Here is a 93,512-nt window from a genome sequence, read left to right on the forward strand (position 1 = left end):
GGGAGGAGCCGTTTCAGCCGCCGGCTCACCACCGTTGCCGTCACCATTCGCGCTCGCCCGGCTCTGCTCCAGAAGACGTGCCATCACGGTCATCACCGCCGTCGGTGCCGCAAGTTCTGCCAGTGGGGGTAGAGGCCACTGCTTCCCGCACTGCCTGCTTGTTGTCCTGCAGCACCTGAGCCATGGCTGCCTGCATGGCCCGGCCGGCTTCTTAGCGCTGTTGGCTCAGCTCACTGCCCAAAGCCAGGGCGGCTGCCCAGGATGAGCTGGCCGGTGCGCCTGCTCCAGCTGCCTTGGCCGCCTGGTGTGCGGAGTGCCAGCTGGCTGCGACCTCACCGGCGATCTGGCCGGCCTGGTAGCTGCTCGGCAATGCGGCGGACAGCGAGAGCGGCGGCTCGCCCACGGGCACCGGCTGGCTCGTTCCGCCAGGCGGCGCCTCCCGCCACTGGGCCAGGCCGTCGCGCATCCCGTGGGCAAACGCCCAGCCGACTGCGCCTACCACCGCCAGACCGATAAGGGCCAGAATCCCGATTATTACCGTCATGATGAAACCTCCGAAGATGAGAAGAGATGAGAGAAAGGAGAGAAAGAACGTGAGGAGAAGGAACGAAGGCGCGAGGCAGAGTGCTCACCATCGGGCCGACAAAGCCGCAGGACAGGTCTCACAGAGTCCCCGCTGAGCCGCAGTAGCTACTGCTTGCGCCACTCCGTCTGGCAGCCTTGGCACTGCCTGCCATGCAGGCTCAGGACAGCAGCCCTACAGCTGCCCGATCCGCTGCCCGGCACCCAGCGCGTATCCCGTGATGATCGCTTCGTAGAACTGAGCACCGCCGGGGGCGATGCGGGTCTGAGCCTCGGCCTGGGTGACCAGGGTGGCGATGTTGGTCAGTACCTGGGAGGTCAGGAAGGCCCGGGCCTGCTCGGCCTGGGCCGCTACTTCTGCTTGGGCGGCGACCTGCTCGATCTCCCGCCTGGTCACCCGGGCCTGACCATTGCCCAGCACCACCCCCATCCGGGTGCGCTGAGGCGAGAAGAGACTGAGATTGGTAGAAGCCATGAGAGGTCCTTTCGAGAAGAGAGGAAGAAGAGAGAAAGACGACCAGCCGGGCTGGTCATCTCGCGTTGACGGCCCGTGCTGCCACCCTGGGGAGAGCGGGCCGTACCACCTGCCACGAGCCGCGCCAGGCCGGCGTTTTCTGCCGGTCTGGCCCTGGGCTCGTGGCGTTGGCTAGAACGGTAGGCAGGCAGCGCCGCAGTGCCGTCAAAGTTGGAAGAAAGTTGGAAAAGAGGGCTCGCTCAGGCGTCCACCACTGGCACACACCAGCAGCACTGCCCATCCCCCACTGCAGTCGGCAGCACAACCACGGCTGCAAGGAGCCAGTTGGCCAAGCCAGGTACAGACGGCTCGTCTCTGGTCTTCGGCTCCTCCGCTCTATCTCCTGGTTTGTTCTGACCGCTCGGTCTAGGCTGGCTTGCGGCCCGTCCCCTCCGCCGACGCCCGAGTCGCCACGCACGGCTGGCCCGTCACTGGAGGCACCTCACCAGTACCGGCACTGCCGCCTCGGTCGCCTCGTCGCTGCCCCGCCCCAACGACGTCATCTCCGCTCATCCCGCTCCTGACTCACGCCCTGCCCCTACTCCCCCAGGAGGCTTGCTCATGTCCCGCGCTCATCTCGATGCCGATGATGCGGCGTCCTTGCTGCGTGAGCTGGCGTGGCTGCGCAAGCGCGGTGGCTTTACGGCTTCTCGGCTGGTGCAGGCCCCGATCGTCGATGAGGTGCTCCGGGGCAGCTTGGAGGACTCCTTTGAGCGGCTACGCCATCGCTTTGTCTCAGCTATCCATAGCCTGAGTGAGCAGGACGAGCCGCTTGTGGGTGTGCTGCTGGCGGCCTTTACCCTCAGCCCTGAGACAGCCGGGAGTGGCAGCCTGCTGGAGCGGCGGCGGGCGATGGCGAGCCGCTTGGGGTGCAGCATGGAGACGATTGCTTCGCGGGAGGAGGCCGGATTGCGTCTGCTGCACAGCCGCCTGGTGGCCGGGCGCTACGCCCAGGCACCGCTGGTGCTGGATGTGCCGGAGATGCACGGTGGGATTGTCTATGAGGAGACCACCACGCTCATCGTGGTGGAGCACCGTCAGTGGCGCGGCACGGTGGAGCACTACCGGCTGGCCAACATGGCTGGCGAGCTGGACTTCGTCACCATCTCCCGCTCCTACCCCGCCCATGTCACGGCGCAGCCGGGTGGGGAGTTCAGCGTCAACAGCCGTCCCGTCGAAGGGGCTGGCTGGAATGACCACTTCTGGCACATCGACCCGGCCAGCGGCAGGCGCACGCCGATGCACGACGCCACGCGCTACGACCTCGCCTTCCGGGCCGAGCCCCTGCCGGGCGAGGAGCCGACCACGCCGATCTCCTTGGCCAGCCGGGCCTTCCACGCCCGCTCCCTGCTGGCCACCATCCAGGTGCGCTTCATTGGGGAGGTGCCGTCCAGCATCTGGCAGTTCACTGGGGCTAGCCCCTTCGCCCGCCCCCAAGCCGCCAACCAGTACAACCGCACCAGCCTGGACGCCCAGCAACGCGCCACCCTCACCCAGCGCGACGTGCATGGTGGGCTGTTTGGTGGGTTTGGGTGGGAGTGGTGAGGGGTGATGTGCCCAAAAGGGGGCCTCGCCGTTGGAGGGTTGTGCTAACTGCCGATTGGTCAACTCTGGTAATCGTCAATGGTGATGCGCGCTACCAGGTTGCTAGCGTCAACACCGCCTGATCCACGCTCCTTTCCCCGACGGTTCGTGAGGACGCAGAGATGACACAACCACCTGCCAACGGTGGCGGCTCGGTTGCCGGAGTCGCCCCGCATCATCCCATTTCCATCGCCCAGCAGACACCCGCCTGCGAGGTGCCACGGGTCGGCACCGTTGCCCTGATCGACGATCACGATGTCATCGCCCTGGGTGTGACAACCATGCTGGCGATGACCGCCAGCCTTCACTTTCGGGGCGGGTATCCCAGTGTTGCGCAGCTGCTGGAGGAGACAGCCGCGACGAAGGATCGCTTGCCCGATGTGGTACTGCTCGACCTGCGCCTACCGGACAACTCCGACCCCTCACACAACGCCCGCACCCTGCGCACGCGAGGCGCAGCGGTGATCGCTTACACCAGCGGCGATGACCCCTACCTGATCCGACGTGCCTGTGAGGGCGGTGTTCTGGGTGTCGTCCGCAAGTCCGAGACACCGGATGTCCTGATCAGCACAATTTGGGCGGCGCTGCGTGGTGAGCTAACGCCATCACTGGACTGGGCAAGTGCTCTGGATGCAGACAGCGCATTCGTCACTTCTGCGCTCACGCCCAGCGAGCAGGAGGTGCTCTCGCTCTACGCCACCGGTGCGGAGGCGAGCTTCGTCGCCCGTCAGCTCAGCCTGTCGATCCACACCGTCAACACCTACGTCTCGCGCATCCGCCGCAAGTTCATGGACGCTGGCGTCCCCGCTGGTAGCCGCGTCGATTTGCTGGTACGGGCCCAAGCCGAGGGGCTCGTGCCCACGCTGGATCTCCAGCACGCGTTCTGAGCACTATGGGCCTCTCAACGAGCCTCAGCCCTGTGCAGACCAACTCGGTCGTCACCGCATCGAAGCAGAAGTGCACCGGCCTGGTCAGCCGGATCCTGCTCGATGGCACCAACCAAGACGCTTACCAGATCATTCTGATCGTGGGTGCCAGCCTATTCGGAATGCTCTTCGAGCTCATTCATCAAAAGCCATCACTCTTTCAGCAAGTTGTCGAAGCACCGGCCTGGTACCGCTGGGGAGTTGGCTTTCCTTTCTTGTGCGCACCACTTATCCCGCTCGCGCTGTGCCCAGTATACTTATTCGCATTTCCGCAGCGTTTTCCATCACGGAGTGCTGCAGCCGCATCAGGCGCCCGCTTAGGCGCCAGAATCTACTTATTGATTCATGTGTGGACATGGTTCACTACCATCATCTTGCACTGTATTGACCCATCACAGCCGTATCTCGCGTCCGGCATACACGCCCTCCCTGCATTCGCACTTGTCATACCAGCAGCATTTCTGTCGGCTGTGTCTAACTGGACGACAGCCACATCGGGGCTAGGTCTACTATTCGTTCTCGAACTGTCCGTGCGGACCACCATAGGGAATGAAAGCACGCTAGCAGTAACGACAAGGTCAATATATAGCGCCGTATTTGCTGGCGCTTACAGTTTGCCCATCAGTTGGCTCATCGAGTGCGCACGCCAACTTGATGCCGAAGAACGACGAAACCGCCAGGATGAGTACCACATAACTCGCCTCGGAGCCCAGCTGACAGGGACTCGTCGCGCGCGCAACCTTGTGCACGACCACGTCCTGGCCGCACTAGTGTCATCCTTTCCCGAAAGAGGCACGCCCGCGAAGCGACTCCGATCGACCGCCACGGAGGCGCTAAACCTTTTGTCGCGACCGGATTCAGACAGCCGTATCCATGATGCCACCGAACTTGCCGACCATCTACGCTCATGGTGCCAACAACAGCCACACCATCACATAAAATACACTGTTCAGTTACATACACCCACCGCTGAGGCCAGCGATAACAGCGATTTCACTCTATCCGAGTATGAATACAGCGAAATCCTTGCCGCCGCGCTTGAAGCGCTGCGAAACGTCGCCAACCACGCCGCTAGTCCCGACCTACGTAGACATGCTCAATGCCTGATATCTATCAGCCAAACCACCGACACATTCTCAGTTTCCATCACTGACAACGGCGTAGGGTTCGACATACAACAGATCAACCCACTTCGTCTTGGCCTGCAAGGTTCTATCTCCGCGCGCATGCAAAGCCTTTTAGGAGGGCAGGCAAATATATCATCGACGGTAGGTGTCGGCACTTCCGTCACACTCAAATTAAAGCGAACGATTCCCGACACTCACATACACCACCCACTCCCCCTCACAGGCGAAGGCCTATCCGCCACCGTCCACAGTCCCTGGGGGCGCGTTGGAATCGCAATTATTACACTGTCGTGCTGGATGCATGTCGCCTGGGCTGCCGACTCTCCGGCCCACCTATACTCATCTATACTATGCGCGACTGCCATCACCATTGCATTCGCGTCACTGGCGTGGCCTCCAACAGGCCGCATGCGCACATTTCAACAGCATGCCGCATTACTATGTACAGCTCTTGGCATTATCCCTTACTTCGTGTGGCACTCATTCACCCCATCTCTCGAATTATCTTCTTGGCCTCAGGGCTATTTCGGTATCTTGACAGTCTTCTTCCTGCATCAACGCCGACTGAAACTAGCGCTAACCAGCTACGTCATAGTCGACATAACTCACATCATCCCAATTCTAGTCCTCGATATCCCCATCGCACCTTTCGTGCGTTCCATAGCATTTCAAAGCATCAACGTCCTAACCGCAGCGACCGTAATCGCTCTGGTGCGCTCAATCGAGCCACGCATCACCGCGATGCAGCGCCAAGCCCACCAGGCACAGGTGCTCCGCACCGCCCGGCAAGCCCGCCTCGAGGCCGAAACCACCCTACTGACCGACGTCAGCCGACGTTCGCGCCCAGTGCTTGAGCAACTGCGTTCACTCACCGATACCCCAAGCGACACCTTGGTGCAAATGGCCCGGCGGGTCGAAGCCGAGCTGCGCGATCTCATCCGCGTGCCGCGCCTGGCGAGCCAGCCTGCTCTCGTCGCCGCCGTTCGGCAGGCGCGCGATCGAGGCGTCGACGTCGTCCAGCTCGACGACTCGCAGCAGGACACAGACCTCACCATCACACCACCACCGCTCCCCACCACTCTGGTCGACACCGCCACCCGCATGCTGCACCGTGCGAAGAACGGCGAGTCAGTCGTCCTTCGCCTCTGCCCTCAGCACTCGCCGTACGCCGCCACCATCCAGCGACGCGGCGCGGCGGGGGCGATCGCGCTAGAGCGGATTCGGCGCGCGAGTTGACGTTGGCATCAGCGATTGACACACCCAGACAGTCCTCAAGCCCCAGCAGAGGCGTTTAGCACCATTCAGCCACGACTCAGACGCTGTAGGCGTTCTCGAGCTCTCAGCAGCCAGCAAACACGCACGTAGCGCCCGCATACATGCATGACTCGCGCCGTTGCGAGCAGATCGATAAAGACTACGAATCAAAATTACGAGACCGCACTGCACCAGACCTTCCCACCATTTGTCTAACAACTTGCAGTTGGCAGGACACCCAGCCTGGGACTTCCACACAGGACGCACCAGCTCACGTTCATGTATCCCACAAACCGCGTTAATCCCGCGCCGCAAACCACTGTCTCAGTACTCAGACTGGTCGATTACGCCACGGTGTCACTAATCTCGGTTTCGCCAAGCGAATGCGAGCCAGGACAGCGCCGGTGCCTGTGCGCGACGATGCGTCTACCACTCGCCTTGCTTTCCTCTCCGAATCCCGAATCGTTGAGTTAGGAACTCCTGAGATGGCATATGAGCAGACTGTCGCCGTGGTCGATTACTACCAGGAACTGAACCTGGACAAGGACGACGCCACCCCTGATATTCAGGTGCAGTTGAATAAAATCCGCATGCAGTGGCGGCAACGCGCGTCGCTGAACGGCAGCCGTGGCGAAGAGGCAAGGGCAAAGCTCAAGATGATTGAGAACGCCTCGAACGTGTTCTCAAACGAAGACTCGCGTGATGCATACGACCGCTCTCTGCGCGCACTCCCCGAAGTGGCTGAGCAGGATATCGACTGGATTGGCCGCGCTTGGACGTACTACTTCGCTGACGACCCAGGGGCAGCCAGTGTTGCCGCACGCAAGGCACGGAGCGATCATGGCGATGACCCAAACGCTTATGTAATCTCCGCCTGGATCGAGCTCGCTGAGGACAACTACAACGCAGCTAAAGACTATGCAGCCGAGGCATATGTTCTTGATGAACTGGGTGAAGACACCGTAGATGTCTACCACGTGCGTGGCGTCACATTCTACTTTACAAATAAGTACGAAAAGGGAATCGAGTGCTACCAACGCGCGCTGGCCAAGGCGCCACGAGAAATGGTTCCCGACATTGCATTCCGCATGGCTGCCTGCTACATCAAGATGGAGCAATACACGCGAGCTATAGACATCTGCATTGAAGGTCTCAAAGCGGACGCAGAGATGAGCCCTGACACATGTGATGCCATCAATCACTATTGCTGCGTCGCCCTTGAGGAACACTGCTTCGACGCGGATGAGCTCGAGAAGTCGAAGAACTGGTTCCGCAACATGCGAGACAAGTTCACTAATCTTGACGTACCAAACCACCTCACGAAACGCATCATCAGGTTCATCGATCTCTACATCACGCGCATTGAGCTACTGCAGGTTCCACCCGCCGACCCGAACCGGGTCCCTGATTTTCCGTTCATAGCAATCGGGATTGCAGTTGTCGGCTTGATCGCATTTTTCTCATACCCTCATGTTATAACTCTGCTTTTATTCGCAGTGCCGAGCACCTGGGTCGGATTCTTTTTTGTCCGCTATGCCGAGTTCAAGCGCATGGATGAGGCGTACGATCGCTCGGTCGTTGAGCACAAGAAAGTGAAGGCTGAGCTACGAGCCATCCTGGAGAAGTGATTCCAGGACCATAGCCTCCTAACCGCGATTGGATCGACAATGCAAAGTCAGGTAGCCGACACGATTTCTCTCGGCAATGACATCCTGGGCTTCATCGGGCGGAGCAGCATATGGGTCGAGGATTCCTTGGTGAATCGTGACTCGGTGCGGTTTACCCAGTTCCTGATGGCCAAAGCGCTGGAGGAGACAGCACCAGGGCAGCTGGAGGTGCTGGTCTTCGATGATGCACTCAAGGGTATGGCGGCGCCGTTCCAGGAGGTCAACAGCGGTGGGGAGAAGATCCTGCGCCACATCAACGACACGCAGGAGCTCACCGAGACCATCCACCACCTGCACGAGCACATCCAAGCCGTCCTCAACGTCATCCAGGGCCGCACGGAGAGCCTGCTGGACTTCCGTCAGCAGCTCTCACCCAAGGTGGAGGGCTTCAAGCTGGTCATCCTGTCCACCGACTATGAGCTGCTCAGTGATGAGATCAAGGACAAGCTGACCGTCTTGTTCAAGGCCGGCCCCGCCGCTGGCGTCACCTTCCTCATCCACTCCATGACGTTGGGGGTCAACGACCTTGTTCTTGGCCTGAGCCAGCAGTGCCAGATCGACGGAAGCACGGTTCTAGACGAACGCAGTGGCGTACGGGGCCGCTTCGACCCGCTGAGCGCTGACGAGCTGATTGCGGTCAGTCGCCGGGTGGCGTCCGCTGTCGCGTCGGCGCAGGTGGAGCCAGTGGCCTTCAGCGAGGTGCAGCCGCTCGATGCCCCGTGGTCGCAGTCCAGTCGGGACGGCATCAGCTTCGCAGTGGGCACCTATGGGATGTCCACTATCGAGGTCACCCTCGGCGACGAGCTCAACCAGCGCCACAACGCCCTGATCACCGGAGCGGTCGGGCAGGGCAAGTCCAACCTCATCTCGGTGGTGGTGCACTCCCTGTGCCAGCGCTACTCCCCCAGCGAGGTCGAGTTCTACATGCTCGACTTCAAGGAGGGCGTCACTCTCCAGGCCTTTGCCCCAGACCCGAGCACTGGCTCATTCCTGCCGCACGCCCGCGTGCTGGGGCTGGACGCCGATCGGGAGTACGGCGTCAACGTTCTTCGGCATCTCTTCGCCATCTACCGCCAGCGCATGGCCACCTTTAAAGCCGCCGGGGTGCAGAACATCCGTCAGTACCGCCTGGCTGATTCTGAGGCCGTCATGCCCCGCATTGTGGTGGTCATCGACGAGTTCCAGATGCTCTTCGGCGAGGACGACGACACCGCCGAGAGCGCGGTCGACTTGCTGGTTAAGGGTGCCCGGTTGTTCCGTGCCTGCGGTATCCACTTCATCCTGGCCTCCCAGACGATCAGCAGCGGCTACCTCTTGGGTGGCACCGCAGGCGAAGGGCTCTTCGGCCAGGTGCCGGTGCGCATCGCTCTGAAGAACTCCTTGGCGGAATCCCACGCCACGCTGGGGTTCAAGAATGATGCTGCCAGCCACCTGCGCTCCAGAGAGGCCATCGTCAACCTCGACTACGGCGAGCTGTCCTCCAACCGCAAGACCACCATCGCCTACGCCGACGACACCATCCTGGCCGAGCTGCGCACCGCCTGGTGGCAGCAGGCCCGAGACACCGTTGCCCCACCAGAGGTCTTCGAGGGTGAACGCCGCCTCAGCCTGCACGACGACGCACGCATCTTGCCATCACTCCACGCCGGCCAGGCGATGCTCGGCAGACGCATCAGCGTCGGCACTGCCCCGCTCACGGTCGACTTCACGACCGACGTCGGCCGCAACCTTGCCCTGCTCGGCACCGGCCCGGGCCACGCCGTCCTGCTCAACGTCGCACTGTCTCTGCTGCACAGTACGCCCGCTGCCGAGCTCATCATCCTTGACCTTATCGGCGACTGGCACTCGCCAGCTCGCGACGCTGTGCGCGCCGCCTTCGAGCAGCAGCTCACCAAGATCGGCGGCGCTCACCGCGTTGTCGACAAGCACCAGGCCGACGCCCTCATCGACGAGCTAGCCGAGCAGGTCGCTGACCGCGCTGACGACGCCAGTGCCCCACCGATCTACGTCATCGGGTTTGGCCTGGAGCGCTGGCGTGCCAGCTCCGATGAACGAGAGGAAGCCGTCCAGGAGCTGTTTAAGGCCGCGCCCGTCAGCCATATCCACTTCCTGCTCTGGTGGAAGAAGCAGACATCGTTCGAGAACTGCGTTGGCTACAACGGCAGCACCTACTTCGATATCAAAGCGGCCATGCAGCTCGATGCCTCGTCGGCCGTGGACTTCTTCGACGACGCCCTGCTGCGCTGGCGCGGTGCCGACAATCGCATGCTCGTCTGGGACGCAGCCGAGATGAGCAGGCCGCAGCTCGTCATCCCCTACGCCCAGCTCCCACACCCATCACTCCAGAACGAAGGTGCACCGTGACCTCACTTGCCCAAGTCAAAGCCGCCATCAACGCCGTCATCAGCCAGATCAACGAGCAGAACGGTCTCATCAACGACTTCAAATCCACCAACAGCGACAACATGACCCTCGTCACCAGCACCCTCGAAGGTGGCCAAGCCGGCCATGAGCAGACCATGCTCGCCGCCCTTCGCCGCGCCGACGACAGCCTCAGCAAAGCCCAGCAGGCTCTGCGCCAGGCCGAGCAGTCCGCCAAGAAAGTCACCAACATCTAGCGACCCCGCGCACCACAGGAATTTAAACCACCCAACTTCCACGAAAGAACAGGCCCATGGCACCAGACAACGCCGGCGACGACCTCAACGCTGTCATCACCGCCGCCCGCCAGATCGGCTCCAGCGCCGCACAGCTCAGCCAACGCACCAGTGCCGCCTCCACCGCCCTCGGCAAGAAAGGTCAGAAACTCGCCGCCGTCTCCCACCCATCCAAGAGCGGTGCCGCAGCCGCCAGATCCGTCGCCACCGCCCAACGCAGCCTCCAAGACAGCAGCGCCGCACTTGCAGAGCTCGGCAGAGCTGTTGAAGAGTTTATACAGGCAGCACGACAGTAAACGGGTACACGAAATGGCGACATACAAGCCGATTACCGACGAAATAGTAGTACTCATAATTAGCAAGCTCAGCCACACAATAGAACTACTAGGTAATGTAACCAAAAAATGCGAAAAAATAGTTTCCGAAACCGACACCATATTCACCGCTTCGGACTCCAAACACGGAAGTCAACTAAAAAGTGAAGCACATCGCATGGTCAGCGCATTGAACGACTGTCGAACTAAAATAGATTCCGCCTCAGAGGCAGCAAGAGAACTCGCCCCCAATTCACACCTATAGCAACCATGGCCGACAACTTAAACGACATCCTAAGAAAACTGAAGGATCAAGCGTCGAACCTAAAGAAATATAAAGAGAAATCAGGTGGCATGAAGGGAGTAATCGGCGCGATAGAGAAAGCTCAACGCCGCTTATATGAATATCAGACTCCCGAGACATGTGATGTGGTTAGTCAATTGGATGCGGCGAAAAAGGATGTGAATAACGCCATCGACGCCGCCGGCAACTACATTGACATAGTGGCCGAAATCCTGGGAGAGAACACCATCTCCGAGGAAGTTCTCGCATTTCTCCGCGTCGAAAATCGACTAACCGACTTAAACATGGCAGAGGTCTCACTCTTTGAGGTTGGCGAATATAGTGCACTTAAGAGCCGCCCGGGACGTGACGGCATGGAAATGGATCACATTCCGTCGAAAGCGGCACTGTGTGAAGCAATATATCGTTATATAGAAGAAAGCATCAAACGAGAACTCAACAAAAAGGAGAAGGAAGCGGTACTTCAAGTTGTCGGGAAACTGGGAGGAGCGATAGCAGTCCCAAAGGAAATGCACGACAAGCTAAGTCGCACAATAGGCGGCCGCAATACCAAGACTCGTATACATCGAGATAGTCTCGACATCATTCGTGCGATCAAAGCTGATGTAGACGCATATACCCCTGAACTTCGAAGAAGAGGCTATAGTGACAATGACATAGAAATGAGATATAATGACCTAGTCAAGCGATATAAGTATGTTATGGAGCAAATATGTCGACAGAAGTAGCAGGTAAAATTAATCAGTATATCGAACTAGTTGGACGAAACGACAAAATCGTCGAGAGGGACGTTCAACATATCATTAATATCTCAGGTGACACCCCTGTCATTGATGAAATCGATAAAGATTTTATTGGCTTTGACTCTGCAGAATCCTACTGGTCATTGTATGACTCTGGAACAGAGTTTCACTGGAAAGATGGAGTACTTAAAGCAGTCACCTTATACACTCAACAAGATTCAGAATACAAACCGTATGCCACTCCACTGTTTGCGGACTTTTCCAACACTGCAACGCGAGAAGAAATTGTTCGCTATCTTGGAACTCCTAACAATGAAGCAAAGCAGAACTCCACATGGGTGCGCTCAGCTTGGATCCAATATGACGAAAAAGGTGGTAATTGGGTGCACTTCGAATTTGATGGTGATATGCATTTGAAGATGGTGACAATCTGTGTGCCTGTAGGCTAGTCGACTCAACGGTGTTTTCCACCAAAATAATCACATAGACGCTCAAAACGCTCGTTAGCAACTCCGACAGTGGTATCGTTCACTCATGACATACACAGCCACCGTCGTTCAAGTGCTCCTCTCCAGCCCGAGCGACCTCCCGCCAACGCACAGGGATCTGATTCATAGCACGATACGCTCGTGGAACACAAACTATAGCCGACGCTTCGGCGTGCTATTTTCACCGACCGATTGGCAAGAAGGAGTTAGCCCGAGTTACGGGCAAGAACCACAGGCCTTTATTAACGAGCAATTGGTTGCTTCGTCCGACATGGGCTTGGTAGTGTTCACTAGTCGGCTCGGCACGCCGACGAAAACTCATCAGTCTGGGACAGTTGAAGAAATCGATCTACTGCACAGCCAGGGCAAGCGAGTCGCAATCTTAAGAAATACGACACCAAGCGCTCCACCCACAACAACGGACGCGATCCAGCAGCTGGCTGCATTAGATAAGTATCTCAATTCAATCCAAGATAAGGCACTCTACAGTATCTACTCATCGAATGATCAGTTAATGCGGATTATCAACAACACGTTGAACAACGTTGCACGTGATTATGACCCGCCCAGTGAGCTAGTCGCCTCTCCCGCACATAATTCTAAGACTGATCCATCATTCGGCGTTTGGCCTTCAGTTGAGATCGAACGCTACACCGAAACTGATAGTAAGGGACGACTTAAGAACAAACGGCGACTGTATCTAACCCTCACAAACCAAACCGGGCAGCCAGTGACCAATGTGTCTTATCGATACGAAGACGGCGACGATGAGTCGGGCAGGCCGTTCGATCTTAGATTTGATGCCAACAATGTCATCAGCACGATGGCACCAGATGCTGTCCAACGGTACCCCATTTTGCAAGTCCACGGATCGACAAACAAGGCAAATTGTATAGTAGCCTGGACTGACGTGGATGGAACTAGGCATGAAACGAAGGCCAGCGTGAGGATTAATTGACGGTCAGGAAGATCATCAAATATTCAGAGGTCTAGTTGCAGTCTAACAGCGGCGTGGACACAAGGAAACGTTCAGCATTATAGTGTCGGCTATTTTACATCCTCCCACCCGTTATGTTATCCTCAGAACATAAAGCATTTAACGGGTAAAGGAGGTGCTCACCATGCCGTCTGCCTATTCTCAAGCTGAATACCTTGCGTCTCTTCCGCGGCAGGTTGAGATTCCTCCAACCACTCCAGAGCACTACATCACTGGCCTCTATGCCTTGAACCTGGCTGCACCAGAAGGTACTAGTGGAGACTGGCACGACGTCTTCCACTGGCAGGACGGTACTGAGCAGCCACGCCAGGTCACCCTGGCCGGCATGGGAGACATCGAGACTACATCGATCTATGGTGGTCTTGGCATCTACGAGGGCAGAGACCGCTTAGTAGCCCAAGGCCTGGACATCCCTGCCAGTATGCAGCGGGTCTACATCGCCAACCACTCACGCGCCATCTTGGACTTGCTCTACCGCTCCCTCCATCGTTGGGGACGCGTCCTCAACCTAACCGGTGCCACCACCGACTGGCTCGACACCAAAGAGCAAGGCGAGCAGCTCCTCAAGCAGGCCACCATGCTTGAGGCCTCCTTCCATCCAGCCGCCCAGGACGAGCTACGCCGCTGGATCGCTGATGAAGCACGCACGCTGAGGGCGGTGTATGGGTGATGAACCACCAATACCACCACGCCAGCACACGCCAGAAGCCCACCCACCAGGGCGTTCGAGCACCATCCATTCACGCCAGAGCAGGCACGCCACGTCGCCCTGATGCGAGCCATCGCCCAGGAGCTGACCAGCCGCACCGGTGACGCCTTCGTCCTCAAGGGCGGCACCGCCTTGCTCTTGGCCTATGACCTACCACGCTTCTCCATCGACCTGAACTTCGATGGTCGTAGTCCCTCCATCGACCTGACTGATTCCATCCAAGCCGGTGCCGCGGCCGCCCAACTGCCCGTCCACAGCCTGCGCGACGCCAAGCACACGCCCACCGTGCACCGTCACATGCTGCACCACCGCGACGACGTTATGCGCTCGCTCAAGATAGAGGTCTCCTACCGCCAGGCCCAGCAGATCGACGAAGACGACGTCACTACCATCAACGGCATCCGCACCTACCGCCTGGAGAAGTTGGCCTCACTCAAGATCGACGCCCTGGTCAACCGCACCAAGGCCCACGACATCTTCGACACCAGCTTCCTACTCCACCGCTACCCCGAGGCCATCAGCGACGACGACCTGACCCGCATCGACCAACTCATCGACCTCATCGGCCTCAACGACCTGGAAGCCATCATGCAGGACGACGACATCCTCAACCGCTTCGACCTCACCCACATCGCCGTCAACCTCGTCGAGAACGTGCTGAGGATGAGACGGGAGCAAGGAGGGGGATAGGGCAACTAAGGTGTCATGGCTCAGAACATACCAACCGAAAAATTATCCATGGCTGATGAACTGACTTTCTTGGCCACAAATTCGCACCGCCCGACCATTTGTTAGCTTACATTTTGCGAAGATCCTGTTGTAACTAACCAGTCACGCAACGGACGAGTAGCGTCGATCGCTATCCAGCTAAGGAGTAGAGTGGCACCATGGCACGGCAAGCTGGGTACTACGAGTGGGATGACGATCTGACCCCGGGCAAGAAAAAAGAAGGTGGGTGGCACCAGAATCTCTACGATACCGAAGGACAGCTCAAAGGCAGTGCGCGCTTTGTCCCAGTAGACGACGACCAAGAGGATCCAATCGTCGTCACCGAGACGATGTATGTCCCTGCTGATGAACGTCTTTCAAAGACGCAGGAGATGGTTACAGATATAATTGCATCCGTCATTGTCAAACTCATCGAAGACGGCGCAAAGGCAGCTACACCGCGTGTTAAACGGTGGTGGAATGAAACCGCCGTGCCGTTCGCCAAAGAGAAAACAAACGGCTGGAAACGCCACCACACCGCACGCCATTCCGAGAAGAAGCCACAAAGCGTCGAAGGCATAGTGATTGACGACGTCGCTTCCTCTACAGAAGAGTCCTCTTCTGCCACGATAATGCCGACCGATGAGCGACCGGTTATGTCGAGTGCCGAAGCACAGGCTCGTCTTCTTGCCGCAGTTGCTGCCCGCGCCTATAGCGACGAGCAACTGCGGATGGTGTCGGGGTCGCAGATTATTGATGTCGAAAATGTCACAACTGTTCAGTCTGCTCTGGCCCAAGTTCCTCGCGAACACCTTGTCGAACTCATCAAATACATGACACGTAATCCTCGCCTGTTGGAGGAATCAAGCCTCGCGAATCTAGCAAGCCTTATTGGGATAGTCGATCAGCCGGAGAATGTACCAGTTGATGGGATGACAAACACTGAATAGGTAGAGGCTTATCAGAAGAGATTAAGGCACAGGCTTCCGTCAATCTATCTTTTCGGGTCGCCACCCATCCAAATACTTCTTGATTAGTTCGAGTAGATCTGCACAATCTGATTCAGGAGTCTCGCACATCCTTTTGTAAACCCGCGCAATCGTTGACTCGTCGGAGTAAACACCAAGCAGTTCTCCCCAAGCAAGGACAGGTGTACGATGTACAGTCGCACTCCCAAAGGCTTGACGTCTATTTTCACCCACCGCTGAATTAAACACAGCATGGTGAACGGCTAGTGGAGCAGTCGCATCAATCGTCTGTGCAATATGGCTTCCCCAGTACACGGGAGCGATCAGTACTCTCAACGGTTTATCTTCATACACAAGCTGTTCGATCGGCATCGCAGCTACACCCTGCTCATACTGCTCCTGAAGCTGCTGGGCGTACGCTTCCGATACGAGTCTGCGACCTGTGTCTGGAACGTAGCCAATGAGCAGGATCAACTCAAGCCGAGCCGAAAAACTCTGTAGTTGGGGAATGATGACGTCGACTGCCGTCCTCGTAGCAGCGACCGCCCATCGGAATTGTTCCAGCATTCTTCCGACGGTGGAGATGGCGGCAAACCGAGCATCTGGCATCAGTATCGACCGATTATCGTTTTTAGGAAGGCGAGACATTGCATTGAGGACGGCCGCAATCATGTTGACAATACCCACTTCAGAGTACTCACCTGCAAACCTACTCAATTCACTAATGATGTTTTCGAGCTGTTCATCGCCCATCTCATCAAATTCTCGTTTTAAGGCTATCTCATCATCAGCAAGGTGATATATCCTCTCAGCATATGCAAATGACGTTAAACTATCTGGCATTACTTGCTCAAGATAAAGTTTCCTTATTTCAGAGTGGGCAACACGACGTTTTTTGAAAAAGTCAGCAAGAACGTCCATTTCACTGGAGAATGCACTCGAATCACAGTACGATGAGGTCGGCATAGTGATGCGCAGAAAAGCATCAATAATTGCTTCTTCTTGAAACGAGCTACTTAGTAGTTCGCCGACACTACCTGCTTGCGCCTTTATACCCCGAAGTTTGTCCATGCTGATCTTTGCGTCCCCTGTTGGAATCTGATCAACTACGATAAGCCAGAACACATCGGGCAAGAAAAGGCGCATCGCTTCAAGTGCGACAATATCCGAAATTTCGACACTATCAGTGAGTGAAATGGCCGTAGACCGCACTGCCATGGCCAATCGTCGCACATCGCGCATGTTCTTCATCGCAGGTACGACAATATCGAGGAGCACTTTGTCCCAAACCTCCGCATCTCTCCTAATGGCTTCTACTTGCTCCAGTGCAGCTTCCAGAGCCTGCGCTACTTCACGAGTAAGCACTTTCTCCGGGACGAGCGGGAGTTCGATACCGTTTTGTACGATCTTCTCAAGATAAGTGCGCCCAGGCACGCCATCTTCCGTCAGCGCGATTTCGACCCGTGCACGATCAAAGGACAGGAGGTAAATGACATTAGGAAAGCTCGCCGTCAGACGCACTAGTTTGAATATCTCGCGCACTTCAGCTCTATCAAGCCTATCGATATCATCAATAATGACGACGATAGGATGATCGAGGTTCCTGAGTGCTTTAGTGACTTGCTCTTTTTGTGTAGTGATACTAATACTACGTAGTTCTCGAAATTTTCTCACAAAAGTCGCCATCGCAAGAAGGCCAGCAGACCATGACCCGGCAATAGGAATAGCTGCAAATGGCGCCACTAGTTCACTATAACGTAGCATTTTGGTGGCGATGCTGCGGTACCGTTTGCCACGTTGTTTAAACTGTGCATTGATTTCTCCAAACAAGCCTGCAACGAGCGTTTCCGTTCCTGATAGCAGCCAGGGGTTGTAATCCACAACGATCATTTCCTTGTTTTGCAAGCTCTCTTTAACAAGGTTAAGTACCGATGTCTTACCGGAGCCCCACTGCCCCATGACTGCCAATACACATCCTTGCGACGCGTCAGTCATTTCGATCTCACGCACGATTCGTTCAACAAACTTGCTTCGTTGCAGCAGATCTTCCGAGGCGGTCGAGACGGGATTGTCCGCGAAATAGTTGATAGCATTCGGTGTATTCTTGGGGTGATCAGTCATCAGTGACCTTCTTGATAAATGGGACTGCTGACGCCGGGGAGTGTTTGGTCAGCACTATGTGGACGAATCCTACCTAGCCAGATTTACGCAGCAAGATCACGATTGCATACATATACGCAAATGTTTTTATGCTATAGTAATAAATAGATATGTCCGATAGCGCTCCCTCTCCCCACCACCGCCTCCGTCGACTCAAAGCCGCACTGCTGGCCGTCTCGCTGACGCTGGCCGGCATCCTCCTCATGATGCTCAACGCCTGGCTGACTCCGTTGCAGTTGGGAGACTGGCAGTGGCTGCATGCGCTACCGCTGGGCGAGCTGGGTGGGACGCTGTTTGGTGCGGGGCTGCTGTCGACATTCTTTGAGTACACCTTCCGGAGAGACCAGGAGACGCACACGCTTGCCCGCTTCCGCCAGATCATCCGTGAGGAGGCTCCGGCGATGCGTGATGCGGTGGTGGAGGGCTTTGCCATCCACCCAGAGGACTTGAAGCGTGTGGCCACGCCGGAGCTGCTGGACGACATCGCGGCTAACGTGATGGCGCTGCGCCTGGGCGATGAGCAGTTCGCCCGCGAGATCTACCGCGATATCCGTGACCAAGCCATCCGCGCCGCTGAGCGGTGGTACGACGTGGCGGTGCGCGTTCGGCTCTCTACTGCAGTAGAGAGGAGTACCGCAGGTACTCCTCTGCTGGACGTCACCGTGGAGTGGGAATACACCACCATCCCCAGCAGTGCCGCCCGGCGCTTCGCTTGTGTGTCTGACCAGGATGAATACAACGAGCTACTCGCCGATACGCCAGCTACAGCAGCATGGCTTCTCCAGAACCGGCCAGGCGTTGACGCAGCCAGCCGATCCTCCTACGAGCTCCTCGAGCTGACGGTAGACGGACGCTCACAGACGATTCGTCGCAGCACCCGCAAGACAGGCCAGACGTACAGCGTCAGCCTGGATGAGGACGCCGTACAGGGGCAGCCAATCCGTATCCGCCAGGTGATCCGCACAGTGGTGCCGCGATGGGGCCACCGTCTCTTCTTCGAGGTCGCTCAACCCACCCGAGACCTGTCGGTACATCTGGACTACAGCGATACCACCATCGCCGACCTGCGCGTCAGCGACACCGTGGCCACCGCTCAATCGGCTCGCGTCACCCGTATGCCAGACGCTGTGCCAGGCAAGGCCGTCACTGTCGAGGCATGCGGATGGCTCATGCCCCACTCCGGCTTCGCCTTCACTTGGGCACTGCAAGACGAGCTGCCCCAGACCACTCAGTCTGAGGCAGCAACCGCTCGACGAGCGGGCTAGTTCTGGTCACTCGCCGCCACCCATGATGACCACCTCCTCACCTGCTCGACCGCTACGGACAGCCACAGGATACATCGTCATGAGATACATAGTCTCTGGATTGGGAGTCTTCGGCCGGTTGAGATGGAGCCGTGCCCACCGACCGCAAGCCGCCGCTCTCACCAGCCACTGGTGAGTTTGGCCGGCGTGTGCGCGCCCGCCGCGAGCAGCTGGGCCTGTCCCAAGAGAAGCTGGCCGAGCGCACCACCCTGCACTGGTCCTACATCGGCCAGGTCGAACGCGGCCAACGCAACCTCAGCCTCCACAACATCCTCCGCATCGCCCACGCCCTCGACACCGACGCCGGTGGGCTGGTGAGTGGGTTGGAGGTGTAGAAGAAGAGCTCGATCCCTTCGAGGGTTTGCCAGCGATGGCAGGGATACGCAACCCCGTTACCAGACTGCGATCTGCGAGTACAGCAAAGGCGCAGGGTAGAGGCAAGCCTGATGGTGTTCTAACAAAAAAGATGAACGGAAAGACCTTTGTAACCGAGATATATTTTGATAAAAAGAGCAAAGATACCTTTCAAGATAAGCTGTTAAAGATAGTGCAAGCCCAGCGGAAAGAATAAAGAAAACAGACGCTCTGAAAATGGTATAATATCCTAAAATATTTAGAGAGAAAAATTAGAAGTTGAGGTTAAGATATGAGAAAAGTAAAACTGTTTATAGCTATGAGTGTAGATGGCTATATTGCTGATAAAAATGGGGGTGTCGCTTTTCTGCAAGGTCATGAAGATTGTTTAGAAAACGAAAGTACCTATTCTGAGTTTATAAAAAATATAGACACAGTTCTGATGGGTTGGAATACTTACAATCAGATAATAACTGAGTTATCCCCTGATAATTGGGTTTATGACAATTTATTGACTTATGTTTTCACTCACCGAGAACAACAAGATTCCGATAAGATCATTTTTACAAGTGATAATTTGGAGGAATTGATCAAGAAATTAAAAGGGGTTGAAGGAAAAGATATTTGGATATGTGGAGGAGCAGACTTAGTTCAACAAGCCATTTCTTCAGATGTGATTGATGAGTATCTTATATCCATTATTCCGACAATTTTAGGGAATGGTATAAAATTATTTAGCCAAAATGATGCGGAACATAAATTGAAATTAATCAACACGATAACAAATAATGGAATTGTCGAGTTGAATTATATTCGTAGATAAAAATTAAATTGTAGATGACGATAATATCTACAGGTAAGCTGCCGACGTACGATGAAGAAGTCGCGGTACGAAACCAGACGGATGCGATGACGCCGGGCTGGCTAGCGACGGCGATAACCCTTTGCGGAGAAGCTCAGGACGCGACCGTACGCACCTACGGAAAGAATGAAGTGAATTTATTTAAGCCAGCACGCCACCGAGTTGAAAGAGCGAAAGTTCATTCCAGAGAGATGATCGAGTGTTGGAATGAGTTTTTGGAGCCACACCCCTTTGCTGCGCACTTAACGCGCACCAACGCCACGGAATATATCCTCACAGTGGAGCAATATGAAGAATTTCCCCAGGAACTTCCTGCGCTGTTTGGAGAGTGGCTGTATAATCTTAGGTCGGCTCTCGATTACATTATTTGGGCAGCTGCAGCCTATTCTTCGGGTAGACTACCCCCTCCACACGAAGATCGCCTCCAGTACCCAATTTGCGATAGCCAAAATTCCTGGAAACGCACCTCCCAAAAGTTGTCAGTACTCCCGCAGCACCAACTGGAATTGCTGCGAACCATGCAGCCATTCGCCTCTGACGTTGATGCTAACTATCTAGGTTGGATCAATAGGCTAGCTCGTATAGATCGCCACCGCCGATTAACTATTTGGGCGGCTCGAATCGTTACAGCAGATCCGATCGCCCATATTCCAAGCGGAGTAGAACCTAGATGGGAATGGGGAGAGAGGATGCTTGAGTCCGGATATTGCGACTTAGCTCGACTAACTTTCCCTGATTCAGAATCCGCTGAAGGAGTTAGTGTCAACCCCCGACTGACTATCGACCCAGAAGTCTCTGAATGGGGAAAGTCTCCATTCTATGCAGAACGCAAATTCGATGAACGCCTTCGCATGTTTATGGTGTTTGTATTAGCCGAGATCGATACCTACGACTACGACTGTACCGGCAATCTAGAGGCAAGACGCTCCCTCACAGAAGAATTTGCTGCGCAATGCGATGAGCGGAGAAGCCGAATTTTTAAAACCCCAACCCCGCCCGCTAGAAACGCTCCTCACTGGACTCCTGCAATGCTTCTCAAATCTTCTCGAGCGCGATACTTTGGAGAAGAATTGTCACACAAGTTAGATTGATAGGCTTGATGCGCTATACAAGAACCTGTCGCGCTTGGATGCAAGCATGCCATTAGCAGTCCTGTGTCGGCACCAAACCTGCACTGTAACACCGTTTCGAGCCTTCTCATAGTATTGCAATCATTGTATACTGAGTGGAGCAATGAATGTCTATAATGCAAAATATCCACGACTCCCAGGATCCTCATATAACGAAACACTGAAGCACGCTCGTCGGGAATATAACGTAATCGCACACTCGACGAAGCGCCAGCCGTACGTCAAGTCGAAGTACTTTAACGGCGAGAAGATATTCCTTGCTGTATTTTGGACGCATCTGATGGACAAGAACCAGAGGGATCGCACCAAACGACTTCGATTCTATAAGGCAGCACTTGATCTGCTTCGTAATTCTCAGATCAATCCAGATACGATCGCTAGCGCCGAAGATCAGCGGATGCTGCTCTATCGGTTCTATGGTGTAACGAAAGACGGCAGCTATTTCTGCGTTCAAGTCAAGGAAGACATACGAACAAAGCGCAAAGACTTCATGTCTGTCTTCGACAGGAAGCCGCACTAAATCAGTCTAAAATAAAAATCTCCCGCGGTGCAGCCTAGAAACTACCTGCCGGAGATTTCGGGTGACACGGTGATCAACTGTGTCTGATTATGATTATATGCTGTTCGTCGGTAATGTCAATAGTTGTATGTATTTTTGGCAAAATGGCGAGGCCGAGGCATACAACTCACGTCAGGCTAGTAATCCGGCAACGTGCCATAACGGCCGCTATTGCCGTTTCTAGAGGGCTTGAGGGGCCCCGCCAGCGTGGGGTGTCAAGTCGCCGCATAGCGACTTTGATCCAGTCGATGGCAAAGGCTATCGGCGGCCCCAGGCGCCAGATTGCTCTGGGCGCTCTTCGACGACGGAGGCACCGTTCTCACCGCAGTTGCATCACTCCTCGTGAGCAGCCGCCAGGTGACGCCCGATGGTCATGCCACTGAAGCCCAGCCGCTTGGCGATCTCAGCGATGGTCAGGCCCTGCTGGCGGAGGAGGATCGCCTGGGCACGGTGTTCGTCGGTGAAGCGGTGATTGCGTTCCAGTCCTGCCTGCCCGCGCAGCCGGTAGACCGTCGAGCGGTTGACACCCGCCTGCCGGACGATCTCCTTGACGGGGACGCCAGCGAGGTACAGGTCGACCACCTGTTGGCTCTGCTCGGGTGTAAGGGGCCGGAACTTCGTCTGCTTGATGCGGTCGACCTTGCGCGGCGATCTTGACGCTGTGTCGGACACATCACTCTCATCGTTCGGCCACTCCCCCACGCTGGTGGCTGGTGCGGTGCATCGTCGTTGCAGGGGCTCGCCTTCTGGCTCTGCCGCATCTGGCCCGGGAGAGGCCCCAGACGCGTCCGCATCGCCCACCGCGCCATCCGACCCGTCAGTAGCCGATGGATGCGCTACATTAGGGCCGGTACACACCTGGCCGCCCTCACCGGCGGCCAGCTTCCTTCGAAAGTCCAGCAGCACCGCTAGGTTGTTAGAAGCGATGGTGCGGAGCTGTACCGTGTGCCCAATACTCAAACATCAGGACACTTCGCCCCCGTGGTGGAATCGGTAGACACCGCGACCTTAAAAGTCGCTGCCTACGGGCGTGCGGGTTCGAGTCCCGCCGGGGGCACCACAGCGTCACTACACAAACCCTCATCACTGACTCGTGGACGCGTCACGGAGTTCCTCCCTTTATTGGTTCCGTCTCGGGCAGGTTGCGCGAGGGGCCTGGAGCCTGGGCGAACCAGGCTGATCTGTTGACCTCGACGGCACACCTCCCTTGCTCATAGCCGGTAGGCGGCGCTGAAGGCACGCACGCGCTGTCCCAGACCATTCATGAAAGCCTCCAGGCGCAACGGCAGGTCGGGGTTGATCACCCCCACAACGTCCCAGTCGGGGAAGAGCGTGCCAAGCTTCTTGCCGTTGGCGTAGAAGACGATGTCCTCCCCCGGCATCACCGACACCGTGAACCTCACCTGCTCCCAGGGAACCGGGGTGAAGACTCGGCGCAGCGTCTTTCGGGAGACCAGGAAGCAGGCATTCTCAGTCATCACGGCGGTAAGCCGAGCCCCTTCACTTGTACGCAAGACACGCCGCTTCAGTGCTCCTGATCAAGACTCGAGTCGGTCCAGAACGTCGTCGCCGCGAGCAGGCAGATCCCACAGAGGCACACGGGCGCTTCTCAGATCTTCGAAGACGCCCCCGATGCCAGCTGCATCGACAGGACGCCAGAAGACCTCGTGCGCCAGAGCGCGTGCACGCAGAAACGTCCCCGCATCCGTGTCCGCGTTCTCAAGCACCTTTATATGGCCCGCCGCGCGAGCCGAGGTGAGGATGTTGATGACACGGCAGCAGTCGAAGCCCGCGGCCACTGCAGAGTCGGCGAACATCGATACGGCAGGTACGTGCCCAGCCACACGGCTCGCATCCGGCCATAAGCCGGCCTCAGTCTCCAGCGAGTCGCACCACTCGATCGCAGAGGCGGCGTCCACAACCTCGAAGGACTCCTCCAGGAGAGTGGCCGCCACCTCTTGGTCCAGTCCCGCCAAACCAGCGCCCTCCGTGTCCTACAACTCAGGAACTGCCTCGTGATACGGCCTGGTCAGGAACTCCTAGTCGGCGTGAAAGGGAGAGACAAGCATCATGGCATCAGTGAGCACTGATCGGACTCCGTCCTCGGCGCGAGTATTGCTCTACGAACCTGTCCGACACGGCACTGAAGGACAAGCCATCAACCGGGAGAATCCCGTTCACGGGATCAGGAAATCTTTTCCTCTCCCGGACCTGCGGAGCCTTTGCCCTCCCGCCATGAGAAGGTGGACACTGGCCCTGTCCTCCCCTGCGTCAAGGAGCCATCATGAAGATCGCCGCCCGGGCCAAGGCCGCCCAGCCCTTCCATGCCATGAGCATCGGCGAGCGTGCCGGGATCCTGCAGGCCGAGGGCCATTCAATCGCCAAGCTCAGCTTGGGCGAGCCGGACTTCGGTGCTCCTCCTGCTGTCCGTGAGGAGATGCGCCGCGTAATGGACGGCCGACCGTTGCCCTACTCCCCCGCTCTGGGCCTGCTCGCATTGCGTGAGGCCATTGCGGGTTTCTACCTCGACCGGCACGGCGTACGGGTCGACCCCGAACGCATCGTCGTCACCACCGGGGCGTCGTCGGCGCTGCTGCTGGTGGCAGCGGCTACGACGGAACCCGGCGACGACGTCGTCATCGCAGATCCGTCCTACCCCTGCAACCGTCAGCTGGTGGAGACCTACGGCGGCCGGATCGTTCTGGCACCCACCAGTCCCGCCAGCCGCTACCAGATGGACCGGGTCTCCGCCGAGTCGGTGTGGACCCCGCAAACGAGTGCGGTGATGCTGGCGACACCGTCCAACCCGACGGGCACTTCGATCCCCTTCGACGAGCTGGCATCAATCTGCGAGCTGGCCCGCGGGCGCAGCGCCTGGCGGATCGTCGATGAGATCTACCTGGGCCTGACCGATCCCGACGATGACGGAACGCCCGCTCACAGCGTCCTGGAAGCCGACCCTGACGCGATCGTCATCAACTCCTTCTCCAAGTACTTCGGGATGACGGGATGGCGCCTGGGCTGGGCGATCCTGCCCGAGGAGCTGGTGCCGCCCGCTGAGAACCTGGCGGTCAACTACTTCCTGTGCGCCTCGACCCCCATCCAGCAGGCGGCGCTGGCGGCCTTCTCCCCCGAGTCCATTGCGGTGTGCGAGCAACGCCGTCAAGAGCTGCTCGCACGCAGGGATATCGTGCTCACCGGCCTGGAGCGCATCGGCTTGCCCGTCCCAGTCCGGCCCGACGGCGCCTTCTACGTCTACTTCGACGTCTCCTCCACCGGGCTCGACGCCCAGACCTTCTGCTACCGCGCCCTGGAGGAGGCGCATGTGGCCCTCACCCCCGGTCGGGACTTCTCCACGGCTACGGCTCGTACCCACGTGCGGCTGTCCTACGCGGCATCCCGCGACGAGCTGCACGAAGGCATGCAACGGCTGGAGACACTGATTCGCAATCTGGCGGCAAACGGCGCTTGAGCCGTCGGCGCCAGTGGCGATGCCAGCGGCTGCCATGCAGTCGCAGCCACCGCGCGAGTCGTCGACCTGACGGGGCTCTCGCGGCCGCCCCGTCATCACCGCCTCGTACCGCAGCATTTGATATTTACCTATAGTCATGATAAATAATACTGTTCATGCGATCGCCAGTTCTGCTTCTTGTCATCGCACTGGGCGTCTTCGGTGCCATCGGCGCTGTCCTGCTCTTCCGTTCAATCTTTCAGAACAAGAGAGATGAGTCCACGTGGAACGACCTCACGGACCAGCACCGTCCCGTAAGAGTCTCCAATCCGTCCGCGTTCACGCCTGGTGTGTACGAACGCCTCGTGGTGATCTCAGCACCGTATGCCCTATGCCACCATGACCCATGGGACCACCTGTCCTGCTCCGATCTCGATGACAAGCGGAGCATGCTCGCCAGCGGCTGGGACATTCACTCCCGCATCGATCTCCTCGCCCAAATATTCTGCCTGATCACCTTGGGCCACCGCGACGAATTCGGCGTCGAACGCGCCCAGTGGGCCGACGCCTCCCTGGCGGAGGCCGAGCGCCAAGAGCTGCAAGAGCTGAAAGAGGCGGGCATCGCCGTCCAGGACATCACCGAGAAGCTGTGGCGCCTGGAACGGATGCGGAACAATGACCGGGGCATTCAGAATGTGGACTTTCTGGCCTGGGACATGCTCCGCGCCGCCATGCTGACGCGGTGGGGAGCTGCGCTGAACTGGTTGCCCGAGGCCGAGGCGTGGGACACGCTGGCACTGCTAGATCACGCATTGCGCCTGCACTATCAGAACTGGGGCCAGGTCTGGGAGTCGTTTAGGCTGGGACGCTGGTACTGGTACTCCGAAGGCGGCAAGGACGCGCACTACAACGACCTGCACGACCTTCACCGCTCGCAAGTGCTCTTGGCGCCCGAGGGACCATGGGGGCTGGTCCCCTGGGACATCCCAGTTCCCCAGTCGTCCCTCATGATCCTGGACGATTCCATCGACGCCGGTGTCGCCGCTCCCCTGGACGCGGACGAGCGGGAACGCGCTCCGCAGTGGGAGCGCTGGATTGACGATCAGGTCATCCTCCGCGGACAGCGCCGTTCCCAGCACTTCGGTACCGATCCCGAGTGACACCAACGCTTCACAAAGGACTCCTGAGGCGCCCCGAAACAGCGACTTCTCTTGTCGGCTACAACACTATCGCCGTAGCACCGAGCCGATAAGAACGAAAAGCCCTACTAACCGTGCTTGTCGATCATCATCTCCACTGCTCTGGCGGCTCTGCGTCGGCGGGTCTCCGCACGCCTCGCCTCGCCGATCCAGCGCAGATACTCCTTCTGGTGCGACGGAGGCAGGGTGGTGAATATCTTCTCGGCAACCTCATGCTGCGAAAAAGCCTCGGCCAGCTCTTCCGGGATCGCCACTCGTTCGTCGCTCATGACCTTCCCCTCCAGTTGCTTGGCTGTGCTGAGCGGGTCAAGGGTTCGTATACGGAGCTTGTGGTGGCTCCCTGCTCGTCCGTGACCAAGAACTGGCAGACACTACTGGAGTTCGCCAGGACATTGCCGCCCGACGACGGAGACACTACAGCCACGACGACCACCATAGCCACTCCCCCGCCTCAGCGCCTCCGCCAGCATCACACCCGCCTTACGCCAGCGCAGAAGGATGAGGTGATCACCCTGTACCAGCAGGGTGTGCCAGTGCGAGAGATCTGTCAGCGCTATGGCATCAGTAGGCAACAGGTCAGCGACCTCCGCAATGCCCGCGGTATTACCCGTCGGCCGCGCGGCCTGAGCGATGAGCAGAAGCGCCAGGCCGAGCAGCGTTATATCGCCGGCCAGTCCTGCGCCGCCATCGGCAACCAGTTCGGCGTGCATGCCGAGACCGTCCGCCGCCATCTCCGCACCACCGGCATCGCCCTGCGTCCCAGACCTGGCGCGGCATGAGCAGCGCACAGCAGATGTGTCAGCACCAGGCCGAACGCCACCTGCCGACGGCGCGCTCATTGGCAGCAACAGCATCGGTCAGCCAGACCAACATCACCAGTAAGCCCAGCGATCTCAATGAGGAGGTAGGCCATGCCTGACGTCATCGCCCCTGATCCCTTCACTGCCATGGCCGCCCACCTCAGTCGATAGTTGATGAGCTACTTCGCTCATTACTATCGAATGTCATCGCTTCCTCACTATCATCTTCGTCTGCATTGTAGCTGTTAACAAGAAGGTGAGGTGGAAGGTTGTCAATTTGGTCGCTACCGTTGATTGAGGAATACACGTCTTCTGGCAATATCGCACCGAGTATTTCCTTAACAATAATTTGCGAAATATCAGCATGACCGGCGGAAGATTCTCGATATTCTATCAATTCGTAGGCGTCTTGTTTTTGAGAGCCACTAAGTGAACTTATCTTACCCATCAATCCCTCTGTTTCTATTTTTCTAATAAACTTACCTTCATTAAGGTCTTCTTCAATTTTCTTGACCTCCTCCTTCATTGTTTTTAAATATTTCGGATTAGGAACGTGAAAACCGGAATCATTATAAATTTCTGAAAGCCCGATCAATGCTTTTGCATAACCTAGCAAGGATACTAGAGCATGTCGGTCGACCAAAATACTTTCAGGTCGCATAGATCGCAGCGGCGAAGCAAAATTTTTATTGTTTGTCGACATAGTCACGATCACTCACTTTCCTATTTAATAATCATATTCAGCAATTATTGAATTGCTGAATATGATTTCATCTCTCCGACCATTTAACCATCAAATGAAACTAAGACTGCGTGCTTTCAAATATGACTCAGGTCAACTCCATGTAGCAACTCCCTTATCCACAGCAGGTACTCCTGCATACAATCTTCCTGGCTTCGCATCCTTCAGAAGAACCGCTCCAGCTGCTATAACGGCTTCATCACCTACCTTGACGCCGCCAACAACTAGTGCGCCTGTTCCAACGAGAACCGACGACCCTATCTTGGGAGGAGCAACTTCATCATGCTGAGCACGAGAATGTATTAATGACCCCTGGATCACTGATGCTTCTCCTATCTCGACATCGTTGCAAACAAATCCTCCAATTTGTGAACAGTCCCCAATTCGGCATCCATCATAGATCCTCGCACCGTACTCGACAACAACGCTATCGCCGATGTCGCAGTTCTCGCCAATATAACTATGGCTATCTCCACGAAATTTTTGTCCTATACTTGTTCCTTTCCCAATAAACGAAAACGGGCCAAGAGAGAACCCATCCCCTATAACGCAAACCGATGATGAGCGCTTCGATCTTAGCTGATAGCTTTCTTGTCCAATAACGCAATAGTCCGAGATTAATACCGTTCCCGAAAATACGACATTAGGGAAAATATTCGCCGCCACAAGATTGTCAGTAATCATTTCGAAACCTTCAGAATGTATCTCAAGATGTCTCTAGCCATTGGAACATAATGTTCGATATCGCGTTGTTTGTCGACTAACTCACCAATCTCTATATCTCTAATGCTCCACTTGTTGCGAAGAGCATGAATGACAAGAGCTATGTCAAACGACCAATCCTGTGGATAGCATGAAAGTGGAAACAATGCTTTCCTGAAAGCGTATGTCCCAGACAATACTCTACGAGGAAGCGTGATATCTGGGAGTAACAGTGAACATGCATTTTCTGTGACCAAGCGTGTTACTGGAAAACTATCATACGGTGATGAAAACACCCCTCTAGTAAGATCATCTGATGCCAACGCTATCTCCGTAACACGTGTCATGTCCCATGATATAATGTCGGCGTCTGTCCTGAATATGCGACTAGTATGACTAGCTTCAACACCAGCAAGCATAGCAGCACCGAGCCCTTCCTGCTCACAGGGTACCACTTTTGCACCAGCAGCGGCCGCTATTATCCCAGTGTCGTCTTGTGATGAATTGTCAACAACAATTACCTCCTCGAAAATATTAGTTTCTAAGAGTTGCTCAACTATGCAGCCGACAGTACTCTCCTCATTTCTAGCAGGAACCACCGCCGTTATTTTGCTATTCATTGAAACAGCCTTTTCTTAAATTCGTTTACTACTACTTCTCGAATGGAGCCGTTTTTGTGTAGCTGATCCCCCGACTCCAAGTGCAGGAGCTCAATGGACAGCGAACTTGGTGCAAGAGAGTCTGATCCGTAGCTAGAGAACCCTTCGGGAGAAGAATCCACCACCCTTAAAAGAGCAAAGCGATCCCTAATTCCAGTGTCACCGCCAACATCATGCGCAGGAAGATTTGAATCATCTGCTAATCCCTCAAGCCACTGCAAAGCGCCGTAGGTACCAAGCGTAGAAAGTCCGGCAACAACCGTGTGGTGTCGAAGACGTCTATCTCCTCGCCGTGGATTATGGACCGATACTACCAGACCATAGCATTCTCGCGGAATGCCATCAGTGCTTCGAGTCGTAGACAATTTAGTAAATATGTTGCCATTCTTTGCACTGACCGTCATAATATCGTCATTAACGCCATTCACATTACCTGTTGAAAACGCAATATCGAATACAGAATTCGACAAAATTTCTCGAGATACTAAATTCCACACAGGCCCACTAATCGACAGAAGTTCTAGCCAGTTTCCGTAGTCCGATAGCGCACTCGTGGAACAAATTGAAGAAATAGGTCCAAGACGTTTACTACTCAAGAAATGAATCGCCGCACAAATAGCTGAAACGTCTCCCTCGTGAGCATATCGATGGAAATTATTCGAGTCTTTGATTAGCCCATATACAACGCGAAGTCTTGACTTTGCGCCAGGCTCGAACCCCGTGAATTTGTGAAATCCATCTGAACTTCGTTCAAGCCAGTAGGATATGCCTATTTTAAGAAGGAATCCTAAAAGCACAAAAAGTGCACTTTGTATTATTCCAAGCAACATGAGGAAGCCATTCTGTTACGCTAAACGCGAAATTTCTGACCAAACCTGTTCTTCGTGTCCACTCTGTGTGAATGCATGAACGCCGCCAGATATCGTTCTCCAATCACAGAAAGGATTCGTGACGGCAATATTTTTCGTTACACTAAAAGGAACCAATTCGTCGGCGTCGCCGTGAAAGATAGTGTGAGGGTAACTAATTTGAGAGTATGCCGTGGACACTGAAATTGTTCGAAAATCAAGTAAAGTATCACGACTCATCGTGAAGTGCTGCACGGGCTGAAAGTAGCCTTGATCTCTAGCTTGTTGAAAAGTGCTTGTGTTAAATAATGACCCCATTTCTGAACATAACGGATTAACAAAGGTACTATCAAAATCAAGTACTGGATTCAGGAATATTAATAAATCATTGATTGACTCTCGTATTAAAGGCCACGCTAGTGATGCCAACGCTCCAGAGAACGAAGATGCCACCAAACCTACGCTCTCATAGTGTTGTGCTGCCCAGTTGACAGTGTCGATCAATGACCAAGTCATGTTTGAAACGTTTGCCTGCATGCTGGGAATTGGATTCTTTCCATGACCGGGTAAATCTATGGCAAGCGATGAAATACCACGAGACTTCAGTTGGACTGATAGTCGTTCGAAGCGACCATTCTCTTTTCTGTCTACAAATATTCCATGAGATAGCACCAGTATGCGAGAGCTGACATTATCTAAAGTGGCAGGTATATGATAGTTTCCGCTCGGAATGGCAAGCTGTTCCATAATGTTCCTTCGTTGTTTGCTATTGGGACTTATTTTTCTAGAGTGTTCATATTTATGTTTTTTGCCTGCTCCTTCGTATTTTGGCAAACAATTTCTTCTTAGTCAATAAGAGGCTGTGTCGTCGCCTCTTACTTTGCTGTACTGTTTTATCAAGCGGGGGTCAACCGTGTGCTGAAATATATAGAGCAGAATACTTCTATTCTCCCGGAGTTGGCGGCGTTTGAGTCCGAGGGGGCTGGGTGTCTGATCGAGATGATAGCGGCATTTGGCCGTAGAGAAAAGACCGGTCAGTTAGATTGTCTGCATGTCGATTGATCTAAACGCCTTTAAAGTTCCTTAAATCATTCTAAGGATAACCGTTTACCATGCAGATTACCCAAGAAAAGCGTCAATTTATTGTAGAAAATGAACAAAGATGTACGGATGTATGGTTGATGGCACGCACTGTCTCAACCTGCATTTCACGCTCTTTCCCAGACGCCCCGCTCGACGCATCGCTGCACTCAACCATTCACACCTTTCGGCGCTGTCTGGCGGTTTGCTGCTGCTTTGTGGCGGCGACTGGTAGCCCCTCTCGGGCTCCCCTTCTCTGCTGGCTGCACGGCCAGGCGCGGCCACTGTTGCCTGGTGGCGTTGCCTCTGCCGGACTGGCAGCTGCCCTGGCTGGGTCATTTGTGGTGTCTGTCGGTAATACATGGACAGGTGTCGGTGATGTTCATGATGTTGTTTGGCACCTCCAGTACCACGGCGCTTGATGGCCTCCTGCTCCTCAGTCACCCAGTGCTGCTTCACTCTGCCTGCTGCTTGCTACCTCAGGCGCCGCTCTCACTTCGTCATCTGCCCCGGTAGCGCCGCCAGTGTTTGTTCCCCATGCCCAACATGCCGCCATCGCTCTACGCAGGCAGTAGGTGTGTAGCAGGCCGCTCCAGTCGGCGGCGCACCACGCTCACGCCGTACTTCGCAGCCTCTCCTGTGTGCTCTCCACCCCTGTACCCCTTCACTTCGCCCAACTTCGCACTGGACTTTGCGGGCATTCTGAGCGTCAATGGAAAGAGACAGTCGGCTAGGCGTAGCTGGTATGTCTGGACAAACGGATAAGCGAAAGGAGGATTGAGTGTATGAAGCCGGGAACGATGCAAACTGGTGCGATGGGAGGTAGCACGGGAGTGGGTGCGATGGGTACGGGAGCTGACCCGTTTGCGGCCATGGCCGCCCAACTCACTCCCAAGCGCGCCGTCTCATACATCCGTGTCTCCACCCGGGAGCAGGCTCAGCGTGGCGGGTCGGAGGAAGGCTTCTCCCTCCCCGCTCAGCGGGAGGCGAATAAGCGCAAGGCCCAGTCGATGGGTGCGCTGGTGGTGAAGGAGTTTGCCGACCGGGGCGAGTCTGCCAGGTCTGCGAACCGGCCTGAGCTACAGAAGATGCTGGCGTACCTTAAGGAAGATGGTGGGATTGACTATGTCATTGTCCATAAGTTAGATCGGTTAGCTCGTAATAGAGCGGATGATGTGGAGATTAACCGGGCGTTTGAGGAGGCGGGTGTGCGGTTGGTGTCGACGTCGGAGAACATAGACCAGACGCCTGGTGGGATGTTGCTGCATGGCATCATGAGCTCCATTGCTGAGTTCTACTCCCGGAACCTGGCTAATGAGGTCATTAAGGGGATGGGTGAGAAGGCGAGGAATGGTGGGACGCTGGGTAAGGCACCGCTGGGGTATGTGAATGTCCGGGGACGGGATGAGCATGGGAGAGAGGTTCGGACGGTTGAGCTGGATGAGGAGCGGGCGCCGCTGGTGAGGCTGGCTTTTACGGAGTATGCGACGGGGAATTGGACGGCGCGGCAACTGGCGGAGCACCTCAACAACCGCGGCCTGACCATCCCACCAACCGCCCGCAAACCGACCAACCCTGTCTCGGTCAGACTCTTACAGACGCTGCTGCGAAACCCCTACTACAAGGGCGTCATCTCCTTCCAGGGCGTGGAGTACCCCGGGGCGCACGAGCCTCTCGTGGACGCCGCCACCTGGCAGACGGTGCAAGACATCCTGACCGCTCATGCCAACGGCGAGCGGCAGCGCATGCACAATCATCACCTCAAGAGCACCATCGTCTGCGGCCTGTGCGGTGCCCGCCTGCTGGTGCAGCACGCCACCTCGCGCACCAGCAGCACCTACCACTACTTCGTCTGTGCTAGGCGGCACCGGGTGCACGACTGCACCTTCAAGGCGGTGCTCATTGACGAGGTGGAAGCCCGCGTGGCCGAGCTCTACCAGCAGATACGGCTCAGTAGCGATGACCGCCGCGATATCGAGCGCTACCTGCGCGCGGAGTTCGCACACATCCAGGCCAACCGCCAGCAAGACATCCAGCGCCTGACCACGCGGCAGCAACAGCTGGAAGACCAGCGCCACAAGCTGCTCGAAGCCCACTATGAGGGAGCCATCCCTCTCGACCTACTCAAGAAGGAACAAGACCAACTCACCAGCAGCATCCTTGCCATCCAGCGCGAACTGGACGGCTACACGGCTGACGCTGCTCTGGTGGAGCAGCATCTTACCCAGGCGCTCGATCTCCTGGAGGACTGCCAGCGGCTGTACCTGGCGGTGCCGGATCGCCTAAAGAAGCTGCTCAATCAAGTGTTCTTCGAGCGCATCCTCGTCAATCCAGCGGTGGATGAAGATGGCCGCCCCATCATCCCACCACCGGCCTTGCAGACCAGTCTGAAGGCAGGACGACGAGGTGGAACCAGTGGGCAGACGGCCGCCACGCAGAGTGGGGAGAAGACAGCGGAGAGCGCGGCCTCTTCTCGCGATGAGAGTGCTGGGGATCAGTCGGCCGGCTCAGCATCTCAGGGTGGCCATGGTGAAGCGCAGCCAGGCTCGATGCATACGGTGCGCTGCGACACCATCTCCATCATCGACCCAGCCAGCCACACTGCCGTCACTGGAGAGCTGGCCTCACCCTTCGACCAACTCGGTAGCCAACAGCTACGGCGGGCGGCGCAGCAAGCGGCGATGGGCGCAGCACCCAGCCAGGCGGCAGACTGCGAAGCACCCACAACAAGAATGCCCGTCCACGATGTGGACGGGCGTCGTCGATGCAATTCAGGTAATGATTCAACCCCTGCCCCTGTTACTCAGGCCAAGGGTTCGTATACGGAGCTTGTGGTGGACCCGGCCGGACTCGAACCGACGACCGACGCGGTGTAAACGCGTTGCTCTACCAACTGAGCTACAGGTCCAGGCGCAGACGTCCCGGGGACACGGCCACCGCTCTTCAGGGGACCGCACACGCTCATAGGGACGCAAACCGCCCTGCGCGGCGACTCTACCGCTACGCGACGCAAGCCACCAATCGCCCCGGGCCTTCTTCCGCGCGACCGAGGAGGAGCCTCGGTCTCAGATCGCGTCAGCGCCCTCGGCTGGAGACCCTGATTCCGCTCCAGTGCTGCCCCATCGAGGCGGCGGAGGTCGCGTGCATGCCCGCCGTGGCGGCCGCCTCCTCCACCTCTGCGGTCTGGACGGCACCCGTGGTGCGCGCCTTGGGCGTCAGCACCCAGATGAGCCCGGCGCCGTCGAGGTTCGCCTGAGCGTCCACCAGGAGGTCGGTGAGGTCGTCGACGTCGCCGTCGTCATCCCGCCACCACACGATGGCCGAATCGGCCACGTCCTCATAGTCCTCGTCCACCAGAGTGGTTCCGGTCTCGGCCTCAACCGCCTGGCGCAAGGTCTCGTCGACGTCGTCGTCGTAGCCGAACTCCTGGATGATGAGACCGGAGGCGAAGCCGAAAGCCCCACCCGCTGTACTCGCCACTTCTTTACACCGTCCTTCTGGGCTGCGCCCGTCTCTCGTTCGCCCGCTGCTGGGCGATGGGTATAGCCCACCTCACCCGGTACCGACCGCGCAAGTGAACACGCAGTTCAGATTACCTTGAACTTCGCTTTGAACGCCGTCGCTGCCGCAGCCACGGCGTTCAACCGGCTCCCCACCAACCGTCACCCCGGACACACGACCCTCAGATGTGGCCTACACCATACGTGACGTAGGACTTTCTTCCCGCTGGGTGCAGCGTTCGCGCCGCCGCAGGTCGTAGATTAGGGCCATCATCCACAGCGGCCTGACTCCAGCTGTACGTCGTTTGCGGCGCTACGGCGAGCACGCGAGCCTCGGGCCAACCGCACAGACGCGAGGAAAGAGGATTCCGTGAGCCCCACCAGCGACTCCACGCCGCTCATTGATGGCCTCCTGACGAAGGTGACCGACAACGACCCAGAGGAGACCAAGGAGTGGCTCGAGTCCCTCGAAGCCCTCATCGCGGACAAGGGCGCCAAGCGGACGCGCTACATCCTGCTGAGCATGCTTGCCCAGGCCCGTCAGAAGAACGTCACGGTGCCAACCCAGATGACGACGCCGTACATCAACACCATCGACGTCACCAACGAACCATACTTCCCCGGCGACGAAAACGCCGAGCGCACCTACCGGCGCTGGCTGCGCTGGAACGCCGCCGTCATGGTGACCCGAGCGCAACGCCCCGGCGTCGGAGTCGGCGGCCATATTTCCTCCTACGCGTCGACTGCCACCCTGTATGAGGTGGGCTTCAACCACTTCTTCCGCGGCAAGGACCACCCCGGCGGCGGCGACCACGTCTTCTTCCAGGGCCACGCTTCGCCCGGCAACTACGCCCGAGCCTTCATCGAGGGACGCCTGGGGGAGGCCGACCTGGACGGCTTCCGCCAGGAGGAGTCCCGCCCCGCCGGCGGCCGGGGTCTGCCCTCCTACCCGCACCCCCGCCGCATGGAGGACTTCTGGGAGTACCCCACCGTCTCCATGGGGCTGGGCCCCGCCGAGGCCATCTACCAGGCCTGGTTCGACAAGTACCTCCAGGGCGCGGGCATCAAGGACACCTCCCAGCAGCACACCTGGGCCTTCCTGGGCGACGGCGAGATGGATGAGCCCGAGTCCCGCGGCATGCTGCAGCTGGCGGCCAGCCAACAGTTGGACAACCTCACCTTCGTCATCAACTGCAACCTGCAGCGCCTCGATGGACCGGTGCGCGGAAACGGCAAGATCATCCAGGAGCTCGAGGCCTTTTTCAAGGGCGCCGGCTGGAACGTCATCAAGGTGATCTGGGGCCGTGGCTGGGACCAGCTCCTCGCCGCGGACAAGGACCACGCCCTCGAGCACCTCATGATGGAGACGCTCGACGGCGACTACCAGACCTTCAAGGCCAACGACGGCGCCTACATCCGCGAGCACTTCTTCGGTCGCGACCCGCGCACCGCCGAGCTCGTCAAGGACTGGACCGATGACGAGATCTGGGCCCTGCAGCGCGGCGGCAACGACTACCGCAAGATGTACGCCGCCTACAAGGCGGCCATGGAGCACAAGGGCCAGCCCACCGTCATCCTGGCCCACACCGTCAAGGGCTACCTGCTGGGCGGGCACTTCGCCGGCCGCAACGCCACCCACCAGATGAAGAAGCTGACACTGGAGGACCTCAAGGCCCTGCGCGATCGCCTCCACATCCCGATCACCGACGAGCAGCTCGAGGCCAACCCGAAGATGCCGCCCTACTACCGGCCGGCCGACGACGACCCCTCCCTGCTCTACATGCTGGACCGGCGCCGTCAGCTCGGCGGGTTCGTCCCCGAGCGCCGCGATGCCGGCGTCCAGCTCGAGCTGCCCGGCGACAAGACCTACGACATCCTCAAGGGCGGCTCGGGCAAGCAGGAGGTCGCCTCCACGATGGCCTTCGTGCGTCTGCTCAAGGAGCTCATCAAGGACAAGGGCATCGGCCGGCGCATCGTGCCGATCGTCCCCGATGAGTCGCGCACCTTCGGCTTGGAGTCGCTGTTCCCCACCAAGAAGATCTTCAACACCCAGGGCCAGAACTACACGCCGGTCGACGCCGACATGATGCTGTCCTACCGGGAGTCCACCTCCGGCCAGCTCATGCACACCGGCATCAACGAAGCCGGCTCGGTCTCCCTGTTCCAGGTCGCCGGCACGAGCTACGCCACCCACGGCGAGCCCATGATCCCGGTCTACATCTTCTACTCGATGTTCGGCTTCCAGCGCACCGGCGACCAGTTCTGGGCGGCCGGCGACCAGCTGGCCCGCGGCTTCATCATCGGGGCCACCGCCGGGCGTACCACCCTAACCGGCGAGGGCACCCAGCACATGGACGGCCACTCCCCCATGATCGCGGCCACCAACGACGCCGTCGTCAGCTACGACCCCGCCTACGCCTACGAGATTCGGCACATCGTGCGCGACGCCCTCGAGCGCTGGTACGGCCCCGACTCTGGACGCAATCGGGACGTCATGTACTACCTGACCGTCTACAACGAGCCGATCCACCAGCCCGCCGAACCCGACGACGTCGACGTCGAGGGCATCCTGCGCGGCATTCACCGCATCAGCTCTGCCCCTGACGGCCAGGGCCCCGAGGTCCAGCTGCTGGCCTCCGGAGTCGGACTGCCCTGGATCGAGGAGGCGCGCCGCATCCTGGCCGAGGACTGGGGCGTGCGCGCCGCCACCTGGTCCGTCACCAGCTGGAACGAGCTGCGGCGCCAGGCACTGGAAGTCGAGAAGGCCAACTTCCTGGCTCCTCACGCCGAGCGGCAGGTCCCCTACCTGACGCGCAAGCTCTCCGGGGCCAACGGCCCCTTTGTCGCCACCAGCGACTACGACCACCTGGTTCCCGACCAGATCCGCGCCTGGGTTCCCGGCGACTACTACACCCTGGGTGCCGACGGCTTCGGTTTCTCCGACACGCGCGCCGCCGCCAGGCGCCACTATCTCATCGATGCCCAGTCTGTGGTTGTCCGCGCGCTCCAGGCACTGGTGGAGCAGGGCCGTCTGGACCGCTCCGTCCTGGCGCAGGCCGTGACCCGCTACGACCTGACCAATGTCAATGCAGGTTCCTCCGGTTCCCAGGGCGGAGAGTCCTGAGGGCTCCCCATTGCGGCTATAATTGGACCCATTGTCCAAGAGGGTGCCGGTGAGACGAGTTCCGCCTCGTTTCACCGGCACCGCCGCATTCGTCTCAAGAGGTCTTCCGGTGCCCCGATCCCCGCTCCTGTACCCGGCCTGCATCCTAGTCTCGGGCCTGCTCGCTCTGTCCGGCTGCTCGGCCGGACAACCGATCTCCATCGGCACGACGTCGACCGCATCAGCCAAGGCCCATGGCCCCACCTCGTCTGACGAGGGCGATGCGGAAGACAAGGATGATGAGGACGCCACCAAGCCCCTTGACCCGCTGGAGTACGGGAACTGCACATCTTCCGAGGTACGCGACTACGACGACGATTTAACCGACAACGACGAGGAGGACAACCGCGCTCAAGCGGAGGCTCAGGTCACCAAGGTGGTTCCCGCCTCCGACCAGGTCGATGTCACCGGAGACGATCTCTCCGCCGATCGGGTGGTCAAGGTCTCGGCCGGAGCACGAGACGTAACAATCACCGCAACAAACTTGGTGGTCATCATCGAAGGCGAGATTGAGTCACTCACCGTTCGCGGGTTCGACAACACGGTCTGGATCGGCTCCTCCAAGAAAGTCACATTCGGATCAAGCGATAGCGACAATCTCAACTACGTCTTCTGGAGCTCCGGGCCGCCGCAGTCGAAGGTCGACCCGCAAGGCTTCAATGTGATCGGAAAGGACGCCCACGCACCGGTCATCCGCTCCTGCCGCGTCTTCTCCTGATACGTTCATCAAAGAGCTAGAACGACCTCCGATATCAGCGAAACAGCACAGCGGACTACGTGCCGTCCGCCGATATCGGAGGTCGAGGCACTTCAGCCCACGGAATCGGGCGCCGTCGGTACCACCGGAGGAGTCGACGGGTCGGAGCCGGAGTACACCTTCAAGTCACGGAAGTGGGGACGCAGGAGGTTCTCCGGGCTGAGAATCTCATCGAGAACGGACTCCTCGAGCAGTCCCATCTCCAGAACCACCTCTCGCACGCTGCGCCCTGAACGGGCGCACTCACGCCCCACCAGGTCACCATTGTGATGTCCTATTACCGGGTTGAGGTACGTGACGATTCCAATCGAGTCCAGAACGTTACGCCGGCAAACCTCCTCGTTGGCCTCGATCCCCACGATGCACAGCTCGCGCAAGGTCGACATCCCACGAGAGAGAAGATTGATCGACTCGAAAATAGTCTGAGCGATCACCGGCTCCATGACATTGAGCTGGAGCTGACCCGCCTCTGCGGCGAAGGTCAGCGCAACGTCATTGCCGATGACCTTGAAGCAGACCTGGTTGACCACCTCAGGTATCACCGGATTGACCTTGGCGGGCATGATGGACGAACCGGCTTGACGTTCGGGCAGTCTGATCTCCCCCAGCCCCGCACGAGGTCCGGAGGACAGCAGTCGCAGGTCATTGCAGATCTTGGAGAGCTTGACCGCCAGACGCTTGATCGCCGCATGCATGGAAACATAGGCGCCGGTGTCGCTCGTGGCCTCCAGCAGGTCCTGCGCTCCCCGAACGTCCAGCCCGGTCACCTCGCGCAGATGCCCGACAACGGTGCTCTGATAGTCGGGCGGGGTGTTGAGCCCCGTGCCGATCGCCGTGGCACCGAGGTTGACCTCCAGCAGGAGGGCGGCGTTGTTCCGAAGCCTGCCGATCTCCTCCTCAAGCAGAACGGCGAAGGCCTCGAACTCCTGTCCCAGGCTCATCGGGACGGCGTCTTGGAGCTGGGTGCGTCCCATCTTCAGGACGTTGACGAACTCCGTCCCCTTGGCACGCATAGCGGCGATGAGGCGCTCGAGCTCATCAGTAAGGGAGTCGACGAGCGTGAACAGCCCTAAGCGGAATCCGGTCGGATAGGCGTCATTTGTCGACTGGGACTTGTTGACATGATCGTTGGGGTTGACGACGTCGTAACGGCCTTTGGCATATCCCAGGTACTCCAGTGCAAGGTTCGCAATTACCTCATTGGTATTCATGTTGACGCTGGTACCGGCGCCCCCCTGAAACTGGTCGACCGGAAACTGGTCCAGGCAGCGCTCGGCAACTAGCACCTGATCGCAGGCCCACACGATCGCTCCCGCGACTTCCGGGTCGATCGCCCCAAGATCACTGTTCGCTAACGCCGAGGCCTTCTTGACCTGCACCATGCCGCGAACAAAAGCCTCCTCATCGCCAACCGCCGATCCCGAGATTTGAAAGTTCTCCATCGCCCGCAGCGTATGGATTCCCCAATAGGCGTCCAATGGCACTTCCCGTGCACCAAGAAGATCCTCCTCTGTGCGGGTTGCCTGCATCATCTTGAGCCTCCGAGTTGTCTAGTTGAGTGCATGCATGCACACATCCGTACCAACGCACAGTACGCATGCGCAGATCATTGCAGATTCACTCACCGCGGGTTCCACAATGGTTACGCTATTGTAACCTGTGTAATCCGCTCCGGCCGAACGACGCGCCATCCTCACTTATCCCCGGTTTTTCAACACAAACTCGTGTCGGATCACACGCCGCGCCAATCGAGAACCTACTGTCATAACGATATTCCAGTCGGTAACATCCACAGCATGGATGAGTTGAGCGCTCCGGGAGTGTCTGCACTGCGACAGGCGCAGGACACAATTATTGAACACTCACTGGACCGCATCAGTTCGGCCCACGATTTCTACCGAACTCTGCCGGAAGGTTCGCGTGACCAGATCGCGGCGGTGGCCCGCCTGGGCGTGACGATGTTTGTCGACTCGGCGGAGAACCCGTCGACTCCATTGGTCCCCTCCCAGATCTTCTCCGTGGCGCCCGCCGCCCTGACCGGGGTCATCACGCTGGAGCAGACCTTGGCGCTGGTGCGAACGGTCCTCGACGTCGTCGTTGACGAGGCTCCCCGTGCCGTCCCCAAGGAGGACCATGACACGGTCCGCATTCTGGTCCTGACCTTCGGGCGCGATGTCGGCTTCGCCGCCGCCGAGGTGTATGCCCGAGCAGCCGAGGCCCGGGGCGCCTGGGACGCCAGACTGGAATCCGTGGCGGTCGACGCGATGCTTCACGACGACCCCGATGACGCTGCCACCCGGGCCGGCACGGCCGGCTGGAACGGCACCGGACCAGTGGTGACCATCGCCGCCAAGACAACTCTGGACGCGCTCGGGATCTCCCGGCTGCGTCATGAGTGCCGCAACCTCGCCAGCGACTGCCTGGTGTCTGTACGCGGCGACTCCGTCCTCATCGTCCTGGGAGGCAGTCCGGACACCCTCGATCCATCATCCAAGCGCTCCTCCTCGTCTCAGGGCTCCCGGGCCGAGAGCGCCGAGCGCCTTGTGGACCAGGCGGCGATGCAGGTGGCCGGCGGACTGGGGGGCTCCGCGGTCGTCGGTCCCGTGGTCTCTGGGATCTCGCACGCGGGCCGTTCGCTGCGCTCCGCCCTTGCCGGGCTGCGCGCTCTGCCGGGATGGGCCGAGGCCCCCAATCCCGTCCACGCCGATGACCTGCTCCCTGAGCGCCTTCTGGCGGGCGACGAGCTCGCCGGAGAGCAGATACTCAGCCTGGTGCACGCCCCCCTCCACGAGATGGGCGACCCCTTCGAGAGCACCGTGGCCACATATCTGGCCCTGGGCGGAAGTTTGGAGGCCACAGCCCGTAACCTATTCGTCCACGCCAATACGGTGCGCTACCGGTTGGGCCGGGTCAGCGAGCAGGTCGGCTGGGACGCGACGAACGCACGCGACGGACTCATGCTGCACATGGCGATCATCGTGGGCCGCCTGGCCGTCGGGCGGGATGCCTGACCCACCGACGCAGGTTCTCTCCCTCGGGGCGCGAAGAGCTCTTTAACCCCCGTTCCCCGCTCTTGACCCGCCCGTCCTTTTCATTCGGACTGGGCCGGTCGCTGTGTCTCGGTGGGGTACCGATTCCGGAAAGATCTCCGACGTCTGGGACAATGGTCTTACCCGCGGCGTCGCCGCCGGCAGAACTACCCCATCGTCCAACCACAGCGCCGCACGGATCCCCGCCTGCTCCGTCGCGGCGGTAGAAGGAGCCATCATGGCTGAGCAGAGCAACGACGACGTCCTGGCCGTCATCACGCAGATCGTCAGCGAGGAGTCCGGCGTCGATGCCGAGGACATCACCCGATCCACCACCTTCGCCCAGGACCTCGACGTCGATTCCCTGGGGCTGCTGACAATCGCCACTCAGGTCGAAGAGCGCTTCGGAGTGGCCCTCGACGACTCCCTCATCCCGACGCTGCCCACAGTCGGAGCGCTGGTGGACCTCGTCACCGCCAAGAGGGCCTGACACCCGATGGCTCCGGCAGCCGTCTGCTGTCCCGGCGACGTCGTCGTCACCGGTCTGGGAACCATCAACCCGCTGGGCGGGGACGCCGCCTCAACCTGGGCCGCTCTGCATGCGGGTACCTGCGCGATACGCGCCCTGGAGCCCAGCTGGGTGGATGACTACGAGCTGCCCGTGCGGATCGGCGCGCCCCTGGCCATCGACCCGGCCGAGATGCTCTCACCCCGCCAGATGCGCCGTCTCGACCGCGCCAGCCAGTGCGCGCTGTTGGCCGCCCGCCAGGCCTGGGAGCAGGCGGGTCCCCCACAGGTCGCCCCGCAGCGCCTCGCAGTGTCCGTGTCCCCGGGCATGGGGCCGGTCCTGTCGGTCATGGAGGCGTGGGACGCTCTGCGCGTCAAAGGCCCCCGGCGAGTCCTGCCGACGGCGGTCCCCGCGCTCATGCCCAATGCTCCGGCGGCCGCCGTCGGGATCGAGCTGGGAGCGCGCGCGGGCATTCACGCCCCGGTGGCCGCCTGCGCCTCAGGCGCCGAGGCCATCGCCTACGGTGCAGATCTCATCGCGCTGGGCCGGGCGGACGTCGTCGTGGCCGGTGGCACGGACGCCGCCCTCCACCCGATGACAGTGGCGGCCTTTGGCGCCATGAGGGCGCTGTCAACGCGCAACGACGACCCGGCAACCGCTTCACGGCCCTTCGCCCCCGACCGTGACGGATTCGTCCTCGGCGAGGGCGCCGGGATCCTGGTCCTGGAGCGCGCCGAGCACGCTATGGCCCGTCGTGCACGGGTCTTGGCCGTGCTCGCGGGCTCGGGGATCACCGCCGACGCTCACGACGTGGCCCGCCCCGAGCCGTCGGGTGCCGAGCAGGAGCGGGCCCTACTGCTGGCACTGGAGCGCGCGGGCCTCGACGCCGGCGCGATCGGGCACGTCAACGCCCATGCGACATCGACCCCGGCAGGCGACGTCGTCGAAGCCGGTGTTCTGGCCAGGGCCGTGCCGGAGGCGTCCGTCAGCGCGACGAAGTCCTCCACCGGACATCTTCTGGGCGGTGCCGGGGGACTCGAGGCGGTTCTGACCGTCATGGCGCTGCGTGAGCGATGGGCTCCGCCGACGCTTCTGCCCGCCGGCGTGGATCCGGAACTGGCCGGCCTCGGGCTGGACGTCGTGGGGCCACAGGGCCGGGACCTTCCTGAGCTGGAGGCGGCGGCAAGCACCTCCTTCGGTTTCGGTGGGCACAACGTCGCCCTTGTCTTCACCCGGGACCGGGCGACCACCGCCGAGCGCCATCGGCTGTGACCTACCCGGCTGGACCAGGCCCACCGCCGTCGTGCACAATAGCTGTGCATGCCGCGTACGTCATGACATGAGCCCGGTTGCGGGTCGAGACCGTTGGGGAAGGCGAATCTCGAAACCAACCAGGAGGCGATACTCATGATCGGTGCCTACACCCGCGGTGTACTTTTCGTGCATTCCGCACCTCGGGCGCTCTGCCCCCACATCGAGTGGGCGGCGGCCGAGGTGCTCGGTTCGCGCGTCCACCTGGACTGGACCGAGCAGCCTGCGGCTCGGGGCTTAATGCGAGCCGAGACTAGCTGGGTGGGACCCGCCGGAACGGGCGCCAGCCTCGCCTCAGCCCTGCGCGGCTGGGCGAACCTGCGCTATGAGGTGACCGAGGAGGCGAGCGTGGGCACCGACGGCGGCCGTTGGTCCCACACCCCCGACCTGGGAATCTTCCACGCCCAGACGGACGTTCACGGCAACGTCGTCGTCCCCGAGGACAGGATCCGCGCTGCACTCGTCTATGCCGCTGATCCCGAGAGAATGCGTCGTGAGCTGGACCTGGCTCTGGGACAGGCGTGGGACGACGAGCTCGAGCCCTTCCGCTACGCGGGGGCCGGTGCGCCCGTGCGCTGGCTGCACCGCGTCGGCTAGGAGGCGCGGAACCGCACCTCCTCACGATCGCCTTCTGGTAACGCCGGGTGGGGCGACAGACTCATGAGCTTCATGGTCTGTCGCCCCATCCGTCCCATGTCCTGACCGGCGCTACAGGCCCTGCGCGCGCAGTTCCTTCATCGCCTTGGCCCGATTCTTTCTGTCGAGGCGATCCAGATAGAGGTGTCCCTCCAGGTGGTCGCACTCGTGCTGGATACAACGGGCCATGAGCTCCTCCCCCTCAATGACGACCTCCTTGCCGTCCAAATCAGTGCCCTGCGCCCTGGCGTACCAGGCGCGCTCAGTGGGGAACCACAGGCCCGGAACCGACAGACAGCCCTCATCCCCGTCCTGGTATTCGTCCTTGGAGAGTTCGACGATCTTGGGGTTGAGGATATAACCGATCTCGCCGTCGATGTTCCAGGAGAAGGCGCGCAGACCGACCCCGATCTGGTTAGCCGCCAGGCCCGCCCGGCCGTCCTCGTCGACCGTCTCGAGCAGGTCCTCGACCAGGGCCCTGACAGAGTCGTCGATGTCAGTGATCCAGTCGCACTCGGTGCGCAGGACCGGGTCGCCGATGATACGGATGTCGCGGTATGCCATGGCGGCATCCTCCCACGACCGAAGCGGAGAGGCCATGTTCGTCCCGTCGCGTCGCAGCTCGTTCACGCCGATAACCCCCGATAACCTGCGCACGCACAAATGAGGGCCCCACCTCATGGGTGGGGCCCTCAGGGGCTCCTGCGGCTGGACTCGAACCAGCAACCGTCCGATTAACAGTCGGATGCTCTGCCATTGAGCTACGCAGGAATGCGCTTGACGCGCAGTGAACTTTAGCAACATCCCACGACGACGTCGAATCGGGCGAATTGCCGAAAACGCTGCAATTGCAAGAATATCCTAGCGTGTGGGCAGCCCCACACCCTCTCGGACGCGGTTCTCCAGGTTCTGAAGCGCCTCGCTATCCTCCTCGTCTGTGACCTGAGACGCCATCGGTCGAGTCACGGAGTACAGATGTCCGTCCGCACCGCGCCGCACACTAGCTGTGGCAGTCGCGCCACCGGGAAGCGTCGTCACCGCGCTGTGGACGATGGCGGCCTCGACGCGCTGGCGCAGGGCCTTGGCGAAGGGAGCGACATCAGTAGGAGCGTAGGTATCACCGTTGCGGACGCCTGCCGGCACCTCCAGGACAAGCTCATCACACTCCAGGTCCGTCCAGCTCAGGGTGAAGGTCCGCTCGTCGGCGTCCCAGGACCCGCGCTCCACCTCATTCCAGGCATAGTGCTCGGGCCGGCTGCGGCCGCTGAAGACGACGAGCCCTTCAGCCGTCGCCGCCGCCCACGCGGAGCCGTCCTCATCCAGAGGAACGGCCCCCAGAACAGGGTCGTGCAGCTGCTCACGCATCTCGAGAGGCAGCGTTCTAGCGGATCGGGAGGAAGAGCCTTGTCGACGTCGCAGGATCGGCATACCCGCCAGGCTACCCGCACTGCCTGCTCGGGCGGACGACAGTATTCAGGCTCCCTGCCGAATCTGCATACGGCGCTGTTCGAGGGCGGCGATCTGCGAGAACAAGTCGCGGTAGCCCTCGTCCTGCGGGGACATCCGCCGGTGCCGCGAGCGCATTTCGACGAGCCGGCGGTTGATTCCCATGACGGTCAGGGAGCTGAGCACGCCTCTGGCGTAGCGATCCAGTCCCGAGGCGTCCACCTCTGTGCCGCGTCCCCGAATCGTCGGCAGTGGCAGAGGGGCCACGGCGAGCTCGGTGATGGCCGCCTCGACCAGGCCGATGGCGCCGTCACGCACCTGCTGGAGCCAGCGCAATGTGGCCCGGCGCTGCGCCTCCTGCTCCCCCATTCCAGCGGCCACCGCCTGTTGTACGAGCCCGGGCACTTCTCCTGTGCCTCCGGCGGCGGCGACGGCCTCGTAGACGGCACGGTGGATGAGCTGGCCGAAGGAATCGGCACCCAGCTCGTCGGCACCGGCCCGGTGAGCGGCCACCGGGAACTGGACGATGACCGCCAGGGCCTCGCGCTCGAGCTGCTCCACGGGGTCGGTCACCGGCGGCAGGCCGCGCACCGGGGCGGCGGCGTCGGGGCCCGCCGTTTCATCTGCGGGCCACTGACCGCCGCGCTCCGCGGAAATCCGGTTGCCTTGACGCTGGGCGGTCTGAACCGCGCCGTTGACCTCTGCGTCGGGCAGTCCCAGCCATCCGGCGAGTCTGCGGGTGTACTCGCGTTTGAGCGCCCGGTCGCGGATTCCGGCTACGACCGGCGCCGCCGAGCGCAGTCCCCGAACCCGGCCCTCGGACGTGTCCAGGTCCAGGTGGGACAGGGAGGTGCGGATGACGAACTCGAACAGCGGCACTCGCCTGGACAGCAGGCGTGGAATGCCCTGGTCGCCCTCCTTCATGCGCAGGTCGCAGGGATCCAGTCCGCTCGGGTCGACGGCCACGAAGGTCTGGGTGGCGAAGCGCTGGTCCTCGGCGTAGGCGCGCAGGGCGGCCTTTTGACCGGCGGCGTCTCCGTCGAAGGTGAAAATGACCTCGCCTCCGCGAGCCTCGCGCCCCTGGCCGGTGACGACGCCCGCCGCGGGGTCGTCGATATCGCCCAGGAGGCGGCGCACGACTCGCACGTGGTCGGCGCCGAAGGCGGTTCCGCACGTGGCAACGGCCGTCGTCACCCCGGACAGGTGGGCAGCCATGACGTCGGTGTAGCCCTCGACGACGACGATGCGGTGGGAACGGGCCACTTCCCGTTTGGCCAGGTCCAGCCCGTAGAGGACCTGGCTCTTGTGGAAGACGGGGGTCTCGGGGGTGTTGAGGTACTTGGGACCCTGGTCGTCCTCGGAGAGCTTGCGAGCCCCGAAGCCGACGGTCGCCCCGGTGACGTCCCGGATGGGCCAGATGAGGCGGCCCCTGAAGCGGTCGTAGACGCGGCGCCCGTCCTGTCCGCCCCGACTGCACAGTCCGGAGTCGACCAGCTCGGCCTCGGTGTAGCCGGCGCCGCGCAGGTAGCGGGCAAGATTGTCCCAGCCGGCCGGAGCATAGCCGACGGCGAAGTGCGCGGCGGCGTGGCGATCGAAGCCCCGGGCGGTCAAGAAGTCGCGACCCGTCTGGGCCTCCGGGGTGGCGAGCTGCTCGCGGAACCAGGCCTCGGCCAGGCGGTTGGCATCCATGAGGCGCTGACGGGTTCCCGGCTCCACGCCGCGTCTGACGGCTCCGCCCTCCTCGTAGCGCAGCTGGACGCCGGTGCGGTCCGCCAGGTACTCGATGGCCTCGGCGAAACCGAGGTGGTTGATCTTCTCGATGAAGGCAATGACGTCCCCGCCCTCACCGCAGCCGAAGCAGTGCCAGTACCCGAGCTGGGGGCGGACGTGGAAGGAGGGGGTGCGCTCGTCGTGGAAGGGGCACAGCCCCTTGAGGGAGCCGACACCGGCGCTCTTGAGGGTCACGTGCTCGCCGACGACGTCCTCGATCCGGGCGCGCTCGCGCACCGCCTCGATGTCCTCGCGCCTGATCAGTCCCGCCACAGGTCCATCGTAGGCGAGACCGCCGACATCCTGCGCAGGCGCTTAGCGGTGCACCGCTACACCTCGGAGAACATGCCGCACAGCCGGGCGTGCCAGGCGCGCGCAGACGTGTCCGTCAGGGAGGCGATCTGGTCGACGACCACTCGCAGGCGCTCGTCGTCGTTCTCGGCCCGGTGCCAGGCGTCGGCCAGGACGGGGTCGATCGCCCCGCCGTCGCCGGTCATGAGGACGTCGGCCAGATCGAAGATGAGAGTGCGCTGGCGCAGGTAGACCGGTTCGTGCTCTCGGGGCTCCATGACGTAGCGAACGGCGATTCCCTTGAGGAGGAGGATCTCGGCGGCCGTCTCCTCGGGGATGACGAGTTCGGCCCCGTACCGGGTCAGGGGTCCATCGCCGTAGGCCCCGCGGGTCGCGGTGGCGACCGCTGAGACGAAGCGGCCGATGATCTCGCTGGTGAGGTTCTTCAGGTGTGCGGCGCCGGCCACTGAGCCGTTGTAAGAACGGATCCAGTAGGGCTGGCCGGACAGCCTCTCGAAAGCCGCTCCGAGGGCGGCGGCGCTCAGGTCGGTGCCGTACCAGGCCCGCGTGGCCTCGAGCAGCTCATCGACCTCGTTCGGGTCGGTCAGGCAGGCCGGGTCCATGCGTCCCAGGGCGATCGCGTCCTCGACATCGTGGACGGAGTAGCCGACATCATCAGACAGGTCCATAATCTGGGCCTCGATGCAGCGCCTGCCCTCCGGAGCCCCCTGGCGCATCCAGGCGAAGATGTCAGCGTCGTCGTCGTAGGCGGAGTACTTGCGCGCGCTGCGTCCGCTCGGACCGCCCGGTCCCCCACCCTTGAACCAGGGGTACTTCGCGACGGCGTCGAGGCTGGCGCGGGTGAGGTTGACGCCCACCGGCCGTCCGGCGTCATCGAGGGTCTTGGGCTCCAGACGGGTGAGGATCCGGAAGGTCTGGGCGTTGCCCTCGAACCCCCCTATTTGGCGGGCGACGACGTCGAGCGCTTTTTCGCCGTTGTGCCCGTAAGGCGGATGCCCCAGATCGTGGGAGAGACAGGCTGCGTCGACAACGTCGGGATCACATCCCAGCGCCTGGCCGAGGGCACGCCCCACCTGTGCCACCTCGAGGGAGTGGGTGAGCCGGGTTCGTACGAAATCGTCAGCGGACGGCCCCAGGACCTGGGTCTTGGCGCCGAGGCGCCGCAGCGCGGAGGAGTGCAGAACTCGAGCCCGATCGCGCTCGAAAGGTGTGCGTTGAGGATTCTTCGCCTGCTCGTGAACAAAACGCTCAGCGTCCTCGGATCGGTATCCGGCTGGGCCAAAACCACCGTTTCCGTCGATACGCACAGACTCGGACTCAGATTTCTGCACTGACATGGTCACAAGGTAGCGCAGAAGCGGGTTACGATAGTCGTCACCATTCCGACACCTCCGACACCGTCTCAAGGGAGCAACGGCAACCGATCTCCACAGCGCGTGGTCGCCGCGCACCCTCGAGACACCGACGAAGCACTCTTAGGAGTGTCACTCCTGGGCGCGAGCCCAGCGGAAGGGAGATACTCGCTGTGACCACGACCACCACTCTCGTTCACCGACCCTACGACGGTCCGGAGGAATGGTGGCGCCACGCCCTGGTCTACGAGATCCCCTCACCGGCCCTGGGAGCCGCCGATCTGAGACGAACGGGCCCCATTATCGACCACGCACTCAATCTGGGAATGGACGCGGTGCTCATTCGTCCGAGCCTGCTCGACGTCAGCTCCGAGATGGACTCGATCCGCGGGTTCATCGACAACGCACGCACCCAGGGACTGCGCACCATCGTGCGTATCTCCGGCGCACTCGGGCCGATCACCGGCCCCTACGCCAAACAGACCACCGGCTTCGTCACAGGGCTGGAGGGCGATGGCGATGACCTGCTGCGCCGCTCGGAGGCCTACCTGCAGGCGGGGGCGGCCGGAATCGACCTGGGCACGATCGTCCCACCCCAGGTCACCCGCGAGACGCGGCTGGACCGTCTGAGCGCCTACTTCGCCATGCTGCACGGCCAGCTGGCCGAGTACGTGGAGGACGGCATCGTCGGCGCCGACGTGACCGCCGACTACCCGGACTCACTGCGCCACCACCTCCAGGACGACTGGATCCACCATCTACGTGACGACTGCCTGACCCTCACACGCTGGGACGCCGAGTCGATCACCTCCCACCTGACCCGATCCCTCGATGAGCACGACCGCTTCGGCGCTCCGCCCACCTGGCGCTTCCTGCCCCCTCACATCCTGTCCGAGCATTTGGACCCCGGGGACGGTCAGCGCTGGTACTCCGTCGCCCATGACGAACGGATGCTCCGGGCACTGGCGCTGCAGGCCATGATGCTGGCCCTGCCCGGATCGCTCTACCTGCGCCAGGGCGACGAGATCGCCCTGTCCGACGCCGACAAGCCGACCGCTCCCCTGGATCTGGCCGAGATGGTGGCAGAGCATGCTCAGGCGCAGTCCTCGCAGTTCGGGTCCCCCGCCGCGACCGTGCGGCATGCGGCCCACGTGCGCGACAAGTACAACCTTGCCTGCGCACCCCTGGCCTTCGTCACCGGACTGGAGTGGTGCCCGCCGCGGGCCCTGGCTTTCCTGATACGCGGCGTACTGGTGGTCGTCAACACCTCGGACTCCCCGGTTGTCCTGCCGGCCGAGGCCAAGGTGCTGCTGTCGTCCCAGTCCTTGCGGCAGGACCAGGGACAACTATTCGTTCCTCCGACGACGACGACCTGGCTGGAAGCCGCGACTGTGGCCTAGAACACTCAGTTGCAAATTCTATTCATCTATTGCAATCATTGCATTAACCAGTTAAATTGTGGTGCCAGGCGAGGAACTCCTCGCTCCGGATCCGATTCGAAGGAGAATCCCTGTGGCACCCACCCGCCGGTCCTTCCTGACGATGGCCACCGTCGCCGCCACTGTTTCAACCGTTGCAGCTTGTTCCAGCTCCCAGAAGGCCGCCGGCGCTGCCGCCTCCGGAGGAGCCAATCAGCAGGCCTCCGGCTCTTCCGGAGGTGATGCCAATGCCGACCTGGTCATCTGGGCTGACCAGAAGAAGGCCGACTCGCTCAAGGAGATCGCCAAGAGCTGGGGACAGGAGCAGGGCATCACAGTGGCCGTCCAGATCGTCGCCAATGATCTGCAGCCCGCCTTCATCACGGCTAACCAGGCGGGCAACGGCCCCGACATCGTGATGGGCGCCCACGACTGGATCGGCAACCTGGTGCAGAACAGCGCGATCCGGCCAGTCGTCCTGAGCCCCGAGGCCGAGGCCAACTACTCCGACATCGCCCTCAAGGCGGTCACCTACGACGGCCAGATCTACGCCACTCCTTACGCCGTCGAGTGCCTGGGGTTGTTCGTCAACAAGGCCCTGACCCAGGTCACCGAGCCGGCCACCATCGAGGAGATGGTCGAGGCCGGCACGGCCGCCGGTACCGAGCTCATTCTCTCTCAGGCAGTCGATGAGAAGGGCGATGCCTACAACATGGAGCCCATCTACACCGCCGCCGGAGGCTACCTCTTCGGCAAGAATCCTGACGGCTCCTACAACTCCAAGGACCTGGGTATCGGCAAGGAGGGCTCGATAAGGGCCGCTGAGAAGATCGGACAGCTCGGCAAGCAGGGGGTTCTAAGGAAGTCGGTCACTGCCGCCAACCACATCTCCCTGTTCACCGACGCCAAGGCGCCCTACCTCATCTCCGGGCCGTGGGCCCTGGCGGACATCAAGAAGGCCGGCATCGACTACCAGCTCACCAGGATCCCGGGTTTCGGGGACATCGAGGGCAGCCAGGCCCGCCCCTTCGCCGGCGTCAACTGCTTCTACGTCGCCTCCAACGGAAAGAACAAGGCCTTCGCCGAGACCTTCGTGGCCGATGCCGCCAAGGACATGACCTTTGCGGCTTCGATGTTCCCCTCCAATGAGCTCCCACCGGCGCAGAAGGACCTGGCCGAGAAGCTCAGGGCGGAGCAGCCGGACATGGTCACCTTCGCCGACATGTCCGCCCAGGCGGACCCCATGCCCGCGATCCCGGCCATGTCCTCCGTGTGGGAGCCGTTCGGGCGGGCCCAGGCCAACATCGTCGCAGGCGCTGACCCCGCCAGCACCATGGCGGGGGTCGGCGAGACCATCCGGGCGTCGATCGACGGTTGATCCGCCCGGTCCCGGCCCCATGCGCTCAACTGCACGCACCTAATTCGATCCCACAGTTCTTCTTAATTGCTTTCCCACTTCTGGAAAGGACCTGCAGATAATGACGTCCGCGTCCACAACGATCCCACGGGACAAGACCACGACCATCAGAGGCGTCATCGGACGCATCGCGGTCCTCTCCCTTACACTGGTCGCCGCGATCTACCTCGTCCCGCTCCTCATCGCCTACCGAATGTGGATGTGGCTGGGAATCGTCGCCCTCGCCACGGCAGCCATGTTCCTTCTGTACTCGACCAAAAGGTTCGTACCGGCCAAATACCTCTTCCCGGGCACGTTCTTCCTGACCGTCTTCCTCATCGTCCCGATCGTTCTGACCGTCCAGACCTCCTTCACCAATTTCGGGGACGGATACCGGGGAACCAAGGAGGAGGCGATCACCGCCATCACCAACAACTCCATGGTTCGCACGGAGGACTCCCCCACCTACGGCCTGTCAGTCGCCACCGACGGTGACGTCACCCAGGGGCCCTTCTCGTTGTTCCTGGTCAACCCGCAGACCAAGGAGGTCATGCGCGGAAGCGATGGGAAGAAGATGGAGAAGATCGATTCCTCCACCGTCACCATCGACAACGGCGTAGTCACCAAGGCGGACGGATACACGATCCTGACTCCCAAGCAGATCAACACCGCCTACGAGGACATCACCTCCATGTCGGTACCCTTCTCGGACAAGACGACGGTCAAGGTCCAGGGCGTGCGCACCGCCTTCGAGGGAACGAAGCGAATGGTGTATGACAAGTCCTCCGACACCATCACCAACACCGGCACCGGGGATGTCTACTCCGTCAAGAAGGTGGGCCTGTCCGAACACTTCGTCAACGCCAAGGGCGAGAGCCTGGCCCAATCCTGGAAGCAAAATGTCGGCCTGGCCAACTACTCCCGGCTCTTCACCCAGGGAAATCTGGCATCCCAGTTCCTCAAGGCATTCACCTGGACCATAGTGTTCGCCTTCGGCTCGGTGCTGCTCACATTCGGCCTCGGTTTCTTCCTGGCCCTGACGCTCAATGACGACCGGATCAAAGGTAAGAAACTCTACCGCTCCTTCCTCCTGCTGCCGTACGCCGTGCCCGGCTTCATCTCGCTGCTCGTGTGGTCGAACTTCTACAACCAGGACTTCGGCCTCATCAATCAGTTGCTCCACCTCCACATCCCGTGGTTGTCCGACCCGACCATGGCGAAGATCGCCGTCCTACTGACGAACACCTGGATGGGCTTCCCCTACATGTTCATTGTGTGCACCGGGGCCCTGCAATCCATCTCGGGGGACGTCAAGGAGGCCGCCAAGATGGACGGGGCAAGCGGGCTGCAGGCGACGTGGCGCATCATCACCCCGCTGCTGCTCGTCGCCGTCGCTCCTCTACTGGTGAGCACCTTCGCCTTCAACTTCAACAACTTCAACGCCATTCAGCTGCTGACCGAGGGCGGTCCCTTCCCGGCCGGAGAGTACACGCGCGGCGGCACCGACATTCTCATCTCCATGATCTACCGGATCGCCTTCGGCCGTTCCGGCTCGGACTTCGGATTCGCCTCGGCCGTCTCGGTCATCCTATTCGCCGTCACCGGCGTCCTGGCCGCCCTGCAATTCCGAGCAACCAAGAAGCTCGAAGACGTCAACTGACCCAGCCGATTGTGGAGAGAACAGAGGATCACCATGAGCACCGCATCCAAATCCGCGTCCAACAGCTCCGGAGCGGCTCCTGCCGCTGAGAACCACATGTCCTTCTCGCGCTGGTTCCGTGAGATCGGCTGGAGGCACGTCGTCGGCGTCGTCGCACTGGTCTTCGCCGCCTTCCCTGTCCTTTACGTCATCTCCGCCTCCCTCAACCCGCTGGGGACAGTGGCCTCCACCGGCCTCATCCCCACCAAGGTGAGTCTGGTCAACTACCAGAACCTGCTATCGGGGACACGCGGTCCCTTCCTGCGCTGGTACCTCAACACGATCGTTATCTGCGCAGTGGTGGCCACCGCCCAGGTTTTCCTGTCGCTGCTGGGCGCCTACGCCTTCTCCCGCTTCCGCTTCACGGGGCGCCGCGGCGGTCTGCTGGCCCTGCTCCTGATCATGATGTTCCCCGCGATCCTGTCCATGATCGCCATCTACACCATGATCTCGCAGATCGGCCAGGTGGTGCCTGCCTTCGGCCTCAACACCCTGGCCGGTTACAGCCTGGCTCTCATGGGCGGGGCCCTGGGGCAGGTGTGGCTCATCAAGGGAACCTTCGACACGATCCCCCGAGAGCTCGACGAGGCGGCAATCATCGACGGCTGCACGCACTGGCAGGTTTTCAGGATCATCCTGCTGCCGACGCTCAAGCCGATCATCGCCACGACCTTCCTGCTGGCCTTTGTGGCTGTCATCAGCGAGTTCCTTCTGGGGTCCATCATCCTGACCGACAACTCCCAGAAGACCCTGGCTGTGGGGCTCTACGGCATGCTCACTGGTGACCGCTCCAACAACCTGGGCATCTTCGCCGCCGGCGCAGTTCTCACCATGGCCCCGGTGATCGCCCTGTTCCAGTACCTGCAGCGCTATATCGTCGGCGGCTCGATCTCAGGGGCGGTCAAGGGCTGATCGCGGCTTGTGGGAACCTCCGCCCGGCCCGATCCAGCGGCTGCGGCTCCGGGGCGTGCGATACCCGATCGCACGCCCCGGATTCACGCAAATGTGCCCTGATCTGCGATGATTGCGGGTGGGGAGCCGGACGACGAGCCACCGTCAGTTCGCGCGAAGCGGCTCCTCGACCTTCATTGATTCTCGTAGGATTCACTTATGCCACAGAGACTCACCCTCACTGACATCGCCGACCAGGCGGGTGTCTCCACCGCCACCGTCTCGCGCGTGCTCAACGGAAAGTCCAACGTGGCCGATTCGACTCGGCGGCAGGTGCTCGCAGCACTCGACATCCTGGGCTATGAACGACCCGAGTCCGTGCACCAAACCTCCCGGGGCCTTATGGGACTGATCGTGCCGGAACTGAGCAACCCGATTTTTCCCCTGTTCGCCCAACAGATCGAGCAGCTCCTGGCCCCCTCTGGGCACACCCCCCTGCTGTGTACCCAAACCCCCGGGGGCATCAGCGAGGACGAGTACGTCGAGATGCTGGTGGACCGCGGCGTCGCGGGAATCATCTTCGTCTCCGGACGTCACGCGGACACCACCGGCGACGTCACCCGTTATCAGCGTTTGCGCGAGCGCGGCGTGCCCCTGGTCACGATCAACGGCAACGCGCCAACCATCAAGGCCCCGGGCTTCGCCACTGATGACCGCCGGGCGACCCGGATGGCGGTGGACCACCTCATTGCCCTGGGTCATCAACGTATTGGACTCGCCATGGGACCGATGCGCATGGTGCCGGCTCAGCGCAAGCGTTCCGGCTATGAGGACGCCATGACCGAGGGGCTGCCCGGCGAGCTGTTGCGAATGGTGGAGACGCTCTACACCTACGAAGGGGGCGTTAGCGCTGCACTGCACCTGCTGGAGCAGGGCTGCACGGGCATCGTGTGCTCCTCAGACGTGATGGCTCTCGGCGTGGTCCAGGGGGCGCGTCAGACCGGCAGGTCCGTGCCTCACGACGTCTCTGTCATCGGCTACGACGACTCGCCGCTCATCCCCATGACCGACCCGCCGCTGACCACGGTGCGTCAGCCCGTGGACGCCATCTGCCGGGCAGCAGTGTCGACGCTGCTCGCCCAGCTCGGCGGGGAACGGCCGAGCGACACCGAGATGCTGTTCGCCCCCGACCTCATCGTGCGGGACTCGACCGCGGCGGCCCCGATCGACTGACCCTTCTTCTCCTCCCGCAGTGGGGCTCCCCGGCAGAGAGGCGGCGGAGTTCCCCGACTCAGCGCGACCAGGTCCGGGCCAGTCGCGCCCCCAGGTCCGTCAGCCGCGCCTCCAGCGCATCGGGACTGCCCGCGTCCCAGGACTCGACGGAGTGGGGCTCTTGCACGCTGTAGGAGGTGGAGATACCGGCACTGGCCAGCTCGCCGCGAGTAGTGGCGCAGCGCCCGCACACCAGGGCACAGGGCAGTGCCTGCGAGGCGGCGTGCTGCCCGACGACGCCGACGATGCTGTCGGCCAGAACGTCGTAGAGCTCACCCGACGCCGTGACCACGAGGTCCTGGCCGAGGACCGCCTCGGGAAGGCCGAGGATCTCCGCCATGACGCGGGCGCCGGGCCTCGCCCACGTGCCCAGGGCCCGCAGCGCCATCGCGCTGCCACCAGCCGCCCCCGTTCCCCAGACGGAGGCGCCCAGCCGGCCCATCCCTCCGGAATCCGCGGCGGCGGAGGCCGACGGCATCTGTGCGCCGTCGAGTGCGGAGACGACGGGGAGCGTTCTCTGCCCGCCGGAGGAGCTTTTCCGGATGGCGCTGGTCGCATTGACGGCTTCCGTGGCCGCGGCGCAGGCACGGCGATCCAGTTCCTGGGCCTGCCGGGGCCCCAAGGAGGTCACGTCGGCCAGTGCCGCCCCGGCGCCGTTCATACCCCCCAGGGCGATGTCATCGGCCAGAACCAGCCCGAGGCTGCGGCCGGCCAGAAGGTCCATGGCCGCAGCGACGCCGCCGAGAGCATCGAGCGCTCCTGCCCCGCCGTCGTGGACAGCCGAGCGCGACAGTCCGACCAGGAGCGTGTCGGAGGAGTGCGTGCGGCTCAGGGCGGCGCCGATGGCCTGTCCCAGGCCGTATGTGCTGCCCTGAAGGGCCTCCTGGGTTCCCTCGTCTGGATCGGCGGGAAGCGCCAGGAGCCGGGCGGCGTCGAGGAACCAGGTTCTGCCCTCGCCGGGGCGCCGGCTCCCCGCTCGCTGAGGACCGGGAACCAGCCGCACCAGGTCGACCTCCCGGACTTGTCCGAGCGGCCCCCGCCCCTGAATGGCCTCGCGGGAGGCGATCCGCTCCGGGCAGATCGCCTGGGCCGAACCCGGGCCGCCGTCGACCATGGGCAGAAGGGTCAGAACATCGTCCGGCCGGGACGAGCGCCAGCCGCGCGCCAGGCAGCCGGCGACGCATCCGGCCGGCAGGCCGCCTGCCGATCCGACCACGGACACTCCGGCGGGTTCAGGCCACAGGCCGCCGGGAGCGAGCAAGACCCTCATGCCGTGACCGTCGGGCCGTGGGCGCTGCGGACGGGGCTCGTCACGAGGAGATGGCCCCACTGAGGCGGGCCAGGAGGAGCGCCTCGGCGACCACGATGCGCTCCAGCTCGCCCAGGTGCATGGACTCGTTCTCGCTGTGAGCGCGGGTGTCGGGGTCCTCGATCCCGGTGACGAGCACCTGGGCGTCCGGGAAGGTCTCCTTCAGGGTGGCGATGAAGGGGATGGAACCGCCCTGGCCGATGTTGACGGCCTCGGTGGCCCAGGCGGTGGACAGCGCCCAATGGGCCGCTTCGGAGGCGGGAGTGACCTCGGAGCCGTCGAAGGCGGGACCGGCCTCGCGGCCGCTGACGGTCAGCCGGCCGCCGAAGGGCACGTGCTTCTCCAGGTGGGCGGCCAGCGCCTCCTGAGCCTCGACGGGATCCTGCCCGGGGGCGATTCGCAGCGAGAGGCGGGCGGTGCACGAGGGGGCCAGGACGTTACCGGCCAGATCCAGAGGAGTGATATCCATACCGATAAGGGTCAGGGAAGGCTTGGTCCACAGCCTCGCGGTGAGGTCGCCGGTACCGGCGAGCTCGACGCCGTCGAGGACCCCGGCGTCCGCACGGAAGTCGGCCTCCGGGTAGTCCGGGAAGTCGGCGTCGGCCCGGGACCGGCTGATGAGCCCGCAGATGGCGACATCGCCGGACGCGTCGTGGCAGGAGGCGATCAGGCGGCACATGGCGGTGGCGGCGTCTAGGACAGGACCGCCGTACTGGCCGGAGTGAAGCGCATGGTCGAGCATGTCGAGACGGACGTCGACCTGGACGACGCCGCGCAGCGAGGTCGTCAGGGAGGGGGTGCCGACCTTCCAGTTTGAGGAATCGGCCACGACGATGACATCGGAGGCCAGCCGGTCTCGATAGGTCCTCAGGAAGTTTTCGAATGAGGGGCTGCCGACCTCCTCCTCTCCCTCGACGAAGACAGTCACTGAACAGGGCAGCTCACCGGCAGCCAGGGACGCCAGGGTGCGCAGGGCGTGAGCGTGGGTGATGACGCCGGCCTTGTCGTCGGAGGTGCCACGACCGAAGAGCCGCTCGCCGCGCCGCTCGGCGGTGAAGGGGTCGACCTGGTCCCAGCCGGCCGGGTCGCCGACGGGCTGGACGTCGTGGTGGGAGTAGAGAAGGACGTGCGGACTGCCCTGGGGCCCCTCCTTGTGGGCGAGGACGGCGGGCCTCCCCGGGGTGCCGTCCGGAGTGGGCACGGAGAGGATCTCGGCATCCAGGCCGCTGTCGCGCAGAAGCGCGGCGACGGCCTCGGCGGAGCGCCGGACCTGGGCCTGGTCATGACTGGAGGCGGAGACCGAGGGGATCGCGACCAGGTCTGTCAGGTCGGAGACGATGGCGGGCATGGAGGTGTGCACGGCGGTGCGCACGGCATCAACGGTGATCATGGTTTTCAGGGTATCGCGCCGCTGCCGCTAGTCTGTGCACCGTGAGCCTGTTCAAGAAGCGCAGCCAGACCCCCGAACCGGAGCCTGCGGCCGAGCCCAGCCCCAAACCCGTTGGCAAAGGGCGCCCCACTCCCAGGCGCAAGGACCAGCAGGCCAAGAATCTGCACCCCGTGGTTCCCAAAGACCGTCAGGCCGCTAAGCGGGAGGCGCGGGCGGCCCGTGACGAGGCCTGGAAGCGGCAGAACGAGGCGATGGTGACCGGTGAGGAGAAGTACCTTCCATCCCGGGAGAAGGGGCCGGTCAAGCGCTACATCCGCGACTACGTCGATGCGCGCTTTAACCTGGGCGAGTTCTTCATGCCTCTCGTCTTCGTCTTGCTCATTTTCTCCTTCGGGTTCAGCCGTATCCTGCCCCAGTACCCGATGGTCAGCTTCTACGTCGTGCTGGCGATGAACGGCTACCTGCTGCTGGCGATCGCCGATGCCGCTTGGTGCTGGCACCGGTTGCGCCAACGCCTCGTCAAGAAGTTCGGAGCCGAGCGGGTCAAGGACGAGGGGACGATCTTCTTCTATATCATGTCGCGCTGCTTCATGCTGCGGCGCTGGCGCCGTCCGGCTGCCCTGGTCAAGCGGGGCCAGTACCCGTCCTGACCTTTTCCGACCGGTTCCCCCCGGCGGGGCGCCTCATGGGCCCGAGCAGCTGGTAGTCCTCCATGGAAAAGCGCCCCGTCTGAAGAAAAACGGGGGTCAGCGCCATGCACGGCCCGCGGATCCGGCCGGGACGGTGGCCAGGGCCCGGTTGATCCGCCCCGGCCAGGCCGGCCCGTTGTAGATGAAGGCCGTGTAGGCCTGGAGCAGGTCCGCTCCGGCGTCGAGCATGAGCTCGGCGTCCATGATGGAGGAGATGCCGCCGACGCCGATGATGATGGGTCCCTCCCCCAGCCTGCCGCGCAGGCGGCGCACGACCTCCAGGGAGCGGGGCAGGAGCGGCGCACCGGACAGACCGCCCTCCCCCAGGTCGTGGTCGATGGTGGTGTTGGTGGCCACGACTCCATCCAGCTCCAGATCCAGGACCAGGTCGGCGACGGCGTCGAGATCCTCATCGGCAAGGTCCGGGGCGATCTTGACCAGGAGCGGGACGTGGCGCCTCGCCGCGCGGTCCGCGGCCTCGCGCACCGCCTCCAGGATCGGGCGCAGCGCCTCGACGCTCTGCAGGCTGCGCAGCCCGGGGGTGTTGGGACTGGAGACGTTGACGACGAGGTAATCGACCCAGCGGGCAACCGCGGCGGCCGAGTAGCGGTAGTCCTCAACCGCGTCCTCAAGGGGTGTCACCTTGGTCTTGCCGATATTCGCGCCGACGACGATGGAACGCCCCCGCGGTGTGCGGCGCAGGGCGCGCAACCGCCTGGCGGCTTCGTCGGCACCGGAGTTGTTGAAGCCCATGCGGTTGCGCACGGCCCGCATCTGGGGGTAGCGCCACATGCGGGGCTTGTCGTTGCCGCCTTGAGCACGGGCGGTGAAGGTGCCGACCTCGATGAAGCCGAAGCCGAGCATGTCCAGGCCCTCAATGGCCTGCCCCTCCTTGTCCATTCCGGCCGCGAGCCCCAGGACGCCTGGGACGGGGCGGGCGAAGGGGCCGCCCTGGTTAGCCGAGGGCACGGGGAACGCCGGTCGGCGCCCCCACATCTGGCGCACCACGTCCCTGACGAGGGGAACCTTGCCGGTCACCTCGATCGCGTCCATGCACACATCGTGGATCAGCTCGGGGTCGATACGGGTCAGGACGGTCTTGTACAGCAGGTCGTAGAGCACGGTGCCAGGCTACCCCGGCGCGGTTAATACGACCCCGCAGCCGCGCTCGGTCCGGGCGGTCTCGCTTCTGGTGGTCCTTGCTTCGCGCCGGGGGCGGTATCACGGTAGCGTGGGGGCAGTTCGAGCCCCATCACAGGTGTGTTCTCAGAGGTGGTCCGTGTCCTTCAACCGCGATATCCAGATCGATCCCAACCGGGTCCAGACCCGTTCCGGCGGAGGCCGGGGCGCGATGATCGGCGGCGGCTCGATCCTGACCGTCATCGCCGTCGTCCTCATCTCCCAGCTCACGGGGGTGGACCTGTCCGCCATGCTGGGGGCGCAGCAGGCTGGGAGGACGATATCGACGACCTCGTCGATCGATACCTCTATGTGCACCAGCGGGGAGAGTGCCAACAAGTACACCCAGTGCCGCATGGTGGCCACCGCCGAGTCCCTCGACGCGGTGTGGACGGACCAGCTGCCCGCCCAGGCGGGGCTCACCTACGCCAAGCCCGAGTTCGTCCTGTGGGACGGCACCCGGATCTCCTCGGCCTGCGGCAACGCCTCCTCGGCGGTGGGGCCCTTCTACTGCTCGGGGGACCAGACGGTCTACCTGGACATGAGCTTCTTCTCCGAGATGGAGAAGTCGCTGGGGGCCACGGACACGCCCCTGGCGGAGGAGTACATCGTGGCCCATGAGTTCGGCCACCATATCCAGCACCTGACCGGGCAGATGGCCAAAGCCGACCGCTCGGGCAGCGGCGCGACGTCGGACTCGGTCCGCCTGGAGCTTCAGGCGGACTGCTACGCGGGAATCTGGGTCAACCACGCCTCCTCCACCCCCGACCCGGAGACCGGCAAACCCTTCCTCAACCGTCCCAGCAGCGAGGAGATCAACGGTGCGCTGGGAGCGGCCGAAGCCGTCGGTGACGACCACATCCAGGAACGGGCCAAGGGGCACATCGACTCCGATACCTGGACCCATGGCTCGTCCGAGCAGCGCGTTCGCTGGTTCACCACCGGGATGAACTCTGGCTCGGTCCAGGCCTGCAACACCTTCGCCGTCGACGCTTCCCAGCTCTGAGACGGACGCGGCGACGCCGTTCGTCGCTCTCACTCGTCTCCCCTCTCCACCGATCTCCGCGGCCTGACGGGGCCTGTCGCCTTCTGAGCGGCGGGCCCCGTTTGCGTGCGACGTGGCGTCACACCCGACGCTGTGATCATGACGCATTCAGCACCGGCGTCATCACCGGTACCGGCCCTTAGGAGGAGACCATGGCCACGGCACTCATCGTTGTTGAGTCCTACTTCGGCAATACCCGGCTCATCGCCGAGGCTGTCGCCGCTGGGATGATCGAGGGAGGCGTCGACACCCAGGTCGTCGACGTCTCCCAGGCTCCGAGTGCCCTGCCCGCAGACCTGGATCTGCTCGTGCTGGGAGCCCCCACACACAACCGGGGCCTGCCGACTGCGGTCTCACGGACCAAGGCCCGTGAGCAGGCAGGGTCGGGCGAGGCATCCCCCGGGATCGGCGAGTGGCTGGCGACCACGGCGATCCCGGCATCCACCGACGCCGCTGCCTTCGACACGGTCATCTCCAAGGGATGGCTCAGCGGTTCAGCGGCCAAGGCGATCGCCAAGGCGCTGCAGCGTCATCAGGGTCGGCGGACGTCGTCGGTCAGGAGCTTCGTGGTCACGGCGAGCAAGGGTCCACTGGCCGATGGAGAGAAGACCGACGCCCACAGCTGGGGGCGGGAGCTCGCGGCTTCAGCCAACGGCAGATAGACAGACGTCTTGGCGACAACTGCGCATCGCATCATCGAAAGGAAAGCAACAACATGACAGCAACGAACCACGACAAGTCGACCCGGCCACAACTGAGCGGACGAAACATCGCCGGAGCATGCCTGGCCGTCTGCGGCCTCCTCATCATCATCTGGGGAGGAACGCTCGAGTCCGTCAATGTACTGAGCCCCGACTTCATGAGCTTCGCCGTCAGCGGGCTGGTGATCGTCGCCGCCGGGGGATGCCTGGCGACGGCACTTCCTCGCGCTGCTCGCGTCGCACTCATCTGGCTGACAACGCTGACATCGATGCTCTATCTGTTCATCCTCGGCATGGCGGTCATCGTGTCCCTGATGAGCTGTGTGATGATCGCCGGGATCGCCGCCTGGCTGACCATCAGAATCCTGAGATGAGAAAGCGGCCGACCTCGGTGCGGTGACGACGTAGCGGCGAAGTCGCTTCCGGAACGATTCAGACCGAACCGACTTCGCCGCCTCTTCCCGGGTGATTCAGTAGTAGCGCCACTGCCGCATGTCTCGGTTGTAGACCTCGACGATCCGCGGATGCAGGAGAGTAGATGGCTCCATGGTCTCGGTGCGGGCCGGTTTGGTTCGCATGATGAACTCCAGGGTCTTCCGGTCCTGGTAGGTCAGTCCCTCGGGCAGCGGCTGGCTGATGAGGTTCTGCGGCGTCTTGGTGGACAGCACGAAGCCCCACTCCCCGAAGGAGGGGATGTTGGTCGAGAAGGGCAGAATCTGCCGATCCGGTTGGGAGGTGGCAACGGTGCTGGCCACTGTGGAGAAGGCGTGGGGCGAGAAAAAAGTGGAGGTTGCCTGGGTGACCATGACGCCCTCGGGAGCCAGCCGCGCTTCGACATTCCGGTAGAACTCGGTGGAGTAGAGCTTGGCGAGCTTCTCGTTGGAGGGGTCGACCAGGTCGACAAGAACAACGTCGTAGGTCGCCCCGGAGTCCCGGACGTAGGTGAAGGCGTCGTCGTTGACGACGCTCACTCTGGAATCGGACAGGGATGCCTTGTTGAGGTCCTTGAGCAGGCGGTTGCTTCGCGCCAGCTCGGTGACGCCGGGATCGATATCCACGATGGTAACGTCCTTGACGCTGGGGTAGCGCAGGATCTCCCGCGCCAGCAGACCGTCACCGCCACCGAGCACGAGGATGTGCGCAGGATCCTTCACCGAGGTCATGGCGCTGGCGGACAGGGTCTCGTGGTACCTGGCCTCGTCCAGGCTGGAGAACTGGAGCTGTCCGTTGAGGTACATGCGCAGGTCGTTGCGGTAGTCGGTGAGGACCACCTTCTGGTAGGCGGTCTGCTGGTAGTAGACGACCGGGTCGTTGTAGGTCAGCGCCTCCACGCTGCGCTCGATGCGGTTGGCAGCCGCAAACATGCCGACCAGTGCCACGACGGCGGCGGTGGCCGCCCACAGGATCTTGCGAGGTGTGCGCACCTGGAGCAGGACGAGGACCGCGACCAGGACGTTGAGCGCCCCCACGAGGTAGGCCCCGCGCATGAGGCCGAGCTGCGGCAGGAGGATCAGGGGGAAGACCAGGGAGGCGACCAGTGAGCCGAAGTAATCGATGGCCATGACCTTGCCGAGCAGCTCGCTGGTCGAGCGGCGCCCGAAGGCGGCGAAGGTCCGCACCAGCAGCGGAATCTCCAGGCCGATGAGGATGCCGATGGTCAGGCTGATACTGCCGAAGACGACCCAGTGCAGGCGGGTGCGCCCGAAGGCCAGGTACAGCAAGAGGACGGAGTTGCCGCCGATGAGGCCCAGAAAGACTTCGCTGACGCCGAAGACGACCGCTGGTGCGGCGCGGAAGCGGTTGACCAGCAGCGAGCCGATCCCCATTCCGAACAGGGTGATACCGGTGGCGAGGCTGAAGCTGAGGACGGAGTCGCCCAGGAGGTAGGAGGCGGCCGTACCCAGGATGAGCTCATAGATGAGCCCGCCGATCGCGGCGAGCAGGGCCGCGGTGAACAGGGCGACGTTCTCTCGTCGTCCGATTCGGCCATGGGTCATGGCGAGCCGCTCAGCTCAGGATGGTGGCTGCGATGATGATGGCGATGGCCATGGCCGTACCGGCGAAGGCGAGCCCCAGGCCGATGTTCTGGTCTTCGATGAGCTCGCGCCTGAGATCAAGACGGAAGATGCGGTTGACGAGCAACGCGAACACCATGAGCAGGACGACTCCGAGCACCGCGTAGACGATGGTGCTGAGCAGTGACTGCCAGTTGAGGTCGACCGATGAGTGGTGAGCGATGGTCATGAGCGACATGTCTTCTCCTTCGTGTATGAACAGTGAGAGGATGAGGATCCAAATTCTTCACTATTTTCCGACGCCACCACCTCCGCCTCCGTAGACCGAGCGGTTCCGGAAGAAGGAACCGCCTTCCGCGGGATTGAAACCGTCATCATCATTCCACTCGAGGATCGCCATCAGAATGAGAAACGGAATGATCCAGAATAGAGGTGACTTCCAACTACCCCGAAGTCTAAGGCCCACCAAGGAGAGCCACCGGGCAAGCCGTCGTGCGACGCCTGGCACCCACCACGGTCGATACACGGGTCGACCGAAGACCTTGGACTGCTGCTCAGGCGACAGGGCCGCTGTGCGATAAGCCTCATGCTCCCGGCGGCGATGCTCATCGATCACGATACTGGAAAGCGGCTTCCTCGCCCCTTTTACCCGGAACTCGACGCATGTCGTTGTTGTAACAGCTCCTGTCAGATGTGGGATGGTTCCAGTCTCGTGTTCAATATCGGCCCGGTATACATCCTTGACCTCAACGGTATACGATCGAGCATTGGCCTTCAGCTGCCGAGTCTGACCGACCTCGAGCGTGCGCGGATCGATCGTCGGCCGAATAGGAACCGGCTCGTGCAGCACCACCTCGTTGGCTTCACGATTGATCTCAAGCCAGAGCTCCTTACCGTTCTCGTCGAGGAAACGCCATTGCTCGCAACGGATGCGGCGCGCATCTGCCTGGTTCCTCCGTTGAAGAAGAATCCTGCCCATCACGGTGTAGGTGCGACTCTTTTCTCGCAAAGTTCCCCGAAGCGTCTCGCCGACTCTCAGATCACCTCTGATACTCACAGCGTGGTCCCCGAGCTGATCACGTGCCGGGCTCGCAAACGCCGACGCACCATCTCCCCCACAGCCTCGATCTGCGCGGGGGTCAGCGTGCGGCAGCTGGTGAGCGTCACGTAACCGTCGCCGGACTCGGGCCAGGTGTGGGCGGCGATATGCGACTCGGACAGAATGATGACGGCGCTCAGACCCTGGGGCTCGAACCGGTGGTGCGCAGTGGAGACGGCTGTCAGTCCCGCTTCCCATGCGGCGTCGAGGAGAATCGACTCGACGGTGGGGAGATCATTGAGCGCGTGCGGCTCAGCCCCACTGATCTTGTAGCTGACAGAACACAGACTCACCGCACTCACGCAAGCACGGTAGCAACATGGACGGTGCCCGACAAACGGGGCGAGATCCCCATCTGCGCCTGCCCGGCTTCTGAAACGCGCGATTGGAATGCCGTCGCCCATGGGGTATGCGGGGCTATTTTCCGACGCCGCCTCCGCCGCCTCCGTAGACAGGGCGGTGGCGATAAGTCCGGGAGGAGCCGGTATCCGAGGTACTGGTGGAATCGGCGCCGCCACTGAACTGACGGTTGGGAGAGCATGAGGAAAACATCCCGACGACCAGCGCAACGCTGACGATCGCGCCGACGAAAGCACCCCTGATGACCTTACGGTTCATCTCACCACCGACGGGCCGTCTGTTGTAGAGGACGCGTCCGAAGAGCTGCTTCTGCTGGGCAGTGGACAAGGGTGTCTTGCGGTAGGCCAGGAGGTCACGGAAACGGTGGCTGTCGATGGTCAGCCGGCTGGTCACACCGGCCGGGTCTGTCAACCGCAGCTCGACGTAGGTCATGGTCTCGCCGATGTTCAGCGGGCACACCGGAGAGCCAATGGCGTTCTCGAGCGTGCCTGTGGTGACCTCCTCAACGAGAGCCTGGTGAGGAGCGCCGTTGATCGTCAGCTGCAGCCTCTGGCCGACGGTCAGGGCCCACGGCTCAATCGTCTCCTGCAGACGAACGGGCTCGTAGAAGAGGATCTCGCCGGGGTCGTGGTCGAGCTCGACCCAGGTGTCGGCGTTGCTGCCACCAATGAGCTGCCACTCCTCCCAGTAGTAGAAGCAGCGGTCCTCGGTATCCCACTCCTTGAAAAGCAGGCAGCCCCTGACCGACAGGGCGCCTGCACTTCCCTGCAGCATGTCGCCGACCTGCAGGTTGGCTCGCGTGCCGTTCACCAGGACCCTCCCGTCTGCGCAGGACAAGACGGTGCAGCACTGCCATCGTTGAAGCCTGACCCGCCTGTCATCACGCGGGCACAGTAGCAACGTAGGCATGCCCCGGCAAACGGTTCGCACTCCCCATGGTCAACCCCCACCAAGTGGATCCGAGCGGATCATGATCCAAGTACCGTGTGAGACTGTCCCCATGCGCGTTGCTGAGATCGCCGAGTTGACCGGGACGACGGTGCGTACGGTGCGCTACTACCACTCGCTGGGGCTGCTTCCGGTTCCCGGTGAACGTGGTGGCTGGCGCGACTACGACCTGGGCCATGTGGCCCGGCTCTCCCGAATCCGCTGGTTGGTGCAGGCAGGCGTGTCGTTGGAGACCATCAGGCGCGTCCTCGACGAGCCCGAGGCGACCGGCGTCGAGCGGATCGACGACGCACCCGCGGCCGGAGCGGCTGGTGCGCGTTCGGCAGCCGGTTCCGTTGTCGAAGACCTGGCCGAGGCCCTGGCCGCCGTGGAGGATCACTTGGCTGAGGTGAGCAGGCAGAGAGACATGCTCTCCGGTCTGCTGGAGCGAGCCAGAACTGGTTCGACTGTCTCACCGATGTCCCCGCGTATGGCGGCATTCTTCGACCGGCTGGAACAGGCCGCTCCCGATGAGGCCACCCGTTGCGCTGTGCGCAAGGAGCGGGACCTGACCGACCTGGCCTGCTACCGCGGTCAGATGCCGCCGGAGGCAGAGTTCCTCTTCGTCGACCCGGATCCTCGCTACGACGCCGAGTCACTGGCCCTCTATTCCCAGGATCCGACCGAGCTGTCAGACGCGCAGATCGAGCAGCGCGCACGGGACATGGTGTCCCGATTGGAGGCTCGGCTGACACCTGAGCACCTTGCGGACCTGGCGAACAGCGTCGACACCGAGGCGGTACAGGCGCTCTTCCGCCTCATCACCACTACCGGCTACCCCGACGCACGACTCACCCGGACCTTGGAACGGGAGTTTCTCACCGCGATCGATCGATGGCGCCCGAGCGAGTAAGCGGCACTTGCCCAGATGCTGCCGCGTCGGCTTTGCGTACGACGCAGCGTCACACCTCACCCTGGGGTCATGCCAACGATCGCAGCCTCCCCTTCAGTGTCCGTACTGCCCGCACGGCATCACTCCCCTGCCATTGACGCCTCAGGGCTGGTCAAGACCTTCGGCTCCCTCCGCGCGCTCGACGGTCTCGACCTGGAGGTGGAGACGGGGCGGATCCACGGTTTCCTGGGCCCCAACGGTGCGGGGAAGTCGACGACGATCCGCGTCCTTCTGGGCATGTACCGCCGCGACAGCGGCGTGGTGCGGGTTCTGGGCATGGATCCGCGCTACGACGCCGAGCGGATCACACGTCGGTGCGCCTACGTTCCCGGAGACGTGGCGCTGTGGCCCACGCTCACGGGGGCGCAGACCCTCGATGCCCTCGCCGCCCTGCGCAGCGGGCGCGACCGGGCGCGCGAGGCCGACCTCATCGAGGCCTTCCGCCTGGATCCCAATAAACCGGTCCGCTCCTACTCCAAGGGCAACCGGCAGAAGGTCATACTCGTGGCCGCGCTGGCCGCGCCATGCGACCTGGTGATCCTCGATGAGCCGACCTCCGGACTCGACCCGCTCCAGGCGGAGGTGTTCGTGGAGGCTGTGCGGTACGCGGCAGGCCAGGGGCGCACGGTGCTCATGTCGAGCCACATCATGGCCGAGGTCGACCGCCTGTGCGACTCGGTGACCATCATCAAGGACGGGCGAACCGTGGAGTCGGGGCGGCTGGAGGAGCTGAGGCATCTACGCGCCTCCCGGATCACCTGCGTGCTGCCTCCCGAGCAGAGCTCGTCTTCCGGCCGACGTCGGTGGTTGCGATTACCGCGCCGTGAGCGCGGCGCCCAACGGGAACTAGCCAAGGATCCCGCCCTGCCCCAGCCCGACGCCGAAGGGCGCCTGAGCGTTTCGGTTCCCGCCGACCGCGTCCCGGTGACATTGCAACGGCTGCTGGCTGCAGGCGCTCAGGAGGTCACCTGCACCCCGGCCTCCCTGGACGAGGTCTTCCTCCAGCACTACGAGGCGGCGGCACGATGAGCGCTGCTGCGCGCAGTCTCGCTGCGATCTGGCAATCATTCCGTCTGGCGGTATCCCAGGATCGGGTCTGGCTCATGGCACTGCCCGTGGTGACCGGGCTCATGACCGTACTGCTGGCACCCGGTTACGGCGACACCTACGCCTCACCGGAAGACCTGGCCCGGGCAGTGGCCTCGGCCCAGGTCTCCGATACCTCCCGCTTCCTCTACGGCGGACTCTCCGCCTCGGCGGGCATCGTCCAGGTGGCGGCGTGGGAGCTCGGAGGGCTGACATGCCTGGTGCTGAGCGTCGTCATCTCCCTGCGCTCGATCTCGCTGACGCGCGCCGCGGAGGACCTGGGGCGCACCGAGCTGCTCCGTTCGACGGGAACCGGCCCTGCGGCGGGACTGGTGGGACAGGGACTCACACTGGCCCTCCAGTGCCTGCTCCTGGGAATTGGAGCAGGTGCAGGGCTACTTGCTCTGGAGGAGGCGGATGGCACCGACGCCGCGACCTATGGGGCGGTACTCACCGCCAACTGTCTGACGGTGTCCTTCGCGGCGCTCGTCGTGGCGCAGCTGGCTCCCGATGCCGCCGCGGGCCGCAGCATCGCACTGGGCGTTGTGGGGCTCCTGTACTCGGGCAACGGGATGAGTGCTTCCAAGGACTGGGACTGGGCGGGATGGGTCTCACCCTTCCGTCTGAGGACGGAAGCGGATCCCGGCGGGAACAACTCCTGGACCCCCATCCTCATCGCGGTAGCGGCCGGCATCGTCATGCTGACGCTGGCCGGGGTGCTGGCCTCTCGCAGAGATCTGGGTCAGGGGCTGGTGCAGCTGCCCGTGAGGCGCTCGTCATCGCTGAGGGTCAGTGGACTCCTGACTTTGGCCATCAGGCTCAACAGGCGCCAGTGCCTGGCATGGGCGCTCCTGGTCTCGCTCGTGGCCGGGGTGCTGGTGTCGATGGGCGGCGGCGTCGTCGATCTGGCCCGGCGGGGCGGTATCAGCGGAGGATCCCTGGGGGCGCTTCTATCCGGAGACGACCCGGGCGAGGCATTCCTGAGGTACATCGGGCAGCTCGCCGGGGCGCTGGCCGCGGCCCAGGGCGTGTCCCTGGCGCTGCGCTACAGCGGGGATGAGCGCTCCGGATGCCTGGAGACGGCGGTGGCCACCGGGAACCGGCCCCTACGGGTTCTGCTCGCCTCATGGCTGGTGTCCGCGCTCGGCTCCGGGCTGACGCTCAGCTGTGCGATGTTAGCGGCCGGGTACGTCGGTCGTTCCGAGCTGGATACGGACATGATCGACGCCGTGCGCTTGGTAGCCGGCCAGTGGCCCGCCGCTCTGGCGTCGGCGGCGATCGGCACGGCGCTGTGCGGGGCCTGGCCCAGGGGACGCGGACTCGCCTGGGCACCGGTGCTGGCGGGACTGGGGGTCGCGCAGCTCGGCGGCGTCCTCGATCTTCCGACGTGGGTTCGAGATGCCGGTCTTCTCGCCCAGGCGGGTGAGAGAGGGAGCCTGTGGCTGGTCGCCATCATGGCAGCCAGCCTGTTGATTGCGGCCTACTGCGTGACTCGCCGCGATATGGACCTGGTTGCCGCCTCGCAGCGATCTCTCATCCACCGGGCGTCATCGTCCGCAATCTCTTAGAACCATGTGCCTGATACAGCGGCCTGACGAACCCCAGCCGGCTCACCTGAGGTAGGCCTCCCAGTAGCCCGGCCTCGGCTCGATCTGCTCAACGACGTCGATCCACAACCCACTGGGATCGGAGAAGCCGAACCGGCGCTGGAGGACACCATGGCAGCGTTGCACCAGCTACTCGGCTCACTGAGATCTGTGAGATCTGATGGCACCGCACTGGTTGCGAAGCGGGCTACAGTCGAAGACATGAGTGATCAACTTCCTTCTCCCGACAACGTGATCCTCAAGGGCATCCGAGAAGACCCCGACGCCGACGACGGGACGCGGGTCCTGGTGGACCGGCTCTGGCCCCGGGGCGTGTCCAAGGAACGTGCCGACCTGGACGAGTGGGCCAAGGACGCCACCCCCACCACCGAGCTGCGCCGCGCCTTCCACCACGGCGACCTGCCCTGGCCCCAGTTCGTCGACGCCTACCGGGCCGAGCTCACTGAGCGGCCCGAGGCCGTCGCCGCCGTCGAGCACCTGCGATCCGAGGCTCTGAAGGGGCGAGTGACGCTCCTGTTCGCCGGCCACGACCACGTCCACAGCCACGCGCGCGTCCTACGCGAGGCCGTCCTCGGCATCGAGGAGGGCCTGCGCTGAGCGCGGCCGAAGCCTCGTCGCGCTCACAAAAGCCGCCCGCACGCCGGAGGCGACCGATGTGCGGGCGGCTTCAGGAACTGACCGGGAGTGTTCTCCGGAGGGCTCTCAGACGTTGAAGCCCAGGGCGCGCAGCTGCTCGCGGCCCTCGGGGGTGATCTTGTCCGGTCCCCACGGCGGCAGCCACACCCACTGGATGCGGACCTTGTCAGCGATGAGCGATAGGGCCTGTTGGGCCTGTTCCTCGATGACGTCGGTCAACGGGCAGGCGGCGGTCGTCAGGGTCATGTCGAGCACGACGGTCCCGTCGGGCTCGATGGACACCCCGTAAAGCAGGCCGAGGTCAACGATATTGATGCCGAGCTCGGGGTCGATGACGTCTCGCAGAGCCTCCTCGATGGCGGCGACGTCGACGCCCTCGGCGCTGGCGACGGGGGCCGGTGCGTGCTGGGCGGCCATGGGGTTGTCGGCGGCAGCCGGCACCCCGCTGGGGTTCTCGCTCATGGCTTCTCCTTCTTCCTCGGAGGTTAGACGGTGGTCAGGCAGTGGGGCGGTCGGGCTACTCGGGATCTGCCGTCTCGGCAGCCGGCAGGGCGACGCCGGACTTGGCCAGTGCGTCCTTGAGAGCCATCCAGCCCAACAGAGCGCACTTGACACGGTTGGGGTACTTCGAGACGCCCTCGAAGGCCGCTCCGTCCTCGAGGTCGTCCAGGACGGCGTCGTCGACGCCCTTGCCACGCGAGTGCATGAGGGTGTCGAAGTCGGCCTCGAGGCGGGCGACGGTGGCCAAGTCGACGCCGTCGACGAGGTCGTGCATGACGGAGATGGAGGCCTGGGAGATGGAGCAGCCGTCCCCCTCCCAGCCGACAGCCTCGATCCTGCCGTCCTTCACACGCACCCCCAGGGTCACCTCGTCGCCGCAGGTGGGGTTCACCTGGTGGCTGGTGGCGTCCGGGGTATCGAGGGCACCGGAGCCGTGGCGCTCGCGGGAGTGGTCGAGGATGACTTGCTGGTAGAGCTGGTCTAGTTCGTTCATGCTCACCTCTGGAAGTAGCGACGGACGTCGGCGATGGCGGACAGGAAGCGGTTCACCTCTTCGGGCGTGGAGCACGCGCCGAAGGACAGGCGTGAGGAGGCGTGGATGCCGAAGTGCTGGTGGATCGGCTGGGCGCAGTGATGCCCGGTGCGCACGGCGACGCCGGCGGCGTCGAGCACCTGACCGACGTCGTGGGGGTGGACTCCCTCGATGGAGAAGGCGACCACGCCCAGGCGGTCGGCGGTGTCGGCGGGGCCCACCAGGCGCAGTCCGGGCACCTGGGCGAGGCCGTCGAGCACATGTCGGGTCAGGACCTGCTCGGTGGCGTGGAGCCGGTCCAGGCCGATCTCAGCGAGGTACTCCACGGCCGCGCGCCACCCGGCGGCCTGCGCCAGTGGCTGGCTGCCGGCCTCGAAGCGGGGCGGACCGCTCATGAAAGTCGACGACTCCATGGTGACGACCTCGATCATGGAGCCTCCGGTGAGCACCGGCGGCATCGCTGCCAGCAGCTCCTCGGTGGCCACGAGCGCGCCGATGCCGGTGGGGCCGAGCATCTTGTGGCTGGAGAGCACCATGGCGTCCACGCCGGCGGCGTTGAGGGCGCGGAAGTCCAGCGGGAGGTGGGCGGCGGACTGGCAGGTGTCCAGGACGACCAGTGCACCGGCCTGCCGGGCCCGCGGCGCGATGAGGTCGAGCGGGGTGATCGCACCGGTGACGTTGGAGGCGTGGGTCAGGGCCAGGACGCGGGTGCGCTCGGTGATGACGTCCAGCGTGGCGGTGTCGAGGCGTCCGTCCTCGGTCAGGTCCAGCCAGCGCAGGGTGGCGCCGGTGCGGCCGCACAGCTCCTGCCAGGGCACGAGGTTGGCGTGGTGCTCGGCGCGGGTGACGACGACCTCGTCCCCCTCCCCGATGACGAGGCGCTGGGCCGGGTCGTCGGCCGCAGCCGGTGCGCCGCCGCGGGCGGCCGATCGGCCCAGGCTGGCATGCCCGATGGCCAGGGCGACGAGGTTGATGGCCTCAGTGGCGTTCTTGGTGAAGACCAGCTCGCCGCCGCGTGCGCCGACGAAGGAGGCGACGGCGTCACGGGCGTCCTCGAAAGTGGCGGTGGCCTCGTCGGCCAGCTGGTAGGTCGAGCGGCCCGCCGCACCGTTGGAGGTGCGGTAGAAGTCGGCCTCCGTGGCGATGACGCCGGCGGGCTTCTGGCTCGTGGCGGCCCAGTCCAGGTAGGCCAACGGTTCACCATTGCGGGCGGGTCGCTCGAGGTAGGGGAAGTCGGAGCGGATCGCGGCGACCTCCTCGGCACTGAGCGCGCCTACGGAGGAGGTCCCCGGAGACGGGGCCGTGGACTGGGTCATGACGTGCCTTTCCGATTCGATGCGAACTGTGCCGGGCATGCTCGCCGACAGCCGGGCGCCGAGGTCACGAGGAACCTTAGTACCCCTGTCAGTGCCGGGGCCGACGACGCGGGTATGCGGCGGCGCGTCGTCGGTTCCCGCACGAGTAGCGCTGGTCAGGCGAGGAAGCGGTCGTAGCCCTCTTCCTCCAGGCGCTCGGCCAGGTCGGGGCCGCCGGCCTCGGCCACGCGCCCGTCGACGAAGACGTGGACGTAGTCGGGCTTGATGTAGCGCAGGATGCGCGTGTAGTGGGTGATGAGCAGGAAGCCGGCGTCCGACTCGCTGTGAAGGCGGTTGACGCCCTCGGAGACGATGCGTAGGGCGTCGACGTCCAGGCCGGAGTCGGTCTCATCCAGGATGGCGAAGCGGGGGCGCAGCAGCTCCATCTGGAGGATCTCGAAGCGCTTCTTCTCCCCGCCGGAGAAGCCGGCGTTAACATCGCGCTGGGAGAAGGCCGGGTCCATGCGCAGGTTCTTCATGGCCTGGTTGACTTCACCGACCCACTGGCGCACCTTGGGCGCCTCGCCGTCGATCGCGGTCTTGGCGGTGCGCAGGAAGTTGGCCACGGTGACGCCAGGAACCTCCACGGGGTACTGCATGGCCAGGAAGAGGCCGGCGCGGGCCCGCTCGTCCACGCTCATCTCGAGCAGGTCGACGCCGTCGAGGAGGACCTCGCCGTCGGTGACCTCGTAATCGGGATGGCCGGCGATGGAGTAGGCCAGGGTGGACTTGCCCGAGCCGTTGGGTCCCATGATGGCGTGGACCTGATTGGAGTCGATGGTCAGGTCGACGCCCTTGAGGATGGGCTTGGGGCCGTCATTAGTGGCCACCTGGACGTGGAGGTTCTTGATCTGCAAAGTGCTCATGCGACGTTTCTTTCAGCTGGATTCTGGTCAGGTTACGGGTGGGCGGGCCGCAGTGCGGGTCCGGCGCGTCACCCGGCCGCCGGAGCGGCGCTGGGCGCGGGGTCCTGGTCGGTGCGGGCAGCGATGAGACCGGTGAGCTCGAGTTCCTTCTCGATGGCGGCCATGAGGCGCTCCTCGACCTCGTCGACGCCGATCTCGGCGACGATCTCGTTGAAGAAGCCCAGGACCACGAGGCGACGGGCCTCGACCTCGGGAATGCCGCGGGCGCGCAGGTAGAACAGTTGCAAGTCGTCGAAGCGACCGGTGGCGCTGGCGTGGCCCGCGCCCTCGATGTTGCCGTTCTCGATCTCCAGGTTCGGCACGGAGTCGGCCTTGGCGCCCTCGGTCAGGACGAGATTGCGGTTGAGCTCGTAGGTGTCGGTACCGCGGGCGGCATGACCGATGAGGCAGTCCCCCACCCACACGGCGTGGGCGCCCTCGCCCTGCAGGGCGCCCTTGTAGGTGACGCGGGAGTAGCAGTGGGGCTCGGTGTGGGCGACGTAGGGGCGGTGCTCCTGGTGTTGGCCGGCGTCGGTGAAGTAGACGCCGTAGGCGTCGATGCGCCCGCCCTCGCCGGAGAAGCCCAGGTCGGGGCAGATGCGCACGTCTCCGCCGAGGCTGACGACGACGTGCTTGAGGACGCCCCGGCCGGTGACCTTCACCCGGTGGTTGGAGGCGTGGACGGCGTCGTCCTCCCAGCCCTGGACGGTCACCAGGGTGAGTTCGGCGCCGTCGGCGACCGTCACCTCGACTCCCTGGGTCAGGGCGGCGGCGCCGGTGTGGTCGAGCACGACGGTTCCCTTCGCGCCGGACTCGGCGGCGACGAGGATGTGCTGGGCGGTGGGGCGGGCGAGCTCCGGGTCCTGGCCGACGACGTTCAGTCTGGCGGCCCGCTCCAGCTGGGCGCCCGACTCCAGGGTCAGCACGGTGGCGGCCTCGACGCCGTTCCAGGCGGTGACGCCGGTGCGGTCGACTGGGGCGCCCACGGTGCCGATGCGGGCGTCGCTGCGCGGGACGGTCTCGAGGCGTGCGCCCTCGGGAAGGTCGGCCTCGACGCGGATGGCTCCGGCGGCGACATCGGCCTCGCTTGCGGCGGTGGCTGTGCGGATGGTGTCAAGGTCGAACAGCGGGGCGAAGCGCTTCATGGGCGTGAAGCGCCACTCCTCCTCGCGTCCGCGCGGCACCGGGATGTCGGCGGGGTCGAAGGAGGTGGGGCGATCAGCGCGCGAGGAGACGTAGCGCGGCCCGCCGTGGGAGTGGGCGCCCTCGAGCGTGGCACTCGAGTGGTCGGTGGAGAGTTCAGGCATGTGGAGGTGCTCCTTGGCCGGTACCCGGCCGATGTGATCAGGTGTGTTTCGAAAAGCTGAAGACGCTCGCTGAGATGGTCCGGCCCAGCGGCCTCAGCCCACCGAGTTCTCCATCTGCAGCTCGATGAGCCGGTTGAGCTCGAGGGCGTACTCCATGGGCAGCTCGCGGGCGATGGGCTCGACGAAGCCGCGCACGATCGTGGCCATGGCCTCGGTCTCGGTCAGGCCGCGCTGCATGAGGTAGAAGAGCTGGTCGGCGCTCACCTTGGAGACGGTGGCCTCGTGGCCCATCTCGACGTCGTCGGTGCGCACGTCGACGTAGGGGTAGGTGTCCGACCGGGAGATTTCGTCGACCAGGAGCGCGTCGCACAGCACGTTGGACTTGGAGTGGCGGGCGTTCTTCATGATCTGCACCAGGCCGCGGTAGGCGCTGCGTCCGCCGTGGCGGGCGATCGACTTGGAGACGATGTGGCTGGAGGTGTGGGGCGCCATGTGGACCATCTTGGCGCCGGTGTCCTGGTGCTGGTCCGCGCCGGCGAAGGCGATGGACAGGGCCTCGCCGCGGGCGTGCGGGCCCATGAGGAAGACTGCCGGGTACTTCATGTTCCGCTTGGAACCGATGTTGCCGTCGACCCATTCCATGGTGGCGCCCTCCTCGCAGGTAGCGCGCTGAGTCACCAAGTTGTAAACGTTGTTGGACCAGTTCTGGATGGTCGTGTAACGCACGCGGGCGTTCTTCTTGACCACGATCTCCACGATCGCCGAGTGCAGGGAGTCAGTGGAGTAGATGGGGGCGGTGCATCCCTCGACGTAGTGGACGTAGGAGTCCTCGTCGGCGATGATGAGCGTGCGCTCGAACTGGCCCATGTTCTCGGTGTTGATGCGGAAGTAGGCCTGGAGCGGGATCTCGACGTGGACGCCCTTGGGGACGTAGATGAAGGAGCCTCCGGACCACACGGCCGTGTTGAGGGCGGCGAACTTGTTATCACCGGCCGGGACGACGGTCCCGAAGTACTCCTTGACGAGCTCGGGGTACTCGCGCACGGCGGTGTCGGTGTCGACGAAGATGACCCCCTGCTCCTCCAGGTCACCACGGATCTGGTGGTAGACGACCTCCGACTCGTACTGGGCAGCTACGCCCGCCACGAGGCGCTCGCGCTCAGCCTCGGGGATGCCGATGCGGTCGTAGGTGTTCTTAATGTCCTCGGGCAGGTCGTCCCAGGAGTTGGCCGGCCGGTCCGTGGAGCGCACGTAGTACTTCACGGCGTCCATGTCGAGCTGGGACAGGTCCACACCCCAGGTGGGCATGGGCTTGCGCTCGAAGGTGGAGTAGGCCTTGAGGCGCTTGGCGAGCATCCACTCGGGCTCGCCCTTGATGGCGGAGATCTCGCGGACCACTTGCTCATCAAGGCCTCGCTTGGCATTCTCGCCGGCCTCGTCGGAGTCGTGCCAGCCGAAGTCGTAGCTCGTTGAGATCGAGTCGATAATCTCGTCGTCGGTGCTACGCGCAGTCTCGGTTGTTGGCAGTGTCATCGGGTTCCTTCCATTCGCTTGGCCTCCAGGCCTCGCGTCTTAGCCGCCGCCCGGACAGCGCGCTTGCGCAGCGCGGGTATGGCGATCGGAATATGGGTGGTGCAGACGTGCTCGCCTCCGGCCAGGGTGGCCAGGCGCTGGACAGGGACGCCCACGAGACGGGAGATCGCCTGCGTCTCGGCGTCGCACAGCTCGTGGAACTCCCCGGCGACGTCGCGCACGGGGCAGTTGCCCTGGCACAGCTGGATGGCGAAGGAGCCGTCCCCAACGTCGCGCACCGAGGCGGCGTATCCGTCGAGGGTCAAAGCGTCGGCGAGGGCACGAGCGCGTTCCGAAGGATCCTTGCCCGCCGACTCGACGACGGCGGCGTAGCGACGCTCGAGGTCACGCCCCCGTGCCGCAGCGAAGGAGTCGACCGCCTTGTCTCCGGCGACCTGGGACAGGTAGCGCAGGGCGCGATTGGCGAGGTCGGAGTAGCCCTCCGCGAAGGAGGTGCGGGCCTTGGGCGTGAGGACATAGTGCCGAGCAGGACGCCCGCGTCCGCGCTTGCCCGAGAGGGCGGGACTGTGGACCTCGATCTGCTCGGCCTCCTCCAACGCGGTGATGTGCCTGCGTACCGCGGCCGGCGTCAGACTCAGGACCTTGGCGAGCTGGGCCGCCGAGACCGGCCCCTTCTCAGCAATGAGGTCGAGAACGCGCGCCCGGGTAGAGTCATCGTCGTTCTGCGCCATGACTGCTCCTCCCCTAGTCGCTGCGACGCCTCGCTGCTTGATCGTGTACGGCCGGTTCGACCACGTCCTTGTTGGCCGAGAGCTCCCAAGAACCGGCTTGGGGGCCGGCCCAGGATCGGCCGCGGGGCGTCACTGGTCGTCGTGCCACGAGTTTAACCAAGATCATGCTTGCCGAATTCAACGCTGGCAAGTTCATGACGAGACGTCGCGAGGTGGGATTGAACACGTTACCCAATCAAAGGTAACCCTTACCCAGGAATGCCTAACTAGTCAGCGATCAGGGCGCCCAATCGTGCGCATCGGGAACTGCGTTTCCCATCCAGAACGTACTTCTCCCGCAGACGACTGGGGTCTGCCCCCAGTCGTCTGCGGGACAACGCAGTTCTCGATCGACAGGTACGTTCCCGGGCACGGCCGGCGCGGTCCGACGTGACCGTGGAGACCGCTTTGAGCAGACTGATCCAGGCAGAAACGACCCGGCGCCTGCCTCGCCACCCGGCAGAGCGCGGTGAGCTAAGGGCGTGCCCAGTCCTGGACCGGCACCCCGATCACTCGCTGTCCAGGCAACTGACAACGCGACCTCCTAGTGCCCACCTCTTGGCAGAAGCTCGACGTCCGCCCACGGCAGCAGGTCCGGAGCCGCTCCGACGAATTCGCCATTGACGATGTTCTCAAAGCCCGTGAAGACCCAGCCTCCGTCGCGCAGCTGAAGCAGCTGGCCGGCGTAAAGGTGCTCTGGGCGCACATATCTGGCGCCGTCGACATCCCAGGGTCCCAGTGGCCCTTCCCCCTCGGCGATCCACACACCTCCAGGGCCGGCTTCAGCCTTCATGTCGTCGCCGCAGGAGAAGACGAGTAGGTGATGGCCGTCAACGCTCCGGCTCTGGGAGACCTCAAGCTGTCCGAAGACCGACGGACTGGTCAGCGGCGGCCCGACGTGCCAGTGGTCCAGGTCATCGGAGACGGCATGACCGATGACGCCGGCACCATAGTGCTCAGCTCCCTTCGCCCTGGCGGTGATGAGCATGTGCCAGCGCTCTTCATGCATGAAGACAAAGGGATCTCTCCAGTGCTCGGCGCCAGAGACGTCGGTTTCTCTCCTCTCGTACCACCTGGCGTCCGCCTCCAGAGGAGCATCGCACGTGCGTTCGAAGGTCACGCCGTCGATGGAGTCAGCCCAGCCGATGCGCTGAACCAGCCCATCCTCGGCTCGAGAGATGCCGGTGTAGAAGACACGCATAACGCCGTCGGGCTTGACGATCGTGGAGCCGGTCCAGATGGCCTTGTCGTCGAATGCCGGCCCGTCGGAATGCACCAGGGCGTCGGGCAGAAGTTCCCACGTACGCGCGTCGTTGGAAACGGCGTGCCCCATAGAGGCACGGAAGTGCCGCCGCTCCGGGTCGTGCAGCGCGCGCGACGCCCGCAGGAAGAAGAGGTGGTAGCGATCGCCGTCGTCACAGATCCAGTGGTCCCACAGCCAGTGGTCAGTCAGTTCGAGTGCCATGTGATCGGTCTCCTCGGGTTCAGAGGGTTCGGATGGAGAGCCCGGAGAAGACCGCGCTCCCGTTGTCGGAGTAGAGGGCCAGGCCGTGATCGCCAGCGGTGGGATAGACCTGGTTGGACAGAACGGTGTGGCCCGCGTTGACGAAGACCTCGACGCTGTTGCGATCAACGACCACAGCGAGGTGCACATGACGGGCGGCGGGGTCGATCGACGCCTCGGACTGCGTGTACGGCGCGAAGGGCGCCGATACGGTCTCGCTCGGACCTCGGTCGACATAGACACGACCATTGAAGATGCCGACGTTGGTGTGTCGGGTTCCGTCTGGGCTGCGCAGGACCTCTATGCCTACGTTGGTTGCATTTGTCCAGGCAACGTCGGTGGTCAGGACGTAGGCCTCGGTCTTGACATCGAGTACCCGACGGCCATCGACGGTGACGTCGCCCAGGGACTTCTGCGAGAGGAGACTGACCGCAAGCGCGGGCTTGGGGGTGCTCAGCAGGCTGTACCAGCCGCCGGGCTGTCGGCTGAGTCGGATTTCGCGAACGACAGAGTACTGGCCGTTGTACCCATCGGTGTCGAGGGTGGGAACGTGTCTGGCGGCGTACTTCCAGTTGTTCATCCAGGCGACGGCGTGCCTCACGTTATGTGGTGAGGTGGCACTCGGCCAGGTGACAGCCGCGTACCAGTCATACCCATGATCGAGCCACTGCGGCCTGAGGTTGTCTGTCATGAACCGGGTTCCATCCCAGCTCCCTATCCAGTACGCGTAGGTGCCGAGTGATCCAGCTCCCCATCCGTCCATTGAAGCGGCGAGGACCCAGTGGCTGGTTCCGTCGTCGGCGATGATGCGGAACAGGTCAGGGCACTCCATGCCTCCGAGATCGGTAGCCCCTGGTACGAGGTAGTCGAAGTTGGAGGTCCACCGCCAGCGGTGTAGGTCTGTGGAGACGTAGAGCGAGAGATACTTGCGCCGGCCGATGACACACACCCATTGGCTGCGCTCCTCGTCTCGGACGACCTTCGGATCACGGAACCAGCGGGCATTATCGATCTCCTCATCCGTGGAGGCACTGTCAGCATTCGGGTTCGGGATGACTGGTTCGGAGAGCATCGAAAAGCTGCGCCCGCCATCCGTTGACCAGTGGAGATACTGGGCCTGGCGAGTGAGGTCGCCATGGGGCACGTGCGTCACGAGAGCGATGACCGCCCCGCCCCCGAGACCGGCTGTGTTGTCGGTGTCGACGACGGCCAAACCGCTCCACGCAGGAGTGTCACCTACGAGTGGGATCGTATCGCCCACGTCGGAGAAGGAGACTTCGTCGGTTGAGGTCGCAAGTCTCCACCCTCCTGGTCCTGCGGTCTGGGCGGCCTGGAGGTGTGGGAGCTGGAGCCGACCGCCAAGGTAGCAGGGGTGTTGGGGGTCGCAGGCCCACCCGGTTGTGGGGGTGAGATGAAGGAGCGCGCGGCGGCTGGCAGCCGCGCCTGCAGCCGGTGATGCTCCCAGGCCGGAGGCTGTTCTGGTAGCTATCACGGTGGCGGCGCCGACCACCGTCCGTAACATGGTCCTCCGGCTGAAGCCGAGGTGTTCAGTAGTCACGGCTCTCTCCATTGAGATCGAGGCTAAGGAATTCGGACAGGAATGAACTGGGAGTCAGGACTGTTCCCGAGCACGCAAGTGCTGGACGGTACACGCTTGTGTGACAGGGGAGGGTGGTCGGTACCCAGCGTGCCTCGCTCGCTGGGTACCGCTTCCTCAGCCCTTGACCGCTGTGCCTGCCAGCGATGCCACGAAAGAGCGTTGGAACAGCGCAAAGATGATGAGGACGGGCAGAGTAATGAGCGTTCCGTAGGCCATGATCTGCCCCCACACCGGGTTGAGCTGGAAGAAGTACTGCATGCCGACGCTCGCGGGCCGCATCGACTCCTCCTGGATGACCATAAGCGGCCACAGGTAGGAGTTCCACGCGGGCAGCATCGTGATGATGGCGACCGTGGCGAAGGTCGGACCGGACAAGGGCACAATGATCCGCAAGTAAATCGTCCACCAGGACGCGCCGTCGACGCGGGCCGCCTCGTCGATCTCCTTGGGGATCTCTCCGAAGTGCTGGGCGAAGAGGAAGATTGACAGGGCGTTTGCGACAAAGGGCAGAATCTGCACCTGGTAGGTATTGAGCATGCCCTGCTTGACAAGGAAACCGTCGACGACCCACTGCAGTGACGGCAGCTTGGCAACCCAGTAGACGAGCGGCACGGCGATGGTCTCAAACGGCACCATGAGGGTGGCCAGAACGAGCGATAGCACGATGTTCTTACCCTTCCAGCGCATACGCGAGATCGCGAAACCGATCATCGAGTTGACGATGAGACCGAGTAGGACGATCGTGACCGTCACGATGAGCGAGTTCGTGATGAACCGTACCGCTGGGACCCGTTCGAAGACGCCGGAGTAGTTGTCCAGTGACAGATGCCCGGTCGGAAGGAAGGCCTTGAGGGAGCCGAGGTCGGCGAAGATCTGCTGATCGTCCTTGAAGGAGGAGAAGACCATGAAGAGCAGGGGGAAGACGGCGACGCAGGAGGCGATGACAAGGCCGAGGTAGGTCAGCGCCTTGGACCGTTTCCTGACAGCGGCGCGGCCAAGACGGCGAGGATTCCTTTCGACGGTCTCGAGAGCATCAACGAGTGAGGCCGCGGATGTTGCAGTGAACCCGGTTGTCTCAGTGGGCATGTCAGTCCTTCTCCCTGGTGAGCCAACGCTGTATGAGGCTAATGATCAGGACGGCAATGAAGAAGATGAGCGAGATGGCACTGCCATACCCCATATCCTGTTCTCGGTAGCCTCTGCGCACCGCGTGATAGACGATTGTGGATGTGGCGTCCTGTGGACCTCCGGAAGTCATGACGTCGACCTGGACGAACAGGCCCAGTGCGGCGATCGTGATGGTGACGAGGATGAAGACCATCGTTGAGTGCAGACCTGGCCATGTGATGTAGCGGAAGCGCTGCCAACCGTTGACCCCGTCGAGATCGGCGGCCTCGTAGAGGACCGGGTCGATCATCTGCAGACCGGAGAGCCAGATGATCATATGAAAACCGACCGCCTGCCAGATGGACAGCATGATGATGGCCGGCATAGCGGTACCGGGGTTGTTGAGCCACGCGACTGTGGTCCACCCTCCTCCGGTAAAGGTGTTGAGCATCGAGTTGAACAAGCCGTTGTCCTGATAGAAGAAGCTCCACAGGATGGAGACCACAACCATTGAGGTCACCACGGGCATGAAGATCATTGTGCGGAAGGCGGTGACCCCCTTGGCCTTCTGGTTGACAAGAATCGCCAGCGCTAGAGCAAGGCTGGATTGGCAGGGCACGACGATGAGCGCGAAGAAGACAGTATTCGTCAGAGACCGGATGAAGGTCGGGTCGTCGGTGAACGCTCGTACGAAGTTCTCAATCCCGATGAACTGCGGCGGGTTGGGTGAAATGAGGCGGGTGTTTGTAAAAGACAGGATGAAGGTGAGTAGGATCGGGATTCCCATGAAAAGCAGGAGGAGCAGGAGGGCCGGCGAGCTCATAAGCCACGCCGTCCGAGCCTCTCTGCGCAGTGCGGCGGTCCTACCGCGGCGCCTCATGGTACTGGGGGCTGCCATATCGGTTCCCTTCCCGGCGGGGCGCTCTCGCGCACCCGCCGGATCGGTGCTGGTGGTGTAGGGAGGTGGCGCGGCTGTTGACCAGCCGCACGATCAGGTACTCAGTAGTTCACTTGACCTACTTGGCCTTATAGCCATCGTTCGACTTGATGTCAGCGTTGATGTCCTTGGCTGCCTGATCGAGGGTCGCCTTGACATCGGAACCGGAGACAATGTCGCGGGCGGCCTTGTCAAAAGTCGACGAGATGACCTTGTAGCCGGGGGTTGCGGGACGCAGGAGGGCATACTTCTTGCCAATCTCATAGACGGGCTCCAGCGGCTTGCCCTCGCCGTAGTACTTCGTCTTCGGGGTGGCCGACTCGATTGACGGGAAGTTACCGATCGCGTCGGAGTACTGGACGAGGTACTTGTCCTGCATGAGGAACTCAATGAACTTGTTCGCAGCATCGGCGTTCTTTGAGGAGGAGGACACGCCCCACTGCCAGGAGCCGCCGCCTACGTGAGCACCAGCGCCGAAGTCGACAGGAGGGAGGATGAGGACCTCGTCCTCGCCGAAGGTCTCCTGAGCCTTGAGGACCTTCCATCCGCCGGCATAGACAAGCGGCACCTTGCCTTGAAGGAAGTCCTGGCCGTCCTTGGCCGGGGTCTGAGAGGCGTAATTGGAGGTGAACAGCGAGCGGAACCAGGTACCCCACTCGACGGCCTTGTCCCCGTTGAGGAAGTCCTCGGCGGTCTCATAGCTGTTGCGGTCGATGAGGTCACCGCCGAAGGACTGGAGCATGGGAGCATAGGCGTAGGGCCACCACTCGGCGGTGTCCCACACCGACATGTCGATGGCGTAGCCGAAGCCGTCGAGCTTTGAGAGTTTGTCGAGGGCATCCATGAACTCGTCCTTCGTCCACGGCTTGTCAACCGTAGGGATAGTGACACCGGCCTTGTCGAAGGCTGACTTACGACCGAGGAAGCACAGCGAGGTGTCGTAGGGGCCGACGGAGTAGAGCTTGTCGTTCCAGACCCCCTTGGCGGAATCGATGATCTTTCCCTGGAGGTCCTGCGAGATGGTCAGCGGCGAGAGATATCCGGCCCACGCCCAGTTCGGCATGATCGGGCCGTCAAGGTCGAGGATGTCGGGCAGGTTGCCGGAGACGGCGGCAGAGGCGATGGCATCGTTGTAGGACTCCTGCGGGAAGGACTTCACCGTGACCGGGGTGTTGGGGTTCGCGGCGTTGAAGTCCTTGACCGCGCTGTTGACGACGTCGAGTTCCTCCTTGTTGCCCCCATTGTGGGTCCACAGCGTGATACCGCCGGAGGCTGAGCCCTTGCCGGACTGGGAGGAGCATGCGGCGAGCGTGGCCACGGCGGCCGCGCTGACGCCGAGGAACAATCTGCGGGTGGTCATCATGATGGCACTCCTTTGTGTATCAGCGTGAGTGGTGGGGATCTGGCTCCGTCCATTGGGCGGAGGGCTGGTAGGGCCGACCTCGTGTGCGGTCCCGGGCTACGGATGAGAGGCGGCGGGCGGCGCCGTAGAGGCGCGCTCGATGAGGGGGCAGGGGAAGCGAGTGACGTCCGGGAGCTCGGCTGCACGGCCCGCGGCGAGCTCGCGGGTGAGCCACTCGGCCATCTCCCAATGCGGCAGGCGCATTGTGGTGAGCCTGGGATCGAGATTCGTGGAGATAAGGGCGAGGTCATCGAAGCCGATAACGGAGAGGTCGTCGGGAATCGAGATCCCCAGGCGCACCGCCTGCCGGAAGACGCCGGCCGCCAGGGCGTCGTTGTAGCAGAAGACGGCGGTAGGACGATCAGGCCGGTCGAGGAGACGGCGGGCAGTGGCGTCGACGCTGTCGGGGTCGAGCTCCCCGGTGACGAGGAGCGACTCGTCAACCTCTAGCCCCGCCTTCCGGAGGCTGTGGCGGTAGGAGTCGGAGCGCTCACGCACGGCGATACTCCCGGTGTCGTCGTGCCCGAGGTAGCCGATACGGCGGTGGCCGAGGCCGACGAGGTGGGCAACGGCATCACTGGCGCCTTGGCGCTCATCGGGGACGACGCCAGGAACCCCGGGACGGTCAGCAACGCCGTTGAGCACGACAACGTCCTCGATCTGCCCAGGAACCGGAACGACGCGGTGGTACATCGAGGCAATGACCACCTGGCCGACGCGCCGGGCGACCATCTCCCGGACGGCCTCCTTGGCGGCGACGCCGTCGCGTCCTGCGTCAGTGAGGAGGACGGACCACCCGAGGCCCTGGCTGGTGGACAGAACAGCGTCGATCATGGAGACGGCGTAGGGCGTGGACAGGACACGTTCGCCGATGACCCCGATCGTCCGGGTCCGACCGTTGCGCATGCCGCCGGCGATGGCGTCGCGGACGTAGCCGAGCTCGTCGGCGGCCGTACGAACACGCTCGGCCTTGCGCTCACTCACGCGCCCCTCGAACTTGCCGGAGAGCACGAGGGAGGCCGCAGCCTTGGAGACACCAGCCGCGGCAGCGACATCGGCGAGGGTCGTCATCGTCCCTCTCCCCTCTTCTGGTCGGGAGACCCGGCATCGGTGCCGGACACAGGAAGATCATGACTCAGAACACAGTCATTCGTCAACCGGTTAACCACATTGAGTTGAGCGAATTAATCGATTGATGTTCAGGGGGTTCTTCACGTGAGTCAGGCCCTCGCTCGTCGTAGCGGGCAGACTCGCCGAACCCTGGCTCCTATCCTGCCCAGGAACGCTGGTCCGAAAAGTGCTCCCACCGGTGGTGGACGGCCAAGTATCTTGACTCGTCTACAGGCTCTCGGGGCTGCGCAGCCAGGGGGCGTCGGCGGGGCGCAGCTCGGTCCAGCCGCGAGCGCGGGCCTGGGCTGTGGCCAGGACCCCCAGCACGGTGGAGGGGTTGTGCAGACGCCCGTCCATGACGGCGTCGAGGACCTCGTCGAGGCGCACCCAGGTGGGCACGAACTCGGCCTCCTCGGCCTCGCGCGGGGTCCGCCTCTCCTCGGGCAGCAGGCTCAGGTCCTGGGCGAGGAAGATCCGGGCCCCCTCGGTAGTGAAGCCGGGAGAGGCGTAGAACTCGGCCAGCGTGTTCCAGGTGGCCGCGACGTAGTCGGTCTCCTCTGCGAGCTCGCGAGCGGCCGCGACGGCGGGAGCCTCCCCCGGCACGTCGAGCAGGCCGGCGGGAATCTCCCACAGACAGGCTCGCACGGGGTGGCGGTACTGGCGGATCATGAGGATCTCCGGGGCGCCGTCGGCTTGGGAGGAGTCCGGCCCCTCGCGCATGGCGATGACGGCGACGGCGTCGTAATGGACGACGACCTGGCGGGCGACCGGCTCCTGACCGGGGGCGAGGCGCACGTGGTCGGCGTCGACGGCGAAGATCGGCCCGCTCCAGACCCGCTCGCTGGAGACCAGCTCCCGTCCCGTCTCGCGCTTGTCAGCGAGGCTGCTCTCGGAGCCGTCGCTCCTGCGGGTCCCTGTCACCGGCTGGTCCACGGTTGGCTCCTCTGCTCACTGCAGGCGTCGTGGTCGATAGGCGCCTGGCCACCAACGATGCTACCGCTCGGGGCCGCTCGGCTCAGTGCAGGTCAAGAACCGCCTGGCGCAGCTGGGTGGCCAGGTCATCGTGGCCGGGCAGCTTCCGCGCGGCCTCGCGGGCGTTCTGCTGAGCTCGGGAGCGTGCCTGCGGGCCGGTCAGGAGTTCGGTGAGGGCCCCGGCGATGGCCTGGGCCTCGGGGGCGACGAGGATGGCCCCTCCCCTGGCGGTCACAGCGGTGCCGCCGACGTCGGTGGCCACGATCGCAGCACCGGCGCGCAGGGCCTCTTGGATGGTGAGGGGCTGGCCCTCCCACAGACTGGTCTGGACGACGGCGTCGGCGGTCTCCATGAGAGAGGGCACGTCGGACCGCCGTCCCAGGAGGGACACCGGAAGATGCTCAGCGGCGATGCGCTCAGCGGCCTCCTCGCGGCCGGGGCCGTCTCCGGCGAGGGCCCAGGTGAAGGCTGGCAGGCGTCCGGCCTCGACCTCGAGGGAGAGGGCCGCAGCGACGTCGAGGAGCAGCGACAGGCCTTTCTGAGGGGCCAGACGGGCGACGGTCAGGATGCGGGCACCCTCCTGGGGCCAGACATCCTCCGGCGCCGTGGAGCCCGAGGACGTCGGCTCGGAGGACGGATGCGGGACCGGAGCGGGGATGACGGCGAGCTCGACGCGCGCGGCACCGAGGCCCCGCGCCCGCTCGGCCAGGTCGGGGCTGACGGCCAGGACGAGATCGGCGCGCGAGGCGATGAGGCGTTCAAGCCCCTGCCCTACCAGGGTGGTCAGGCGGCCTCCGACGGTGAGGTTGTGGAGGGTGACGACCAGCCGGGTGCGACCGCTCCTGCGTCGGCCCAGGGCGAGGGCGGCCAGGGCACCGGCGCGCAGGCCGTGGGCGTGGATGGTATGGGCCCGGCGCCCCAGTCGACGCAGCCTGGCCACGACGCGAGAGTCGCCGAGACTCGGACGGGCCCCGATCTCGAGTGCCTCGGCGCGGGCAGGGGCGAGGTCCAGCCCGTCCAGGACCGCGGCGGGGGCCTCGACGATGACGTCGTGCCCGTCAGCGGCCAGGATCCGGGCGCAGTCGGCCAGGTGCGTGCGGACCCCTCCGGCGGCCGATCCGCTGACCTGGAGGATGCGCAGGCGTCCAACGGTCTGCTGCGGGGCGTCGGTCTCTTTCGAGCTGCTGACGGCGCTGGTGCTCATGCCTTCTCCTTCTTCTTGTCCGCGGGGTTACACATGTCCGTGGGCGCCGCCTGGGCGCCGCGCATAGTCCTTAGGAGGCTACGGTCGGCCAGGTGGATCGCCGCCAGGACAACGCCGGCGGCGGCGACCGCCCCCACCACGGCGGTCAGAACCGCCAGGGTCAGGGAAGCCACGTGAGTGGTTGCCACCCGGATCGCCAGACCGGCAGCGAGGGCCACCGGGAGCCCCGTGGCGAGGGCTGTGAGGATCGGGCGCAGCACCCGGACTCCCATGATGCGGGCCAGGGCTGTCAGCAGGCCGACTCCCGCAACCGTCATTCCCACGGTGGTGCCTACTCCGAGTGCAACGAGGGTGGCTCTACCGTCCCCGCCCGACGGCGCCATGAGGCGCACGCACGCAGCGGAGGCCAGTGCGACCGTCAGCCATCCCGCCGCAGTGGCGTGGGCGGCGGGCCGGGAGCGGTCGGCGGCGAAGAGAACCCGGGTGACCTGGTAGATGAGGGCGTAGCCGATCAGTCCTGGGGCCAGGACGGCCAGAGCCTGCCCCATCCCATCGACCTGTTTGAAGGAGAAGAAGCGCTCGGCGGCGTCGCTGGCGGCCAGGAGCATGGCCGTCCCGGCGACGGCGACGGCGGTGACCAGAGCGGTCGAGGTGGCGACCAGGCTGGTGACGGCACTGTCCGCGCTGTCGGTGCCGGACGCGGCCCGCTGGTGGGTGGCGGCCTCGAAGGCTGCAGTGAGGCGGGGGTAGAGGACGGTGGCCACCGGGACGGCCAGCACCGCGTAAGGAAGGACGTAGACGGCCTGCGTGTACTGGTAGACGGCTGCCGTGCCGGTCTGTCCTCCCCAGCGGGCCAGGGCCAGGACCGCCAGGACGCTCAGCTGCTGAGCCAGGATCGTCCACACTCCGGCTCCGCCCAGGCGCAGCGCCCGCCGGGCCTGGGAGCCGCCCAGCCTCAGGGTGGGGCGCAGTCCCAGTTCTAGTCGGTAGACCGGCCACAGCAGCGGCAGGCTGAGTGCTGCCACTCCGAGGGTCGTTCCCCATCCGAGGATCTGCAGGGCGGAGCCGGAGGCCGCGTCGTCGCCGTCGGCCAGCGCCCCGTAGAGGCCGTAGGTCGCCATGACTACGAGGCTGGAGAGCATTGGTGTCAGGGCGGGCCAGGTGAAGCGGTTGTGGGCCTGGAGGACACCGGTAAGGACCACCGCCACCCCGTACATGGGCACCTGGAGGGCGAACATGCGTAGAAAGGAGGCGACGAGCTCGTGCTGGAGCGCGGGGTCGACCCCCTGGGAGGTGGGGAACAGGGCGGCAATGGGGGTGGCGAGGACGATGAGGACCAGGGACAGCGGGGTCAGGACGGCGAGGACCAGTCCGAGCAGTCCGGAGGCAGTGGCGGTGACCTCCTCGCGCCTGCCCGCGGCGATCGGGGCGGCCAGGAGCGGGACAACGGTGGCTGCCAGGACGCCACCGACGACGACCTCGTAGAGAGTGTTAGGAAGCTGGTTGGCCGTGGTGTAGGCGCCCGCCACCGTGCCGGTGCCGACGGTGGCGGCCTGGACGAGCCAGCGTAGGAAGCCCAGGACGCGTGACAGGAGGGTCAGGCCGGCGACTGACCCGGCCACCGAGAGTAGGCCGCCGCGGCGTTGCTGGGTTGTCATCAGGGGCGGCGTCCCAGCCCGTCGAGCGCGGCCAGGGCCGGGGTGTCGGCGATGACGCGGGAGAAGGAGACCTTCTCGCTGGCCAGGATGAGGCCCACGCCGCTCAGGGCGGCTCCGGCGCGCACCGCCCGGCTGGGGTGGCAGGCCAGGGCGGTTCCCAACAGGGCGCCGACGGCGTTGGCCCCGGTATCGCCCAGCATCGTGTTCTCCAGGAGGTCCTCGGGCAGGGCGCTGAGGCTGACCCCCAGTGCGCCTGCGGCCAGCAGTCGGGTGGGTTCGCCGTCGTGCCCGGGGGTGGCCAGCAAGGGGGTGCTTACGATGGTGGCGGTCTTGAGCGCCCGGCCGGGTCGCAGGTCGAGGAGGTTGAGCAGGTTCGCCCAGGAGGCGATGACGACGGCGCCCGTTGCGGCGTCGACGGCACTTGCAGCCAGTGCCCGTCCGCCTGCGGCCGCGCTGCGGTCACGGGCCAGCAGGACCCCGCCGACGAGAGCTCCCGAGCCGATGACGGCGATCTTGAGGACCCCGGTGGTGACGCATCCGCGGGCAAGCGCGGTCAGGTGGCCCTTGAGCCCCTTGACGGGGGCGTCGCCGTCATGGGCGCCGGCGTCAAGGTCGTCGATCAGTCCGGCGCACCCTCCGGCGGTCGTCGCGAAGGCGGCGGCGAGTCGCACCCGTGAACCGCTGCGCGGTGCCGAAGAACGTGACGCGGATGCGCCGCGCAGGAGCCGGCCAGTCTCGATCGCGGCCATGACGGACCCGGCGGCGACTCCCACGCCCCCGCGCAGGTTCACGGTGCGCCCGTGGAAGTTGGTCCGCTCCAGGCTCTGGGCGATGGGCGCCAGGGAGGTGGACCAGGACAGGGTGACGCCCGACGCCTTGATCCCCGCCTGCGCCAGGCGTCGGGCGCAGGTGCTTACTCGCGTGATCGTGCCAGCCATGGTCTCAGCCTAAGGCAGGGTGCGTCTGAATCGCCGCGACAGCGCCCCTGCGACGGGTCCGAGCCATCTGCACCATAGGGCTATAAGGGATATGAGGGCTATGGAAACTATTTCGTCACTGGCGGCATGACGGCGTCCGCGCCCTTGTCGAAGCCGTAGTGGCCCACGGTTCCCGCCTGGGTGGAAGCCAGTGCCAGGGGCGTGGAGACAGAAGCGGCGATCTGGCCGACTGAGTCGACGGTGGTGATCTTCTCGCCCTCGGAGCGGATGACGGCCACGACGTTGTCGTCGCCGTCGGCGGAACCGACGACGACCGTGGTCGCCCGAGAGGCCGTGCCCGCCAGCGCCTTGGCCCATGCCTTGGGGTCCTGGCCCGGGGAGGCCTCGACCGTGGTCTGCTTGGCGGAGGCCGCCTGGGGGCGGGGGCCGACGACGACGATCATCTCGGCCGGGCCGGTGGGAGTGGAGTCCACGGTGACGAACGGCGTACCGGAGGTGTCCACGGACAGCAGGTCCATGAGGGCTCGGGATGAGTCGTCATTGCTGGTGAGGGCCTTGGCGAGCCCCTCGCCCAGGATGCCGTTGGCGTCCTTGGAGCCGGTGCTGCCTAGGTTGCCCTGGATCTGGCCGGAGAAGGTGGAGCGATAGCTCTCGCGGGACAGGTCCACCCAGGTGGTGGTCAGGCTGACTCGGCCGGTGACGGAGGCGCCGGCGGTCTTGAGCTGGGTGGCGACGGCATCGGCGTCCTCGGCCTTGGCCTCAGGCAGGAGCACCAGCGCGACGTTCTTGGAGGCCAGGCTTCCCGGCAGAAGGCTGGTAGCGGCCTGGGTGATGTAGGAGTCGCGCTCGTTGACGGCCGTCTCGGTCTGCTCGAGCTTGGTCTGCGTGGCGTTGCGGTCCTCGCGCAGGGCGGTGACCTGGTCGTTGAGAGCGGTCCCCAGTGAGTTCTGCAGCGGACCGGCGCCCAGGACGACGCCGACGGCGAGGGCCAGGAAGACGGAGATGAGCGATACCAGGTGATAGCGGAAGTCGATCATGGTTGAGACCTTGAGGATGACCGTGAGAGGGGCTGCCTCTCGGATGGGCGGGAGTCGTTAGACGGTGGGCGAGTTCGGGGCCAGACCCACCAGTGAGCGGAAGAAGTTGACGATGTCGTCCCACACGGCACCGGACAGTCCTAGGAAGGTCTGCCCGCCCGGGGTGGCCATGAGGGCGATTGCCAGGGCGAAGGTGCCCGACAGCGCCAGGAGCAGCAGCCACCATCCTGAGATGCGGGTGCGGTAGAGCTGGGAGACGCCCTTGGCATCGATGAGCCGACCGCCGACCTTGAGCCGGGTCAGGAAGGTCGAGGACATGCCGGCGCGTCCCTTGTCGAGGAACTCCAGCAAGGTGGCGTGCGTTCCCAGGGCCACGATGATTTCGGCACCGGCCTCATCGGCCATGAGCATGGCGATGTCCTCACTGGTGCCGGTGGCGGCGAAGACGTGATGATCGACCCCGAGCTCCTCGACGTGGGCCAGGCCCGGAGCACGCCCGTCGCGGTAGGCGTGGACCACGATCTCGGCCCCGCAGGCGAGCGCCTTGTCGGATACGGAGTCCATGTCTCCCACGATCATCGTCGGTTTGAAACCGGCCTCCAGGACGGCGTCGGCTCCCCCGTCGACACCGATGATGATGGGCTTGTACTCGCGGATGTAGGGCTTGAGCGCCTGGAGGTCCTCCTTGTAGGAGTAGCCGCGCACGACGACCAGGACGTGTCTGCCGTTCATCTGGGTGGACAGCGTGGGCATGCCGACGCCGTTGAGGAGCAGGTCCCATTCGCCGCGCATGTACTCCATGGTGTTGGCGGCGAAGGCCTCCAGCTGAACGGCCAGTCCCTTCTGGGCCTCCTCCATGGCGTCGGCGACGGTCTGCTTGGTCTGGACCGTCCCTTCGGCGATGACCTGTTCCTTGCCGTCGATGCGCACGGTGCCGTCCTCAACCGCGATACGCTGGCCGTCGTGCAGACGCATGACATCGGGGCCCAGATCGTCAATGAGCGGGATACCCGCATCGAGAAGGATTCCCGGCCCGAGGTTCGGGTAGCGCCCGGAGATCGACGGGGAGGCGTTGAGGACTGCGGAGGGGCCGCACTCGACCAGCGCCTCGGCGGCCACCCGGTCGATGTCGGTATGGTCGATGATCGCGATCTCACCGGGCTGGAGGCGTTTGGTGAGCTTCTTCGTGCGCGCATCGACGCGCACGACACCGCTGGGATGCTCGGAGACAGACCCAGACTTTCTGCGGAAGGGATTCTTCACGGCTCGGATTGTCCCACGACTGCTTCCCGGAGAAGCTCAGCGGCGTGCCGGACCGCGGCCTGGGAGTCCTCGTGGCCCGATAGCATCCTGGCCAGCTCGCGTTCTCTCTCCTGGCCTTCGACGACGAGGACCTGCGTGCGGGTGCGTCCGGGCTCGGACTTTCTCACATTCTCCCGAGGCTCTTCGGCGGGCCCCCAGAGCGCCGCGTCGAGAACGGGGGCCGGGGGCTCGGATCCGGTTTCCGATCCGGTCACCGGGTCGGAAACGGTCTCCTTGCGCACCACCAGGTGGGTATCGGCCCAGGCCGCCACCTGGGCCAGGTGAGTGACCACGACGACCTGGTGATGGCGCGCCAGACGCGCCAGGCGCCGACCGATCTCCCTGGCCGCGCGCCCTCCCACACCGGCGTCGATCTCGTCGAAAACGAGGGTTCGGGTGTGGGTTGCGGAGCGCGCCGAGGCGGAGGCGTCGGCGAGGACCACCTCCAGAGCCAGCATGATGCGCGACAGCTCCCCTCCCGAGGCGCCCTTGCCCAGGGGCAGGGCGGGGGCGCCGGGGTGGGAGACGAGCTCGAGAGCCACGCTCTCGAGGCCGGTCGGCCCGGGCTCATCGAGTCGGTCCAACGAGACAACGAGTTGCGCCCCTTTCATCTCCAGGCCTTCGAGCTCGGCGGTGACGGCCTCCTCCAGTTTCTCGGCGAGCAGTCGACGCGCCCGGCTCAGCTCCTCGCCGACATCGACCAGTTTCTTATCGGCCTTGGTCAGGCGCTCGGCCAGCACTGCGGCGGTGTCCTGGGGCCCGTCGAGCTCGCCCAGGCGCGCGGCGGCGCGCTCGCCCCAGGCCAGGAGTGCGTCGACGTCGTCGAGCTGCTCTTGGGGGCCGCCGATCTCCCGGCAAGCGCGGGCGAGCTCACCGCGGCGGTCCTGGACCTGGGCGAGGCGGGCGGGGTCGGCACTCAGGGAGGACAGGTAGCCTCCCAGCTCGGCGGCGATGTCGGCGGCGTCAATACCCAGGCGCTGGGTGCGTGCGG

The 93,512-nt window shown here is 63.0% G+C and carries 88 protein-coding genes, 3 tRNA genes and 1 pseudogene; 44 read left to right on the forward strand and 48 right to left on the reverse strand.

Annotated elements, in window-relative coordinates; translation table 11 throughout:
- Window positions 1–211 precede the first annotated feature (211 nt).
- Together HMPREF0975_RS05335 and HMPREF0975_RS05340 are read right to left on the reverse strand one after the other, a co-directional pair.
- Complete coding sequence (locus HMPREF0975_RS05335) at window positions 212–544, reverse strand: hypothetical protein (RefSeq protein ID WP_009233119.1); 333 nt, start codon at window positions 542–544, stop codon at window positions 212–214.
- Window positions 545–757: 213 nt separating this feature from the next.
- Window positions 758–1,057: a hypothetical protein gene (locus HMPREF0975_RS05340; RefSeq protein WP_009233120.1), complete on the reverse strand. Its 300-nt coding sequence runs from the start codon at window positions 1,055–1,057 to the stop codon at window positions 758–760.
- A 600-nt stretch (window positions 1,058–1,657) separates the two neighbouring features.
- Between HMPREF0975_RS05340 and HMPREF0975_RS05345 the strand changes: the two genes are divergently transcribed.
- The 13 genes from HMPREF0975_RS05345 to HMPREF0975_RS15510 all read left to right on the forward strand — a co-directional run bounded on the left by HMPREF0975_RS05345 (window position 1,658) and on the right by HMPREF0975_RS15510 (window position 15,524).
- On the forward strand, window positions 1,658–2,641 hold the full coding sequence (locus tag HMPREF0975_RS05345) for a hypothetical protein (RefSeq protein WP_009233121.1): 984 nt from the start codon (window positions 1,658–1,660) through the stop codon (window positions 2,639–2,641).
- 161 nt (window positions 2,642–2,802) lie between these two features.
- On the forward strand, window positions 2,803–3,567 hold the full coding sequence (locus tag HMPREF0975_RS05350; RefSeq protein WP_009233122.1) for a LuxR C-terminal-related transcriptional regulator: 765 nt from the start codon (window positions 2,803–2,805) through the stop codon (window positions 3,565–3,567).
- 32 nt (window positions 3,568–3,599) lie between these two features.
- On the forward strand, window positions 3,600–5,969 hold the full coding sequence (locus tag HMPREF0975_RS05355; protein ID WP_232212466.1) for a sensor histidine kinase: 2,370 nt from the start codon (window positions 3,600–3,602) through the stop codon (window positions 5,967–5,969).
- 503 nt (window positions 5,970–6,472) lie between these two features.
- Window positions 6,473–7,615 (forward strand): tetratricopeptide repeat protein, encoded by a 1,143-nt coding sequence (locus HMPREF0975_RS05360; protein ID WP_009233124.1) that lies wholly within the window; start codon window positions 6,473–6,475, stop codon window positions 7,613–7,615.
- A 165-nt stretch (window positions 7,616–7,780) separates the two neighbouring features.
- Complete coding sequence (locus tag HMPREF0975_RS05365) at window positions 7,781–10,018, forward strand: FtsK/SpoIIIE domain-containing protein (RefSeq protein WP_232212467.1); 2,238 nt, start codon at window positions 7,781–7,783, stop codon at window positions 10,016–10,018.
- Window positions 10,015–10,272 carry a hypothetical protein gene (locus HMPREF0975_RS05370; protein ID WP_009233126.1) on the forward strand — a complete coding sequence of 86 codons (258 nt, stop codon included), beginning with the start codon at window positions 10,015–10,017 and terminating at the stop codon, window positions 10,270–10,272. Before HMPREF0975_RS05365 ends, HMPREF0975_RS05370 begins: the two co-directional genes overlap by 4 nt.
- A 56-nt stretch (window positions 10,273–10,328) precedes the next feature.
- On the forward strand, window positions 10,329–10,607 hold the full coding sequence (locus tag HMPREF0975_RS05375; protein WP_009233127.1) for a hypothetical protein: 279 nt from the start codon (window positions 10,329–10,331) through the stop codon (window positions 10,605–10,607).
- A 288-nt stretch (window positions 10,608–10,895) separates the two neighbouring features.
- Window positions 10,896–11,657 carry a hypothetical protein gene (locus tag HMPREF0975_RS15500; protein ID WP_009233128.1) on the forward strand — a complete coding sequence of 254 codons (762 nt, stop codon included), beginning with the start codon at window positions 10,896–10,898 and terminating at the stop codon, window positions 11,655–11,657.
- Complete coding sequence (locus tag HMPREF0975_RS15505; protein WP_156808187.1) at window positions 11,642–12,121, forward strand: hypothetical protein; 480 nt, start codon at window positions 11,642–11,644, stop codon at window positions 12,119–12,121. The genes HMPREF0975_RS15500 and HMPREF0975_RS15505 overlap by 16 nt, the downstream gene beginning before the upstream one ends.
- Before the next feature lie 85 nt (window positions 12,122–12,206).
- Window positions 12,207–13,118, forward strand: coding sequence for a hypothetical protein (locus HMPREF0975_RS14720; RefSeq protein WP_009233129.1), 912 nt, complete (start codon window positions 12,207–12,209; stop codon window positions 13,116–13,118).
- A gap of 163 nt (window positions 13,119–13,281) precedes the next feature.
- Window positions 13,282–13,827 carry a hypothetical protein gene (locus HMPREF0975_RS05380; RefSeq protein ID WP_009233130.1) on the forward strand — a complete coding sequence of 182 codons (546 nt, stop codon included), beginning with the start codon at window positions 13,282–13,284 and terminating at the stop codon, window positions 13,825–13,827.
- A 102-nt stretch (window positions 13,828–13,929) separates the two neighbouring features.
- Window positions 13,930–14,556, forward strand: a complete 627-nt coding sequence (locus HMPREF0975_RS05385) for a nucleotidyl transferase AbiEii/AbiGii toxin family protein (RefSeq protein WP_009233131.1) — start codon at window positions 13,930–13,932, stop codon at window positions 14,554–14,556.
- A gap of 197 nt (window positions 14,557–14,753) precedes the next feature.
- Window positions 14,754–15,524: a hypothetical protein gene (locus HMPREF0975_RS15510; protein WP_009233132.1), complete on the forward strand. Its 771-nt coding sequence runs from the start codon at window positions 14,754–14,756 to the stop codon at window positions 15,522–15,524.
- A 39-nt stretch (window positions 15,525–15,563) separates the two neighbouring features.
- On the opposite strand, the gene HMPREF0975_RS14725 is transcribed toward HMPREF0975_RS15510, so the two are convergent.
- Window positions 15,564–17,663 carry a KAP family P-loop NTPase fold protein gene (locus HMPREF0975_RS14725; RefSeq protein ID WP_009233133.1) on the reverse strand — a complete coding sequence of 700 codons (2,100 nt, stop codon included), beginning with the start codon at window positions 17,661–17,663 and terminating at the stop codon, window positions 15,564–15,566.
- A gap of 149 nt (window positions 17,664–17,812) precedes the next feature.
- On the opposite strand from HMPREF0975_RS14725, the gene HMPREF0975_RS05400 reads away from it, so the two are divergent.
- The 6 genes from HMPREF0975_RS05400 to HMPREF0975_RS16090 all read left to right on the forward strand — a co-directional run bounded on the left by HMPREF0975_RS05400 (window position 17,813) and on the right by HMPREF0975_RS16090 (window position 21,872).
- Window positions 17,813–18,967: a hypothetical protein gene (locus HMPREF0975_RS05400; protein WP_009233134.1), complete on the forward strand. Its 1,155-nt coding sequence runs from the start codon at window positions 17,813–17,815 to the stop codon at window positions 18,965–18,967.
- A 131-nt stretch (window positions 18,968–19,098) separates the two neighbouring features.
- Window positions 19,099–19,341, forward strand: a complete 243-nt coding sequence (locus HMPREF0975_RS05405) for a helix-turn-helix domain-containing protein (protein ID WP_009233135.1) — start codon at window positions 19,099–19,101, stop codon at window positions 19,339–19,341.
- 131 nt (window positions 19,342–19,472) lie between these two features.
- Window positions 19,473–19,577: a hypothetical protein gene (locus tag HMPREF0975_RS17290; RefSeq protein WP_076069260.1), complete on the forward strand. Its 105-nt coding sequence runs from the start codon at window positions 19,473–19,475 to the stop codon at window positions 19,575–19,577.
- A gap of 75 nt (window positions 19,578–19,652) precedes the next feature.
- On the forward strand, window positions 19,653–20,183 hold the full coding sequence (locus HMPREF0975_RS14735; protein WP_009401791.1) for a dihydrofolate reductase family protein: 531 nt from the start codon (window positions 19,653–19,655) through the stop codon (window positions 20,181–20,183).
- A 14-nt stretch (window positions 20,184–20,197) separates the two neighbouring features.
- The gene (locus HMPREF0975_RS15515) at window positions 20,198–21,313 is read left to right on the forward strand and encodes a hypothetical protein (protein WP_009233136.1); all 1,116 of its coding nucleotides are present in this window, start codon (window positions 20,198–20,200) and stop codon (window positions 21,311–21,313) included.
- A 142-nt stretch (window positions 21,314–21,455) separates the two neighbouring features.
- Window positions 21,456–21,872, forward strand: a complete 417-nt coding sequence (locus tag HMPREF0975_RS16090) for a hypothetical protein (protein WP_009233137.1) — start codon at window positions 21,456–21,458, stop codon at window positions 21,870–21,872.
- 372 nt (window positions 21,873–22,244) lie between these two features.
- Here the strand turns inward: HMPREF0975_RS16090 and HMPREF0975_RS16095 are convergent, their stop codons facing one another.
- Window positions 22,245–22,583 carry a helix-turn-helix domain-containing protein gene (locus HMPREF0975_RS16095; protein WP_198009144.1) on the reverse strand — a complete coding sequence of 113 codons (339 nt, stop codon included), beginning with the start codon at window positions 22,581–22,583 and terminating at the stop codon, window positions 22,245–22,247.
- Between the two features lie 303 nt (window positions 22,584–22,886).
- Here HMPREF0975_RS16095 and HMPREF0975_RS05415 point away from each other — a divergent pair.
- A tRNA-Leu gene (locus tag HMPREF0975_RS05415) sits at window positions 22,887–22,971 on the forward strand.
- A 151-nt stretch (window positions 22,972–23,122) separates the two neighbouring features.
- Here HMPREF0975_RS05415 and HMPREF0975_RS05420 read toward each other — a convergent pair.
- Together HMPREF0975_RS05420 and HMPREF0975_RS05425 are read right to left on the reverse strand one after the other, a co-directional pair.
- Window positions 23,123–23,392 (reverse strand): hypothetical protein, encoded by a 270-nt coding sequence (locus HMPREF0975_RS05420; protein WP_156808190.1) that lies wholly within the window; start codon window positions 23,390–23,392, stop codon window positions 23,123–23,125.
- Window positions 23,393–23,449: 57 nt separating this feature from the next.
- Window positions 23,450–23,866, reverse strand: coding sequence for a hypothetical protein (locus HMPREF0975_RS05425; RefSeq protein ID WP_156808191.1), 417 nt, complete (start codon window positions 23,864–23,866; stop codon window positions 23,450–23,452).
- 329 nt (window positions 23,867–24,195) lie between these two features.
- On the opposite strand from HMPREF0975_RS05425, the gene HMPREF0975_RS05430 reads away from it, so the two are divergent.
- Both HMPREF0975_RS05430 and HMPREF0975_RS05435 read left to right on the forward strand, forming a co-directional pair.
- Entirely contained in the window at window positions 24,196–25,383 is a 1,188-nt protein-coding gene (locus tag HMPREF0975_RS05430) for an aminotransferase class I/II-fold pyridoxal phosphate-dependent enzyme (RefSeq protein WP_009233141.1), read from the forward strand.
- Between the two features lie 155 nt (window positions 25,384–25,538).
- Window positions 25,539–26,522 (forward strand): DUF1266 domain-containing protein, encoded by a 984-nt coding sequence (locus HMPREF0975_RS05435; RefSeq protein WP_009233142.1) that lies wholly within the window; start codon window positions 25,539–25,541, stop codon window positions 26,520–26,522.
- Window positions 26,523–26,629: 107 nt separating this feature from the next.
- Here HMPREF0975_RS05435 and HMPREF0975_RS05440 read toward each other — a convergent pair whose 3' ends face one another.
- Entirely contained in the window at window positions 26,630–26,830 is a 201-nt protein-coding gene (locus HMPREF0975_RS05440) for a YdeI/OmpD-associated family protein (RefSeq protein ID WP_009233143.1), read from the reverse strand.
- On the opposite strand from HMPREF0975_RS05440, the gene HMPREF0975_RS17090 reads away from it, so the two are divergent.
- Both HMPREF0975_RS17090 and HMPREF0975_RS15530 read left to right on the forward strand, forming a co-directional pair.
- Window positions 26,774–27,340, forward strand: a complete 567-nt coding sequence (locus HMPREF0975_RS17090; protein ID WP_083840720.1) for a helix-turn-helix domain-containing protein — start codon at window positions 26,774–26,776, stop codon at window positions 27,338–27,340. The genes HMPREF0975_RS05440 and HMPREF0975_RS17090 overlap by 57 nt on opposite strands.
- Entirely contained in the window at window positions 27,337–27,480 is a 144-nt protein-coding gene (locus HMPREF0975_RS15530; RefSeq protein WP_009233145.1) for a hypothetical protein, read from the forward strand. The genes HMPREF0975_RS17090 and HMPREF0975_RS15530 overlap by 4 nt, the downstream gene beginning before the upstream one ends.
- A 41-nt stretch (window positions 27,481–27,521) precedes the next feature.
- Here HMPREF0975_RS15530 and HMPREF0975_RS15535 read toward each other — a convergent pair whose 3' ends face one another.
- The 5 genes from HMPREF0975_RS15535 to HMPREF0975_RS14760 all read right to left on the reverse strand — a co-directional run bounded on the left by HMPREF0975_RS15535 (window position 27,522) and on the right by HMPREF0975_RS14760 (window position 31,059).
- Window positions 27,522–28,070 (reverse strand): hypothetical protein, encoded by a 549-nt coding sequence (locus HMPREF0975_RS15535; RefSeq protein WP_156808192.1) that lies wholly within the window; start codon window positions 28,068–28,070, stop codon window positions 27,522–27,524.
- Window positions 28,071–28,196: 126 nt separating this feature from the next.
- Window positions 28,197–28,787, reverse strand: a complete 591-nt coding sequence (locus HMPREF0975_RS14750; protein ID WP_083840723.1) for a hypothetical protein — start codon at window positions 28,785–28,787, stop codon at window positions 28,197–28,199.
- Window positions 28,784–29,425, reverse strand: coding sequence for a glycosyltransferase family 2 protein (locus HMPREF0975_RS14755; protein ID WP_009233146.1), 642 nt, complete (start codon window positions 29,423–29,425; stop codon window positions 28,784–28,786). Before HMPREF0975_RS14755 ends, HMPREF0975_RS14750 begins: the two co-directional genes overlap by 4 nt.
- Entirely contained in the window at window positions 29,422–30,294 is an 873-nt protein-coding gene (locus HMPREF0975_RS15540; RefSeq protein ID WP_009233147.1) for a hypothetical protein, read from the reverse strand. Before HMPREF0975_RS15540 ends, HMPREF0975_RS14755 begins: the two co-directional genes overlap by 4 nt.
- 15 nt (window positions 30,295–30,309) lie before the next feature.
- Window positions 30,310–31,059, reverse strand: a complete 750-nt coding sequence (locus tag HMPREF0975_RS14760) for an alpha/beta fold hydrolase (protein ID WP_009233148.1) — start codon at window positions 31,057–31,059, stop codon at window positions 30,310–30,312.
- Between the two features lie 1,175 nt (window positions 31,060–32,234).
- On the opposite strand from HMPREF0975_RS14760, the gene HMPREF0975_RS14765 reads away from it, so the two are divergent.
- Window positions 32,235–34,268, forward strand: coding sequence for a recombinase family protein (locus HMPREF0975_RS14765; RefSeq protein ID WP_156808203.1), 2,034 nt, complete (start codon window positions 32,235–32,237; stop codon window positions 34,266–34,268).
- Here the strand turns inward: HMPREF0975_RS14765 and HMPREF0975_RS05455 are convergent.
- Window positions 34,225–34,300: transfer RNA gene (locus HMPREF0975_RS05455), tRNA-Val, on the reverse strand. The genes HMPREF0975_RS14765 and HMPREF0975_RS05455 overlap by 44 nt on opposite strands.
- A 167-nt stretch (window positions 34,301–34,467) precedes the next feature.
- A complete protein-coding gene (locus HMPREF0975_RS05460; protein ID WP_009233150.1) occupies window positions 34,468–34,872 on the reverse strand; it encodes a DUF3052 family protein in 405 nt (134 codons plus the stop codon).
- Between the two features lie 390 nt (window positions 34,873–35,262).
- Here HMPREF0975_RS05460 and aceE point away from each other — a divergent pair, with 390 nt between their 5' ends.
- Window positions 35,263–38,016, forward strand: coding sequence for a pyruvate dehydrogenase (acetyl-transferring), homodimeric type (aceE, locus tag HMPREF0975_RS05465; RefSeq protein WP_009233151.1), 2,754 nt, complete (start codon window positions 35,263–35,265; stop codon window positions 38,014–38,016).
- A gap of 109 nt (window positions 38,017–38,125) precedes the next feature.
- Complete coding sequence (locus tag HMPREF0975_RS05470) at window positions 38,126–38,773, forward strand: DUF3060 domain-containing protein (protein WP_009233152.1); 648 nt, start codon at window positions 38,126–38,128, stop codon at window positions 38,771–38,773.
- A gap of 92 nt (window positions 38,774–38,865) precedes the next feature.
- Here HMPREF0975_RS05470 and aspA read toward each other — a convergent pair whose 3' ends face one another.
- Complete coding sequence (aspA, locus tag HMPREF0975_RS05475) at window positions 38,866–40,344, reverse strand: aspartate ammonia-lyase (protein ID WP_009233153.1); 1,479 nt, start codon at window positions 40,342–40,344, stop codon at window positions 38,866–38,868.
- A gap of 264 nt (window positions 40,345–40,608) precedes the next feature.
- On the opposite strand from aspA, the gene HMPREF0975_RS05480 reads away from it, so the two are divergent.
- From HMPREF0975_RS05480 to HMPREF0975_RS05495, 4 genes are all read left to right on the forward strand, one after another.
- Window positions 40,609–41,823, forward strand: a complete 1,215-nt coding sequence (locus HMPREF0975_RS05480) for a PucR family transcriptional regulator (RefSeq protein WP_009233154.1) — start codon at window positions 40,609–40,611, stop codon at window positions 41,821–41,823.
- A gap of 256 nt (window positions 41,824–42,079) precedes the next feature.
- Complete coding sequence (locus tag HMPREF0975_RS05485) at window positions 42,080–42,331, forward strand: acyl carrier protein (protein ID WP_009233155.1); 252 nt, start codon at window positions 42,080–42,082, stop codon at window positions 42,329–42,331.
- Window positions 42,332–42,337: 6 nt separating this feature from the next.
- The gene (locus HMPREF0975_RS05490; protein WP_009233156.1) at window positions 42,338–43,621 is read left to right on the forward strand and encodes a beta-ketoacyl-[acyl-carrier-protein] synthase family protein; all 1,284 of its coding nucleotides are present in this window, start codon (window positions 42,338–42,340) and stop codon (window positions 43,619–43,621) included.
- A 135-nt stretch (window positions 43,622–43,756) separates the two neighbouring features.
- Window positions 43,757–44,257 carry a DUF3145 domain-containing protein gene (locus tag HMPREF0975_RS05495; RefSeq protein WP_009233157.1) on the forward strand — a complete coding sequence of 167 codons (501 nt, stop codon included), beginning with the start codon at window positions 43,757–43,759 and terminating at the stop codon, window positions 44,255–44,257.
- A 111-nt stretch (window positions 44,258–44,368) separates the two neighbouring features.
- Here HMPREF0975_RS05495 and def read toward each other — a convergent pair whose 3' ends face one another.
- The 5 genes from def to HMPREF0975_RS05520 form a co-directional block, all read right to left on the reverse strand.
- The gene (gene def / locus HMPREF0975_RS05500) at window positions 44,369–44,860 is read right to left on the reverse strand and encodes a peptide deformylase (RefSeq protein ID WP_034474546.1); all 492 of its coding nucleotides are present in this window, start codon (window positions 44,858–44,860) and stop codon (window positions 44,369–44,371) included.
- A 135-nt stretch (window positions 44,861–44,995) separates the two neighbouring features.
- Window positions 44,996–45,067 (reverse strand) — tRNA-Asn (locus HMPREF0975_RS05505).
- Between the two features lie 90 nt (window positions 45,068–45,157).
- The gene (locus HMPREF0975_RS05510) at window positions 45,158–45,661 is read right to left on the reverse strand and encodes a hypothetical protein (protein ID WP_009233159.1); all 504 of its coding nucleotides are present in this window, start codon (window positions 45,659–45,661) and stop codon (window positions 45,158–45,160) included.
- Between the two features lie 108 nt (window positions 45,662–45,769).
- Window positions 45,770–47,785, reverse strand: coding sequence for a DNA primase (gene dnaG, locus HMPREF0975_RS05515; protein WP_009233160.1), 2,016 nt, complete (start codon window positions 47,783–47,785; stop codon window positions 45,770–45,772).
- A 56-nt stretch (window positions 47,786–47,841) separates the two neighbouring features.
- On the reverse strand, window positions 47,842–49,161 hold the full coding sequence (locus tag HMPREF0975_RS05520) for a deoxyguanosinetriphosphate triphosphohydrolase (protein WP_009233161.1): 1,320 nt from the start codon (window positions 49,159–49,161) through the stop codon (window positions 47,842–47,844).
- A gap of 188 nt (window positions 49,162–49,349) precedes the next feature.
- Between HMPREF0975_RS05520 and HMPREF0975_RS05525 the strand changes: the two genes are divergently transcribed.
- The 5 genes from HMPREF0975_RS05525 (at window position 49,350) to HMPREF0975_RS05545 (ending at window position 55,813) form a co-directional block, all read left to right on the forward strand.
- Complete coding sequence (locus HMPREF0975_RS05525; protein ID WP_009233162.1) at window positions 49,350–50,576, forward strand: hypothetical protein; 1,227 nt, start codon at window positions 49,350–49,352, stop codon at window positions 50,574–50,576.
- A gap of 112 nt (window positions 50,577–50,688) precedes the next feature.
- Window positions 50,689–51,972: a sugar ABC transporter substrate-binding protein gene (locus tag HMPREF0975_RS05530; protein WP_009233163.1), complete on the forward strand. Its 1,284-nt coding sequence runs from the start codon at window positions 50,689–50,691 to the stop codon at window positions 51,970–51,972.
- 100 nt (window positions 51,973–52,072) lie between these two features.
- Window positions 52,073–53,650 (forward strand): ABC transporter permease subunit, encoded by a 1,578-nt coding sequence (locus HMPREF0975_RS05535; protein ID WP_009233164.1) that lies wholly within the window; start codon window positions 52,073–52,075, stop codon window positions 53,648–53,650.
- A 33-nt stretch (window positions 53,651–53,683) separates the two neighbouring features.
- Window positions 53,684–54,601: a sugar ABC transporter permease gene (locus tag HMPREF0975_RS05540; protein ID WP_009233165.1), complete on the forward strand. Its 918-nt coding sequence runs from the start codon at window positions 53,684–53,686 to the stop codon at window positions 54,599–54,601.
- A 198-nt stretch (window positions 54,602–54,799) separates the two neighbouring features.
- On the forward strand, window positions 54,800–55,813 hold the full coding sequence (locus HMPREF0975_RS05545) for a LacI family DNA-binding transcriptional regulator (protein WP_009233166.1): 1,014 nt from the start codon (window positions 54,800–54,802) through the stop codon (window positions 55,811–55,813).
- Between the two features lie 58 nt (window positions 55,814–55,871).
- Here the strand turns inward: HMPREF0975_RS05545 and HMPREF0975_RS05550 are convergent, their stop codons facing one another.
- Window positions 55,872–57,122: a glycerate kinase gene (locus tag HMPREF0975_RS05550; protein ID WP_009233167.1), complete on the reverse strand. Its 1,251-nt coding sequence runs from the start codon at window positions 57,120–57,122 to the stop codon at window positions 55,872–55,874.
- A 40-nt stretch (window positions 57,123–57,162) separates the two neighbouring features.
- Window positions 57,163–58,551, reverse strand: a complete 1,389-nt coding sequence (locus HMPREF0975_RS05555; protein ID WP_009233168.1) for a dipeptidase — start codon at window positions 58,549–58,551, stop codon at window positions 57,163–57,165.
- 41 nt (window positions 58,552–58,592) lie between these two features.
- Here HMPREF0975_RS05555 and HMPREF0975_RS05560 point away from each other — a divergent pair, with 41 nt between their 5' ends.
- The gene (locus HMPREF0975_RS05560) at window positions 58,593–59,201 is read left to right on the forward strand and encodes a DUF3043 domain-containing protein (protein ID WP_009233169.1); all 609 of its coding nucleotides are present in this window, start codon (window positions 58,593–58,595) and stop codon (window positions 59,199–59,201) included.
- Window positions 59,202–59,297: 96 nt separating this feature from the next.
- On the opposite strand, the gene HMPREF0975_RS05565 is transcribed toward HMPREF0975_RS05560, so the two are convergent.
- Window positions 59,298–60,362, reverse strand: coding sequence for a quinone-dependent dihydroorotate dehydrogenase (locus tag HMPREF0975_RS05565; RefSeq protein ID WP_009233170.1), 1,065 nt, complete (start codon window positions 60,360–60,362; stop codon window positions 59,298–59,300).
- A gap of 157 nt (window positions 60,363–60,519) precedes the next feature.
- Here HMPREF0975_RS05565 and ypfJ point away from each other — a divergent pair, with 157 nt between their 5' ends.
- From ypfJ to HMPREF0975_RS05580, 3 genes are all read left to right on the forward strand, one after another.
- Window positions 60,520–61,425, forward strand: a complete 906-nt coding sequence (ypfJ, locus tag HMPREF0975_RS05570) for a KPN_02809 family neutral zinc metallopeptidase (RefSeq protein ID WP_009233171.1) — start codon at window positions 60,520–60,522, stop codon at window positions 61,423–61,425.
- A 191-nt stretch (window positions 61,426–61,616) separates the two neighbouring features.
- Window positions 61,617–62,126 (forward strand): flavodoxin family protein, encoded by a 510-nt coding sequence (locus tag HMPREF0975_RS05575; RefSeq protein WP_009233172.1) that lies wholly within the window; start codon window positions 61,617–61,619, stop codon window positions 62,124–62,126.
- Window positions 62,127–62,179: 53 nt separating this feature from the next.
- Window positions 62,180–62,539, forward strand: coding sequence for a hypothetical protein (locus tag HMPREF0975_RS05580; RefSeq protein ID WP_009233173.1), 360 nt, complete (start codon window positions 62,180–62,182; stop codon window positions 62,537–62,539).
- Window positions 62,540–62,635: 96 nt separating this feature from the next.
- Here HMPREF0975_RS05580 and HMPREF0975_RS05585 read toward each other — a convergent pair whose 3' ends face one another.
- From HMPREF0975_RS05585 to HMPREF0975_RS05600, 5 genes are all read right to left on the reverse strand, one after another.
- Complete coding sequence (locus HMPREF0975_RS05585; RefSeq protein ID WP_009233174.1) at window positions 62,636–64,162, reverse strand: polyamine aminopropyltransferase; 1,527 nt, start codon at window positions 64,160–64,162, stop codon at window positions 62,636–62,638.
- A 10-nt stretch (window positions 64,163–64,172) separates the two neighbouring features.
- Window positions 64,173–64,418: a DUF350 domain-containing protein gene (locus tag HMPREF0975_RS05590; RefSeq protein WP_009233175.1), complete on the reverse strand. Its 246-nt coding sequence runs from the start codon at window positions 64,416–64,418 to the stop codon at window positions 64,173–64,175.
- Window positions 64,419–64,469: 51 nt separating this feature from the next.
- Window positions 64,470–65,237 carry a hypothetical protein gene (locus tag HMPREF0975_RS14770; protein ID WP_083840726.1) on the reverse strand — a complete coding sequence of 256 codons (768 nt, stop codon included), beginning with the start codon at window positions 65,235–65,237 and terminating at the stop codon, window positions 64,470–64,472.
- On the reverse strand, window positions 65,234–65,572 hold the full coding sequence (locus tag HMPREF0975_RS05595; RefSeq protein ID WP_198009148.1) for an S-adenosylmethionine decarboxylase family protein: 339 nt from the start codon (window positions 65,570–65,572) through the stop codon (window positions 65,234–65,236). Before HMPREF0975_RS05595 ends, HMPREF0975_RS14770 begins: the two co-directional genes overlap by 4 nt.
- Window positions 65,573–65,696: 124 nt before the next feature.
- Window positions 65,697–66,449: a hypothetical protein gene (locus tag HMPREF0975_RS05600; protein WP_009233178.1), complete on the reverse strand. Its 753-nt coding sequence runs from the start codon at window positions 66,447–66,449 to the stop codon at window positions 65,697–65,699.
- A gap of 190 nt (window positions 66,450–66,639) precedes the next feature.
- Here HMPREF0975_RS05600 and HMPREF0975_RS05605 point away from each other — a divergent pair, with 190 nt between their 5' ends.
- The 4 genes from HMPREF0975_RS05605 (at window position 66,640) to HMPREF0975_RS05620 (ending at window position 70,808) form a co-directional block, all read left to right on the forward strand.
- Window positions 66,640–67,479, forward strand: coding sequence for a MerR family transcriptional regulator (locus HMPREF0975_RS05605; protein ID WP_039892976.1), 840 nt, complete (start codon window positions 66,640–66,642; stop codon window positions 67,477–67,479).
- A 69-nt stretch (window positions 67,480–67,548) separates the two neighbouring features.
- Window positions 67,549–68,547: an ABC transporter ATP-binding protein gene (locus tag HMPREF0975_RS05610; protein ID WP_009233180.1), complete on the forward strand. Its 999-nt coding sequence runs from the start codon at window positions 67,549–67,551 to the stop codon at window positions 68,545–68,547.
- Window positions 68,544–70,172 (forward strand): membrane protein, encoded by a 1,629-nt coding sequence (locus HMPREF0975_RS05615; protein WP_009233181.1) that lies wholly within the window; start codon window positions 68,544–68,546, stop codon window positions 70,170–70,172. Before HMPREF0975_RS05610 ends, HMPREF0975_RS05615 begins: the two co-directional genes overlap by 4 nt.
- Window positions 70,173–70,412: 240 nt before the next feature.
- Window positions 70,413–70,808: a DUF488 domain-containing protein gene (locus HMPREF0975_RS05620; RefSeq protein ID WP_049939474.1), complete on the forward strand. Its 396-nt coding sequence runs from the start codon at window positions 70,413–70,415 to the stop codon at window positions 70,806–70,808.
- 105 nt (window positions 70,809–70,913) lie between these two features.
- On the opposite strand, the gene HMPREF0975_RS05625 is transcribed toward HMPREF0975_RS05620, so the two are convergent.
- From HMPREF0975_RS05625 to HMPREF0975_RS05720, 20 genes and pseudogenes are all read right to left on the reverse strand, one after another.
- Window positions 70,914–71,309 (reverse strand): iron-sulfur cluster assembly protein, encoded by a 396-nt coding sequence (locus HMPREF0975_RS05625; RefSeq protein ID WP_009233183.1) that lies wholly within the window; start codon window positions 71,307–71,309, stop codon window positions 70,914–70,916.
- 55 nt (window positions 71,310–71,364) lie between these two features.
- Window positions 71,365–71,841: a Fe-S cluster assembly sulfur transfer protein SufU gene (gene sufU / locus HMPREF0975_RS05630; protein WP_009233184.1), complete on the reverse strand. Its 477-nt coding sequence runs from the start codon at window positions 71,839–71,841 to the stop codon at window positions 71,365–71,367.
- Window positions 71,842–71,843: 2 nt separating this feature from the next.
- Window positions 71,844–73,196, reverse strand: a complete 1,353-nt coding sequence (locus tag HMPREF0975_RS05635) for a SufS family cysteine desulfurase (RefSeq protein WP_009233185.1) — start codon at window positions 73,194–73,196, stop codon at window positions 71,844–71,846.
- Window positions 73,197–73,351: 155 nt separating this feature from the next.
- Window positions 73,352–74,101: a Fe-S cluster assembly ATPase SufC gene (gene sufC / locus HMPREF0975_RS05640; protein WP_009233186.1), complete on the reverse strand. Its 750-nt coding sequence runs from the start codon at window positions 74,099–74,101 to the stop codon at window positions 73,352–73,354.
- Window positions 74,102–74,169: 68 nt separating this feature from the next.
- Window positions 74,170–75,447: a Fe-S cluster assembly protein SufD gene (sufD, locus tag HMPREF0975_RS05645; RefSeq protein ID WP_009233187.1), complete on the reverse strand. Its 1,278-nt coding sequence runs from the start codon at window positions 75,445–75,447 to the stop codon at window positions 74,170–74,172.
- A gap of 93 nt (window positions 75,448–75,540) precedes the next feature.
- Window positions 75,541–76,980 carry a Fe-S cluster assembly protein SufB gene (gene sufB / locus HMPREF0975_RS05650; protein ID WP_009233188.1) on the reverse strand — a complete coding sequence of 480 codons (1,440 nt, stop codon included), beginning with the start codon at window positions 76,978–76,980 and terminating at the stop codon, window positions 75,541–75,543.
- Window positions 76,977–77,711: a helix-turn-helix transcriptional regulator gene (locus tag HMPREF0975_RS05655; protein ID WP_009233189.1), complete on the reverse strand. Its 735-nt coding sequence runs from the start codon at window positions 77,709–77,711 to the stop codon at window positions 76,977–76,979. Before HMPREF0975_RS05655 ends, sufB begins: the two co-directional genes overlap by 4 nt.
- A gap of 583 nt (window positions 77,712–78,294) precedes the next feature.
- Window positions 78,295–79,215, reverse strand: a complete 921-nt coding sequence (locus HMPREF0975_RS05660; protein ID WP_009233190.1) for a glycosyl hydrolase family 32 — start codon at window positions 79,213–79,215, stop codon at window positions 78,295–78,297.
- 19 nt (window positions 79,216–79,234) lie between these two features.
- Entirely contained in the window at window positions 79,235–80,824 is a 1,590-nt protein-coding gene (locus HMPREF0975_RS05665; protein WP_156808193.1) for a glycoside hydrolase family 32 protein, read from the reverse strand.
- 144 nt (window positions 80,825–80,968) lie between these two features.
- Window positions 80,969–81,940 carry a carbohydrate ABC transporter permease gene (locus HMPREF0975_RS05670; protein WP_009233192.1) on the reverse strand — a complete coding sequence of 324 codons (972 nt, stop codon included), beginning with the start codon at window positions 81,938–81,940 and terminating at the stop codon, window positions 80,969–80,971.
- Window position 81,941: 1 nt separating this feature from the next.
- Window positions 81,942–82,859 carry a carbohydrate ABC transporter permease gene (locus HMPREF0975_RS05675; protein ID WP_009233193.1) on the reverse strand — a complete coding sequence of 306 codons (918 nt, stop codon included), beginning with the start codon at window positions 82,857–82,859 and terminating at the stop codon, window positions 81,942–81,944.
- A 118-nt stretch (window positions 82,860–82,977) separates the two neighbouring features.
- A complete protein-coding gene (locus HMPREF0975_RS05680; protein WP_009233194.1) occupies window positions 82,978–84,261 on the reverse strand; it encodes an ABC transporter substrate-binding protein in 1,284 nt (427 codons plus the stop codon).
- A gap of 96 nt (window positions 84,262–84,357) precedes the next feature.
- The gene (locus tag HMPREF0975_RS05685; protein ID WP_009233195.1) at window positions 84,358–85,371 is read right to left on the reverse strand and encodes a LacI family DNA-binding transcriptional regulator; all 1,014 of its coding nucleotides are present in this window, start codon (window positions 85,369–85,371) and stop codon (window positions 84,358–84,360) included.
- Between the two features lie 267 nt (window positions 85,372–85,638).
- Window positions 85,639–86,343 (reverse strand): NUDIX domain-containing protein, encoded by a 705-nt coding sequence (locus HMPREF0975_RS05690; RefSeq protein ID WP_009233196.1) that lies wholly within the window; start codon window positions 86,341–86,343, stop codon window positions 85,639–85,641.
- Window positions 86,344–86,425: 82 nt separating this feature from the next.
- Window positions 86,426–87,586: a glycosyltransferase family 4 protein gene (locus tag HMPREF0975_RS05695; protein ID WP_009233197.1), complete on the reverse strand. Its 1,161-nt coding sequence runs from the start codon at window positions 87,584–87,586 to the stop codon at window positions 86,426–86,428.
- Window positions 87,583–89,244 (reverse strand): murein biosynthesis integral membrane protein MurJ, encoded by a 1,662-nt coding sequence (gene murJ / locus HMPREF0975_RS05700; RefSeq protein WP_009233198.1) that lies wholly within the window; start codon window positions 89,242–89,244, stop codon window positions 87,583–87,585. Before murJ ends, HMPREF0975_RS05695 begins: the two co-directional genes overlap by 4 nt.
- Window positions 89,244–90,182, reverse strand: coding sequence for a hypothetical protein (locus HMPREF0975_RS05705; RefSeq protein WP_009233199.1), 939 nt, complete (start codon window positions 90,180–90,182; stop codon window positions 89,244–89,246). The genes murJ and HMPREF0975_RS05705 overlap by 1 nt, the downstream gene beginning before the upstream one ends.
- Window positions 90,183–90,289: 107 nt before the next feature.
- Entirely contained in the window at window positions 90,290–91,219 is a 930-nt protein-coding gene (locus tag HMPREF0975_RS05710) for a copper transporter (protein WP_009233200.1), read from the reverse strand.
- Between the two features lie 57 nt (window positions 91,220–91,276).
- On the reverse strand, window positions 91,277–92,482 hold the full coding sequence (gene steA, locus HMPREF0975_RS05715) for a putative cytokinetic ring protein SteA (protein WP_009233201.1): 1,206 nt from the start codon (window positions 92,480–92,482) through the stop codon (window positions 91,277–91,279).
- Window positions 92,479–93,512: pseudogene (locus HMPREF0975_RS05720) on the reverse strand (DNA repair protein RecN); the annotation flags it as partial. The gene steA and the pseudogene HMPREF0975_RS05720, both read right to left, overlap by 4 nt.

The organism is Actinomyces sp. oral taxon 849 str. F0330 (assembly GCF_000239715.1).
GTDB lineage: Bacteria > Actinomycetota > Actinomycetes > Actinomycetales > Actinomycetaceae > Actinomyces > Actinomyces johnsonii.

Bases quoted from the DNA above. Each gene is read 5' to 3' on its own strand.
- HMPREF0975_RS05510 (WP_009233159.1), bottom strand. From the start codon at position 45,661: ATGCGTGAGCAGCTGCACGACCCTGTTCTGGGGGCCGTTCCTCTGGAT.
- HMPREF0975_RS05350 (WP_009233122.1), top strand. From the start codon at position 2,803: ATGACACAACCACCTGCCAACGGTGGCGGCTCGGTTGCCGGAGTCGCC.
- HMPREF0975_RS14755 (WP_009233146.1), bottom strand. From the start codon at position 29,425: ATGAATAGCAAAATAACGGCGGTGGTTCCTGCTAGAAATGAGGAGAGT.
- HMPREF0975_RS05495 (WP_009233157.1), top strand. From the start codon at position 43,757: ATGATCGGTGCCTACACCCGCGGTGTACTTTTCGTGCATTCCGCACCT.
- HMPREF0975_RS05575 (WP_009233172.1), top strand. From the start codon at position 61,617: ATGGCCACGGCACTCATCGTTGTTGAGTCCTACTTCGGCAATACCCGG.
- HMPREF0975_RS05365 (WP_232212467.1), top strand. From the start codon at position 7,781: ATGGCCAAAGCGCTGGAGGAGACAGCACCAGGGCAGCTGGAGGTGCTG.
- HMPREF0975_RS05435 (WP_009233142.1), top strand. From the start codon at position 25,539: ATGCGATCGCCAGTTCTGCTTCTTGTCATCGCACTGGGCGTCTTCGGT.
- HMPREF0975_RS05385 (WP_009233131.1), top strand. From the start codon at position 13,930: ATGCGAGCCATCGCCCAGGAGCTGACCAGCCGCACCGGTGACGCCTTC.
- HMPREF0975_RS05540 (WP_009233165.1), top strand. From the start codon at position 53,684: ATGAGCACCGCATCCAAATCCGCGTCCAACAGCTCCGGAGCGGCTCCT.
- HMPREF0975_RS05480 (WP_009233154.1), top strand. From the start codon at position 40,609: ATGGATGAGTTGAGCGCTCCGGGAGTGTCTGCACTGCGACAGGCGCAG.
- sufB (WP_009233188.1), bottom strand. From the start codon at position 76,980: ATGACACTGCCAACAACCGAGACTGCGCGTAGCACCGACGACGAGATT.
- HMPREF0975_RS15530 (WP_009233145.1), top strand. From the start codon at position 27,337: ATGAGCAGCGCACAGCAGATGTGTCAGCACCAGGCCGAACGCCACCTG.
- HMPREF0975_RS14750 (WP_083840723.1), bottom strand. From the start codon at position 28,787: ATGATTACTGACAATCTTGTGGCGGCGAATATTTTCCCTAATGTCGTA.
- HMPREF0975_RS05555 (WP_009233168.1), bottom strand. From the start codon at position 58,551: ATGATCACCGTTGATGCCGTGCGCACCGCCGTGCACACCTCCATGCCC.
- HMPREF0975_RS05485 (WP_009233155.1), top strand. From the start codon at position 42,080: ATGGCTGAGCAGAGCAACGACGACGTCCTGGCCGTCATCACGCAGATC.
- HMPREF0975_RS05550 (WP_009233167.1), bottom strand. From the start codon at position 57,122: ATGAGGGTCTTGCTCGCTCCCGGCGGCCTGTGGCCTGAACCCGCCGGA.
- HMPREF0975_RS17290 (WP_076069260.1), top strand. From the start codon at position 19,473: ATGAACGGAAAGACCTTTGTAACCGAGATATATTTTGATAAAAAGAGC.
- HMPREF0975_RS15505 (WP_156808187.1), top strand. From the start codon at position 11,642: ATGTCGACAGAAGTAGCAGGTAAAATTAATCAGTATATCGAACTAGTT.
- HMPREF0975_RS05635 (WP_009233185.1), bottom strand. From the start codon at position 73,196: ATGACCCAGTCCACGGCCCCGTCTCCGGGGACCTCCTCCGTAGGCGCG.
- HMPREF0975_RS05610 (WP_009233180.1), top strand. From the start codon at position 67,549: ATGCCAACGATCGCAGCCTCCCCTTCAGTGTCCGTACTGCCCGCACGG.
- HMPREF0975_RS05360 (WP_009233124.1), top strand. From the start codon at position 6,473: ATGGCATATGAGCAGACTGTCGCCGTGGTCGATTACTACCAGGAACTG.
- HMPREF0975_RS05665 (WP_156808193.1), bottom strand. From the start codon at position 80,824: ATGGAGAGAGCCGTGACTACTGAACACCTCGGCTTCAGCCGGAGGACC.
- def (WP_034474546.1), bottom strand. From the start codon at position 44,860: ATGGCATACCGCGACATCCGTATCATCGGCGACCCGGTCCTGCGCACC.
- HMPREF0975_RS17090 (WP_083840720.1), top strand. From the start codon at position 26,774: ATGCTGCGAAAAAGCCTCGGCCAGCTCTTCCGGGATCGCCACTCGTTC.
- HMPREF0975_RS05625 (WP_009233183.1), bottom strand. From the start codon at position 71,309: ATGAGCGAGAACCCCAGCGGGGTGCCGGCTGCCGCCGACAACCCCATG.
- HMPREF0975_RS05400 (WP_009233134.1), top strand. From the start codon at position 17,813: ATGTCCGATAGCGCTCCCTCTCCCCACCACCGCCTCCGTCGACTCAAA.
- HMPREF0975_RS05535 (WP_009233164.1), top strand. From the start codon at position 52,073: ATGACGTCCGCGTCCACAACGATCCCACGGGACAAGACCACGACCATC.
- sufC (WP_009233186.1), bottom strand. From the start codon at position 74,101: ATGAGCACTTTGCAGATCAAGAACCTCCACGTCCAGGTGGCCACTAAT.
- aspA (WP_009233153.1), bottom strand. From the start codon at position 40,344: ATGATGCAGGCAACCCGCACAGAGGAGGATCTTCTTGGTGCACGGGAA.
- HMPREF0975_RS05615 (WP_009233181.1), top strand. From the start codon at position 68,544: ATGAGCGCTGCTGCGCGCAGTCTCGCTGCGATCTGGCAATCATTCCGT.
- HMPREF0975_RS05685 (WP_009233195.1), bottom strand. From the start codon at position 85,371: ATGACGACCCTCGCCGATGTCGCTGCCGCGGCTGGTGTCTCCAAGGCT.
- HMPREF0975_RS05585 (WP_009233174.1), bottom strand. From the start codon at position 64,162: ATGACCCATGGCCGAATCGGACGACGAGAGAACGTCGCCCTGTTCACC.
- HMPREF0975_RS16090 (WP_009233137.1), top strand. From the start codon at position 21,456: ATGAATGTCTATAATGCAAAATATCCACGACTCCCAGGATCCTCATAT.
- HMPREF0975_RS14760 (WP_009233148.1), bottom strand. From the start codon at position 31,059: ATGGAACAGCTTGCCATTCCGAGCGGAAACTATCATATACCTGCCACT.
- sufD (WP_009233187.1), bottom strand. From the start codon at position 75,447: ATGCCTGAACTCTCCACCGACCACTCGAGTGCCACGCTCGAGGGCGCC.
- HMPREF0975_RS15515 (WP_009233136.1), top strand. From the start codon at position 20,198: ATGACGATAATATCTACAGGTAAGCTGCCGACGTACGATGAAGAAGTC.
- HMPREF0975_RS05375 (WP_009233127.1), top strand. From the start codon at position 10,329: ATGGCACCAGACAACGCCGGCGACGACCTCAACGCTGTCATCACCGCC.
- HMPREF0975_RS05430 (WP_009233141.1), top strand. From the start codon at position 24,196: ATGAAGATCGCCGCCCGGGCCAAGGCCGCCCAGCCCTTCCATGCCATG.
- sufU (WP_009233184.1), bottom strand. From the start codon at position 71,841: ATGAACGAACTAGACCAGCTCTACCAGCAAGTCATCCTCGACCACTCC.
- HMPREF0975_RS05660 (WP_009233190.1), bottom strand. From the start codon at position 79,215: ATGGCACTCGAACTGACTGACCACTGGCTGTGGGACCACTGGATCTGT.
- HMPREF0975_RS05680 (WP_009233194.1), bottom strand. From the start codon at position 84,261: ATGATGACCACCCGCAGATTGTTCCTCGGCGTCAGCGCGGCCGCCGTG.
- HMPREF0975_RS14725 (WP_009233133.1), bottom strand. From the start codon at position 17,663: ATGACTGATCACCCCAAGAATACACCGAATGCTATCAACTATTTCGCG.
- HMPREF0975_RS15510 (WP_009233132.1), top strand. From the start codon at position 14,754: ATGGCACGGCAAGCTGGGTACTACGAGTGGGATGACGATCTGACCCCG.
- HMPREF0975_RS05345 (WP_009233121.1), top strand. From the start codon at position 1,658: ATGTCCCGCGCTCATCTCGATGCCGATGATGCGGCGTCCTTGCTGCGT.
- HMPREF0975_RS05710 (WP_009233200.1), bottom strand. From the start codon at position 91,219: ATGATCGACTTCCGCTATCACCTGGTATCGCTCATCTCCGTCTTCCTG.
- HMPREF0975_RS05675 (WP_009233193.1), bottom strand. From the start codon at position 82,859: ATGGCAGCCCCCAGTACCATGAGGCGCCGCGGTAGGACCGCCGCACTG.
- HMPREF0975_RS05605 (WP_039892976.1), top strand. From the start codon at position 66,640: ATGCGCGTTGCTGAGATCGCCGAGTTGACCGGGACGACGGTGCGTACG.
- HMPREF0975_RS05590 (WP_009233175.1), bottom strand. From the start codon at position 64,418: ATGTCGCTCATGACCATCGCTCACCACTCATCGGTCGACCTCAACTGG.
- HMPREF0975_RS05695 (WP_009233197.1), bottom strand. From the start codon at position 87,586: ATGAGCACCAGCGCCGTCAGCAGCTCGAAAGAGACCGACGCCCCGCAG.
- HMPREF0975_RS15540 (WP_009233147.1), bottom strand. From the start codon at position 30,294: ATGTTGCTTGGAATAATACAAAGTGCACTTTTTGTGCTTTTAGGATTC.
- HMPREF0975_RS14720 (WP_009233129.1), top strand. From the start codon at position 12,207: ATGACATACACAGCCACCGTCGTTCAAGTGCTCCTCTCCAGCCCGAGC.
- HMPREF0975_RS05580 (WP_009233173.1), top strand. From the start codon at position 62,180: ATGACAGCAACGAACCACGACAAGTCGACCCGGCCACAACTGAGCGGA.
- HMPREF0975_RS05520 (WP_009233161.1), bottom strand. From the start codon at position 49,161: ATGTCAGTGCAGAAATCTGAGTCCGAGTCTGTGCGTATCGACGGAAAC.
- HMPREF0975_RS05655 (WP_009233189.1), bottom strand. From the start codon at position 77,711: ATGGCGCAGAACGACGATGACTCTACCCGGGCGCGCGTTCTCGACCTC.
- HMPREF0975_RS05490 (WP_009233156.1), top strand. From the start codon at position 42,338: ATGGCTCCGGCAGCCGTCTGCTGTCCCGGCGACGTCGTCGTCACCGGT.
- HMPREF0975_RS14735 (WP_009401791.1), top strand. From the start codon at position 19,653: ATGAGAAAAGTAAAACTGTTTATAGCTATGAGTGTAGATGGCTATATT.
- HMPREF0975_RS05705 (WP_009233199.1), bottom strand. From the start codon at position 90,182: ATGGCTGGCACGATCACGCGAGTAAGCACCTGCGCCCGACGCCTGGCG.
- HMPREF0975_RS05440 (WP_009233143.1), bottom strand. From the start codon at position 26,830: ATGAGCGACGAACGAGTGGCGATCCCGGAAGAGCTGGCCGAGGCTTTT.
- murJ (WP_009233198.1), bottom strand. From the start codon at position 89,244: ATGACAACCCAGCAACGCCGCGGCGGCCTACTCTCGGTGGCCGGGTCA.
- HMPREF0975_RS05545 (WP_009233166.1), top strand. From the start codon at position 54,800: ATGCCACAGAGACTCACCCTCACTGACATCGCCGACCAGGCGGGTGTC.
- HMPREF0975_RS14765 (WP_156808203.1), top strand. From the start codon at position 32,235: ATGGGTACGGGAGCTGACCCGTTTGCGGCCATGGCCGCCCAACTCACT.
- HMPREF0975_RS15500 (WP_009233128.1), top strand. From the start codon at position 10,896: ATGGCCGACAACTTAAACGACATCCTAAGAAAACTGAAGGATCAAGCG.
- HMPREF0975_RS05620 (WP_049939474.1), top strand. From the start codon at position 70,413: ATGAGTGATCAACTTCCTTCTCCCGACAACGTGATCCTCAAGGGCATC.
- HMPREF0975_RS05340 (WP_009233120.1), bottom strand. From the start codon at position 1,057: ATGGCTTCTACCAATCTCAGTCTCTTCTCGCCTCAGCGCACCCGGATG.
- HMPREF0975_RS05335 (WP_009233119.1), bottom strand. From the start codon at position 544: ATGACGGTAATAATCGGGATTCTGGCCCTTATCGGTCTGGCGGTGGTA.
- HMPREF0975_RS05670 (WP_009233192.1), bottom strand. From the start codon at position 81,940: ATGCCCACTGAGACAACCGGGTTCACTGCAACATCCGCGGCCTCACTC.
- HMPREF0975_RS05380 (WP_009233130.1), top strand. From the start codon at position 13,282: ATGCCGTCTGCCTATTCTCAAGCTGAATACCTTGCGTCTCTTCCGCGG.